This is a genomic window from Frateuria sp. GZRR33, assembly GCF_051900425.1.
Taxonomy (GTDB): domain Bacteria; phylum Pseudomonadota; class Gammaproteobacteria; order Xanthomonadales; family Rhodanobacteraceae; genus Frateuria_A.
In genome coordinates, this window is the sequence record NZ_JBHZGK010000010.1 from 1 (window position 1) to 111,555 (window position 111,555).

Genomic DNA, 111,555 nt, shown 5'->3' on the forward strand with positions numbered 1-111,555 from the left:
AATGATGGCAGTGAGTAGCAAAACCACACTGAGAACGATCGAAGCTGCCGCAGCCACGCCAAGTGGCCGCGGAATTTCTCCCAACTCTGCAATCGCTACCTTTAGTTTCAATTTGGAGCCTAACGCTTGAGTTAAGCGGCACGCGGTACGCGTGTCCGCTTGGACGAAGAGTTAGGGGCTTGCGCCGCGCCATGGCTGAGCGAGCTTTGCCGGGCCTGGCGTGAGACGTGAACCCCACCGAGGGCAACGCTACCAGCTTTGGATGCCCGGGGCTTGCGGCAGCGCTGCAAAGGCAGGCTTGACGGGCCGAGACCTGCAAGCTGGCAAAGGCACGGCCGAAGCGAACCTTGCGGAAGTGGTGCCAAGCAAGGGCCTAACTCAAAGTAGATTTCGATTCGCGGTGTAATCTCGCGGCCTAACGGGTGCTCGCCTACGTGCCGCGTGGCCCCTTACCCACATCCATCAATGCCTTGCCCGTCTTCTTGCAGCCTAATCCGGCGGCCTAATCTGGCAGCCTTTGCCGGAGTGGACTGATGGCATCCTTTCACGAGGTGGACGGCGTCGCAAGCGTGGAATCCGGGCGACAACCACGGTTGCTGGAGCAGGTGCGTGCACGGATCCGGCGTCTGGGAATGGCACGAAGGACCGAAGAGGCGTACGTCGGATGGATCCGTCGGTTCATCCTGGCGAACGACAAGCGGCATCCCTCGGACATGGGGGCGCCGGAGATCGAGCGGTTCCTGACCCGGCTGGCGGTGGACGGCTGCGTTTCTGCGTCGACCCAGAATCAGGCGTTATCCGCCTTGCTGTTTCTCTACAAGCAGGTGCTTGGCGTGGAACTGCCTTGGCTGGATGGCATCGAGCGGGCGAAGAAACCGCAGCGACTGCCGGTCGTCCTCACGCGCCCGGAGGTGACGGCATTGCTGGACGAGCTCACGGGCACGCCCTGGCTGATGGCCGGTCTGCTGTATGGCGCGGGGTTGCGACTCATGGAGTGCGTCCGCTTGCGGGTGAAGGACGTGGACTTCGGCAAGGGCGAGCTGGTCGTGAGGCAGGGCAAGGGCGGCAAGGATCGTCGCACCATGCTGCCTGCCGGCCTGGTCGATCCGCTGCAGGCGCAATTGGAGGAAGCCAGGCGCATCCACCAGCGTGACCTGCAGGCGGGATTCGGCCGGGTCTGGCTGCCCGATGCGCTGGCGCGCAAGTATCCGCGGGCTGCCGCCGAGTGGGGCTGGCAGTACGTGTTCCCGGCGTCGGTGCGCAGCCATGATCCGCGCGACGGTCATGAGCGGCGGCATCACCTGGACGAGTCGCGCCTGCAACGGGCGGTCAAACAGGCGCGGATGCGGGCGGGGCTGGCCAAGCCGGCGACCTGCCATACGTTGCGGCATTCGTTTGCCACGCATCTGCTGGAGGATGGGTATGACCTGCGCACGATCCAGGAGTTGCTGGGGCATGCCGATGTGTCGACCACCCAGATCTACACGCATGTGCTCAATCGGGGCGGGCGCGGAGTCGTGAGTCCGTTGGATCGCGGATAGGCTCGGGAGGCCGCGAGCCCCGACCTCTCACCCCAGCCGTCGCCCCGGAGGGGAGAAGGAGCAGGTGCGTCAGGCAGGGCGGCGTGCGCCGAGCTGGACGAGGACTTCCTGGGCGGCGCGGATGCGTTCGGCGGCGCCGGGCAGGTCCAGGGTGATCTTCAGCTTGTCCTGGCCATCGAGTTTGTAGACGCGCGGCTGGCTCTGGATCAGGCGGATGATGGCCATCGGCTCGATCTCGGGCTTGTCGCGGAAGGTGATGCGGCCCCCGTTGGCGCCCAGATCGAGCTTGCGGATGCCCAGCGGGGTGGCCATCAGCTTGAGGCTCGACAGCGCGAACAGCGCTTTGGCCGGTTCCGGCAGCAGGCCGAAGCGGTCGATCATTTCCACCTGCAGGTCGCGCAGGTGGTCCTCGTTCTTCGCGCTGGCGATACGCTTGTAGAGGGTCAGGCGCGTGTGGACGTCGGGCAGGTAGTCGTCCGGGATCAGTGCCGGCAGGTGCAGTTCGACTTCCGTCTCGTGTTCGGAGGAGAGGTCGAAGTCGGGCAACTTGCCGCTCCTCAAGGCGCGCACGGCGCGATCGAGGAGCTCGGTATAGAGGCCGAAGCCGATCTCCTGGATCTGGCCGGATTGCTCCTCGCCGAGCAGCTCGCCGGCGCCGCGGATCTCCAGGTCGTGCGTGGCCAGGGTGAAGCCGGCGCCCAGTTCCTCGAGCGAGGCGAGAGCTTCCAGGCGCTTTTCGGCATCGGCCGTGATCGCCTTGCGGTCGGGCACGATCAGGTAGGCGTAGGCGCGGTGGTGCGAGCGGCCGACGCGACCGCGCAGCTGGTGCAGCTGGGCCAGGCCGAAGCGGTCGGCGCGGTTGATGATGATGGTGTTGGCGGTCGGGATATCGATGCCGGTCTCGATGATGGTCGTGCACACCAGCACGTTGAAGCGCTGGCGGTGGAAATCGGCCATCACGCGTTCCAGCTCGCGCTCGGGCATCTGGCCGTGGGCGATGCCGATGCGCGCCTCGGGGATGAGCTCCTGCAGCTCGCGCGCGGTGCGCTCGATCGACTCCACTTCGTTGTGCAGGAAATACACCTGGCCGCCGCGCGAAAGCTCGCGCTGGAACGCCTCGCGGATGGTCGCCGGGTCCCACACGCTGATGAAGGTGCGCACCGCCATGCGGTGCGCCGGCGGCGTGGTGATCAGCGAGAGGTCACGCAGCCCGGCCATCGCCATGTTGAGCGTGCGCGGAATCGGCGTGGCGGTCATCGTGAGCAGGTCGACCTCGGCGCGCAGCTTCTTGAGCTGCTCCTTCTGGCGCACGCCGAAGCGCTGCTCCTCGTCGACGATCACCAGGCCCAGGTTCTTGAACTTGATATCCGGCTGCAGCAGCTTATGCGTGCCGACGATGACGTCGATCTGCCCGTCGGCCAGGCGCTTTAGCGCCTCGGTGACTTCCTTGGACGACTTGAAGCGCGAGAGCACGTCGACCTTCACCGGCCAGTCGGCGAAGCGGTCGGCGAAGTTGCGGTAGTGCTGCTGGGCGAGCAGGGTGGTGGGCACCAGCACGGCCACCTGTTTGCCGGCGGTCGCCGCGGCGAAGGCTGCGCGCAGCGCGACCTCGGTCTTGCCGAAGCCCACGTCGCCGCAGATCACGCGGTCCATCGCGCGCGGCGCGGCCAGGTCCTGCAGCACCGCGTCGATCGCCTGCTCCTGGTCGGGCGTTTCCTCGAACGGGAAGCTGGTGCCGAATTCCTCGACCATGCCGCGATCGATGTTGATCGATTCGCCGCCGCGGGCCTCGCGCTGGGCGTAGATGGCGAGCAGCTCGGCGGCGACGTCGCGCACCTTCTCGGCGGCTTTCTTGCGCGCGCGTTCCCAAGCATCGCCGCCGAGCGAATGCAACGGTGCCAGCTCCGGCGCAGTGCCGGAGTAGCGGCTGACCAGGCCCAGTTGCGCCACCGGCACGTAGAGCTTGTCGCCCTTGGCGTACTCGATGACCAGGAACTCACCCTCCATGCCGCCCAGTTCCATCGACACCAGGCCCTGATAGCGGCCCACGCCGTGGTCGACGTGCACGATCGGCGCGCCGACCGAGAGTTCGGTGAGGTCGCGGATGATCGCGTCCGGGTCGCGCGCGGCGCCACGGCGGCGCTTGCGGTCGGTGCGGACGCGCTCGCCGTAGAGCTCGCGCTCGGTGAGCACGGTGAGCGTGGGCTGCTTGAGCGCGAAGCCCTGTTCAAGCGGAGCGACAGTGATGGCCAGGCGCGTTGCGCTGGTCTGGAGGAAGCCGTTCCAGCCGTCGACCGCGTCGGGTTTGAGGCCCGCGGCGGCCAGCGTTTCGGCCAGGGCTTCGCGGCGCCCGGCCGAATCCGCCGCGATCAGCACGCGGCCGGGATAGCTTTCCAGGAAATGTCGCAGCGAGGTGCCCGGCTCCTCGCCCTTGCGGTTGAGCGGCACCTCGGGCGCGGGCAGGGTGCCGGAGTCGACGGCGTGTTCGTGGCCGGAGGGGACCACTTCCACGCGCAGGCGGCGGTTGAGCTGTTCGCGCAATTGCTCCGGCGAGAGGTAGAGCTCGGTCGGCGGCAGCACCGGTCGCTCGATGTCGTGCGCGCGCTGGTCGTAGCGCTCGGCGGTGCTGGTCCAGAACTGGTCGGAGGCCTCGCCGGCGCCTTCGCCCAGCACGAACAGCGCACCCTCGCCCAGGTAGTCGAACAGCGTGGCGGTCTGCTTGAAGAACAGCGGCAGGTAGTACTCGATGCCGCCGGGCGTCACGCCTTCCTTCATGTCCTGGTAGAGCGGGCAGCGGCGGATGTCGATCGGGAAGCGCTCGCGCAGGGCGGTGCGAAAATCCTTGGCTGCCTCCTCGGTGAGCGGGAACTCGCGCGCGGGCAGCAGTTCCACCTTGTCCACCGGCTGCTGCGAGCGCTGGGTTTCCGGATCGAAGCTGCGGATGGAGTCGACCTCGTCGTCGAACAGTTCGACGCGGTACGGCTCGGCGGTTCCCATCGGGAAGATGTCGATCAGTGCGCCGCGCACGGCGTAGTCGCCAGGCTCGGCCACCTGTGGCACGTGGCGGTAGCCGGCCGCTTCCAGGCGCCGCTGCTCGGCGGCGAGGTCCAGTTTCTGGCCTTTGGATACGACCAGGCCGGAGCCGGTGATGTGCGAGCGCGGCGCGATGCGCTGCATCAGGGTCGCTACGGGCACCACGAGCACCCCGCGGGTGACGCCCGGCAGGCGATAGAGCGTGGCGATGCGCTGGGAGACGATCTCCGGATGCGGGCTGAAGATGTCGTAGGGCAGCGTTTCCCAATCGGGGAAATGCAGTACCGGCAGGTCACCGGCGAAGAGGCGCAGCTCGTCCTCCAGCGCGGAGGCCCGCTGGGTGTCGCGCGTGACGGCCACCAGCAGGCCATCGTGGTCGCGCGCGGCTTCGGCGATCAGCAGGGCGCGCGAGGAGCCGTGCGGCGGCGTCCAGAAGCGGCGCTGCTTCGGGGTGGTGGGGAGGGGCGGGTGGGGAATCTGGGGCATCGGGGTCGCTTGTCGCGCGGCGTTAGGCTGCGCGGGGAAAGCGGAGGAGTTTAACGCGGCGGGCGGTACGCGCTCCGGGTGGCGCCCATCCGCCCTTCGGGCACCTTCCCCCGTGGAACGGGGGAAGGCTCACTCGCTGACTTCACGCAAGATCCTTTCCCCGCGAGCGGCCGAAGCCGAGCGGGCGAAAGCGTGCCTCAGCACCCCATCACAGGCGCAAAGTGATCTGCGCCACGCCCGGTTCGTCCGGCACCATGCGCGAGGTGAAGCCCAGCTCGCTGCACAGACGCAGCATCGGACGGTTTTCCACCAGCACGTAGCCCCAAAGCTCGGCCAGGCCGCGCTCGCGGCAGGTGGCGACCAGCCGGCGCATCAGTTCGGCGCCCAAGCCCAGGCGCGTCCATTCGCGTTCGACCAGCACGGAGAATTCCGCGGTGTCCGTCGCCGCGTCGATGAACACGCGGCCGACGCCGCGTAGTTCCGCGGGCGATACGTTGTCGTCGATCAGCACGAACGCCGCTTCGGTTTCCTCATCGATGTGGCACAACCGGTGCGCCATCGGTTCGGGGAGTTCGGTCAGCGTGTGCATGAACCGTCGCCGGATGTCTTCGGCCGGCAGGCGAGTGAAACAGCGGCGCAGGGCGGCCACGTCGCCGGGCTCGATCGGCCGCAGGTGCAGCACACGGCCGTCGCGTGTGACGACCGGCTCGCCGGTCGTCGGCAAGGCCTCGGCGCGGGCGAATCGCTGGCTGGTTCGTGGTGGCAGCGGGGTGCTGCGGGTGGGGCTGGCGAAGTCGATGGCGGGCTGGATGGTCATGTCCATACTGTAGCGTATTTTTGCGCTGCAGCATGCTTGCGCAGCGCCCGGGGAGGCGCTGTTATGGGCCAAACGGTGCGCAGCCCGCGTGAACAGGCAGGCGGGTGCCTGGGTGCCGCTTGCGGCGTTGCGGCAGGGGGCGGCGGCTTCCTTGCCGCATCCCTGTGCGCGATCGCGGGGCGTCCAGGCCGTCGCGGTCGCGCACAGGGTGCGCTACGACACGGTCGCGGGCCGGACGGCGGGGCCGCCGGTGGTCAAAGCGCTTCGGAGGCGAAGTCGGCGAGCCGCGACCGTTCGCCACGTCGAAGCGTGATGTGTGCCGAGTGTTCCCAGTTCTTGAAGCGGTCCACCGCGTAGGTCAGACCCGAGGTCGTCTCGGTGAGGTAGGGCGTGTCGATCTGTTCGACGTTGCCGAGGCAGACGATCTTGGTGCCGGGGCCGGCTCGGGTGATCAGCGTCTTCATCTGCTTGGGCGTGAGGTTCTGCGCCTCGTCGATGATCAGGTAGCGCGAGAGGAAGGTGCGCCCGCGCATGAAGTTGAGCGAGCGGATCTTGATGCGCGAGGCCAGCAGGTCGTTGGTCGCCTGGCGACCCCACGAGCCGCCTTCCTCGGGATTGGCGAGCACCTCGAGGTTGTCGGTGAGCGCGCCCATCCACGGCGTCATCTTCTCTTCCTCCGTGCCGGGCAGGAAGCCGATGTCCTCGCCGACCGAGACCGTGGCGCGGGTCATGATGATTTCGCGGTAGCGCTGCTGGTCCATCACCTGCGCAAGGCCGGCGGCGAGTGCCAGCAGGGTCTTGCCGGTGCCGGCGGTGCCTAGCAGGGTGACGAAGTCGACGTCCGGATCCATCAGCACGTTGAGCGCGAAGTTCTGTTCGCGGTTGCGCGCGGCGATGCCCCAGACGCTGTGGTTGGGATGGCTGTGGTCGTCCAGCAACACCAGCGTGGCGTGCTGCTCGTCGACCTGCAGCACGCGCAGTTCCACGCTGTTGTCGCCCGGCAGGAACAGGCACTGGTTGGGGTACCAGTCCTCGCCCTCGCGACGGTCGACCTTGTAGAAGGTGCGGCCGCGCTCGGACCAGGACTGCACCTCCGGATGGCGATCCCAGAAATCGTCCGGCAGCCCGGTCGAGCCGGTGTAGAGCAGCGCGAAGTCGTCGAGCGCGCGGTCGTTCTCGTAATCCTCCGCGTCGAGGCCGTAGATCTTGGCCTTGATGCGCAGGTTGATGTCCTTGGTGACCAGGATCACCGAGCGGTCCGGGTTCTGGTCGCGCAGCTCGATCACCGCCGCGAGGATCAGGTTGTCCGCCTTGCCGTGCCCGTTGGTGGCGCGCTGCTGGAAGTACAGCTTGCCCACCGCCTGGCCGCGCTTGAGGCTCACGCCCTGGGGGTTGGACAGGTCCAGCCCGTTGCTGATGCCGTGCCCGTTGCCGCGCTCGATCAGTTCGTTGATGAAGCGGCTGACCTGGCGACCGTTGCGCGAAACTTCGGACCCACCCTTCTTCTTTTCGTCCAGCTCCTCCAGCACGGTCATGGGAATGAACACGTCGTGTTCCTCGAAACGGAACAGCGAGGTGGGGTCGTGCAGCAGCACATTGGTGTCGAGTGCGTAGATACGCTTGCTTCCGGTCATGCGGAAGGGGCCTCGCTTGTCGTCGGACCAAAGAAAAGCGGCCTGGACCGAAGGGTCACAGGCCGCCGGATGACACGGTCAAGCACCGTGCAAAGGGAACGCTCGTAGGTCTGGAGGGGCTTCACTTGGCGGGAATGGCGTCCAGTACGGCCTGGGCATGGCCCGGGACTTTTACGCCGCGCCATTCCTGCGCGAGATGGCCCTTGGGATCGATCAGGAAGGTGCTGCGCACGATGCCCAGGTGGGTCTTGCCGTAGAGCATCTTCTCGTGGATCACGTCGAACGCCTTGCACCAGGTTTCATCGGTGTCGGCGATCAGCGGGAAGGGCAGGGCCTGCTTGTCGGCGAAGTTGGCGTGCGAGGTCACCGAGTCGCGCGAGACGCCGACGATTTCGGCGTTGCGTTTCCTGAAGTCCTCGTAGAGGTCGCGGAAGTCCTGCGCCTCCGTGGTGCAACCGGGGGTAGAATCCTTCGGGTAGAAGTAGATCACCACCCAGCGGCCTTCGAGTTCGGAAAGTTCCAGCTCGGTGTCGTCGCCAGTGGTGCCGATCAGGGGGGGAATCGGTTTGCCGATTTCGGGCATGGGGTCTCCGCGAGGTCGGTCGAGGGACAGGCGCACCGCGCGCCTTGGGGCGAAGACTAGCGCGCCCGGGCTGGCATGCAACAGGGTTGTCGACGAAGCCGTCTCGCGCGATGCTTGGCACTTCCCGAGGCGACGCGGCTGCGCGCGATCGCGCGGGTCATCACTCCCGCACGCCTTCTTTCCGTAGGGTGGGCTTCAACCCACCGGCACGCGTTCCGTGGAGCGGTGGCGGGCTGAAGCCCACCCTACGCGCGACCCCGGACTGTCGATGCGACTGAGTGCGCGGCGGAGTTTTCCGGAACCTAAAACTTCACCGGGTCCATGATCGCGTCGAGGTTGAGCCCGTCGCAGAGCTCCAGGAAATCGTCGCGCAAGGTGGCGAGGTGGATCTGGGACGGAATGCCGATGGTGATCTGCGCCTGGAACATCTGCGCGCCGGTCTGCATCGCCTGGTAGCGCATCGAGCTCAGCTGTTCGACGCGGATGTCGTGGCGGCTGAAGAACTCCACCACCTTCACCAGGATGCCGGGGCGGTCGGCCGCCACCACTTCGACCAGGTAGGGCAGCAACGAAGCGTTCTGCTCGCGCGGGCCGGTGCGGTAGTGCGACAGGCGCAGCTCCTCGTCGCGGCCGAGCTTGGCCAGCGCCGTTTCCAGCTTGGCGATGGCGTCCCACGCGCCGGCGGCGAGCATCACCAGCGAGGTGTCGTTGCCGATGGTGGACACGCGCGCGTCGGCCAGGCTGCAGCCGGCGTCGGCGATTCGCTTGGTCAGCGTGAGCAGCGGCGTGCGCGACGCCGGGGTGAGCGTGTGGATCAGCAGCTGATTGTCGTTGCCGGCGCGCGCGGAGGGACGATTCAAGGGGAGGCCACCTTTGGTAACCGGGGAAGCTTAGCTCAGGACGCTCCGGAAAAATCGCCACGCAGAGGCGGGCTCCGCTCGGGGTGAGGCGTGACCTGCTCCGCCACGCCGCCCGTCCCTTCCCCTGTGAACGGGGCGCCAGTAACATCCTCCGCTTGCCTTCAGGCCGGGATCGCGTCTTGGACATTCGTGGAAGCATCTGCGCGCTGGCGACACCGTTTGCCGCCGATGGCTCGCTCGACCTGCCGGCCTTCGGGCGGCTGCTCGACTACCAGCTCGCCGGGGGCACGCAGGCGGTGGTGGTCGCCGGGTCGACCGGCGAGGCGCACATGCTCGAGCATCACGAATTCGACCGCTTGCTGGCCTTCGCGGTCGAGCGCGTCGCCGGCCGCGTGCCGGTCATCGCCGGCACGGGCGAGGCGGGCACGGCACGCACCGTGATGCAGACCCGTCGTGCCGCTTCGCTGGGTGCCGACGCGGCGCTGGTAGTCGCGCCCTACTACGTTCGCCCGACCCAGGAGGGCTTGCGCCGGCATTTCCTGGAGGTGGCCGAGCGCGGCGACCTGCCGGTGCTGCTCTACAACGTCCCCACGCGCACCGCCTGCGACCTGCTGCCGGAGACCGTCGCGCACTTGCGTGACCATCCGGCCATCCTCGGCATCAAGGAAGCGGTCGCCAGCGAGGAGCGCATCCACGCGCTTGCGGAACTTGCGTGCGCGGATTTCGTCTACCTGTCGGGCGACGACGGCACGGCGGGCAAGGCCATGCTGGCCGGCGCGGCCGGTACCGTTTCGGTGGTGGTCAACCTGGTGCCGCAGGCGTTCCGCGCGCTGTGCGACGCAGCCACGGCGGGCGACCGCGAAGCGACCGGGCGCGCGCACGACCGGCTCGATCCGCTGGTGCAGGCGCTCAACTGTGCGCCCAACCCGATCGCGGTGAAGGCCATGCTGCCGGCGCTGGGGCTCGGCTCGGCGCAGCCGCGGCTGCCGCTGGTCGAACTGGCCGACGGCCCCGATCGCAGGCGCCTGCACGAAGCGCTGTCCGCTCTGGCATCCTTGGTGGCCGTCGCCTGATCTTCCGGCTGCGGCTTGAACCCTTTTTCGGAAAACATTCCATGAAGAAAAGCTCGCTCGTCGTCACCCTGCCGGTCCTGGCCCTGAGCGGCCTGCTGCTTTCCGGTTGCGGCATGCTCCGCTCGCACAAGGCCTGGGAAACCGCACGCCAGGAATCGCCGCTGGAGATCCCGCCGGGCCTGGACACGCCGCCGGCGAGCGAAGCGCTGGTGATCCCGCCGCCGGGGGCAAACAACCCGACCTCCGAGGGTGCCACCGCCGACGTCGGCGGCATCGGCGGCACGATCGCCGACGGCTTCATGCTCTCCGACAGCGCGGAGAACACCTATCGCCGGGTGGGCGAAGTGCTGGGTGACGTGGGCCAGGTCACCGCGAAGGACGACGCCGCGCATAACTATACCGTCAATGTGACTGCCACGCCGGCCAAGAAGCGCGGCTTCTTCGGCCGGCTGTTCCATCGCAACGGCAAGGGCGATGCCGCCACTGCCGGCAAGGCGGCGCACCAGGTGCAGGTGAGCGTCACCGCCAGCGGCGGCAATGCCAGCGAAGTGCGGGCGCAGGGGCAGGCCGCCGCGGTGGCCAAGGTGGTCGATACGTTGAAGGCGAAGCTCGGCGGTTGATGCCGGTTCATCCGTGGAAACAGACGCCGCCTCCGGGCGGCGTTTTTACGTCCGCACCCGCTCCATGTCGGAGCGCACGGCGGGCGATGCTCCTGGCATCGTGCAGGAAAGGCATCGCCCGCGAGTGGGGCTCCTGCCAGGCAGTGCGACCAACACGAAAACGCCGCCCGGAGGCGGCGTTGATCCGACAAGCTTGCAGACAGCTCAGCGCTCCAGCAGCTTGAGCTTGTCCGGCTTGCCTTCCCATTCCTTGGCATCCGGCAAGCCGTCCTTGCGCTCGGTGATCACCGGCCAGTCGCGCGACAGCTCGGCATTGATCGCCACGAACTGCTCCTGCCCGGCAGGCACGTCGTCCTCCGGGTAGATCGCATTGATCGGGCACTCCGGCTCGCACAGGGTGCAGTCGATGCACTCGTCCGGATTGATCACCAGGAAATTCGGGCCTTCATGGAAGGCATCGACCGGACAGACCTCGACGCAATCGGTGTACTTGCACTTGATGCAGTTGTCGGTAACGACGAAGGTCATGGGAGCGGCTTTGGTCGGCTTGTAGAGAAGTACGCCAGGCGGCTCTGAGATTACCAGCCAGGGCGCGGCTCTTGTGAAGAGTGCGGCCATGGATGGCCGCTTCTGATCTGGCCGGAGATGGCCAAACTACAAGTTGCCGCTCGCTGGCCCGACTGCGGCAATCGTGGACGATTGCACGAATAAATGGCGCTCCCTACGAGGTTCGAACTCGTGTTCCCGCCTTGAGAGGGCGGTGTCCTAGGCCACTAGACGAAGGGAGCGCAGAGCTGCGAGGCGCGCTAGTATAGCGAAATTGTTTCGCCCGGCAATGCCTCGTGAAGAGTTCTTCGCGCGCCGTCCGGAACAACCGCGCCGGCACCCGAAGCCGCCGCGCGGACGGACCGCAGCGCGTTGCGCGGCGATTTGTGCATCGGCGCCGTGCGCCGCCAAGGACCCAGACCGCTTGAACCCAGAAGCAAGGACTTCCGTCACGCCCGTGCCCGCAATCGTTCCCCGCGAGCAGCACGTGATCTCCCGCAAGAACATCAGCAAGGCCGCGCTGCGCGTGCTTTACCGCCTGCACGATGCCGGCTACGACGCCTTCCTGGTAGGCGGCGCCGTGCGCGACCTGCTGCTGGGTGGCCATCCGAAGGACTTCGACGTGGCCACCAACGCCACGCCGGACGAGGTCAAGAAACTGTTCCGCAACTGCCGCCTGATCGGCCGGCGCTTCCGCCTGGCGCACGTGGTGTTCGGGCCGGAGATCATCGAAGTGGCCACCTTCCGCGGCACCGGCGAGGACGACGCGGCCGAGGGCGATCGCCACATCGTCGATGGCCTGATCGTGCGCGACAACGTGTGGGGCTCGATCGAGGAAGATGCAGTGCGTCGCGACTTCCGCGTCAACGCGCTTTACTACGACATCAGCGACTTCTCGGTCCGCGATTACGTCGGCGGCATGCCGGACCTGCAGAACCGCGTGCTGCACCTGATCGGCGATCCGGCCACGCGTTACCGCGAAGACCCGGTGCGCATGCTGCGCGCGGCGAGGTTGGCGGCCAAGCTCGGTTTCACCATCGACCCGAAGGCGTCCGCGCCGTTCGAGGAGCTGGGCCCGCTGCTGTGCGACGCGGCGCCGGCCAGGCTGTTCGACGAATCGCTCAAGATGTTCCTGGCCGGCAACGGCCTGAAGAGCTTCCGCATGCTCGAGCAGTGCGGTCTGCTGAGGTTCCTGTTCCCGGCCACCGCGCGTGCGCTCAAGCGTGGCGACGAGGCGCTGCGCTCGCTGATCGAGCAGGGCCTGGCCAACACCGACCAGCGCATCGCCGAAGGCAAGTCGGTGACGCCGGCGTTCCTGTTCGCCGTGCTGCTGTGGGGCGAGGTGCGCGACCTCGCCCATGGCTGGATGGCCAAGGGCGTGGATGGCACCGAAGCCTGGGCGCGCGCCGCCGCGCACGTGGTGGGCGAGCAGTGCCAGCGGGTCGCGATCCCGCGCCGCTTCACCATCACGATGGAAGAGATCTGGTCGCTGCAGCCGCGCTTCGAACAGATCCAGCGCAAGCGGGTGTTCAGGCTGATGGCGCATCCCCGCTTCCGTGCTGCGTTCGATTTCCTGCTGCTGCGCGCGGCCGAGTCGCCGGCATTGCGCGAGCTCGGCCAATGGTGGGCGCACGCGCAGCAACTGCCGCAGGACGTGCTGGCGGCGGCACTGCCGGCCAGCTCGGCCGTGCCGGCCGGCACGCCCGGCACGGCGCCGCGCAAGCGCCGTCGGCGCAAGCCGTCGGGCAAGTCCGGCTCGGCCTGACCCGACGCGCATGACGCGGGCTTTCGTCGCGCTCGGCGGCAATCTGGGCGACACGCGCGCGGCCTTGCGCAAGGCGCTCGATGCGCTGGACGCATTGCCGCACACGCGCCTGGTGGCGCACTCGCGTTTCTACCGCACGCCGCCGTGGGGGCTGCGCGAGCAGCCACCCTTCCTCAATGCCGTCGCGGCACTGGAAACCGCCCTCGGACCGCACGCCCTGCTCGATGCGCTGCTGGGGATCGAGCGCGCGGCCGGTCGCGTGCGCGATGGCGAGCGCTGGGGGCCGCGCACGCTTGACCTGGATCTGCTGCACGTGGACGGCGTGGTGCTGGAGGACCAGCGCCTCACCCTGCCGCACCCGCGCATCGCCGAGCGCGCCTTCGTGCTGTTGCCGCTGGCCGAGCTTGCGCCCGACCTTGAGTTGCCCGGGCAGGGCAGGGTGGAAGCGTTGCTCGCGGCCGTCGACCACGCGGGGTGCGTGGTCGAACCCTAGGCGGATGGCCGGGAAACCCATTCAACACGAGCCCTCCCATGAAGGCGAGGGCGCTGGCACTGCACGCTTGGCTCCCTCGGTTTCAAGGGGAGGGCTGGGGTGCAGACGGGTCGTTCCGTGGCCCCAACCAAGGTACCGACCGGGCTGAAGCACACCCGACCGCCCAGAGCCCGTGCTTGGCCTGCGCCCGCGACGGCCGGATAATCGCCTGCTCACCACCCCAAGGAACTGCCGTGTACGTGGACAACGCCAGCGTTCCCGCCCGCAAGCCGGTGACCGTGCCGGGCCTGCGCGCGATGAAGGCGCAGGGGCGCAGGATCGTGATGCTCACCGCCTACGACGCCAGCTTCGCCTGGCAGATCGAGGCGGCAGGGGTGGACGTGGCACTGGTGGGCGATTCGCTCGGCATGGTCGTGCAGGGCCATCGCAGCACGCTGCCGGTGACGCTCGATGACATGGCCTACCACACCCGCGCCGTGGCGCGCGGGTTGACCTCCACGCTGCTGGTCGCCGATCTGCCGTTCATGGCCGATCGCGACGTAGCGCATACGCTCGAAGCGGCCGCGCGGCTGGTCGGCGAGGCGGGCGCGGCGGCGGTGAAGATCGAAGGCGCCGCACCGCACATCCTCGATGCCATCGCCACGTTGAACGCACGCGCGGTGCCGGTGTGCGCTCACCTTGGCCTCACGCCGCAATCGGTGCACAAGTTCGGTGGTTTCCGCATCCAGGGGCGCGAGCAGGAAGCGGCCGATCGCGTGCTGGCAGAGGCGCTTGCCGTGCAGTCCGCCGGCGCCGACCTGCTGGTGCTCGAGGGCGTGCCCAGCGCGTTGGGCGAACGGGTGACCCGCGCCGTGGAGATCCCCGTGATCGGCATTGGCGCCGGCCCTCATTGCGATGGCCAGGTGCTCGTGATCTACGACATGCTCGGCATCACGCCGGGCAAGCGCCCCAAGTTCAGCAAGGATTTTCTCGCCGGCCGCGATTCTGTCGCCCAAGCCATTGCCGCGTTTGCCGCCGATGTACGCAGTGGCGCCTTCCCGGCGCCGGAACACTGCTTCGACTGATCCTTTCGGGAACGCACGCCATGCAGACAGTGCAAGACGCCGCCGGTTTGCGCGCGGCCATCCGCGGCTGGCGGATCCAGGGCCAGACGGTGGGCTTCGTCCCCACCATGGGCAACCTGCACGAGGGCCACCACTCGCTGATCAAGCTGGCACGCGCGCGTGCCGATCGCGTGGTGGCGAGCGTGTTCGTCAACCCGACCCAGTTCGGCCCGGGCGAGGATTTCGAGCGCTACCCCCGCACCCTGGCGCAGGACCAGGCCGGGCTTGCCGAGATGGACTGCGACCTGCTTTTTGCGCCCGACGTCGCGACGATCTATCCGTTCGGCGCGGAGCAGAGCGTGAGCGTGCACGTGCCCGGCGTCACCGACACCCTGGAAGGCGCGCATCGTCCCGGCCACTTCGATGGCGTGGCCACGGTGGTGTGCAAGCTGTTCAACCTGGTGCAGCCGGACGTGGCGGTGTTCGGCCAGAAGGACTTCCAGCAACTGAAGGTGATCGAGCGGATGGTGCGTGACCTGGCGCTGCCGTTGAAGGTGCTGGGGGCCCCCACGCTGCGCGCGGCTGACGGCCTGGCGCTCAGCTCGCGCAACCAGTACCTCTCCGAGGCCGAACGCGGATTGGCGCCGCAAATCCACCAGATGTTGTTGAAGATGCGCGAGCTGCTGGAGAAAGGCCACGCGCGCAAGGTGATCGAACAGGTGGCGGCCTCGACGCTGGAGCGTGCAGGCTTCCAGCCGGACTACGCGGTGATCCGTCGTGCCGAGGACCTTTCCGAACCAGGCGACGACGAGCGGCAGGGCCTGGTGGCGCTGATCGCCGCGCGGCTCGGCAGCACGCGGCTGATCGACAACCTGCCGTTCGATTGATCGGCCACCTCGCGTGCAGGAGCCCGCTTGCGGGCGATGCCGTTCTCGCGGGCGTGCCGGGGCATCACCCGCAAGCGGACGCCTGCCGGGTTACCACCTTAGTCCTGCCGTTCCCACACCTGGCTGCGGCCGAGCAGCGCGAAGCCGATGTAGCCGTGCACGTCGAGCTTCTGTCCGCCGTCGAGCATGCTCAGCTTGACCTTGTAGGTCTTGCCGTTGTGCGGGTCGAGGATCTTGCCGCCGTCCCATGCGTCGCCGTCGCGGGTCACGCCCCACATGATCACCATGCCTTCGACCGGCTGATCCTTGCGCTCGCCTTCGCACTTGCGGCAGAGCGGGTTCGGGCCTTCATCCGATTGCAGCACCTTGAGCACCTTGGCCTGCAGCTCGCCGTTCTGTTCGGTGATCTGCACGATCGACTTGGGCTTGCCGGTCGCGTCGTCGATGGTCTTCCAGGTACCGACCGGGGTGTCGTTGGCGGCGTAGACGGCCGCGCTGCCGAACAGCAGCCCGGCGGCCAGCGCCAGGCGGAACAGTTGCTTCATGGTTGCCCTCCCGTACGAAAGCGTACGGTGCGCAGACTGGCGAGCCGGCGCGGGGCCGTCAAGCTGCGTTGCGCAACGCCTGCCGGCTGACCTGCATCAGCCGGGGCAGGGGCCGCGGCTGGCATAATGGGCGGCCTGCGAATCCTAGAAGTTTCCCCATGAGCGAAGTGAACGAGGCGCGCGTGCGCCAACTGCTCGGCGACCTGGCCGACCCGCACACCGGCGCGCCGGTCGCCGATGCAGTGCGGGCGGTGGGCGTCGACGGCGCGCGGGTGTCGGTGGACATCCAGTTGGGCTATCCGGCCGCGTCGGTGGCCGGGACGACGGCCGAACGCGTGCGCCAGGCGCTGGAGGCCGATCCGGCGATCGAGACGGCAAGCGTGTCGGTCGCCAGCCGCATCCAGCCGCACAAGGTGCAGGGCGTGCTGGCCCCGCTGGCGAACGTCAAGAACATCATCGTGGTCGCCTCCGGCAAGGGCGGCGTCGGCAAATCAACGGTGTCGGCGAACCTCGCGCTGGCGCTCAAGGCCGAGGGAGCGCGGGTCGGCGTGCTGGATGCGGACATCTACGGCCCCAGCCAGCCGCGCATGCTGGGCATCGAAGGCAAGCCACACTCGCCCGACGGCAAAAGCATCACGCCGATGGAAGCGCACGGCCTGCAGGCGATGTCGATCGGCTTCCTGGTCGATCCGGAGACGCCGATGATCTGGCGCGGCCCGATGGTCACCCAGGCGATGATGCAGCTGCTCAACGACACCCGCTGGGACATGCTCGATTACCTGGTGATCGACTTGCCGCCCGGCACCGGCGACATCCAGCTCACGCTCTCGCAGAAGGTGCCGGTGGCCGGCGCGGTGATCGTGACCACGCCGCAGGACATCGCGCTGCTCGACGCGGTCAAGGCACTGAAGATGTTCGAGAAGGTCGAGGTGCCGGTGCTGGGGCTGGTCGAGAACATGGCCACCCACGTCTGCTCGAACTGCGGCCACGAGGAGCACATCTTCGGGGCCGGCGGCGGCGCGCGTATGGCCGGGCAGTACGCGGTGCCATACCTGGGCTCGCTGCCACTGGACATCCGCATCCGGGAACAGGCCGATGGCGGCACGCCCACGGTCGCGGCGATGCCCGAGTCCGACCTGGCCGCGCGTTACCGCGAGATCGCGCGCAATGCCGCCGGCCGGCTATCCCGCCAGCCGCGCAACAAGTCGCTGGGACTGGGCAAGATCGTGGTGCAGAACGCGCCGCCGGCATGAACGCCACCCGGAGGCGGGTGCTGTGCTTTTCGGGAAGCCTGCGCCGGCGCTCGGCCAACACGGCGGCGTTGCTGGCGGCGCAGGCGCTGGCACCGCCAGGGCTCGACCTGGTGTTCTACGGCGGCCTGGGTGCTTTGCCGCTGTTCAACCCGGACGTCGAGGCGCTTGCCCTGCCGCCCGAAGTGCTGGCCCTGCGCGAGGCGGTCGGTCAGGCCGACGCGCTGCTGATCGCTTGCCCGGAATACGCCCATGGCGTCCCCGGCGCCTTCAAGAACCTGCTCGACTGGCTGGTTGGCAGCCTGGAGTTCCCCGGCAAGCCGGTGGCGCTGCTCAACGCGTCCGGGCGCGGCTCGCACCATGCGCAGGATGCGCTGGAGGAAATCCTGCGCACGATGTCGGCGCGGGTACTCGGCGGCGCCAGCGGTACCGTGGCGCTGCCGGGCGCCGGTTGCAGTCGTGACGAGGTGCTGTCCAGTCCGGAGCGCTGCGCCGAGCTGCACTCGCTCCTGCTGGCACTGCAACGCGCGCTCGCCGTCAGCGCACCCGCGTAGCGACAGGGATGGCGATCGCGCACAGGTGCGCTCCTGCAGCTGGCTGCCGCTGATCGTGGATTTCCTGTAGGAGCGCACCTGTGCGCGACCGCCGTGTCCAGGCTGGCACCTGCCACGCCAACCACCGGGCCAGGCTGGCGCCAGCGCCGTCCAACCGTGTATTTTCCCCGCTTTGCGCCCGGCGACCGGGCGACCGATGGAGCGCCGCGTGAGCATCAAGTCCGACAAGTGGATCCGCCGCATGGCCGAAGGGCACGGCATGATCGAGCCGTTCGAGCCAGGCCAGGTGAAGATGCGCGGGGGCGACAAGCTGGTGTCCTACGGCACCTCCAGCTACGGCTACGACGTGCGCTGCGCGCGCGAGTTCAAGATCTTCACCAACATCAACTCGACGATCGTGGACCCCAAGGCGTTCGATCCGGAGAGCTTCGTCGACATCCAGGCGGACGTGTGCATCATCCCGCCCAATTCGTTCGCGCTGGCGCGCACCGTGGAGTATTTCCGCATCCCGCGCAACGTGCTCACCATCTGCCTGGGCAAGAGCACCTATGCGCGGTGCGGCATCATCGTCAACGTGACGCCGTTGGAGCCGGAGTGGGAGGGCCATGTGACGCTCGAGTTCTCCAACACCACCCCGTTGCCGGCCAAGATCTACGCCAACGAAGGCGTCGCGCAGATGCTGTTCCTCGAATCCGACGAAGAGTGCGAGACCAGCTACAAGGACCGTGGCGGCAAGTACCAGGGCCAGCAGGGCGTGACCCTGCCGCGTACCTGAGCGGCCGCCTGAATCGCGCCGGCCAGGAGCGGCCGGTGCGCCTTTGCCCGGCGCTACACTGCGCCTGTTTCCAGGTTCGACCCAGGAGATCCCCATGACCCGCTTTACCACGATGTTCCACCGCGCTGGCGCCGCGCTCCTGCTGGGCAGCCTGCTGGTGCTGGGCGGCTGCCACGGCAACAGCGTCAAGGATCAGGCCGCCATGGCCAAGGCGCAGAACGAGTTCGATACCACCCTCAAGGCTTACAAGAGCGGCCAGTTCCTGGTCGACGGCGCGGTGCTTTCGGCGCTCGACACCGGCAGCCACTTCGCCTACCTCAAGGACGTCGGCAAGCTGCCCAAGACCGTGCTGCTGCTGCCGAGCGACGATTCGAAGATCCGCAAGGCGCATCTGCAATTCATGGCACGCATGGTGCTCGACTACGGCTTCGCCGTTTATTACGACGACGACGGCGAACTGAAGAAGATCAATCCGGTCGAGACCAAGGCACGTGCGCTGGAGGATTACCACGCTCCGGCCAAGATGAACGACGAACTGGAAGGCAAGGACGCATCGGGTCGTACCGACCAGCAGTACTGAAGCCAAGCGCCCGCGCTGCCTGTAGAAACCCGCAAGCGGGTTTCTACAGGCCTGTCAGCGCGACAGCGCCTCGCGCAGGCGATCGAGCAGGGCGTTTCGCCTGTCCTGCGCGTAGGGAAGCGTGGGGCCGCTGCCCCACACCGGCCCGGGCCACGCGGCATCGCCCTCGCACCGCGCCACCACATGCACATGCAACTGGCGCACGATGTTGCCCAGCGCGCCGAGGTTGAGCTTGTCGCAGGTTGCCACTGCACGCAGGGCGGCGCCGGCGCGGTCGGTTTCGTGCCACAACAGCGTCCGTTCCGACGGCGTCAGGTCGGCGATCTCCACCAGTCCCGGGCGTTGCGGCACCAGCACCAGCCAGGGAAAGCGCGCGTCGTTCATCAGGCGCAGTTCGCACAGGTCCAGCCGCGCCACGGGAACGGTATCGGCCGCCAGGCGCGGGTCGAGCTCGAATCCGGTGCCGCTCATGCGCCCGCCAGCTCCTTGTCGAAGAAGGCCAGCGTGCGCTGCCAGGCCAGCGTGGCGCTGGCTTCGTCATAGTGCGGGTCGTGATCGCGGTTGAAGGCGTGCCCGGCCGGGTAGGTAAAGACCTCCATCTGCGGCAGCCGTTCGCGGTGGCTGGCCACCGCCTCGGGCGGGATACTCCGGTCACGTTCGCCGAAGTGGAACATCACCGGCGCCTTGGGTGTCTCGCCGAGGAAGGGCACGTTGCGGGCGCCGTAATAGCTCACCGAGGGCAGCCCCAGCCGCAGCGCGGCGAGCAGCGCCACGGTACCGCCCCAGCAGTAGCCAACCGTGCCGATGCGCCCGGCCGAGGCGATCGCTTCGGCGGCGCTGGCGACATCCTCCACCGCACGCTCCAGCCCCAGCTCGGTGACCAGCGCCTTGCCGCGCTGCATGCCGGTATCGTCGTAGGCAAGCTCCAGGCCGGTTTCCAGGTGATCGAAGAACGCCGGCGCGATCGCCGTGTAGCCGGCCGCCGCGAAGCGGTCCGCCACGTCGCGGATGTGCGCGGTGACGCCGAAGATCTCCTGGATCACCACCACGCCGCCTTTGGGCTTGCCATCGGGCCTGGCCACATAGCCGCCGATGCATTGCGTGCCGCTGGTAGGGATGTTGATGGGCTGGCCCATGGTGGTGCTCCTGTGGGATGCGGTAAGTGGGCCGGATTGTATCGGGCAGGGGACAGGGGACCGGAATGCGGAGCAGTAGATTGCCGCGGGGCCGGTCGTCGTCATGTTGAAGGGGCGAGGCGGCTGTTTCGATCCCTTTCCCCATTCAGGCGCGAAGATGCCCGCCGGTGGACGGTGGCTTGCGTCTTGCGAAGGGCTCTCCCCGTGCATCGCACCCAAAAGCGCCCCCATCCGCCTGTCGGCACCTTCGCCCGGGTACGCCAGGGAAGGCTCGGGAACGTGGCATCCGGCCGTTCGCCGTTCACCATCCCCCGTTCCCTTATAATTGCCCGTTTATCCAGCACTCTCCCGGTAGCACCCCATGTCGCAGGCTTCCCCCAAGATCGGTTTCGTCAGCCTCGGCTGCCCCAAGGCGCTGGTCGATTCCGAGCGCATCCTCACCCAGCTCAAGGTCGAGGGCTACGAGATCGTACCCAGCTACCAGGCGGCGGACGCGGTGGTGGTCAACACTTGCGGCTTCATCGACGCGGCGGTGCAGGAGTCGCTGGATGCCATCGGCGAGGCGCTGCACGAGAACGGCAAGGTGATCGTCACCGGCTGCCTGGGCAAGCGCTCGGAGCTGATTCGCGAGGCCTATCCGGAAGTGCTCTCGATCAGCGGTCCGCAGGACTACGCCAGCGTGATGAGCGCGGTGCACACGGCCCTGCCCCCGCAGCGCAATCCGTTGCTCGACCTCATGCCGGACACCGGCATCAAGCTGACGCCCAAGCACTACGCGTATCTGAAGATTTCCGAAGGCTGCAATCACCGCTGCAGCTTCTGCATCATCCCCTCGATGCGCGGCGACCTGGTGTCGCGCCCGGTCGATCAGGTGCTGCTGGAAGCCGAGAAGCTGGTCAAGGGCGGCGTGAAGGAACTGCTGGTCATCTCTCAGGACACCAGCGCCTACGGCGTGGACCTGAAGTACGCCGAACGCGAGTGGCGTGGCAAGGCCTACCGTACCCGGATGACCGAGCTGTGCCAGGGGTTGTCCGAGCTCGGCGTGTGGACGCGCCTGCACTATGTCTACCCGTACCCGCACGTGGACGAGGTGATGCCGCTGATGGCCGAGGGGAAGATCCTTCCCTACCTGGACATCCCGTTCCAGCACGCCAGCCCGCGCATCCTCAGGCTGATGAAGCGCCCCGGCAATATCGACAGGACGCTCGAGCGCATCCGCAACTGGCGCGCGGCGGTGCCGGACATCACCCTGCGCAGCACCTTCATCGTCGGCTTCCCCGGCGAGACCGACGCCGAGTTCGAGGAGCTGCTCGCCTTCCTGCGCGAGGCCGAGCTCGATCGCGTGGGCGCGTTCGCCTACTCGCCGGTCGAGGGCGCCCGGGCAAACGAGTTGCCCGACGCGGTGTCCGAGGGACTCAAGGAGGACCGCCTCGAGCGCTTCATGGCCGTCCAGGCGGAGATCTCCGCGGCCAAGCTGCAACGCAAGCTCGGCCGCACGCTGACCGTGCTGGTCGACGAGGCTGGCCCCGGGGGTGCGGTGGCCCGCTCGGCGGCCGACGCGCCGGAAATCGACGGGGTGGTGCACATCGCCGACGGCCAGGCGCTCAAGCCGGGCCAGTTCGTGCAGGTGGTGGTCGAAGCGGCGGACGAGCACGACCTGCACGCGCGCCTGGCGCAGCCACTGCTGAAGGTCGTGTAGCCCTCCATGCGCTACGTCGCGCCGGCGCGCGAGGCGATTGACCCGGCCGTGTTCAGGCGGCCGCCGTTGGCGGGTTGGTGCGGGTCCGCGGATCTGTTGGATGGACCGGACTGGCCCACGCTCGACGCCTTGAATGCGCGCTGGCCCGCCGGCGCGCGCGAACGCTTCGCAGCGCAGACGCCCGAGCTACTGGCCGACGGACGCCACTACGAGCAACGCATCGCCGAAACCGGCGTCATCGCCACCCGCGAGCGCAACTGGCACGACCTGTTCAACGCACTGGCGTGGCTTCACCACGCCCCGCTCAAGCGGGCGCTCAACGCGCAGCAGGTGATCGAGATCGCGCGGGTCGGCCCGAAGAGCCGGACCCGTCCGCAGTGCGCGCTGACGCATTTCGACGAGGCGGGCGTGATTCTTGCGCTGCGCGATCCCGCGCTGCTGGCTCTGTGGGATGCGCATGACTGGCATGGCCTGTTCTGGCGCCGTCGCGACGCGTGGCTGGACGGTTCGCTGGAGCTGGTGGTGTTCGGGCATGCGCTGTTCGAACACGCGCTGACGCCGGACCGCCTGCTGGTCGGCAAGGCGATCGCGGTGATCGGGCAGGGGCCGTCCTGCGAGCGGGTGGCGCAAGCGATCGCGCAGGGGCGCCTGTTGCGCGATCCGCAGGAGCTCCGGCCGTTGCCGCTGTCGGGGATTCCAGGATGGCACGAGGGGAACGCGAACGAAGCGTTCCATCGGACGGCGGCGTGTTACCGGCCGCTGCGGGCCGGGCGGGCGTATCCGGCGCCCCTGCTGTTTTAGCTGGGCATCCTTCTCCGGCAACCCCCATCCGCCCTTCGAGCACATCCCCTGCAAGCGGGGGAAGGATCAAGGCACGGTTTCCGGATGCGAGCCTTCCCCCACCACGCGCGGCAAGGACCCAGCGCGGTTTCCGGATGGGAGCCTCCCGCGCCACGCGGCGAGGGGGCAAGCGCGGTTTCCGGGTGTGTGAGCCTTCCCCCGACACCGGGGAAGGTGCCCGAAGGGCGGATGGGGCGACCGGAGCGCGGGCCAGCCACCACGCAAGCCACCAGTACGCGACTGACCACCCCGCGACTCCCGACCCCACGACCCCTTGACGCCCCTGCCGGCACAGTGGCGCTCCCGCACGGTGGAGCGCCCGCGTGATCCCACGCTTCAACGACCATGCCGCCAACGAACGAACCTATCTGGCCTGGGTACGGACGGCGATCGCGGTGATGGCCTTCGGCTTCCTGGTCGAACGCTTCGACCTGTTCATCACCTACGCCTCGCAGAATGCCTCGCGCGCGGCGCACAAGCTGCATATGCACCTGCGCCTGACCGAATGGGTCGGCCTGCTGCTGATCGTGTTCGGCGCACTGATCATCCTGCTCGCCTCGGCGCGCTTCCTGCGCAACCGCCGGGACATCGCGCACGAACGCATGGAGAACTACGCCGGGCCCGTGGGCGAAAAGCTGCTGGCGGCGATCCTGGTGCTGCTGGGCCTGTTCCTGGTCGTCTACGTGGGACAGGAGCTGGCGGCACTCAGCTCTCAGCCGGACGTGTAGTCCACTGCGACCACGGCAAAGCGGGTGGGGCCGGCGGGCAATTCCGCTTCGAATTCGTCGTCGAGTTTCTTCTTGATCAGCGCCCGCGCCAGCGGAGAATCGATGCTGATCCATCCGCGTCTGGCGTCCGTTTCGTCCGGGCCGACGATGCGGTAACGGACCGAGTCGCCGCTATCGACGTTCTCCAGCGTGACGCAGGCGCCGAAGAACACGGTCTCGCGGTCGGCCGGCGCGCCCTCGGCGACCTTGAGCATCGGAATGCGCTTGCTGAGGTAGCGCACGCGCCGGTCGATCTCGCCGAGCTGCTTCTTGCGATAGGTGTATTCGGCGTTCTCGGAGCGGTCGCCCTCGGCCGCGGCGGCCGCCAGTGCCTTGACCACCTCGGGGCGCAGCGTGTGCCAGAGATGATCGAGTTCGGCCTTCAACCGCTCGAAGCCCTCGCGCGTGACGATTGCCGTGGAAGAGGGCGCGGGTGGACGCCAGCGGCTCATGCCGCCCCCGCCGTCTGGCGCAGCTGCGCGGTGAGGGTCTCCAGGTCCGGCAGCAGCGGATGGTTCGCCGGCAGTGCGCCCAGGCGCCCGAGCAGCACCAGCGCTTCCACCGGTTGGCCCAGCGGACCGGCGAGCAACCTGGCGCCAAGCAGGGCGCACGCCGCAGCACGGACGTCATGCGGCCAGGTCTTGAGGAACCCGCGGCACAACTGCACGGCCATCCGGTTCATCCCGTGCCGTGCAGCCGCTTCGGCAAGCGTGCCGGCATTGCCCGGATCGTCAGGCAGGAAGGCCGGATCGAGCTCGCTGCACTCCTGCACCAGTCGCAGTGCCTTGCGCGCGTCGCCGCCGGCCAGCAGTGCGGCGATCCAGATCTGTCCGTGGACCAGCAGGCCGTCGCGCATGTCCTGCTGCCGCATCAGTTCCCGGTAGGCCTCGTGCAGCGCCGGCGGCGCAACGCGGTCCTGCAGCCGGCCGGCGAGCAGCCGCAAGGCAGCCTGCGGGTCGGCGGCCGCCAGCTCGCGGGCACGGGTTGCGAGGCGGCTGTCCTCGTCCTGCCCCGCATCGGCGGCCAATGCCTCGGCATGCGCCTGGATACCGAAATGCTCGCTGCGCTGGTGCAGCATGCCGCCCATCAGATGGAAGGCCAGCACGACCAGATAGGTGCAGGTGAAGGCGAACAGCGGCACCGCCAGCACGCGCGGAAGCATGGCCGTGGTCAGCGACGCCACCACGACCAGCACGCCCAGCAACAGGTTGATCGCTACCGGCACCAGGTAGGCGCCGCCGAAACCGGCCATTACCCGGGCAAGGTGCAAGGGGTTGAGCGCCAGTGCGAGGTTGGCATCGAAGGCGAGCGTCATGTCCACCGCCGGCAGGATCAGCGCGAACACCACCACCAGCGGCCACAGCAGCGAGGGAAAGAACACGGCCGCCACCACGCCGCAGGCGACCGCGAACAGGTGGATTGCCGTCAGCGCCCAGCCGGCGGCGTCGCTGCCGTCGATGCCGACGTCCGGCGGGTCGGCGTAACCGTGCGCCGTGTGCTGCATGCAGTCGGCCGCATAGCGCCAGGTCGCCGTCCACACCAGCGCGCCGCCGAGCAGGCCGATGAAGGCGGGCAGCAACGCCACGTAGTGGGCCAGCGCCAGCGCCACGCAGGTAGCGAGCGCGGCGCCGCGCAGCGGGTAGCCAAAGCCCTGCCGCAGCCGCTCGGCGAACGGGGTGTCGACGGCGACGGTGGCAACATGCGGCATCAGCGGCTCCCGCCGAAGATGCCGCCCAGCACGCCACGCAGGATCTGCCGGCCGATCTGGCTACCCATCGTGCGCACGACCTGCTTGCCCATCGTCTCGATCATGCCCTGGCGGCGCCTGGTGCCGAACAGCGCATCGTGCACGGCGCCACCCCAGGCACCATCCTCCTGTCCGGGCGAGGGTGCGCTGGCGACCGTGTCGGCGTCCACCGCCTTTTTGTCGGCGCGACGCGCGAGCATTTCCTCGGCCGAGTCGCGGTTGACGGCCGTGTCGTACTTGGCGCCCACCGGAGAGCGTTGGCGTACGGCCGTCCGCTCTGCCTCGGTGATGGCGCCGATCCGGCAGCGTGGCGTGGTGACCAGCACCCGTTCGACCGGGCTGGGCACGCCGCCCTCGCGCAAGGTCGAGGCCAGCGCCTCGCCCACGCCGAGCTGGCCGATCGCCTCGGCCACGTCGAGTTTCGGGTTGGGTGCGAAGGTCTCGGCGGCCGCGCGCACGGCCTTCTGGTCGCGCGGGGTAAAGGCGCGCAGTGCGTGCTGGATGCGGTTGCCGAGCTGGCCGAGGATGTCTTCCGGCACGTCGTTCGGGTTCTGCGAGCAGAAGTACACGCCCACACCCTTGGAACGGATCAGCCGCACCACCTGTTCCACCCGCTGGCGCAGCGCGGGCGGGCAGTCGTCGAACAGCAGGTGCGCCTCGTCGAAGAAGAACACCAGCCTGGGCAGGTCCTGGTCGCCCACTTCCGGCATCTGCTCGAACAGCTCCGACAGCAGCCACAGCAGGAAGGTGGTGTAGAGGCGCGGCTTGAGGATCAGCTGGTCGGCGGCCAGCACGTTGATCACGCCGCGGCCGCTCATGTCCTGGCGCATCAGGTCGGTCAGCTCGAGCGCGGGCTCGCCGAAGAAGTTCTCGCCACCGGCCTGTTCCAGCGCCAGCAGCGCACGCTGGATGGCGGCGATGCTGGTCTTGCCGATCAGACCGTAATGGGCGGAGATGTCCTTGGTGTTCTCCGCCGCGAACGCGAGCAGCGCACGCAGGTCGGCCAGGTCCAGCAGCAGCCAGCCGTTGTCGTCGGCCAGCTTGAACACGATTTCCAGCACGCCCTGCTGGGTGTCGTTGAGTTCCAGCACGCGGCCGAGCAAGGTGGGGCCCATCTCGCTGACGGTCGTGCGCAGAGGGTGGCCCTGCCTGCCGTAGAGGTCCCAGAAGATCACCGGGTTGGCCTGCGGCTGCCAGTCGGCGAGTCGGAGTTTCGACAGCCGCGCCTTGATCTTGTCGCCGGGTTCGCTTGCTGCCAGGGCGAGGCCGGCCAGGTCGCCTTTCACGTCAGCCAGCACGCAGGGCACGCCCAGCCGCGAGAAGCCCTCGGCCAGCACCATCAGCGAAACGGACTTGCCGGTGCCGGTGGCGCCGGCGACCATGCCGTGGCGGTTGCCGTAGCGCGATTCCAGAGACACGTCGGCGGTGTCGTTGCGACCAATCAGGATCTCGGGCATGCGGGCGCTCCGTGCGTCGGATGGGCGATTGTAGCCAGGCGGATACAGGTCGCAGTTCGGGAGTTTCGTGGGGCGCCGCGGTTTTGGCATCGGGTCTGCATGCGCTAAGGTGAATGTATCCCCGCCGTCAAGCTTTCGTCATGCCGCTGTCTACTCTTTCGCACTGTTTCCGCCTGGCGCCGCTGGCTGCCGGGCTCCTCCTGCTTGCCGGCTGCGCCAGCGGCGGCGGCAGTCGCACCCCCGGCGACGTGAACGCGCTGTATGCGCAGCTCGACCAGGCGAGCAAGGGCTACGAGAACGCGCTGCAACAGGCACGCGAAGGCGACGACCAGGCCTCCGAGCAGAGCCTCAAGGACTCGCTGGACAGCCTCAAGCAGGCCGCGGCCCGCTGCGGCGCCACGCCCGGTTGCGACTCGCAGCGCTTCTACTCGGTGTTCGACCGCCTGCTGCGCCTGAAGGACGGCAGCTTCTTCGCCGGTGACGACCTGGAGACCGTCGGCGAGGAAGCCCCCGAAGAAGCAGTAGCCGGCAAGCCGGGCGGCGCCGCGGCGCTGCCGCAGGCGCAGCGCGCGGTGACCCTGCTGCGCGGCCACAAGCTCTCCGAGCTGATCGCCATGAATGGCCCCGTGAAGGCCGCGCTGGAAATGTGGCTGACCCAGTGGCGCTCGAACCTGGTCGACACCTGGATCAACTACCAGTACATGCGCTACGAGATGTGGCCGCAGTACGACAAGGCGGATCTGCCCGAGGCGCTGCTGTTCGGCATCATGGCCAAGGAGTCCCACGGCAAGGTGCACGCGGTGTCCCGCTCGGGCGCCGCCGGCCCGCTGCAGTTCATGTACGCGACCGGCCTGCGCTTCGGCCTGAACAGCCAGAGCGGGTTCGACACGCGATTCGATCCGTCCGAGGCGGCGCGCGCCAATGCCGCCTACATGGACGAGCAGTTGAAGGCGTTCAACGACAACCTCGAGCTTTCGCTGGCTGCCTACAACGGCGGCGAGGGGCGCATGCGCCGGCTGGTGAACGGCAACACCGGCGTGAGCTTCTACGACCCGGCGATCTACAACCAGTTGTCGGAGGAAACCCGCGAATACGTTCCGGCGGTGCTGGCCGCGGCGTGGCTTTTCCTGCACCCGGACAGCTACAACCTGAACTTCCCGAAGATCGACGGCGCGCCGGGAACGATCACGCTCAAGCGCCCGGCCTCGCTGTCCGAGCTGACCATCTGCATGGGGTCGGCGCAGGGCATGGACGATGGCTGGTTCCGCACGCTGCGCAACCTCAATCCGCGGCTGAACCCGCAGGACGAGCAGCCGGTCGGCAGCCAACTGAAGGTGCCCAGGGAACTGGAGTCCGTCTACGCCTCGCGCTGCGTCGATGGACCGTGGCCGATCCTGGCGAGCGACCTGCACTCGGCGGTGGTGCCGGAGGTGGTCAAGCCGGAACCGCAGCGTACCGTGCACCCGCACTCACGCTATGTCGTGCGGCACGGCGACACGCTGCTGGGCATCGTGCACAAGCTGGGGTGTTCGGACGTGCGTGAACTGTCAGACCTCAATGACCTCAAGCATCACCGGATCCGCGCGGGGCAGGTGTTGCGGTTGCCGTCCTGCCGGCGCTGAAGGGCAGGCTACGCCCCATGTGCCGCCCGCTTGCAGGCGAGCGGGCTCCTACCAGGGCATCGGCTCAGGCCGCAGCGCTGGGCTGCATCCAGCTCTCCGCCACGTCCTCGCGTTCGCGGGCGCCACTGCCGTGCAGCTCTTTCAGCTCGCGCACCACGCGAAGCAATTGCCGGTGGCGCGAGCGCATGAACGCGTGGGGCGAATCCTTGGTCTCGTGGTAGGCCACCGCCAGCCACAGCGCCATGCCGCGCAGCGCGACCTCGGGGTTGTCCGAACAAGCCCGGGCAAAGCCGGTGGCGGTACCGCGGCCCCAGGGCAAGTAGCGGTCCTGGGGCGGGGTGCCGTATAGATGCGGGAACTCGCTGCGTGCCGCCTGGCCGATCTCGCGCAGGGTGAGCAGGCTCAGCCTGGCGCGGGCCGAGGCCGGCAATGCGTCCAGGATCTTGCCGATGCGGCGGAACTGCCGTTCCAGCTGCTGGCCGCGCACGAAGGCGATGAGCGGGACGATCGATCGCATGGGTTCTCCCCCGGAGCCGTTTGACGCCGGGAGCATAGCCAGGCGCAGCGGCGGGGTACGCCTAAAACGTCACAGAATGACGTTCTGCGTCAGCCCTTCGGCAACGGCCGGCGGCCTAGCCGCTGGCCCAGCTTGACCGTCTGCTGCGACTGGAGCGCATCCAGCTCGATCATCCCGGGCGGCAGCAGCAGGATCACCGTCGAGCCCATGTTGAAGCGCGCCATCTCGGCGAACCGGGCGAGCGTGATGCCCTGGCCGGCGAACGACTTGCGGCGGATGTCCGAGGCATAGGGCGGGATCACCAGCCCGTCCCATACCGTGGCGACGGAGGACACCAGCACGGCGCCGACCATCACCGCCACGAACGGGCCATGCGGGCTGTCGAAATGGCACACCAGCCGCTCGTTGCGCGCGAACAGCCGCGGGATCGCCTCTACCGCGAACGGCGCCACGCTGAAGATGCGGCCGGGTATGTGGACCGTCTCCCGCAACGTGCCGCCCAGCGGCATGTGCACGCGGTGGTAGTCGCGCGGAGAGAGGTAGATCGTGACGAAGTCACCGTCCCGGTACGGGGCGGCCGCCTCCTCGTCGCCGAGCAGCTCGGCGGCGGTGTAGTCCTGTCCCTTGGCCTGGAAGATGCGCCCGTCGACGATTCGGCCGGCCTGGCTGATGCGGCCGTCCGCCGGCGAAATCAGCGCGGTCGGGTCGCCGTCCTCGTGCCGCGCGTTGGGCTTCAGCTTGCGGGTGAAGAACGCATTGAAGTGCTGGTAGGCGAACGGGTCGGACTGTGCCGCCTCGGCCATGTCGACCTTGTAGCGATGCACGATCTGGCCGATCAGGAAGTTCTTCCACGGGCGCCAGGTCCAGCGCGTGGCCCAGTAGACCACCCGCGAGAGGGCGCGGTGGGGGAGGAGGTATTGGACGAGCACGGCGAAAGTCATCCGGCCAGTATAAGGCGCGGCGGTTCGCCCTGAGCGCGGCGGTGAGGGATAATCGCCGATCCTCTAAGCCGCGCCGCCAGGAAAGGCCCGTGACCGCCGAACTCGCCAGCATCATCGACTTCATCCGCTACGGCGCCAGCCGCTTCTCCGCCGCCGGCCTGACCTTCGGGCACAGCCACGACAACCCGATCGACGAGGCGACGCACCTGGTGCTGGCCAGCCTGCACCTGCCGCCGGATATCCCGCCGGCCTACGGCGCCGGCAAGCTCACCGCCGAGGAGCGCAAGCGCGTGCTGGAACTGATCGAGCGGCGTGTCAACGAGCGGCTGCCGGTGGCCTACCTGGTCGGCGAGACCTGGTTCGCGGGGCTGAAGTTCAAGAGCGACCGCCGCGCGCTGGTGCCGCGTTCGCCCATCGCCGAGTTGATCGAATCGGGCTTCGCGCCCTGGCTGGACGGCCGCCACGTCGAGCGCGCGCTGGACCTGTGCACCGGTTCGGGCTGCATCGGGATCGCCATGGCCGAGTACAACCCGGACTGGCAGGTGGACATCGTCGACATCAGCGACGAGGCGTTGTCGCTGGCGCGCGAGAACATCGTGTTCCAGCACGTCGAGGGTCGCGTGGAAGCGGTCCGGTCCGACCTGTTCGGCGGCGTGAAGGGGCGGCGCTACGACCTGATCGTGTCCAACCCGCCCTACGTGACCGAGAACGAATACGCCGCGCTGCCGGGCGAGTACAGCCACGAGCCCAAGCTGGGGCTGACCTCGGGCGAGGACGGCCTGGACATCTGCCTGCGCATCCTGGACGAGGCGGCCGATCATCTGAGCGACGACGGCCTGCTGATCGTCGAGGTGGGCGAGAGCGAGCACGCGCTGGCCGCGCTGCTGCCCGAAGTCCCCTTCGTGTGGATCGAGTTCAAGGTCGGGCCGATGGGCGTGTTCGCGCTCGAGCGCCGCGACCTGGTCGAGCACGCGGCAGCGATCCGCGCCGCCGCCGACGCGCGCCGCTGAAGCATCGCAGGAGGCGCCGCATGGAACTGACCACGGACCATCTGCTGCTCGATCATCTGCATCCGGGCGATGCCGACGCCCTGTACGCCTGCCGGGCCGATCCGGCGGTGGCGCGCTTCCAGGGATGGCGTCCGGCAAGCGTCGCCGAGGCGCGCGCGTTCATCGACGCGCAGGCCGAGCCGGCGCCGGGTCTGTGGTTCCAGCGCGCCATCCGACTGCGTGACGGCCATGCGCTGATCGGCGACCTGGGCGTATGCCTGCCCGCCACGCCGGGCGACTCGGTGGAATTCGGCATCAGCCTGTCGCCGGCACACCAGGGCCAAGGCTACGCGCGCGAGGCGCTGCATGCCTTGTTCCACCAGGGTTTCGAGGTGCTGGGCTGGCGCCGCATCCACGCCTCGGTTGATCCGCGCAACACCGCTTGCATGGCCCTGTTGCAGGCGCTCGGCATGCGCCAGGAGGCGCATTTCCGCGAGAGCCTGTGGCTGCACGGCGAGTGGGTGGACGACGTGGTGTTCGCCATCCTTGCCCGCGAGTGGCAGGCGGTCTGAGCGTCCTCGTAGGAGCGCCCTTGGGCGCGACCGCCATTCCGATGGTTGCGGTGCAGTGGCATTCGCGGTCGCGCCCAAGGGCGCTCCTACAGGGCTTGCTGGCGAGCGGCTATGCTTCGGCTTCCTCGTAGCGGACGCTTGGCATGTCCAGCAACTCCTTCGGCAAGCTCTTCACCGTCACCACCTTCGGCGAAAGCCACGGGCCGGCGATCGGCTGCGTCATCGACGGCTGCCCGCCGGGGCTGGCGATCGCGCCGGAGGACTTCCGCCACGACCTCGAGCGGCGCGCGACCGGGCGCAGCCGTCACACCTCGCAGCGCCACGAGGCCGACGAGGTGGAGATCCTCTCGGGCGTCTACCAGGGCCGTACCACCGGTACCCCGATCGCGCTGCTGATCCGCAACACCGATCAGCGCAGCAAGGACTACGGGGACGTCGCGCAGACGTTCCGTCCGGGCCACGCCGACTACACCTACTGGCAGAAATACGGCATCCGCGACCCGCGCGGCGGCGGCCGCGCCTCGGCGCGCGAGACCACCATGCGCGTGGCCGCCGCGGTGATCGCCAGGAAGTGGCTGGCCGAGCGGCATGGCGTGCGCGTGCGTGGCCACCTGGCCCAGCTGGGCGACATCGTGCCGCATGGATTCGACTGGGAAGCGGTGGAAGCCAATCCGTTCTTCTGGCCGGACGCAGGTCAGGTGACCGAGCTCGAGAAAGCCATGGATGCGTTGCGCAAGTCGGGCGACTCGGTCGGCGCGCGCGTCAACGCCGTCGCGGACAACGTGCCGCCGGGCTGGGGCGAGCCGGTCTACGGCAAGCTCGATGGCGACCTGGCGGCGGCGATGATGTCGATCAACGCGGTCAAGGGCGTGGAGATTGGTGCCGGTTTCGCGGCCGTCGCCCAGCGTGGCACGCAGCACCGCGATGAAATGCATTTGGACGGCTTTACGTCCAACCATGCCGGTGGCATCCTTGGCGGAATCAGCACCGGCCAGCCGGTGACGGTGTCGGTGGCGTTCAAGCCGACCTCCAGCATCCTGGTGCCGGGGCAGAGCGTGAACCTGGCCGGCGAGCCGGTGCAGGTGGTTACCAAGGGGCGTCACGACCCCTGCGTGGGCATCCGCGCCACCCCCATCGTCGAGGCCATGCTGGCACTGGTGCTGATGGACCACGCGCTGCGGCATCGCGCGCAATGTGGCGACGTGGGGCCGGTCGCCCCGCGCATCGCCTGAGTTTTCGCCTGTGGAATCCCCATGACCGGCAAGCCGCGGGTGTGGATCTCGCGCCCCACCTTTCCCGACATCGTCGCCCGCCTGGAACCGCACTTCCAGGTGACGGCCGAGGCCGATGAACGCGTGTTGGCGCCGGCGGACCTGGCTTCCCGGCTGGCGTCGCTCGACGCGGCGATCGTGGGGCTGAACCAGCGCATCGGGGCGGCCGAAGTGGCAAACGCGTCGCGCCTGCGCATCGTCGCCAACCTCGCCGTGGGGTACGACAACCTGGACATCTCCGCGCTCACCGCTGCAGGCATCGTCGCGTCCAATACGCCGGACGTGCTCAGCGAAAGCGTCGCCGATCACACCTGGGCGTTGCTGCTGGGCGCCGCGCGCCACATGGGCGCCGCCGAGCGCTGGTTGCGGGCCGGGCGCTGGCAGGCCAACGGCTTCAGGGACTGGCTGGGGCTGGACACGCGCGGCCGCACGCTGGGCATCCTGGGCCTGGGGCGCATCGGGCAGGCGATCGCGCGTCGCGCCACGGGCTTCGGCATGCACGTCATCTACCACAATCGCTCGCGGTTGCCGGCGGCCGTCGAGGCCGAATGTGCCGCGCGTTACGTCGACAAGCCCACGTTGCTGGCCGAATCGGATTTCCTGGTGCTCGCGGTGCCGTTGACCGGTGAGAGCCGTCATGCGATCGGGGCGGCCGAACTGGCTGCGATGAAACCCACGGCCGTGCTGGTCAACATCGCCCGCGGCGGGATCGTCGACGACGCGGCGCTGGCCGCCGCCCTGGCGGAAGGGCGCTTGGCCGCCGCCGCGCTGGACGTGTTCGAAGGGGAGCCTGCCGTCCAACCGGCGCTGCTCGCGCTCGACAACGTCATCCTGAGCCCGCACATTGCCAGCGCCACCTGGGACACTCGCCGCGCGATGACGGCGCTGGCGGTGGACAACGTGCTCGCGCTGTTCGGGCATGGCCCGCACGCCGGGCATCCGCCCTCCCTCATCAACCCTGGGGTCCTGGCCGCGCGGCCGGCGCCCTGATCACCTCCCGACACAGGCAGCAAGACATCCATGAGCAAGAAGAGCAACTACAAGGTGGCTATGGTCGGCGCCACCGGCGCGGTCGGCGAAACCCTGCTGGGGATCCTGGCCGAGCGCGATTTCCCCGTCGGCGAGCTGGTACCGCTGGCCAGCGAGCGCTCGGCCGGCGAGAAGATTTTCTTCGGTGGCAAGCAGGTCACGGTGAAAAACCTGGCCGACTACGACTTCGACGGCGTGGACATCGCCTTCTTCTCCGCCGGCGGCTCGGTCAGCCGCGTGCATGCCCCCCGCGCGGCGGCGGCCGGCGCGGTGGTGATCGACAACACCTCCGAGTTCCGCTACCAGGACGACGTCCCGCTGGTGGTCGCCGAGGTCAACCCGCACGCCATCGCCGACTACACCACCCGCGGCATCATCGCCAATCCCAACTGCTCGACCATGCAGATGCTGGTCGCGCTGGCGCCGATCCACCGGGCGGTCGGCATCGAGCGGATCAACGTGGCCACCTACCAGTCCGTCTCGGGCGCCGGCCGCAGCGGGATGGAGGAGCTCGGCCGCGAAACGGCGGCGCTTCTGAGTTTCCAGGATGTGGAACCGGGCAAGAAATTCCCCAAGCAGATCGCTTTCAATGTGATCCCGCACATCGACGAGTTCCAGCCCAACGGCTACACCAAAGAAGAAATGAAGATGGTGTGGGAGACGCGCAAGATCCTGGAGGACGACTCCATCGCGGTGAACCCCACCGCCGTGCGGGTGCCGGTGTTCTACGGCCACGCCGAGGCGGTACACGTGGAGACCCGCGACAAGATCGGCGCCGACGAGGCCCGCGCGCTGCTGGAGCAGGCCGAGGGTGTGGTGGTCATGGACGAGCGCAAGCCGGGCGGCTATCCGACCCCGGTGGGCGATGCCGCCGGCAAGGATCCGGTGTTCGTGGGCCGCATCCGCGAGGACATCTCGCACGAGCGCGGCCTGGATCTGTGGATCGTGGCCGACAACATCCGCAAGGGCGCGGCGCTCAATGCGGTACAGATCGCCGAGCGGCTGATCGAGGACTATCTCTGATGCGAAAACCCTGGCTCCTGCTCCCGCTGCTGACCCTCGCCGCGTTGCCGGCCTTTGCCGACGGCGGCCCGGAACAGGCCGCGGTGGCGGGACAGCGGGTGCCCGCCCAGGTGCGCCTGAAGCGACAGTTGCGTGCACACGGCGCCGAGGTGCAGCAGTTGCAGCGCCAGCTCACCGAGCAGGAGTCGCACAGCCGCCAGGCCAGCGACCGCCTGGAGGAACAGGACCGGGAAATCGCCCGGCTGCAGCGCCAGCTGGAGGCCCTTGGCGGCCACCGCCAAGGGGACAACGCGGGCCGCTGACCCGCTGCCGGAACGAGAACACGCCGCAGCAATATGCGCTAAGCGGTCGCCGCAGCTATTGTTGATTGGCATTTATATAACTAAAGTGACGCGCGTTCCGGTGTCGCCGCAGCCCGCGGCGATGGCATGAAGCGTCTCGGGCGTTTGGGGGAATCGAAACGATGAATCGTTCGTTGAAACTGTCGATGCTGCTGGCGTTGGCCCTGGGCAGCACCCAGGCGGCGGCGCTCGAACTGGGCCAGATCCAGGTCAAGTCGGCCTTGGGCCAGCCGCTGCTCGCGGAGATTCCGCTGACGCCGGACAGCCCGGCCGAACTGCGCAACCTGACCGCCCGACTGGCTTCGCCCGAAGACTTCGCCCGCGCCGGCCTCTCCGGCAGCCGGCCCGACCTGCCGCTGCAGTTCAGCATCGTGGATGTGGGTGGCCGCAAGGTGATCCGCATCACCAGCGCGGTGGCCGTCAACGATCCCTACCTCGACCTGCTGGTGGAAGTGGACAACGCGTCCGGTCGCAGCCTGCGCGAGTTTCCGGTGCTGCTCGACCCGCCGGGCACCGCACCGATGGCGCCCAGCGTGCGGGCCCCGCGCAGCAACGCGCCCCGCGGCGCTGCGCGCCCGGCCGCGGCCGGTTCCACCGCTTCCCAGCCGGCCGCCGCCAGCGTGGCCGCCGGCGGCCAGTTGCAGGTCCAGCGCGGCCAGACGCTGTCGGGCATCGCCCGCCAGGTGGCGCCGGTGGGCGTGGATGCGAGCCAGATGATGCTGGCGCTCAAGCAGGCGAACCCGGATGCGTTCTACCAGGACAACATCAACGCGCTGAAGAGCGGCGCGGTGCTGCGCGTGCCGACCAGCCAGGAAGCGCAGGCCATGGACGTGGCCGCCGCGATGGCGGAGATCCGCCGCCAGAACGGCGACTGGCGCGCGCAGTCGGCCGGCTCGACCACGACCGTGGCCGATGCCGCCGCGCGTACGGAAGCGTCCCCTGCGCCGGCCAATGCGTCCGCCGACCGGCTGGCGCTGATACCGGCGAAGCAGGGCGGCAAGGGTGCCGGCGCCCAGGGCGGCAAGGGCGACGCGGCCCTGCGCCAGGACCTGATGCGCACCCAGGAGACCCTCACCACCCTGCAGCAGCAGAGCGCGGACCTGAAGTCGCGCCTGAAGGATCTGCAGGACATCAACGACAAGAACACCCGCCTGCTGGCGCTCAAGGACAACGAGATCGCCGAGCTGCAGCACAAGCTCGCCGAAGCGCGCAGGAAGGCCGGCCTGCCGGCCGTCGCGTCGACCGCGGCCACGCCGGCCGCCGCGCCGGTCGCCGAAACGACCACCAGGCCCGCCACTGCCGCCACTGCCGCCACGGCGATCACCACGCCGGCCAGGCCCGCAACCGCCGGTGCTGTCGCCACGACCGCCTCCGTGTCCCCCGCGCACAGCGCGGCAGTGGCGCCGGCGGTCAAGCCGGCAGCCAAGCCAGCCAGCAAACCGGTCAAGCCGCTGGCCCGCAAACCGGCCAGTCCGGCGTCTGCCGAAGCGCCGTGGTTCATGCAGCCGTGGGCCTGGGCTGCGGCTGGCGGTGCGGTGCTGCTGCTGATCCTGCTCGCCCTGTTGGGTCGTCGCCGCAAGCCGGCGGCTGCCCGCGCCGTGTCCACGGCCCCCTCGCTGGCCGATCGCTTCGGTGCGGTGCCGGATGCGTCCGCATCGACCAGCGCCGATCCGGACCAGGATGAACTGCTCGACCAGCTCGCCGAGCATCCGGATGACATCGGCCTGCATCTGGAATTGGTGAGCCTGTACTACTCCCGCCGCGACGTGGAGCACTTCGAGGCCGCGGCCGAGGCCATGCACGCCCATATCGTCGACCCGCAGCAGGACGAATGGCAGGACGTGCTCGCCATGGGCGAGGACCTGGTGCCCGGCCACCCGCTGTTTGCCGGCCAGGGGGCGCAGGACGCGTTCGACTCCCGCGAGGACGAGCGCCAGCACGCCGGCGATACGATGGAGTCGTTCGATCTCGACAGCTATGCCAGCGCCGAAGAAGACGATCTCCACGACGAGCCGATGGCTGACGAGCGGCCGAAGGTCAGCGAGTACCACTTCGATTTCGACCTCACCCCGCCGCGGCCGGCTCCTGCCGATACCCCTGTGGACACCCACGTCGGCGACGGCGACGAGGACCTGACGGTCATGCGCGACGTCGAGCCTGCGCGGGCAGAAGAGGCCACGCCGTCGACGTGGAACTTCGAAGAGCCGGTGAATGACACCACGGCTTCCGCGGCGGCCGCCGAAACGCAGGAGCTGGGCCAGTTCAGCGACGACCCGATCGACACCAAGCTCGACCTGGCACGTGCCTACATGGACATGGGTGACGCCGACGGCGCCCGCGCCATGCTCGAGGAAGTGATGAACGAGGGCACCCAGATGCAGAGGGACGCGGCGCAGCGCCTGCTCGATTCGCTGTCCTGAGGCCTCGTCGGTCGCACGCACGGAGGGCCGGCCACGCCGGCCCTTCGCATGTCTGGCCCGCGTAGACTGGGCTTCGGCCTCCGTTTTCCGCGCCCGGTCCGGTTGCAGTGGGCCGAAGCCCACCCTACGCTTTCCGGCTGTTCCGCAGGACCTCCCGCATGCGCATCGCCCTGGGCGTCGAATACGACGGCACCGATTTCCTCGGATGGCAGCGCCTCACCCACGGCGCCACCGTGCAGGGCGCGCTGGAGCAGGCGCTCTCGCGGGTGGCCGCACAGCCGGTCGCGGTGACCTGCGCCGGCCGCACCGACGCCGGCGTGCATGGACGCGGCCAGGTGGTGCACTTCGATACCGAGGTCGAGCGCGACATGCGCGGCTGGGTGCTGGGAGCCTGTTCGAACCTGCCCGCCAGCGTGGCGGTGCTGTGGGCGCAGCCCGTGCCCGAGACCTTCCACGCCCGCTTCGCCGCGCGCAGCCGGCGCTACCGCTACAGCATCCTCAATCGCCCGGTGCGCGCCGCGCTGGACGCCCGCTACGTCACCTGGGAGCGGTTGCCGCTGGATGCCGTGGCGATGCACGACGCCGGACAGGCACTGCTCGGCGAACACGACTTCTCCGCCTTTCGCGCGGTGTCCTGCCAGGCCACGCATGCGCGACGCTGCGTGCTGGCCCTGGACGTGCGGCGCGAGGGCGAGCAGGTGATCGTCCAGATCGAGGCCAACGCCTTCCTGCACCACATGGTGCGCAACATCGTCGGCTCGCTGTTGATGGTGGGGCGTGGGCAGCGGCCGGTGGCGTGGCCGGCCGAGCTGCTGGCCGGGAGGAACCGCGAAGTCGCCGGCCCGACCGCGCCAGCCTCCGGGCTGACCTTCCTGGGCCCGCGCTACGAGGCGCACTGGGGTTTGCCGGCGCAGGTGAGCGCATGATCCGTATCAAGTGCTGCGGCATGACCCGCGCCGAGGATGCCGTGCTGGCAGCCCGACTGGGGGCGGATGCGATCGGGCTGATCTTCACCGCGCGCAGCCGTCGGCGCGTGAATATCGGCCAGGCTCGCGCGATCGCCCGCGCGCTGCCACCGATGGTCACCACCGTCGCCTTGTTCATGGACGAGGATGCGGCCTTCGTGGACGAGGTGGTCGCCGCGGTGCAACCGGCGCTGCTGCAGTTCCACGGCGCCGAGCGCGACGCCTGGTGCGCGCAGTTCGGGCGGCCCTACCTGAAGGCCATCGCGATGGGCGAGGGCAGCGATGCGCTGCCACGCCTGCGCGCGTACCCGGGCGCTGCGGGGCTGGTGCTTGACGGACACGGCCTGGGCGAGGCGGGCGGCAGCGGCAAGGCGTTCGACTGGTCGCTGATGCCGCGCGACCTGGGGCAGCCGTTGATCTTGGCCGGCGGCCTGCATCCCGGCAACGTCGCCGACGCCATCCGCGTCGCACGACCGTGGGGGGTGGATGTGTCCAGCGGCATCGAATCGGAGCCCGGCATCAAGGACCCGGCGCGACTGGCCGAATTCATCGCGGCGGCGCGTGCGGCAGACGCGGATCGATCGTGAGCATGGCCGCGCCGCAAGCCATCGAGCAAACCGGCGCCGGCGCGGCGCTGGACCGTGCGGCCCTGATGTCCCGCGGCCGACCCCTGGTGATCCGTGGCCTCGTTCGCGACTGGCCCCTGGTCAGGCTCGCCGGGACGTCGGACACCGCCTTTGCCGAACGGCTGGCGGCCCTGGACAGCGGCCAGCCGGTCGATACGTTGCTGATGCCGCCGGAAGCCGAGGGTCTGGTCGGCTACAACGCGGCGCTCGACGGCTTCAACTACGAGCACTACCGCATCCCGCTGACCCTGGGCCTGCAGCGGCTGGCCAGCTACAGCCGGGTCGACCGCCCGCCGGGCCTGGCGATCCAGAGTGCGCCGATCGCCACCTGCGCGCCCGGATTCCTGGAGCACCACGCGCTGCCGCTTCTGGAAGGGCAGGTGCAGCCGAGACTGTGGATCGGCAACCGGGTCACCACGCCCACGCACTTCGACTCGCAGCACAACATCGCCTGCGTGGTGTGTGGCCGGCGACGCTTCACGCTTTTCCCGCCCGAGCAGCTGCCCAACCTGTACATCGGTCCCCTCGACTTCGCACCCACCAGCGCGATGATCGGCATGGCGCGCCCGGACCGGCCGGACGATCCGCGCTTCCCGCGCCTGAAGCAGGCACTCGCCGCCGCCCAGGTCGCCGAGCTCGGCCCGGGCGATGCCATCTACATGCCGCCGTTGTGGTGGCACCACGTCGAGTCGCTGGAGCGGCTCAACGCGCTGGTCAACTACTGGTGGCTTTCGGTGGATGAGCAGGGCTACACCACCGGCCATGCGCTCTCGGCACTGTTCCACGGCATCCTCGCCTACCGTGGCCTGCCGCCGGCCGAGCGGGCCGGATGGAAGCGGCTGCTGGAACACTACGCATTCGGTGACGGCGATCCGCTGGAGCACATCCCGCAGGAGCGCCGCGGCGTCTCAGGCACGCGCACGCCGCAGGTGCTTGAACGGCTCAGGGAACTGGCGAAACGGCATCTGTGAGGGCGGGCGCTCGTCCTTTTTCAAGGTGGCGACGGCCGTCCCTGCCGGGGGAGAAGGCTCAGGGGCGTTCGGCCAGTTCGACGCGCGCCCACGTGGCCAGCGCATCCAGGCGGGCTTCGGCCGCGTGCGCGGTCGCGAGGATCCAGCGACCGCCGGTCTCGCGGAAGCCCCAGGGCGCCAGCAACCGGCCGCTGGCCAGGTCGTCGGCCACCAGCGGTTGTGGCGCGATCGCCACGCCCAGTCCCGCGGCGGCGGCTTCCAGCAGGAAATAGAGGTGCGGCAGCGCCTGGGCCTGCCGCATGGATTCCGGCGCCAGCCCCATCGCGCGTGCCCAGTCGGGCCAGGCCTGCGGGCGCGAAGCGGTGTACAGCAGCGGCTCGTCGCACAGGGCGGAGGCGGGCAGTGCGCGCAGGCGCTCGAAATCCGGATGGCGCGGGCTGAGCACGGGACCGATGCGCTCGGGCGCCAGGTCGTACACCTGCCAGGCGGCAGGCCAGGGTGGGGCCTGCAGCAACAGGCCGACGTCCACGCCAGCCAGGTTGGCCGGTTCCTCCTGCGCGGCCAGGTGCAAGGTCAGCGCGGGCAGTTCGTGCCGCAGGCGCTCCAGCCGGGGGATCACCCAGCGGGCCAGCACGCTGCCCGAACAACCCAGCACCAGGGGTGCGCCCGCCTGCTCGCGTCGCAAGCGGGCCCAACTCTCGCGCAGCTGGCCGAACGCGGCGTGGCAGCTTTCCTGCAGCGTCCGTCCGGCCGTGGTGACCTGGATGCCGCGGCCCTGGCGCAGGAACAGCGGCTGACCGAGTGCTTCTTCCAGGGAGCGGACCTGCCGGCTCACAGCGCCGTGGGTAACGTTCAGCTCCTGCGCCGCCAGGCTCATGCTGCCCAGCCGAGCGGCTGCCTCGAAGGCGCGCAGGGCATGCAGCGAGGGCAGGTCGCGTTCGGACATGGTGTGAGTCTAACTCACACGAGGCCTCGAATTTTTCGCTTTTTCACAAGGATGGCCGGCATTAAGGTGTGAGGCTTCCTGCGGCGAGACTGCCGCTACCGATGGAGTCGCACCATGCCTGCCACCCAGGATTTCCACCGCTGGCCGGACGAACACGGCCGCTTCGGCGCGTATGGCGGCAGCTATGTCGCCGAGACCCTGATGGCGCCGTTGGCGGAACTGACCGAGGCGTACCAGCGGCTGCGCCAAGACCCGGATTTCCTCGCCGAGCTGGACCGCGATCTGAAGTACTACGTCGGCCGGCCCAGCCCGATCTACCATGCCGAGCGGCTCTCGCAACACGTCGGCGGCGCGCGGATCCTGCTCAAGCGTGAGGACCTGAACCATACCGGCGCGCACAAGATCAACAACACTATCGGCCAGGCGCTGGTGGCGCGGCGCATGGGCAAGCAGCGCGTGATCGCCGAGACCGGCGCCGGCCAGCATGGCGTCGCCAGCGCCACCGTGGCCGCCCGCTTCGGCATGAAGTGCGTGGTCTACATGGGCGCGGTGGACATCGAGCGGCAGAAGATCAACGTCTACCGCATGAAGCTGCTGGGCGCGGAGGTGGTGCCAGTCACCTCTGGCTCGAAGACGCTCAAGGACGCGCTCAACGAAGCCATGCGCGACTGGGTCACCAACGTGGCCGACACCTTCTACATCATCGGCACAGTGGCCGGCCCGCACCCGTACCCGCAGATGGTGCGCGATTTCAATGCGATCGTCGGCCGGGAAGCACGCGAGCAGATGCTCGAAGGCTACGGCCGGTTGCCGGACGCGATCACCGCCTGCGTCGGCGGCGGCTCCAACGCGATCGGCCTGTTCCATGCCTTTCTCAATGACGCGGACGTGCGCATCGTCGGCGCCGAAGCGGCGGGCGAGGGCATCGCCACCGGCCATCACGCGGCCTCGCTGGCGGCGGGACGCCCCGGCGTGCTGCACGGCAACCGCACCTACGTGCTGTGCGACGACAACGGCCAGATCACCGAAACGCATTCGGTATCCGCGGGCCTGGACTACCCGGGCGTGGGCCCCGAGCACGCCTTCCTCAAGGATGCCGGGCGCGCTGAATACGTCGGCGTCACCGACGACGAGGCGCTGGAAGCGTTCCACCTGCTCGCGCGTACCGAGGGCATCCTCGCCGCGCTCGAATCCAGCCACGCCGTGGCGCAGGCGATGAAGCTGGCGCGCGAATATCCCAGGGACGCGCTGGTGCTGTGCAACCTTTCCGGCCGCGGCGACAAGGACGTGCATACCATCGCCGCCCGCGAAGGGGTGCAGGTATGAGCCGCATCGACCGCCGCTTCGCGGCGCTCGGGGCCGCCCGCCGCACCGGGCTGATCCCGTTCGTCACCGCAGGCGATCCGGCGCCGGACCATGCGGTGGCGCTGATGCATGCGCTGGTCGCCGCGGGCGCGGACCTGGTCGAGCTGGGCGTGCCGTTTTCCGATCCGATGGCGGACGGCCCGGTGATCCAGCACGCCAGCGAGCGTGCCATCGCCCGGGGCGTGGGCCTTGGTGACGTGCTGCGCTGGGTCGGCGAGTTCCGCCAGCGCGACGCCGACACGCCGGTCGTGCTGATGGGTTATCTCAACCCGATCGAAATGCACGGCTATGCGCGCTTTGCGCAGGACGCCGTGCAGGCGGGCGTGGACGGCGTGCTGGTGGTGGACTGTCCGCTGGAGGAATCGTCCGTACTGGAGCCGCTGCGCGCCGCGGGCCTGCAGCAGATCCTGCTGGCGGCGCCCACGACCGCACCCGCGCGTATGGTTCAGTTGTGCGAGGGCGCACGGGGCTTCCTGTACTATGTGTCGTTCGCCGGCATCACTGGCGCGGCACGGCTGAGCACGGCGGACATCGCCGCACGGGTGGCCGAAGTGCGCGCCCGGTCGAAGGCACCGGTGGCGGTCGGCTTCGGCGTCCGCGATGCGGCGAGCGCGAAAGCGATCGCCGGATTCGCCGACGCCGTGGTCATCGGCAGTGCGCTGGTCGAGCGCCTGGCCGGCGCCACGGAAGCGGACGAGATAGCCACGCGGGCGCGCGAATTTCTCGCACCCATCCGCGCGGCCCTGGACGCGCCGTAACCTGCACCTTCTTCCCTCCGGGGGAGGGCTGGGGTGAGGAGCCAGGGCTCGCGATCAGGTACAGATCTGGCCGCCACAAGCGGCACGTAGCTCCAACGAGGTCACCATGAACTGGCTCCAGAAAATCATGACCCCGCGTGCACGCACGCACAGCGCTCCGGCCAACAAGGGCAAGGTCCCCGAGGGCGTGTGGGACAAGTGCGGCGGCTGCGGCACGGTGCTGTACCGGCCGGAGCTGGAACGCAACCTGATGGTCTGCCCCAAGTGCGGCCATCATCACCCGATCGGCGCGCGCGAGCGGCTGCTCGCGCTGTTCGACGAAGGTTCGACGCAGGAACTGTGGGCTAGCCTGGAGCCGACCGATCCGCTCAAGTTCCGCGATTCGAAGAAGTACCGCGACCGCATCGTCGCCTCGCAGAAGTCCACCGGCGAGAAGGACGCCCTGCTCACCATGAGCGGCCGCCTCAAGGGCCGTCCGCTGGTCGCCGCGGCGTTCGAGTTCTCCTACATGGGCGGCTCGATGGGTTCGGTGGTGGGCGAGAAGTTCACCCGTGCGGCGGAAAAGGCCCTGGCCGAGAAGAGCGCGCTGGTGTGCTTCTCCGCCACCGGCGGCGCGCGCATGCAGGAAGCGCTGTTCTCGCTGATGCAGATGGCCAAGACCTCCGCTGCGTTGGCACGCATGCGCGATGCCGGCGTGCCCTACATCAGCGTGATGACCAATCCGACGACCGGTGGCGTGTCGGCCAGTCTGGCGATGCTGGGCGACATCAACATCGGCGAGCCGAAGGCACTAATCGGTTTCGCCGGCCCGCGCGTGATCGAGCAAACCGTGCGCGAGACGTTGCCGGAAGGTTTCCAGCGCTCGGAGTTCCTGCTCGAGCACGGCGCGATCGATCTCATCGTCGACCGACGCGAGATGCGCGACAAGCTCGCGGAGCTGTTCGGGCTGTTGATGAACGCGCCGCGCGCCGCCTGACCTAACGCCGCCGAATGTTCCGATGCCGCCGCAAGGCGGCATCGTCGTTTGCGCGATGAGTGTTTTCCACAGCCGATGTGGATGCACTTCGGAAAACCCTGTGGACAAACCGCAGAGGCGGCTTTGCCGTCAGTGACTTGGCACACACTGGTCAGTTTTTACGCAGCGGCAACCTCTTCTTCGCAGGTTTTCCACAAAGCTTGTGGAGCCGGCTGGGGTAAGCCTGTGGATAGGTGGCGTATCTGCTTGATGGGCAAGCACACTGCGACGCGTTGCGCAGGAAGTGACCAGCTGCCTGCATGACGCGCGCAAGTGCTGCCGGCATACTGGCCTGCCATGCCCGAGGAGATCCCACGCATGAAACGGATGCTGTTCGCCGCCGCGCTCGCCACTGCCTGCGCCACCTGTTTCGCACAGACGCCCACGCTTCCGACGACCAAGGCACCGGCTGGCGCCGAGGCCTACATCATCTCGCCCGTGGATGGTGCCACCGTGGGCCGCGAGGTCACGGTGCGCTTCGGTCTCAAGGGCATGGGCGTGGCGCCGGCCGGCGTGAGCAAGGAACACACCGGGCATCACCACCTGCTGGTCGACGCGACCGACCTGCCGCTTGCCGGCCAGCCGATCCCCAACGACGAGCACCACATGCACTTCGGTGGAGGGCAGACCCAGACCACGCTGAAGCTCGCTCCCGGCACGCACACGCTGCAGCTGGAACTGGGCGACGCCAACCACGTGCCGTTCGATCCGCCGGTCGTGTCCAAAAGGATTACCATCCACGTGAAGTGAGTGCACTGCGGAGGTCCGCGTGAAATCGTGGCTGCTCGTCACCGCGTTGGTACTGCCGCTCCCTGCCGCCGCGACCTTGGCGATGGAGCCGCGGCAGGCGACCCCGATGCAGGACACCTTCGCACCGCCGGGAGCGCCCGATGCGGGCCGGGATCAGATAAGCCCGCACCGACCGCTGTTCATCGTGAAGTACGTGCTGCGACGCGCTTCGACAGAGCCCACGCCGCCGATCACGGTGGACGAGGCACCCCACATCCTGCCGCCCACCGCCGGCGACTATCCCGGCGGAGCGCTGGGTGCCTCGCAACGCGACCCCAACAAGATCATCTGCCACTCGTGGGGTTGCGAGGAGCCATAGCGGCGGTCGGCGCGGAACGACCGCGCGCCGTCCCCCGCTTCAAGGCTGGCGAGCAGCTTCCAACTGATGCGGCCCTCCGAGGCCGGCGCGAGTTTAGGCCCAGGCTGGTGTCGCCACGTCCCGGATACAGCGCGTTGTCGCCGCGGTTGTACGGGGAGGCGCCTACCTGTCGTTCGAGGGGGCCGCGAGGCCCAGTCGCGGCAAGGCGTCGGCGCTTGGTATTGCGCAGAGCCGGTCGCGTCGTCCGGACCGGTCGGGGAGGCCTTGTTCCCATGTGGGCTGGCCGACAGCCGGCTCGGATAGGGTGACGCCGATGCCTTGGCGATCGTAGCCCTGGGTTCCGCGTGCGCGGCGCAGGTGGCGATGAGGCAGCCGGTCGCCAGCACCCACAGACCTGCAGGGCATCGGTCCGCGCGCGGGTATCGGCTAAAATCCTTCGTTTGGCCTCGCATGCGCAGAATTCCATGACCGTTCGCACTCGTTTCGCTCCCAGCCCCACCGGTTTTCTCCATATCGGCGGCGCACGCACTGCACTCTACTGTTGGCTGGAAGCGCGCCGTCGCGGCGGGGAATTCTTGTTGCGCATCGAGGACACCGACCGCGAGCGCTCCACCGACGAAGCGGTGCAGGCCATCCTTGATGCGATGGCCTGGCTCGAGCTTTCCGCCGACCAGCCTGCGATCTACCAGACCCATCGCCTGAATCGCTACAAGGAAGTCGCCGACCGCCTGCTGGCCGAGGGCAAGGCGTACTACGCCTACGAGAGCAAGGAAGAGATCGAGGCCATGCGCGAGGCAGCGATGGCCAAGGGCGAGAAGCCCCGTTACAACGGCTACTATCGCGACCGCAACGAGCCGTACCGCGAGGACCCCAACCGCGTCATCCGGTTCAGGAACCCGACGGAGGGTTCGGTGGTGTTCGAGGACAAGGTCAAGGGTCGCGTCGAGTGGGCCAACGCCGAACTGGACGACCTGGTGATCTTCCGCTCGGACGGCTGGCCGACCTACAACTTCGCCGTGGTGGTCGATGACATCGACATGGGCATCACCGAGGTGATCCGCGGCGATGACCACGTCAACAACACGCCGCGACAGATCAACATCTACCAGGCGCTCGGCGCGCCGGAGCCGGAGTTCGCGCACCTGCCGATGATCCTGGACAAGGAAGGCAAGAAGCTCTCCAAACGCACCAACTCGGTCAGCGTGATGGAATACCGCGACGCCGGCTTCCTGCCGCACGCGATCCTCAACTACCTGGTGAGGCTGGGCTGGTCGCACGGCGACCAGGAGATCTTCTCGCGCGAGGAGATGATCCGCCTGTTCGACATTTCCGACGTCAACAAGGCGGCCTCGCGCTTCGACACCGAGAAGCTTGCCTGGCTCAACCAGCACTACCTCAAGACCGACGATCCGCAGGCGCTCGCGCCCGAGTTCGAGTGGCACCTGGGGCGCGCCGGCGTGGACACGTCAAAGGGTCCGGCGCCGGCGGACGTGATCGTGGCCCTGCGTGACCGCGTGCACACGCTCAAGGAAATGGCCGAGCGCGCGAAGATCTGGTATGCGCCGATCGCCGAGTGGGACGACAAGGCCGTCGCCAAGCATCTGAAGAACGACAGCGCCGTCGCGGTACTCGGTCAGGCCAAGGCCCTGCTTGCCGATGTCGAATGGAAGCCCGAGCCGATCCACCAGGCGATCGAGCAGATTGCCGCCAGGCTCCAACTGGGCATGGGCAAGATTGCCCAGCCGCTGCGCGTGGCGATGACCGGTACCCAGGTGTCGCCCTCGATCGACCACACCATTTACCTGGCCGGCCGCGCCGAGGCGCTCAGGCGCATCGACGACGCGATTGCGCGCGCGCAGGGCTGATCCCAGGGGCGCCGCGGCATGGACGAGCTCCTTGCCCGCGCCACGCAGGGCGTCGATCCCGACGCCCCCGATGCGTTCGTTCGCATCTTCCTGAACCTGATGGCGCTGGTCCCGTGGTCCGCGCTCATCTGGTGGAACCTCGCTTTCCTGGCCATCGGCGCACTGCTGGGCTGGTGGCGCGGCCGCACCGCCGAGGGCATCGCCTGGGCGTTCGTACTGGGCCCGATCGGCTGGCTGGTCATCCTGCGCAAACCGCGACGCACGATGCCGCCGCCTTTGCCGACAGGCCGCCCGCGGGGCCGTTAGCGCTGGGGAGCCGCGAGGAAGCCTCGCTCAACTGCAGGACCGGGCGCACCGCCATCTGCACCACCTGCAGGCATCAAGTCCGCCAGGATCGGCGGCGGCGCCAAGGTCCGCCTCATGGCCTGCGCACGACCCACGTCGCCCAGACCACCCGCGGCACGCGCTGTTCGAGGTGCTTCGCGAAACAGTAGCCGCCGCTATGCGCACGCCGGCATTTCCCGTTGCGCGGAACAACTTGACGGGCTGCGACGGGCGTCCTGTTGAATGCGTCGCAGGATCGAATCGAGGCGAACTACCTGCAGGTCAGCCTGTTGGCCGATCTGCGACGGGCGTGATTGGCTAGGACAGCGACTTGCTGATGCAACAGAGCCGTGGCGCCCTGACGTTGCGCACCCGTCTTCCGGTTGGGGAGCTGCAATCTCCGCCTGACGACGTGCTCCGGCAGATGAACCCCATGCCCCTTTCATGGACAGCCAGAGCAGGCGCCGCAGCACACCCTGGTCAGATAAGGCCCTGCGGCCGCCAACCTGGCCGGCGGGCAAGCGGTATCATCGCGGCAGCAACCGGACGGGCCCAACGTGTCAGCCAAGCTCCACACCCATCACGTCGACGATGCCGAGAGTTTCGTCGCGGCAGTCGAACAGGCCAGCGAGAAGCGCGGCCTGCGGCTCACGCCTTTGCGCAGGGAAGTGCTGGAACTGGTCGCCGCGGCGGGCAAGCCGGTGAAGGCCTACGACCTCCTGGACCAGTTGCGCGAACGCCACGGAAATGCGGCTCCGCCGACCGTGTATCGCGCCCTCGACTTCCTTCTCGAGCAGCACTTCATCCACAAGCTCGAGTCGATCAACGCCTATGTCTCCTGCCACCACCCGGCCGAGGCACACCAGGTGCCTTTCCTGATCTGCGACAACTGCGCCAGTGCGCAGGAGGTCTGCGATGCAAGGGTCGCCGAACTGATCGAGGCGCAGGCACAGGCTTTCGGTTTCCGGCCGCAGGCCCAGACACTGGAAGTCCATGGTCTGTGCAAGGAATGCCGCAAGGGCTGATGCCTTGCCTCGGCTTGCGGTCCGCGGAGCCGCCGGCGGAGGGACGTTTCGGGAGCCCCAAAAAAAGGTGCGGGGCGCGATACATCCCGTATCGCGCCCCGCTTTTCTCCGGTGTTGGCGGGGAGGGAACATTGCCGCACCGGAAAACCGCGAAGCCGGACCGAACGTCCGTATGGTCGGCATTCAGCCATTCTAGAACGTGGTGATGACAGCTTGGTTGACGTTCGTTGCAGCAGCGTGGGTCCGCGTGTGTTATAAAGTAACATCCATACCGGATCCCGACCGTAGCCAACGATGGCCCGACCGCTGACATCACGCGCATGGCAGATAGCCGACCGGTTCGGTGCGCTCGCATCATTCCTGTGCGCGATCCACTGCGCGGCGCTGCCGTTCGTGCTCGCCGTGCTGCCGTTGGTGGGGCTGGAGTTCCTGGCGGATCATCGATTCGAGCGCGCGTTCGTCGTCTTTGCCTGCGCGCTGGCCTTGGTGACCCTGGTCAAGGGCTACCGCAGGCATCGCCGGCCGGGGTCGCTGCTGCTGGCATTTCCCGGCCTGTCGCTGCTGCTGCTGGGCGTGACCGTGGCCGAGCGGTATCCGATCGCGCTGCACAGCGTGCTGGTCACCTGCGGCGGCTTGCTCCTGGCGAGCGCGCACTTCGTCAACCTGCGCCTCGATCATCGCCAGGTGCATGTGCACGATGCCGGCTGCGCGCATTGAATGCGCGGTGATTGTGTAACGCGCGGGGGCGTTCCTACGATGGCTCGATGAGCAAGTCGCACGATCACACGCACCACCATCACCACGGCCACGGCCACGGCCACGGCCACGGCCACGAGCACGACGGCGACCACGACGGCGACCATCGCCACGATCCTTCGGACGTGCGCGGACGCAAGCTGCTGGCCGCTTTCCTGCTGACTTTGCTGATGCTGCTGGCCGAGGCCGTCGGCGGCCTGTGGTCCGGATCGCTCGCGTTGCTCGCGGACGCGGGGCACATGATGGTCGACGCGCTGGCGCTCGCGCTTGCCTTCATCGGTGCGCGGCTGGCGCTGCGCCCGGCCGACGCCCGCCGCAGCTACGGCTATGGGCGCCTGGAGGTGCTGGCCGGTTTCGTCAATGCGCTCACCCAGTTCGTGCTGGTGGGTTTCATCGCCTACGAGGCGGTCACGCGCCTGCTGCATCCAGGGGCGATCCTTTCGGGCGTCATGCTGGCGGTAGCGATAATGGGCCTGCTGGTCAACCTGCTGGTACTGCGCGTGCTGCACGGGCACGCCCACGACGATGTCAACATGGCCGGCGCCACCCTGCACGTACTGGGCGATCTGCTCGGTTCGCTTGGCGCCGTGCTGGCTGCGCTGGCCGTACGGTTCATGGACTGGAACTGGGCCGATCCGGTACTTTCGCTGCTGGTCTCGCTGCTGATCCTGGGCGGGGCATGGCGCCTGCTGCGCAAGTCGGCGCATATCCTGCTGGAGGGAGTGCCCGAAGACCTGGACGTCGGTGAGGTGGAGCAGGCGCTGCGCCAGGCCGATGCCTCCATACGCGACATCCATCACCTGCACGTCTGGCAGCTCGCCTCCGGCTCACGCATGGCGACGCTGCACGCGCAGGTGGAGGAGGGCGAGGGCGCCGGCGCGGTGGCGGCCATCCATCGCCTGTTGCGCGAGCAGTTCGGCATCCTGCACGTGACCGTCCAGGTGGACGCCGGTCCATGCACGGACCATGCGCGCGACTGCCTCGGGCACGGCCACCGTTGAGCGTGCAGCGGGTCCCCGAGCCGCTGTAGTGTCCCCGTCGTGGCGCTCTTGCGCTTTGCCTCTTCGCTGCTACGATGGCTGGCCGTTCACGCATACGAATCAAGGAGTTCCCATGGGTAAGGGCGATCGCAAGACCCGTCGTGGCAAGACCTACCGCGGCAGCTACGGCAACACCCGCGCGCACGACGCCCAGCCGGCCGTGGTCGGCGCCAAGGCCACCGTGACCAAGCCGGCCGCCGCCAAGAAGGCCGCGCCGAAGAAGAAGTCCGCCTGAGCTTTCCGCTCGACGGATCGAAGGAGCCCCGCCTTGCGCGGGGCTTTTTTTTGGCGTTCCGCAGCGATTAACCGGGGAAGACACGCGCTTCACCGCGTACATGGAAACGTGCCGCTGGCAGGGGTTGCAGCGGAGCCGGCATGAACGCAATCGAGCTTTTGACCCAGGACCACAAGAACATGAGGGCGTTGCTGGAGGAACTGGCCGGCACCACCACGCGCGGCGTTAAGAAGCGCAAGGAACTGGTGGAGAAGATCGAGACCAGCCTGCGCGCCCACAACACCATCGAGGAAGAAATCTTCTACCCGGCGTTCAAGAACGCCGGCGACGGCAAGGATGACGCCAAGATGTACTTCGAGGCGCTCGAAGAACACCGCGCCGCCGGCGACCTGGTGCTGCCGGACCTGCTCAAGACCGAGGTCGACAGCGAGAAGTTCTCCGGACGCGCCAAAGTGCTCAAGGAGCTTTTCGAGCACCACGCCGACGAGGAGGAGAAGGAGATGTTCAAGCGTGCCAAGGCGCTGATGAGCAAGAAGACGCTGGAAGAGCTCGGCGAGCAGATGGCGCAGCGCAAGGTGGAACTGAAGAAGCGCCAGGAAGCGGCCTGAGGTGGCATCCGACACCATGGCAAATACTGGCCAGCGCGGACACGAGGCATCGTTCGAGCCCCGGCACAGCGCCTTGCTGATCATCGACATGCTCAACGACCTCGAGTTCGAGGGCGGCGAGGCGTTGCTGGAGCAGGCCATGCCGGTGGCCACCGCGATCGGGCACCTGCGCGATTGGTACCACGCGCGCGGCCTGCCGGTGATCTACGCCAACGACAACTTCGGGCGCTGGCATGCCGATCTGGCCAAGGTCATCGAACATTGCCGGCGGGTCGGTTCCCGCGGCGCCCAGCTCAGCGACGGCTTGCTGCCCGGCGTGGAGGACTATTTCGTCCTCAAGCCGCGCCACTCGGCGTTCTACCAGACGCCGTTGAGCACGCTGCTGGAGAAGCTCGGGATCAGGGCGCTGGCGCTGGTCGGCATCGCCGGGGACGACTGCGTCCTGCGCACCGCGATGGACGCGCAGATGCGGCAGTTTCCGTTGTGGGTGCCTGCCGATGGCATCGCCTCGCAGACCACCCTGCGCAACCAGCGCGCACTGGCGTGCATGCAGGAGGTGGCCAAGGCCGACATCACCCGCATCGACGCACGCCTGCCGGAATGGGACAACACTCAGCGGAGCCAGAAAATGAGCAGCCACGACCGCAAAGATTCGCAGCACCCCGATTGCAACAAGCCCTCGCGCCCGGAAACCGAGAACGAGCGGCAAGGCCGCAAGGCGCACGAGAGCGACCTCACCGACGAAGCGGTCGAGGAAACCTTCCCGGCCAGCGATCCGGTGTCGCCGTTCATCCCGGCCAAGACGCCGGAGGATTGATCTCCAGCTCGTGGGAAGGCCTGGAGCAGCGGTATGGGATGGTTTTCGCAAGGCTTCCCCCTTCCGCCCTTCGGGCACCTTCCCCGGCAAGCGGAGGAAGGACTCGTGCCGGAGCTTCCATCGCCACGGCCTTCCTCGTGGGCCGCAGGAACGCGCGTCGGTCAGGCTCGCGGCAAGGGTTTTCCCCCCACCCAAACCGAACGCTGCAGATCACCGCCGATCCAGTAGCAGAGCTCGGCAGGCAACCGTGCGTTCCACACCACCAGATCCGCGCGCTGGCCGACCGCAAGCGTGCCACGGTCCGTCAGTCCGAGGGCACGGGCCGCGTTCAGGGTGATCCCGCGCAAGGCTTCTTCGGGCGTCAGCCGGAACAGCGTGCATGCCATGTTCGCCGCCAGTCGCAGCGAAAGCAGCGGGGAGGTGCCCGGATTGCAGTCGGTGGCGATCGCCATCGGCACGCCGTGCGCGCGCAGGACATCGATCGGCGGGAGACGGGTTTCGCGCAACGCGTAGAAAGCGCCGGGCAGCAGCACCGCCACGGTGCCCGCGGCGGCCATGGCGCGGATGCCGGATTCGCTCAGGTGCTCCAGATGATCGGCGGACAATCCCCGGTATTCGGCCACGAGCGCGGCACCATCGAGATCGGAGAGCTGCTCGGCATGAAGCTTCACCGGCAGGCCGAGCGCGCGGGCGCGCTCGAACACGCGCGCAGTCTCCTCGCGGCTGAAGCCGATGCCTTCGCAGAACGCGTCCACCGCGTCGACCAGGCCCTCGCCGGCCAGTGCCGGCAGCATCACGTCGCATACCAGCGCCACGTAATCGGCACGCTGCCCGCGGTATTCCGGCGGCAGGGCATGCAGGCCCAGGAAGCTGGTGCGCACGCCGATGCCGAGCGCCTCCCCCATGCGCCGTGCCACCCGCAGCATGCGGCGCTCGGTGTCGAGGTCGAGCCCGTAGCCCGATTTGACCTCCAGCGTGGTCACGCCGTCGCAAAGCAGCGCGCGCGCGCGCGGGAGGCTTTGGCGAAACAGCTCGTCCTCGTCCGCCGCGCGGGTGGCGCCGACGGTCGAGGCGATGCCGCCCCCGGCACGCGCGATCTCCTCGTAGCTCGCGCCATTCAGGCGCATGTCGAACTCGTGTGCGCGATCGCCGCCGAATACCAGATGCGTGTGGCAGTCGATCAGGCCGGGTGTTACCAGGGCGCCGTCGAGATCTTCCACGGTGCCGGCCAGTGCATCCGCCGCGCCGGGCAGGTCCGCCATCGCGCCGACCCAGGCGATGGCCCCGTCCCTGATCGCCAGCGCGCCGCGCTCGACCGTCCCGAACGGCCGCTCGCCCGCGAAGGTAGCCAGCGTGGCGTCGATCAACAGGTGGTCCCAGCGCGGCGCGGTCATGGTTTTTCCTGTGGAGCGGGGGTATCGGCCGGCGCTGCCGGTTCGTCGAAGGCGCTGCTCCGCCCGATGTGTTCGACCGGTTCGGGAGGCAGGTGGCGTACGGCCTGCTGCCGCTCGAACTCCTGCACCAGCCGTTCGGCGAAGTCCTTGTAGACCGGCGTGGGGCTGAGCAACGACGAGGCGGCGCGGGCCAGCAGACAGGCGGCCATGACCGGAATCACCATGGCCTGGTTGTCGGTCAGTTCCATCGCGATGACCGCGGAGGTGAGCGGCGCGCCGGTGACGCCCGAGAGGTAGGCGCTCATGCCCAGCAGCACCACCGCCGCGGCCGGCACACCGGGCAGGAACTGGGCGATGTTCTGTCCCAGGCCCGCGCCGACCGCCAGCGCGGGCGAGAAAATGCCGCCCGGGATGCCTGCCCAATACGAGACGACGTTGGCACCCAGCTTGGCCAGGCCGAAACTCTGCCCCGGCGTCACCGCCGCCTGCTGCACGATGGCGCGTGCCTGGTCATAGCCGGTGCCGTACACCGAGCCGTGGGACAGCACGCCCAGCACCGCCAGCGCCAGCCCGCAGCCGGTGGCGAAGGCGACCGGCCAGCGCGCGCGCAGCGCACCGATGCGCGCCAGCGGCCCGCGCCTGCTGAGCAGGATCAACCGCGCGAACAGCCCCCCGAGCAGCCCGCAGACGATTCCGCACAGGAGCACTGCCAGCCATGCGTGGCCCAGCGGCAGGCTGGCCTCGACTTCGCCGAAGTATGCGTAGTTGCCCATGATCCCCAGCGAGACCACGCCACCGACGATCACCGCCGTGAGCAGAAGTCCGCTGAAGCGGTGCTCGAACGTGCCGGCCAGCTCCTCGATGGCGAACACGACGCCCGCCAGCGGGGTGTTGAACGCCGCCGCGATGCCCGCCGCGCCCCCAGCCAGGATGAAACGGGAGGCGGCCTTCGGATCATTGAAGCCGAACCGCCGGGCGAAGGTGTAGAACAGGCCCGCGCCCACGTGCACGGTCGGTCCCTCGCGCCCGATCGAGGCACCCACGGCCAGTGCGATCAGCGTGAGCAGCATCTTGCCGACCGCGATCGGCAACGAGAGCATGTTCTTGCGAAAGGTCTCGTCTTCGACGTGCAGTGTCGCGATCGCCTGCGGGATGCCGCTGCCGCGGGTGGCACGGAAGCGTCCCGCGGTGACCCACGAGAGCAGCCCGAACACCACGGGCGTCAGGATCAGCGGTATCCATATCCCGTACGCCAGGATGCTCAGGAACAACTCGTAGGCCCAGGTGCTTGCCTTGGCGAACAGGATCGCCGCCAGCGCCACCAGCACCGCGCCGCTCCATAATGCGATGCGCCGCTTCCATTGGTGCGGGGCGAAGAATTCGTGGCCGAGCAGGGCCTGCAGGCGGGGGTTCGAGGCGGGCATCGCAGCATTATCGTAGGAGTGGACGCGGCGCGCGACCGGGGTGCCGTCGCGCGCAGGTCGCGCCCTACAGCGGCTGCGGCCGCCAGCGCATTTCGTACAGGTCGAAGCGACGGTCCTTCAGGTTGGTCACCGCGCCGGCGTTGCGTGCGCGGGCAAGGCTTTCCAGGCGCAGATCGGCGAACAGCACGGTCTCGATGTTCGGCGTGGAATCGGCGGCCACGCCGTCGCGCGCGAAGGGGAAGTCGCTGGGCGTGAGGATGCAGCTCTGCCCGTACTGGATGTCGAAATTGTTCACGCCAGGCAGGTTGCCGACGTTGCCCGAGAGCACCACGTAGCACTGGTTCTCGATCGCCCGTGCCTGCGAGCAGTAGCGCACGCGCAGGTAGCCCTCGCGCACGTCGGTGCAGAAGGGCACGAACAGGATCAATGCGCCCTGGTCGACCAGGTGGCGGGCGACTTCCGGAAACTCGGAGTCGTAGCAGATCATCACGCCAATCGGCCCGCAGTCGGTCTGGATGGTGGCCGCGCTCTCGCCGCCGGTGATGTTCCAGACGTTGCGCTCGCTCGGCGTCGGATGCAGTTTCTCGCGCTCGTGCAGCGAGCCGTCGCGCAGGCACACGTAGCAGACGTTGTGGATATCGCCGTTGGGCTGCTCGGTCGGATGCGAGCCGGCGATGATGTTGATGTTGTAGCGCACCGCCAGGCGGCTGAAGAGCTCCTTTACCTGCGGCGTGTACTGGCTGAGCTTGCGGATCGCCGCGACGGCGGACAGTTCCTCGTTCTCGATCGAGAGCAGCTGCAGCGTGATCAGCTCGGGGAAGGTGACGAAATCGGCGTTGTAATCGGCCGCGATGTCGGTGAAGTACTCCACCTGCGTGGCGAACTCCTCGAACGAGTGGATGCGCCGCTGGAAGTACTGCACCGAGGCCACGCGCACCAGGTCCGGCAAGTGCTTGGGCGAGGGGATCGACGGGATGTCCGGGTGATCGAGCAGGCTCGGGTTGCGCCAGGCCAGGTGGGCTGCCCAGCCGAGCGATTCATGGTCCGACGGTACGTAGCCGCGCAGCAGTCCGATCACCTCGAAGCCGTTGGCGAGCTGGAAGCTCAGGGTGGCATCGCGCCGTTCGCCCGAGACCACCGCCTGCACGTAGGCCTCGGCGCTGCCGTAGCGGCCGATGTTCTTCGCCAGCCCGGGAATGCGCCCGCCGAACACGATGCCGCGCAGTTTCAGGTCCGTGCACAGCCGCTTGCGCGCGTGATAGAGCCGCTGGCCGATGCGCATGCCGCGGTAGTCCGGGTGCACGACCACTTCCATGCCGTACAGCCAGTCGCCGTCGGCCTTGTGCCGCGAGCCCATGCCGCCCCCGGTGATCTGCGCCCAGGTGTGCGGCTTGAGCGCGGTGGCCTCGTCGATGCGGAAGGTCGCGCAATAGCCGACGACCTTGCCGGCGTATTCGACGACGAACTGGCCCTCCGGGAAATGCGTCTGCTGGGAACGGAGCATCTCGGCCGAATGGCCCCATTCGGGCGAGTAGACGCGGCCGGTGAGATCGACCAGCGCGGGCACGTCTTCAGGGCGGGCCTGGCGCAGCAGCAGCTTGGCGGTTTGCTCGGGCGTCTTCTTGGGCATGCGGCGAGTATCCGAAACGGTGTGTGGTGGAACCGTCGCGTCCGATCCGCATTGCACGGAGGTCGGCCCGGCGGGCGCTACACTGGGTTGTCCACCAGGGAGCTGCCCATGACCCCGACCAACCGCATCCGCCGCTGCCATGCCGGTTACCTGTGGCAAGGCGACGGCTGGACCCGCGAGGGCATTTTCGGTATCGACGCCGACGGCATGTTGCAGGCGGTGGAAGACGGCCCCGCCGAAACGCTGGGCACCTGGGTATTGCCGGGCATGCCCAACCTGCATTCGCATGCCTTCCAGCGCGCGATGGCCGGGCTGGCCGAGCGGCGGGGACGGGTGGACGACAGCTTCTGGAGCTGGCGCGAGACGATGTACGCCTTCGCGGCGTCGGTCGGTCCGGACGATCTCAGGGCGATCGCCGCCCAGCTTTACGTGGAGATGCTCAAGGCCGGGTACACCCAGGTCTGCGAATTCCACTACCTTCACCACCGCCCGGACGGCACCGCCTACGCGCCGGCCGAGGCGATGTCGCTGGCGCTCGTCGAAGCGGCCCGCGAGGCCGGCATCGCGCTGACCCTGCTGCCGGTGCTGTACATGCGCGGCGGTTTCGACGGGCGCCCGCTGGGCGCGCGGCAGCGCCGCTTCGGCCATGAGGTCGAAGCCTACCTGCGCCTGCTCGAAACACTGCGCGCGCAGGAGAGCGCGGACCTGAAGGTCGGCATCGCGCTGCACTCGCTGCGCGCGGTACCGCAGGACGCGCTGCAGGCCGTGCTTGCCAGCGGCCTGGCGCGGGACACGCCGATCCACATCCACATCGCCGAACAGATCGGCGAGGTGCAGGACTGCCTGTCGATCCGCGGCGCGCGCCCGGTCGAATGGCTGCTCGACCACGCCCAGGTCGATGCGCGCTGGTGCCTGGTGCATGCCACCCACCTGAGCGACGCCGAGACGGCGCGCCTGGCCCGCAGCGGTGCGGTTGCCGGCCTGTGCCCGACCACCGAGGCCAACCTGGGCGATGGCCTGTTCCCGCTGGCCGAATACCTGGACGCGGGCGGCACGCTCGGCATCGGTTCGGATTCGCACATCTCCGTCTCGCCGGTAGAGGAACTGCGCTGGCTCGAATACGGCCAGCGCCTGGCCACGCGCCACCGCAACATCGCCGCGCGCCGCGAGGGCGCGAGCGTCGGCCAGACCTTGTGGCGCGCCGCGCTCAAAGGTGGCGCGCAGGCTTCAGGGCTTCCGGTCGGCGCGGTGCAGCCCGACCACCGCGCCGATCTGCTGGTGCTCGACGACGGCTCGCCGCTGCTCGCCGCGCGCGAGGAACCGGCGCTGCTGGACAGCTTCATTTTCGCCGGCAACACCCCGCTGGTGAAGCACGTGATGAGCGGCGGCCGCTGGGTCGTGCGGGATTTCCAGCACCTGGACGAGGCGCGCATCGCGCAGCGCTACCGCGAGACGGTGCAGCGGCTCAGGCAGCCGCCGCCAGGCTGAACGGCCGTTGCGCGGCAGGCGGGGGCGTGTCATCGCGGCATCGATCCGCGCGTTCCGGGGCTCACCTCCCAAGCCGAGGAATACCCGATGCGCCGTACGTCGCTTCTTGCCGCCGCCCTGTTGCTGGCCGGCAGCCTGTCCCTGGCCGGCTGCGTGGTCGTGCCGGCCCATCGCGCCCACGTATGGGTGCCCGGCCACTGGGCCTCGCACCACGTCTGGGTCGAGGGCCACTGGCGTCGCTGAGCGCGACGGCAACGTTACAGGAAGCGGAAACCCGCCAGCGCACCGCGCAGGCGTTGCCTGGCGGCTTCCTGTCCGAACGGCGGCGTCGCCGGCGGGTCGTAGACCTCCGGGCGGGTGCCGGTGACCAGCAGGTCGATCGCATAACAGCGCCCGTCGTGGACGGCCCGGTACGCCTCCACGTCGAGGTAATGGCTCATCGCCGCGTCGGCAGCCTGGAAACGCGTGAACGGCACGCCCGCGACGGTGACGTGCGAGACCCGGGGGGGAACGCCGCTGGCGGGCACGTCCAGGCAGTGCGCGCGGGCCGCCGCGTCGTTGCCCACGCCGATCCGCAGTTCGGCGGCCGTGATGGCGTTGGAGCCGTCGAGTACCAACGCCAGCACCGGTTCGCCGTGGTCGACTTCCCTCGCGAAGGATTTCCACGCGCCATTCGCCAGGTAACTGCGCTGGAAATCGCGGCGGGCGTGCATGCCGGGCGGTACCGCGATCGCGAAGCCGTGTGCGGCGTCGATGACTTCGTACGCGGGCGCGGGCTGGCGGGCTTCGGACGCGGGTTTCTGTCCGGTGCACGAAACCAGCCCGATCAACGACAGCACCAGCGGCAGGGAGCGGCGCATGGGCGTGCCCGGTGCTGTGCACCTGGCCTCGGCTCCCGCTCGGGGAGTGGGTTGGGTCGGAGAGCGGGGCTCGCGGCGATCCTTCATCGATGCACAGGTGGTGTCGGCTCGGAGGCAGCGTGCCACACGAGAGCTAAAGCGCACGTCGCGAACTGCCCTCGCCCCGAAGGTGGACTCGTGGCAACACCGCGCGCTCGCGTGCCAGACCGGGTGGCTGCACGGCAGCTTTGCGGCCATCCCGTAGAAGAGGACAATGGCGCACCCACCCCACGGCCCGCCAAAGGCAGCCGATGAACGATCACCCCGTGCCGGCCGCCGGCACCGCCGACGGCTCGCTGATCCGCCACGGCACCCCGCTGTTTCGCCAGGCCAACCTGGCCCTGTTCGCCGCCGGCATCGCCACCTTCGGATTGCTGTATTGCGTGCAGCCGCTGATGCCCGAGTTCAGCAAGGACTACGGCGTCAGCGCCGCGACCAGCGCGCTGTCGCTCTCGCTGACCACCGGCGTGCTGGCCTTCGCCATGCTGTTCGCCGGCGCGGTGTCCGACGCCTACGGGCGCAAGTCGGTGATGACCGTTTCGCTGATCGCATCCGCACTGCTGGTGCTGCTGTCCGCCATCGTGCCCGGCTGGACCAGCCTGCTGGTCCTGCGCACGCTGCTGGGCATATCCCTCAGCGGGCTGCCCGCCGTGGCGATGACCTGGCTGAGCGAAGAGATGCACCCCGATTCGATCGGCCTGGGCATGGGCCTCTATATCAGCGGCAATGCGATCGGCGGCATGGGCGGGCGCCTGGTTACCGGGGTCCTGGCGGATTTCTTCGACTGGCGGGTGGGAGTGATCGTGGTGGCGGGCATCGGGCTGGCGTCCGGCCTGACGTTCTGGCGGCTGCTGCCGCCCTCGCATCATTTCGAGCGCCAGCCGCTGCGCCCGCGTACGTTGCTGGCGCGCTTCGCTGGGGTGTTCCGCGACGCCGGCCTGCCGTGGATGTTCGTCGAGGGCTTCCTGCTGCTGGGCGCCTTCGTCACCGTCTACAACTACATCGGCTACCGGCTGCTCGCGCCGCCGTACAGCCTGAGCCAGGCGGTGGTCGGGCTGATCTTCAGCGTGTACCTGATCGGCACCTTCAGCTCGGCCTGGATGGGCCACCTTGCCGGCAGGCTTGGCCGGCGGCGTGTGCTGTGGACAACCTTCGCGCTGATGCTGGCCGGCGCAGGCCTGACCGTATTCCGGCCGCTGGTGCTGGTGATCGCCGGCGTCGTCGCGGTGACCTTCGGTTTCTTCGGCGGGCACTCGATCGTGAGCAGCTGGGTCGGCCGGCGCGCCGGCAACGCCAAGGCGCAGGCGTCGTCGCTATACCTGTTCGCGTATTACATGGGCTCCAGCCTGGCAGGCGCGGGCGGCGGCCTGTTCTACACGGCGCACGGCTGGAACGGCGTGGCCGCGTTCATCGGCGCGATGGTGCTGGCCGGGCTGCTGATCGCCTGGCGGCTGTATTTCCTGCGGCCGCTGCCCGGGCCGCCGTCGCCGAGGACGGAGCCACCGTTGCCATGACGATTGCCCGGATGAAGATCGATTCCGACCACGTGGTACTTACCGTCGCGGACGTCGAGGCGACCTGCGCGTTCTATGCACGCGTGCTGGCATGGACGTGGTGACTTTCGGCGCAGGTCGCCGTGCACTCGCTTTCGGTGCGCAGAAGATCAACCTGCACGCGGTGGGCGCCGAGCTGGAGCCGAAGGCGCCCAATGCGATGCCGGGCACCGGCGATCTGTGTCTGGTCACCGCCATGCCGATGCCGCAGGTGCTCGCGCACCTGGCGGCATGTGGGGTGGATGTGCTGCAGGGGCCAGTGCCGCGCACCGGCGCGTGCGGTCCCATCCTGTCGGTGTATTTCCGCGACCCGGACGGCAACCTGGTCGAGGTGAGCAACTACGCGGAGGCCGGCGCATGAGCCCGGATCAGCGCGCCTCGGGCTCGAGCATCGCCTTGACCGCGTCGTAGTCCCCATCGCTGGGCTGCGAGGGCAGGCCGAGCAGGTGCACCATCAGCGGATAGACGTCCACGTTGGGGAAGGGCGGCACGGTCGCCCCATCGCGGAAGGCCGGGCCGTGTGCCACGAACAGCGCACGCATCTGCGGCGCCGCATTGTCGTAGCCGTGTTCGCCCACGCTGATGCGGCCCTTGTGCGAGGCCAGCCAGTCGGCCGTGGTGATGCGCCAGCCCACGTCGGCCAGGCACAGCAGTTGCGGCACGCGGGGGTTGTGGCCGTAGGCCAGCCGCGCCGGCACGCGGGTCTTGTCCCAGCACTGCATGTGCGGGTGCGGGCGTTCCATCCGCGCCTCGATCGCCGCAAAGTCGTGCCCGGGCTTGGGATTGAAGCCGGCCAGCACACCCAGGCTCACCACCTGCACGTCGTCCAGGTCGAGCTGCCGTTCGATCAGCACGCTGTGGTCCAGCGGCACCGACGCCATGCCGTGGTCGGCGAGCACGATCAGATTGATCTTGTCGAACAGTCCGCGCTGCCTGAGACCACGCACCAGTCGCGCCATCGCCTGGTCGGTCTCGCGCAACGCCTGGTCCACCTGCGGCGAATCCGGCCCGTGGTAGTGGCCGGCGTGGTCGACGGCGTCGAAATACAGCGTCAGGAAGCTCGGCCGCTGGTCGGGCGGAAGATCGAGCCAGGCCAGCACCTGGTCGACCCGCTGGGTGGGCGTCACGTTGCCGTCGTACAGCTGCCAGTGGTCGGGATGGCGGCCATGGATATCCGCTTCCGATCCGGGCCAGAACATCGTCGCGGTCAGCAGGCCGTGGCCGTCCGCGGTTTCCCACAGTGGCGTGCCCTCCGCCCACCAGCGCCCGTTGCTCACCGCCTTGCGGTTGTGCAGCGAGAACTTGCCCAGTTGTGCGTCGTACATCGTGTTGTTGACGATGCCATGGTGATCGGGACGCAGCCCGGTGACGATCGTGTAGTGGTTAGGGAAGGTGAGCGACGGAAAGGACGGTTGCATGGCGCTGTGCACGCCGTCGCGCGCGAGCATTGCCACCGTCGGGGTCAGGCCCCGGTCGAGGTAGTCGGCACGGTAGCCGTCGATGGAGACGAGCAGCAGGGGCGTCGGCTTGCCGACAGCGGTGCGCGGCGAGGTGGCGCAACCGGCGCTGAATGCCAGCACCAGGCAGCACAACAGGCGAAACAGGTTTTTCATAGGCGAGCTCGTACGATGAAACAACTCCCCATCATCGCACCGCGTCCATGTCGTTCAAAACCCGTGCGTTCTTGCGCCAGTGGAACGTCGCCCTCGTGCTGGCGCTGCCGGCAGTGGCCGGCGCCTGGCAGTCGCAACCGGCGCCGCCGCGCGCCGTGATCGTCGTGCAGCCACCGGCGAACGCACGCTTCCAGCAAACCGTGCGGGAAAACCAGGTGCGCGACCAGCTGCAGAAGAACCAGGTCGAGGAACAATTGCGCCAGGGAAGGGCCGATGCCATGCGCCGTCCGTATGCCGCCGGCACGGTCCACGCCGCGCGCCTGGACCAGACCGACCAGGCGCAGCGCGAGCTTTACCGTGTGCGCCAGCAGGATCTGCTGGATCGCTACCAGAGCGCCGTCGCCCCGCCGGTGGTGCATTCGGGCAAGGCGCCGGCGTCCTCGCGCAGCGCCGATTGACGTACCCGCTGACGCCGCGGGCTCAGGTCACCAGGCCGAACAGGTCGCCGCGCGCCACGCTTTCTTCCATCGCCAGCAGGAACCGTTTCGTCGGCAGGCCACCCCCGAATCCGGTGAGGCTGCCGTTGGCACCGATCACCCGGTGGCAGGGCAGCACGATCGGCAGCGGATTGCGCCCATTGGCGGCGCCGACCGCACGGACCGCCTGCGGCTGGCCGATGCGCCGCGCCAGCTCCCCGTAGCTGATGGTCGAGCCGTAGGGGATCCGCGCCAGTTCCTGCCAGACGGCCAACTGGAACGGCGTGCCAAGTGGATGCAGCGGGAGCTCGAACACCTGTCGCGTGCCGGCGAAATATTCGTCCAGTTGCATGCGAGCGAAGGCCAGCGCCGGCGGCGAGTAGACCCATGACGGCTCCGGCTCGCGCTGGTGGCGGCCGGTTTCGAACCACACCTCCCGCAGCCCGCGTTCGTCGGCAACCAGGCGCAACTGGCCGATCGGGGTGGACAGGTTGTCGTACCAGACGGGATTCACCGGTCACGCTCGTTGCATGGGAGCGCCCTCAAGGCTTTGGCCGTGCGGGCTCGGGCTCGGGCGAACGGTGGTGAGTGGGCCGCACAGTCTCCCTCCAGACGTTGCCCCGAGCCTGGCGCCACGAAGGCGAAGGGCATGCCAATCACGCCCGCTTCCTCGAAGCTTGCGCCGGGTCGGCCGTGCTGCGCCACAGATGCATGACCGCGTAGGCACGCCATGGCCGCCATGCCTCTGCCATCGCTGAAAGTGCGCGCGTGCTCAGTTCGCCGCCATCGCCCGCTGCTGCACGACGCAGGATCAGGTCGGCCGCGGGGAACGCATCCGGATGGCTGAGCGCGCGCATTGCCATGTAGTGCGCGGTCCACTCGCCGATGCCGCGGAGCGCCGTCCAGCTCGCCACGAACGATTCCAGCGGCTGCCCGGGGCGGAAGTCCGCGCGGCCATCGAGCAGGGCGCGCGCGATGCCGCGGATGGTCTCGGCACGCGCGTTGATCACGCCCGCCTCGCGCAGGTCGGCATCGACCAGCCGTTCGGGCGTCGGGAACAACCGCGCCAGGCCCGGCAGTCCAGGCGTGGGCAGCGGTTCGCCCCAGCGTTCGACGATGCGCGCAGCGAGCGTGCGCGCGGCGGCCACGCTGACCTGCTGGCCCAGCACGGCGCGCACGGCGATCTCGAAGCCGTCCCATCCACCGGGCAGGCGCAGGCCCGGCCGTCGGCGCAGCAGGGGCGCGAGCACGCCGCCGGCCCCCAGCGTCGCGCCGATCGCCTGCGGCTCGGCGTCCAGGTCGAACATGCGCCGCAGCCGCGTCACCAGCGGAAGCATGCGGCCCGGCTGGGGACAGTGCAGTTCCAGCTTCAATGCATGCTCACCGCCAGGCCAGGCCGACAGGCGCAACCAGCCGGGCGATTCAGCCGGACCGAACACGCGCGCGTAGGCATGCGCCTCCACATGCTCGATGCCGGGCAGGGCGCGCGTACGCAGGAAGTCCAGCACGCCCTCGAAGTCATACGGTGGCCGGTAGCCCAGCCGCAGCACGAGCGCATCGCCGGCATCCACCGCGCGTGGCTGGCGGCGAAGCTCGCGGGGAGCGATGCGGTTGGCTTGGGCAAACGCGGCATTGAAGCGGCGCAGGCTGCCGAAACCTGCGGCCAGCGCCACCTCGGTCACCGGCAGTGTGGTCTCGGTCAGCAGTTGCCTGGCGAACAGCAACCGGCGCGTGGTGTGCACGCTGAGCGGCGGCGCGCCCAGATGTTCGACGAACAACCGCCGCAGCTGCCGTCCGCCCACGCCCACGCGGGACGCCACCTCGTCGAGCGATCCCGCGGACAACGCCCCGTCCTCGATGATCTCCAGCGCGCGCGCCACCACGTGCTCGCCGCGGCGCCAGGCGGGATGGCCCGGTGCGAGTTCCGGGCGGCAGCGCAGGCACGGGCGGAAACCATCGGCCTCGGCCGCTGCGGCGTTGGCGTAGTACCGCACGTTCGACGGCTTGGGTGGCGGTGCGGGGCAGACCGGGCGGCAGTAGATGCGCGTGCTGCTCACGGCGGTGAAGAACACGCCGTCGAAGCGCGCGTCGCGGCTCAGGCGTGCCTGTTCGCAGACGTGTGGCTCGGGGAGGACATCTCGTGGCGTGGGCATGCGCCGCAGGCTAGCACCGGCCCTGGCGCAACACTCGCCGCTTTCGGACATCAATCAGGTGGAGCGTTGGAAGCGGCAGGCTCGCGCCGGTCAGGCCGCCGCTTGTCGCGGCCAGCGCCACGCGTACCAGAGGATGCCCGATTGCAGCGCGATCTCGACGCAGCTCATGAACACGTAGAAGGCCCAGGCGCCAGGGAGCGTGGCGAGGATGACCGCGGTCAAAGCGGTGCCGATCAGCAGGTTGAGCCAGCGCGCGAACGACGCCGGCAGGGCCAGCGACAGGAAGATCATCACCGCCGGTACGGCCACGAGTACGGACACCGCCACCAGCGAGCCCTGGCTCGTGGGGCCCAGCGGGCCGATGCCCTCGAGGATGTCCTTGAGGTTGCCGGGCCGGTACAGGCCCCAGAAGTCGCCGTAGATGTAGCAGGACATGATGGCTGCCCACAGCGCGGACAGCTTGAATCGCACATGGACCTTGAGCTCTTCCAAACGCGTACGGGCCATCGGTTGCTCCGTGTCGATGGGTGGGCCTGACGGCCCGGTCGGGTGTGGCTCAGGCGTGCCGGACAGCAGCGATGGGCGTCCTGGTGGGGGCGCCGGCCAGCAGCCACAGGCAGGTTCCCAGCTCGCCGACGGATGCCGGCAGCAGGATGTAGTCGGCCAACGCCGATGCCGCATACCAGGGCAGCAGGAGCGTGGCGAGGAAGTCGACCAGGTAGCCCAGGCCTCCCAGGATCAGGAACATCCCCAGCAACCTGGGCAGCAAGCCGCATCTGCCCATCAGAAAGCCCAGCGGCAGCAGCCACGCGCCCCAGAAAACCTCGAGCAAGAGCAGGCCCTGCCGGTAGGCATCCAGGTGCGACATCACCTCGCCCTGCAACTGCCGGGAGTCGAACACCTGGCGGTAGTCCGCGTTGCCCAGCAGCGACAAGACGTCCAGGCGGTGTCCCACGTTGGCGAGAGCGACCGGCACGCTCGCGACGGCGAACGCGACCATCAGCACCGCCGCGGTCCTGCCTGCGCCGCCCAGCAGCCGATACAACGCCAGCGGAAGCAGCAGGAACGCGGCCTGGCAGGCCAACTCTGCAACGATGCCAAGCCGGAACAGCGTGTCCATCTGCAGGACCCGCGCGAGCTTCGCGGCGGCGTCGCCATGCGTCGCCAACTGCGAGGGCACGTAGCCCAGGTAGAACATGCCGGTGACTACCGTGATCAGGTAGAGCAGCCCGGCGACCCGCGCGTTTCCGTTCATGCTGGCTCCGTCGTCGGTGCGGTGCGGTGAGCGCGGGCTTTTCAGGAGCCGTCGGCGCAGTCGGCGTCGTCGCCGTCGATGATCCCGGCGAACGGCTTGAATGCGGGCAGCGAGCTGGCGAGACGGTTCTGCGCGGCGCGAATCTGGCCGATGTCCAGGCAGATCTTGCTGGCCTCGTCGTCGACCCGCCGGGTCGCGGTGTCGAGCTTCGCGTCAGCTTGTCCGCTGTTGGTGCCGGTGACGTGCTCCGCCGCGTTCTTCAGCGATTGCACTGCGACCGCCGCGCCCGCCTTGCCGGTGGCCACGCCGTGTTCGCGGACGGCGCGGGCACCCTTGTAATACCGCTGGAGCAGTTGCCGCTGCGTGGCATCGACCGGCACGTCACGGCCGTCGATCACCAGGCGGCCCGTGGCATCGAGGAGCGCCTCGCTGCTGCCGGTGCCGTGGAGCGTGACCTGGTCACCGAGGACCACGATGCCGCCGTTGGCAATCGTGGTGGTATCGAGCCCATTGCCGCAGCCGGCCAGAACCAGGCCGGCTGCGAGGGCGAGGGCGAAGCGGGTCTGATGAGAGAGCATTCCCTGGTCTCCTGGCGAATCGGTCAGTTTTCGTCGCGGCCGCAGTCGTCGACGTCCTTCTGCGTCATGGTCGCGTAGGGGCGGAACTCCGGCATGGCGGCGGCCAGCTTCTGCTGCGAGGCCAGCAGGCCCGGCAGTTCCTCGCAGAGCTTCATGGCGGCGACTTTGATCTGCTCGGCCTGCGGCTTGATGCTTGCCTCGATCTCTTTGTCGCTTTTCCCGGTGAGCGCGCCCCAGATCGCCTCCTTGGCGGCGCGGGTGCCCAGGTTGGCGCCGTGTTCGCCGATATCCATGCCCGCCTCGGCAATACCAACGACCTGCTGGCGGTAATCGAGCAGCAGGGTGTGCTGCGCCGGCGTGGCGTTGACCGTCTTGCCGGCGATCATCAGATTTCCCTGCGGCGTGATGGCCGCATGGGGAAGGGAGTCGCGGTCGTCGTGCTGGCCATGGCCCACGTGGATGTGGCCGATATCGATGTCCTGGGTCGCCAGCTCACGCTTGGCCTGCTCGATCCCCTTGTGGATTTCCGCCGAGATCATCGACGGGGAGGTCTGCTTGTCGACCTCCTTCATCGCCTGTGTCGCGCTGTCGCCGGCATGGGAGTCCGATGGGCCGGACGAGTTGCATCCGGTCAGAAGCAGGACCAATGCAACGGCGCCGGGGATGATCGCGCGGGTCTTCATGGGTCTTTCCTTTGTCAGGTGCGGGTGTCTGTGGGACCTGCGGGAGAAGCGCGTGCTTCCGACGGTCAGCCTTCGTCACGCCAGCGACGGAACCAGATGGCCGCGGCGATCAGCACCGCACCCGCCGCCACGCCGATCCACAGGTTCACCGAGCCAAGCAGCTGGTAGGTGTTGCCGAGGTTCATGAAGTCCAGGTTGTTGTTGCCGGTGTGGATCAGCTCGTCGCTGGCGATCAGGCTGGCCCCGGGGAAGGCGCTGAACAGGGCGCGGGCCACGATGTTCTGCCAGAACCAGCCGGCCGACATGTTGAACAACCCCATGATGCCGAACCAGGTGACCAGCAGGCCGGTGGCGACCGGCAGGGCGATGGCCCACAGGAACGGCTTGGTACGGGCCCAGGCCGAGCACGCCATCAGCCAGCCGACCGAGGGCAGGGCCCACAGCAGGTACAGCGGGATGTGGCCGATCATGTTGAGCGTGACGCGCACCGGGTGGGCGAGCATCAGCAACTGCCAGACATTGATGCCATGGAAGGACAGCGTCACGGCCACGATCAGCAGTTGCAGGATGCCCGCGGCGATGCCGGCCAGCGTGGCGATCACCGGGGCCACCAGAGTGGCGCTGACGACCTTGGACAGCACCGTCTCGGTGTCCGACAGCGGCAGCGATTTCCAGAACAGGATGCTGCGGTCGCGGCGTTCGTCGTAAATCGAGCCCAGGCAGTAGAAGAACACCACGAAGCCCAGCACCACGAAGATCAGCGCCATCGAGGAGTACATGGCCATGTCCAGTGCCATGCCCACCTGGCTCATGTCGCCCGCGTCCATCTGCGAGATGACATTCTGCAGCTTGCCGCTGGCACCGATGCTGACGCCGTGGCGGGCGCCGATCACCTCGGCGGTGATGATGCCCATGATGTTCAGCAGCAGGAAGATGCCGCCGGTGACCAGCGGCGCCCACAGGAAGCCGCCGCGGTGTTCCCAGAACTCGCGCTTGACGAGCCAGAACAGATTGTTGCCAGCAAGGGTTTTCATGCGTAGGTCCCTTTCATGGTGGCGACGAACAGGTCGCTGACGGAGGGCCGGCGGATCTCGCCCAGGGCCTCCAGCGTCGGGCGGTCGGCGCCGTCGAACAGGAAGATGCTCTTGCCGAAGACCTGGCGTTCGTCGATCGGCTGCAGGGCGCGTGCGGCCGCGGCCTTGTCGGCGTTGACCATCACTTCGGCGAAGCGGTCGCCGACGGCGTCCATGTCCGTGTCCAGCACGATCTTGCCGTCGCGGATGAACATCAGGTCGGTGAGGATGTGCTCGATCTCTTCCACCTGGTGGGTGGTGACGATGATCGTCTTGTTCTCGTCGAAGTAATCCTCCAGCAGGCTCTGGTAGAACTGCTTGCGGTAGAGGATGTCCAGGCCGAGCGTCGGCTCGTCCAGCACCAGCAGGCGGGCGTCGATGGCCATCACCAGGGCGAGGTGCAACTGCACGATCATGCCCTTGGACATCTGCCGCACGCGCTGGTCGGGCGTGAGCTTGGTGCGCTTGAGGAAGCTCTCGCACTTGGCGCGGTCGAAGCGCGGGTGGACGTGGGCGACGAAATCGATCGCCTCGCGCACGCGGATCCAGCGCGGCAGCACCGCCACGTCGGCGATGAAGCAGACCTGTTCCATCAGCTTGTCGCGCTGGGTGCGCGGGTCGTAGCCGAGCACGTTCAGTTCGCCGTCGAAGGACGTCAGCCCCAGGATGGCCTTGAGCGCGGTGGTCTTGCCGGCACCGTTGGGGCCGATCAGGCCGACGATGCGACCGGACTGGATCTCGAAGTTCACGCTGTCCAGCGCGGTCGCGTTCTTGTAGCGCTTGCTCAGGTTTCGCGCGGTAACGATGGCGCTCATGGCTTGAGTTCCGTGGTGGCCGGCGCGTCGCGCATCAGCGTTTTGAGATCGAGCCCCAGGCGCTGCAGGCGCGCGAACAGGGTCGGCCATTCCTCGCGCAGGAAGCGCTCGCGCTCGGATTTCAGCAAGGCCTCGCGGGCCCCCTCGTTGACGAACATGCCCAGCCCTCTCCTTTTTTCGACCAGTTGATCGTCGACCAGCTCCTGGTACGCCTTGGACACGGTCAGCGGATTGATCTGGAAATCCGCCGCCACCTGGCGCACCGACGGCAGCGGGTCGCCTTCGTTCAAGGCGCCATCCAGGATCATCGCCACCACGCGTTCGCGGAGCTGGCGGTAGATCGGGACGCTGTCGTTCCAGGTGATGGTCATACGTTATTCCTTGCTGGCACGGGCGAGCTGGGTGCCGAACGAATAGTAGGGCATGGCCAACTGCGCCCCGAGCAGGGTGGCGCCCGCTTCGGCACGCGCGCCCAGTGCCGGCGCCAGGGTGGCGCTGGTGATGTCGGAGCCTTCCAGCAGCGCGGCGGCGCGCAGGTCGCTCGCGCTCGGCCTGACCTCGACCGGGGCCAGGTTGACCACGCGGATGCCGTTGATTTCGGACACCGGCGCGGTGTGCACCGGGTTGTTCAGGGTGGCCAGGCTCGTCGCGGTAATCAGCGTGGCGGCGGCCAGTGCGATCAGGTTCTGCGCTTTCATGGCGGGTCTCCTTAGTGACCTCGTGGACCGGTGTTGTAGTGAACTATAACACCACATTCGAAAGCGTCAACAGGCAACAGGCCATGACTGATGGCCTACCTGTGAAAGGGTTGGTTTCTCAACGTGTTAGGCGCTTCCCCGGTGGAGTCGCCTCAAGCCCGGGTGCCTTGGTCCACCGAGCTGCCGCTCCGTCCCCGGGCGTCATTCCCGCGAAAGCGGGCATGACCTGGAGCGGGCAGGGAGCCGTCCGGACGGACCGGCAGGCCGGCTCCCTTCGGGTGGGCTTCAGCCCACCAACTCGCGCTACCTGGCGCGGCCCGCGGCCTATTCGCCTGCCGGATACACCTGCCTGCCGCCGACCCAGGTGCCCAGCACCTTGGTCTTCCACAGATCCTGCGGGTTGATGCTGAAGATGTCCCGGTCGACCAGGATGAAGTCGGCGTACTTGCCCGGCTCGAGCGAGCCCTGGGTCTTCTCGGTGTGGCCGGCGTAGGCCGCGCTCAGCGTAAAGGCGCGCAGCGCCTCGGCCAGGCTCAGTTTCTGGTCGGGGTACCAGCCGCCGGGTGGCTGGTTCTCGTGGTTCTGCCGCGTCACCGCCGCATGCAGGCCGAAGAAGGGGTTGGGCGACTCGACCGGGAAGTCCGAGCCGAAGGCGACCACCGTGCCCTGCTTGAGGAAGCGTCGCCACGCGTAGGCACCCTCGATGCGCTCGTGGCCCACGCGGTCCTCGGCCATGTTCATGTCGGAGGTGGCGTGGGTGGGCTGCATCGAGGCGATGAGGTTCAGCGGTACGAAGCGCGGTATGTCCTCGATCGAGACGATCTGCGCGTGTTCGACGCGGTTGCGCAAGGACTTCGCATCCGGATGGACCTTGTAGGCGGCAGCGAAGCTGTCCAGCACCTCGCGGTTGGCCGCGTCGCCGATCGCATGGATGTTGACCTGGTAGCCCTTGGCAAAGGCCTTCTCGATCTTCGACACCATCGTGCCCGGGCTCATGAACAGCAGGCCGTGGTTGTGCGGGTCGTCGGAGTAGGGCTTGAGCATCGCAGCGCCGCGGCTGCCCAGCGCGCCGTCGGCAAAGAGCTTGACGGAGTGCACGGTGAGGTAGCCATCGCCGTAACCGTCCAGCGGAGCAGCGGTGGTGATGGTGTCGAAGGCGTCGCCGGTGTCGCGGATCATCGCGTAGATGCGCGCGGTGAGCTTGTGCTCGTCGGCGTAGCGCTTGTACAGGCGGTAGTTCGGCAGGTCGATGCCGGCGTCGTCCACACCGGTCAGGCCCACGCGCGCCATCTCCGCCAGCGCGGTGTCGAGCGCGATGGCGCGCTCCTTGTCGGTGGGCTCCGGCACGACCTTGCCGACCAGCGCCGTGGCGCCGTCGACGAACACGCCGGTGGGGTTGCCCTGGGCGTCGCGCTCGATGCGCCCGCCAGGCGGATCCTTGGTGTCGCGGGTGATGCCGGCGAGCTTCATCGCCGCGGTGTTCGCCCAGGCGGCGTGGCCGTCGACGCGACTGAGCCACACGGGTCGGTCGGACACCACCGCATCCAGTTCCTTCGCGGTGGGAAAGCGGCCGAGCTTCCAGATCACCTGGTTCCAGCCGCCACCGGTGATCCAGCGGGCGTCCGGATGCGTCTTGGCGTAGTCCTTGATACGGGCAAGCGCTTCGTCGATCGATTGCGTACCGGTGAGGTCGGCCTGGGTGAGCGCGTAGCCGAGTTCGAGCACGTGGCCGTGGGCGTCGATCAGGCCCGGCAGCAGGGTCTTGCCGTGGCCGTCGATCACCTTGGCGTCGCCCGCGCGCCCGGCGAGCGCGGCGTCGGCGCCGGTGGCGACCACCTTGCCGTCGTCCACCAGCAGGGCATCGAAGCGCTGCAGCTTGCCCTGGCTGTCCAGGGTGTAGCCCTTGACGTTGTGCACGTACAGATCGGCGGCCTGCAACGCGGGCGCGGCGGCCAGCAGGGCGAGCAGGGACAGACGCAGGGTGCGGTTCATGCGCGGCTTCCTGTGCGGGGAAAGCTGCAGTGTGTCGGGCGACGGCTGGTTTTTCCACTTGCGAAACGCGAAAACCCCTCTGCCGCCGGAAGAGGGGTTGGCGAGAAGGTTCGGCCAGCGGGGACAGCCTGCATCAACCGAACCCTTCTTGCGACCTGCGCGTCACCCTCTCCCGAAGGAGAGGGAGAGCTCACGCCGCCTTGGGCAGCAATGTCCCGATGGCTTCCCTGGCTGCCGCCAGCGCCTGGCTCTTGTGCTCGGCACTGACCGCCACGCCCTCGGCGCGCACGAACTCCACGTCGGTGATGCCCAGGAAGCCGAGCACCGCGCGCAGGTAGTTCTCCTGGAAATCCATCGCCGCGCCACCGGTGCCTTCGCCGTAGAACCCGCCGCGGCTGGAGGCCACGATCACCCGCTTGCCGCCGGCCAGGCCCTCGGGGCCGTTGGCGGTGTAGCGGAACGTCTTGCCGGCCACCGCGATGCGGTCGATCCAGGCCTTGAGCGTGCTGGGGATACCGAAGTTGTACATCGGGGCGCCGAGCACGATCACATCGGCGGCGAGGAACTCGTCGATGACTTCGTTGCCCAGCAGCGCGGCCGGGTCGCTGGCATCGGCCACCGGCGTCCAGTGGGGCAGCGGCTGGGCCGCCAGGTCGCGGTAGCGGATGGAAGCGTCGGGGCGGGCGCGCCTGATCCGGGCCACGACGTCCGCGGTGAGTTCGCGCGAGACCGAATGCTGGCCCAGGGCGCTCGAATCGATGTGCAGCAGTTTCATGGCGTAACTCCAGTCGAGGGCCGGCTTGCCGGCGACGGAGTAACGATACTTTCGCAACAATGGTCTGATAAGTCGGCTAATATCGAACGTATCGTTTCTCAAAGGAAACAGATGGCATGACCCTCGACGGCACGCTGCAGGACCTCAACGACCTCTATTTCTTCGCCATGGTGGTCGAGCACAACGGCTTCTCCGCGGCCGGGCGCGCCCTGGGCATTCCCAAGTCGCGCCTGAGCAAGCGGGTGTCGCAACTGGAGGAGCGCCTGGGAGTGCGCCTGTTGCAGCGGACCACCCGCCGCTTCGTGGTGACGGAAGTGGGCGAGCGTTTCTATGCCCATTGCCGCGCGGTGCTGGAAGAGGCGCGGGCAGCGCAGGAGGCGGTCGACGAATTGCGCGCCGAGCCGCGTGGCGTGGTGCGGCTGAGCTGCCCCGTGTCGCTGGCACAGACGGTGGTGGCGCACGTGCTGCCGGACTTCCTTGCGCAATACCCCAAGGTGCAGGTGCGCGTGCTTTCGAGCAACCGGCGCGTAGACGTGGTGGGCGAGGGCTACGACATTGCCATCCGCGTACGCAGCAAACTCGACAGCGATGCCAACCTGGTGATGCGCACGTTCGGGCTCTCGCGCGTGCTGGCGGTGGCCAGCCCTGCCTTGCTCGACCGCGTGGGGCGGCCCACGGCGCCGGCGGGGCTGTCGGCGTTGCCCGCACTGACCATGCTGGAACACGAAGGCGCGCAGGTGTGGGAACTGCTCGATGCGCACGGCGAGCGCGTTTCGGTGGAGATGAGCGCGCGCCTGGTCACCGGCGAGTTCGCGCTGCTGCTGGAGGCGGCACGCCGGGGCCTGGGCGTCGCGCTGCTGCCCGAATTCGTCTGCGCGCCGGCCATCACGCGTGGCGAGCTCGAAGTGGTCCTGCCCGACTGGAGTGCGCCGGAAGGGACCATGCACTTCGTCTACCCCAGCCGCCGGGGCATGCTGCCTGGCGTGCGGGCGCTGGTCGACTTCCTCGCCGAGCGCCTGCCCGAGGCGACCCGCCAGAAGCACGAGCAGTGCCGCCAGCGCCCGCTGGACCCGCTCGACCGGCCGCGCACATGAGCCGTGCTAGGCTTGCCGTTTGGCCTTCCAGACATCCGCGCGCATGAACATCGATACCAAGCTGCCCAAGGTCGGCACCACCATCTTCAGCGTGATGAGCCAGCTTGCGCTGGATCACCAGGCGGTGAACCTCGGCCAGGGTTTCCCGGATTTCGAGCCGCCGCAATCGCTGCGTGACGCGCTCACCCGCGCGATGGCCGAAGGCAAGAACCAGTACGCCCCCGGCATCGGCACGGCGGCGCTGCGCGAGCAGATCGCGATCAAGACCCAGCGCCTGTACGGGCGTCGCGTGGATTCGGCCACCGAGATCACGGTGACATCCGGTGCGACCGAAGCGCTGTTCGCGGCGATCGCGGCGACCGTGCGCGCCGGCGAGGAAGTGATCGTGTTCGACCCGGCCTACGATTCCTACGAGCCGGCCATCGAGCTGCAGGGCGCGCGCGCGGTGCACATACCGCTGACCGTGCCCAGCTTCGCCATCGACTGGCAGCGCGTGCGCGACGCGATCACGCCGAAGACGCGGATGATCCTGATCAACAGCCCGCACAATCCCTCCGGCGCGGTGCTGTCGGCGGACGACCTGGAGACGCTGGCGGAGATCACCCGCGACACGAACATCGTCGTGCTGTCGGACGAGGTCTACGAGCACATCGTGTATGACGGCGCGCGGCACGAGAGCGTGTTGCGGCATCCGGAACTCGCCGCGCGCAGCATCGTGGTGTCGAGCTTCGGCAAGACCTACCACTGCACCGGCTGGAAGGTCGGCTATGCGGTGGCACCGGCGGCGCTTTCGGCCGAGTTCCGCAAGGTGCACCAGTATCTGACCTTCTGCACCTTCCACCCGGCGCAGGTCGCGTTTGCCGAGATCATGGCGAACGACCCCGCGCATTACCTGGAACTGCCGGACTTCTACCAGGCCAAGCGCGACCGCTTCCGCGCGCTGCTGGCACCCTCGCGCTTCAAGCTGCTGGACGTGCCGGGCGGCTATTTCCAGCTGGTGGACTATTCGACCATCCGCGACGAGGACGACCTTGCGTTCGCGCGCTGGCTGGTGGAGCAGGGTGGCGTGGCTGGCATCCCGTTGACGCCGTTCTACGAGAAGCCGCCGGGCACGCGCCTGCTGCGCCTGTGCTTCGCCAAGAGCGATGCCACCATGACTGCCGCCGCGGAGCGTCTATGCCGTCTGTGAGTCTGCAGCCGCTGACCGTCAGCCTGGTACAGGGCGCCACGCGCTGGCACGATGCGCCGGCCAATCGCGAGTACTACGGTGCGCTCGTGCGCCAGGCGCGGGGCAGCGACCTGGTCGTGCTGCCGGAGACGTTTTTGTCCGGCTTCAGCAACGACACCCGCGCCAGCGCCGGCACCATGGACGGCGAGGGTGTGGCCTGGCTGCGCGATCTGGCGCGCGAGGTGGATGCGGTGATCTGCGGCAGCCTCGCCATCATCGAGGACGGCACGGTCTACAACCGCCTGTTCTGGATGCGTCCGGACGGCAGCCATGCCCAGTACGACAAGCGCCACCTTTTCCGCATGGCCGGGGAGCACACCCGCTACGGCGGTGGTCGCGAGCGGCTGGTGGTGGAACTGAAGGGTTGGCGCATCCTGCCGCAGGTCTGCTACGACCTGCGCTTCCCCGTGTGGCTGCGCAACCGCCGGCTGGAGAGCGCGGCCGGCGGCATGGACTACGACCTGGCGCTGTTCGTCGCCAACTGGCCGGCACCGCGCCGGCAGCCCTGGCGCACGTTGCTGCGCGCGCGGGCCATCGAGAACCTCGCCTGCGTGGTGGGCGTCAACCGCGTGGGCGTGGACGGCAACGACCTGCCGTATGCGGGCGACAGCGCCGTGATCGACCCGGTCGGCGAAGCGATGATCGAACTCGGCGCGCAGGAACAGGTGGCCACGGTGCGCCTGGATCCGACGCCCTTGCTGGCACATCGCGAGCGGTTCCCCGCCTGGATGGATGCCGACGAATTCTCGCTCGGGCCGATGTGACGGCCCGGGGCGGCGGGGCGCCGTACCCGCTGTAGCAGCACGCCGAGTCCTCAGGCGTCTGCCATGCCTGACCGCGGGCGCCCATCACGACGAAGCCGCCCATGGGGCGGCTTCTGTCTGCGTGCGGGCCGTTGCGTCGGGTGGCTACAGCCGACCGTGGCGGACGGGTGGCCTGAAGCCCATCGTACGGCTTACGGCAGGATGCCCAGCACCGCTTCGGGCGGGCGGCCGATAGCGGCCCTGCCGCCGGCCACCACGATCGGGCGCTCGATCAGCTTCGGGTGCGCGACCATGGCCTGCAGGATGGCCTCGTCGCCCAACGCGGGATCATCCAGCCCCAGCTCCTTGTAGTCCGCCTCGCCAGTGCGCAGCAGCTGGCGAGGCGCCATGCCGAGCAAGCGGAGCAGCGACTTGAGCTCGTCCACGCTGGGCGGCGTGTCCAGGTAATCCACGATCTGGGGCTCGATGCCGCGCGCCTGCAACAGCTCAAGCGTGCCGCGCGACTTCGAGCAGCGGCTGTTGTGGTAAATGCGCACGCTCATCAGCGGTTGCCGGACCGGTTGCCGCCGCGACCGCCGGGCGGACGACCGCCGCCGTGGCCCTGCGGACGGTTGCCGCGGTTCTGCGGCCGGCCGCCCTGGCCGGGCGCGCCGCCCTGGCGGTTGCCGCGATTGCCGCCACCGCCGCCTGCGAAGCCTGCATACGGGCTGGCGCTACGCGCTTCACCGTTGCGGCTACCCCCGGGCTTGCCGCCACGACGATTGCCGCCAGCGGGGCTGCCGCCAACGCGGTTGCCCGACGGGCCCCGCGCGCCGCCCTCGCGGCTCTCGCCGGCGAACCAGGTGCGCACCGAGGGCAGCTCCTGGCCCGGTGCCACGCCGCGCTTGTTCTTGCGGCGGCCGGGCGCCGCCGGCCGCTCGGGACGGGCGACGTTGCCGTTCACTTCCTTGCCGGGGCGGCGGCGCTGCTGCTTGCCGCGCGCCGGCTCCTCGCGGATGCGGTCGAACGCGCGCAGTTCGCGCGCCTCGTCCTGGTAGGCACCGCTCCAGCCGGTCGGCGCGCCGCGCTCGGGGCGGTATTCGGTGACGCTGCGGCTGGCGCGGCGTTGGTGCAGCACGGGGCTGAGCGTCAGCACGGGCTGGGCGGGGCCCAGGCCAGCAGCCTTGCGCAGGTCCTTGATCGCGTCCTCCGAAAGCGACTCGCTGTCGCCTCGGCGCAGCGTGCGCGGCAGCTCGACGGTGCCATAGCGGATGCGCTTGAGGCGGCTGACCAGGAAGCCCTGGGAATCCCACAGGCGACGCACCTCACGGTTGCGGCCCTCGCGGATGACTACGCGGAACCAGCTGTGGCTGCCGCCGCGGCTGATGATGGCAATCTCGTCGAAGCGGGCAGGGCCATCTTCCAGTTCCACACCAGCCTTGAGTTTCTCGATCACCTCGTCGGGCACTTCGCCGTGCACGCGGCAGAGGTACTCGCGGCCAAGCCCGCTCTTCGGATGCATCAACGCGTTGGCCAGTTCGCCGTCAGTGGTGAGCAGCAGCAGGCCGGTGGTGTTGATATCCAGGCGGCCCACGGCGACCCAGCGCGCACCCTTCAGGCGCGGCAACTGCTCGAACACGGTGGGACGGCCTTCGGGGTCCTCGCGGGTGGTCACCACGCCTTCGGGCTTGTGGTACAGCAGCACCTCGGTGTCGTCGCGGTTGTCGGTGGCGACGACGAACTGCTTGCCGTCGAGCACCACGCGGTCGCCGGCGTGCACGCTGGCGCCGATGCCGGCCGGCGCACCGTTGAGTTCGACCTCGCCGGCCTGGATGCGCTGTTCCAGCATGCGGCGCGAGCCCAGGCCCGCGTTGGCCAGCACCTTGTGCAGGCGTTCTTCCAAGGCGGGGGTGTCGGCCTCTTCGCGCGGTTCGCGCTTGAGGGTCAAAAGGGATTTCTGCGGCGCAGTCATGCGCGGTACTCCTTGGTGTCCTGCTCGGCGGCGTCTTCGTCGACGTCCGCAGGGGCTGCTGCCTCGTCGGCAGTGGCGGATGGGGTGGGCGCCTCGTCATCGGACGCGGCGGTGGTTTCGATGGCGTCGGCCGGTTCGGCCTCGGCCGGTACCGGCGCCTGGCCAGTAAGTGCTTCGTCCTGGCTGGACTCGGCGGATATCGGGCCGGCTTCGGCGGCCTCTTCCGGCGTGGCTGCAGGGCTCTCCTCGTCCGGATCGATCGGCAGATCCTTGATCACCCGCGGCGGCAGCGGCTCCTGGTCGAGCCGCAGCTGCGGGTCTTCCATGTCGCGGATCTCGGAGAGCGGCGGCAATTCGTCCAGCGTCTTGAGATTGAAATAGTCGAGGAAGGCGCGGGTCGTGCCAAACAGCGCCGGCCGGCCGGGCACGTCGCGGTGGCCTACCACGCGGATCCACTCGCGCTCCTCCAGCGTCTTGATGATGTTGGAAGAGACCACCACGCCGCGGATCTGCTCGATTTCAGGGCGCGTGATCGGCTGGCGGTAGGCGATCAACGCGAGCGTTTCCAGCAGCGCACGCGAGTAGCGGCTGGGCTTCTCGGTCCACATGCGCGACACCCAGGGGTGCACGTCCTGGCGGACCTGGTAACGGAAGCCGGAAGCGACCTCCTTCAGCTCCACGCCGCGTCCGGTACAGTCTTCGCCCAGCGCCTCGAGCGCGCGCGCGATGGCTTCGCGGTCGACCTGGTCCTCCTCGACGAACAGCTCGCCCAGCTGCGCCACGGTGAGGGGCTGGCTGGCAGCGAGCAGGGCTGCCTCGATGATCGGTTTGAGTTGCTCGATCTGCATGGCCTGATGGTTTTCGGGGGAGCCGGCGCCTTACTCGGCGGCGGCGGACACCGGCACGTCGTCCGGCAGTTCGGCACTTTCCTCGGCAAGCGAGGCCTTCGCCTTTATATAGATCGGCGCCAGCGGTTCTTCCTGCACGATTTCCACCAGCATTTCCTTGGCCAGCTCGAGCATCGAAAGAAACGTCACGACGACGCCCAGGCGGCCTTCGCTGACGTCGAACAGGCTTTCGAAACGGTGGAACGTGCCGTCTTCGAGCCGGCTCAGCAGTTCACCCATGCGCTGGCGCACGCTCAGCGCCTCGCGCTTGATCGCGTGGTGGCCGAAGAGCTCGGCGCGGTGCATTACGTCCTTGAGCGCCAGCAGCATTTCCTTCAGGTCCAGCGGCGGCGGCAGCTTGACCACGTTGCGCTCGCCCACCTCGGCGTGGACCGGCACCGTGTCCCGCTCCACGCGGGGCAGGGTGTCGATGTCCTCGGCCGCCCGCTTGAAACGCTCGTACTCCTGCAGGCGGCGCACCAGTTCGGCGCGCGGGTCGTCCTCGATGCCTTCCTCGGCCGGCGGCCGGGGCAGCAGCAGGCGCGATTTGATCTCGCCCAGGATCGCCGCCATCAGCAGGTATTCCGCCGCCAGTTCCAGCCGCATCACGTCCCGCATCATGTCGATGTATTCCATGTACTGCCGGGTGATCTCGGCAATCGGAATGTCCAGGATGTCCAGGTTCTGGCGGCGGATCAGGTACAGCAGCAGGTCCAGCGGACCCTCGAACGCCTCGAGGAAAACTTCCAGGGCGTCCGGCGGGATGTACAGGTCCTGCGGCATCTGCAGCAACGGTTCGCCGCGCACGACCGCCAGCGGCATTTCCTGCTGCTGGGGAATCGACGCGAAGGCGTCCTGCGACGGTGCGGCCGGCTGCTGCGGTTCTGTGCTCATCAATGCATGTCGTGGGGCCGCTCACGCGGCCGGCAATGCTTTCAAACCTTTCGTCCTGGCCGGGCGGCGCCCTGCGGACGGTGTCCCCTCGTAACCGCGGCTTCGGGCCGACAGTCGGTCAAGCTGGCTTGCCACTTTCGGCACAGCCGTCGCCGCGGTATCGCATGACGAAGCCGCGCCACGGCGGTTCGGTCAGGCGGCTCAGGCGGCCACCAAGGCGTCCGGGCTGGGCATCGGGCCCGAAGCGGACGCAAGACAGGATGGCGACACGGCGCCACGGGCGATTCAAATCGATCTGCCGGGAACCTGGGAAGCATGCCGCGATGGCCGGTATCGACCGGCACGGCGCACGCTGGAACCGGGCATGGCCACAGGTTAGCGGTAGCGTTGCGGCAAGTCCAGTGTGCCCGCCCGCCGGTAGGGCAGCATGTGACACGTTGCGTCGTGCTGCAGCCGAGCGCGGCAGTTCGCTGGCGATACCCGCCAGAGGTGGGATGATGTCGTACCGGCCAAGGAATGGCACGGCATTTGCTTTGCTCGTGATGAGGCGACAGCCTTCGCGCTGTGCGAGCCGGCTCCTGAACGCTGGCGGCTGGCAGGCGGCAACCGGCTGTCGATGAGACGCAGGATGCGTCGTACGATCGCAAGGACGTCACAGGGGTGCAGGTGCCCGCTTGGGGAGCTAGATGACGATCGAAGACAACGTTGCGGATGAGTCGGGCCGGAAGTTCCTGCGGCCCGCGCGCATGCGCATCGAAACCACCGTGCTCATGAGCCACGGGGTGCAGTCACACCCGACCGAACTGGTCGACATTTCCGCGACGGGCGCGCTGCTGCGCCGGCCGCTGGGCTGGCAGGGCGAGCTGGGGCAGGCGTGGGTGCTGGACATGATTTTCGGCCGCGACCTGCACATCCACCTCGAAGCGGTGGTCGCGCGCATTTCCGACCGCCACATCGGCTTTGCCTACTCGCGCATTCCGGAAGACAAGCAGGTGCCACTGTGGAACCTGCTCGGCGGCTACGCCGACATCCTGGAGCATTGGCGGGAGGAGTGAGGCATCGCCCTGCTGTCGCCGTGTGACGACATTGGGGCAGTTACGCGACTGAGCGCCAGCATGCGCAGCCGCGTTGCCCACCCTGGCCCCCGCTCCCCAGGGAAACCGCGCCCCCGCAGCTTCAGGCGGTGGCTGCCTTCTTCGACTCGTTTCGCAGCTCGCGACGAAGGATCTTGCCCACGTTGGACTTCGGCAGCGCGTCGCGGAACTCGATCTGGCGCGGGCGTTTGTAGCCGGTCAGGTTGTCGTGGCAGAACTGCTTGAGCACGTCGGCGGTGAGCGCCGGGTCCTTGCGCACCACGAAAAGCTTCACCACCTCGCCGGAGTGCTCGTCCGGCACGCCCACGGCGGCGACCTCGGCCACGCCGGGGTGCTGCATCACGACGTCTTCGACCTCGTTCGGATATACGTTAAAGCCCGAGACCAGGATCATGTCCTTCTTGCGGTCGACGATGTAGACGTAGCCGTTCTCGTCCATGCGGGCGATGTCGCCGGTGTGCAGCCAGCCGTCGGCGCCGAGCACCTTGGCCGTCTCCTCGGGGCGCTGCCAGTAGCCCTGCATCACCTGCGGGCCGCGCACCATCAGTTCGCCCGTTTCGCCGATCGGCAGCGGCTGGTTCTCTTCCGACCAGATCGCGACATCCGTGGAAGGCACCGGCAGGCCGATGGAGCCGTTGTAGTCCCGCAGGTCCAGCGGGTTGATGCATACCGCCGGCGAGGTTTCGGTCAGGCCGTAGGCTTCGGCGAGCGTGCAGCCGGTGGTCTTCTTCCAGCGCTCGGCCACCGCGCGCTGCACGGCCATGCCGCCGCCCAGGGTCAGGTGCAGGCGGGAGAAGTCCAGTTCCGCGAAGCCGGGCGTGTTGAGCAGGCCGTTGAACAGGGTGTTGACGCCGGTGAGCGCCGTGAAACCGGATTTCTTCAGTTCCTTGACGAAGCCCGGCATGTCGCGCGGATTGGTGATCAGCCAGTTCAGGCCGCCAAGGCGCATGAACACCAGGCCGTTCGCCGTCAGCGAGAAGATGTGGTACAGCGGCAGCGCCGTGATGATCACCTCTTCACCGGGCTTGGCCAGGTCGCCGATCCAGGCGCTGGCCTGCAGCATGTTGGCGACCATGTTGCCGTGGCTCAGCATCGCGCCCTTGGCGACGCCCGTGGTGCCGCCGGTGTACTGCAGGAAGGCGAGGTCGGCGTGGCCCAGCTGCACCTTGGGCATGGGGTGCGATGCGCCTTGCGCCAGTGCGTCGCGGAAGCGCACCGCCTTCGGCAGCGAGTAGGCGGGCACCATCTTCTTGACGTGCTTGAGCACGAAGTTGACCAGCGCGCCCTTGGGGAAGCCCAGCATGTCGCCGATGCCGGTGGTGATGACGTGCTCGACGTGGGTCTGGTCGATGACTTCCTGCAGCGTGGAGGCGAAATTGTCCAGCACCACGATGGCCCTGGCGCCGGAATCTTCCAGCTGGTGCTTGAGCTCGCGCGCCGTGTAGAGCGGGTTGGTGTTGACCACCACGACGCCGGCGCGCAGCGCGCCGAACAGCGCGATCGGGTACTGCAGCACGTTGGGCAGCATGATGGCGAGCCGGTCGCCCTTCTTCAGGCCCAGCACGCCGGTGAGGTAGCCGGCGAACTGGCGGCTCAGCGTCTCGATCTCGCCGTAGCTCAGTTGCTTGCCGAAGCTGGCGAACGCCGGCTTGTCGCGGAACTTGCCGAAGGCTTCTTCCACCACCTCCGCCACCGACGCATAGGCGTTGACGTCGATCTGGGCGGGCACGTCATGCGGATAGTGGGCAAGCCACGGACGCTCGTTGCTCATGTACTGTTCCTGTTCCCCGTTCGGCCTTGCGGCCGAGGCATTGGAGCATACGCCCGCGCATGGCGGCAAGCCGCGCTGCGGCGAGGATCGGAGGGTTCATGCGAGCACGAAAAGCGTTGTCTTCCTTTGGGCTTGCGCTGGCCTTCGTGGCGTTTGCGGGATGCCGGCACGCGCCCGACGAAACGCGCGTGCGCGAAGCCATCGCATCCGCCGAACGGGCGGCCGAACGGGCCGATGCCGGCGGCGTGGTCGAGCCACTCAGCGAGGACTTCGACGGCAATGGCGGCCGGCTCGGGCGGAAAGAGATCGCGAACCTGATCCGGCTGGCGCGCCTGCGCGGTGAGCACGTCGGGGTGACGCTCGGGCCGATCTCGGTGGAGCGGCGCGGCGAGCGGCTGGTGGCGGACTTCACCGTGACGCTCACCCAGGGCAGCCGCCTGCTGCCGGATGCGGCGGGCGTGTACCAAGTGGAAACGGCGTGGCGCAGGGAAGGGGACGAGTGGCGCTGCTACAGCGCGACGTGGAAGCGGCAGCTTTAGCCCGTTGGCCTGTCGCTCACAGTTCCCGTGCGCCTCCTACCGAGCCTTCCCCCGCTTGCGGGGGAAGGTACCGACAGGCGGATGGGGGAAGCCTGGACGAAAGGCTTGCCCTCACGAAGCGGACCCTTGATAGGGGAGTCTGAGGCAAGACCTCCCCCATCCGCCCTCCAGGCACCTTCCCCCGCAGGCGGGGGAAGGAACATCCGGATGCAGGGGACTACGGAAACGAAAAGGCCGCCCGGAGGCGGCCTTTCGCTGGATCCAGGCGCTGGCCTCAGGCCGCCTTGCGGCCGGCCAGCTGGCGCAGTACGTACTGCAGGATGCCGCCGTGGCGGAAGAAGTCGCGCTCCTTCGGCGTGAGCAGCATGACGTGCACGGCGAACTCCTTCTTCGTGCCGTCGGCCGCGGTGGCGACCACCTTTGCTTCCCTCGATTCGCCGCCTTCCAGGCCCAGGATCTCGATCGACTCCTTGCCGGTCAGGCCCAGCGACTGCGCGTTCTCGCCGTGCTTGAACTGCAGCGGCAGCACGCCCATGCCGACCAGGTTCGAGCGGTGGATGCGCTCGAAGCTCTCGGCGATTACCGCCTTGATGCCCAGCAGCAGCGTGCCCTTGGCCGCCCAGTCGCGCGACGAGCCGGTGCCGTATTCCTTGCCGGCGATGACCACCAGCGGCGTGCCTTCGGCCTTGTACTTCATGGCTGCGTCGTAGATCGCCATTTCCTCGCCCGACGGGACGTGCACGGTGTAGCCGCCCTCGACGCCGTCCAGCATCAGGTTCTTGATGCGGATGTTGGCGAAGGTGCCGCGCACCATCACGTCGTCGTTGCCGCGGCGCGAGCCGTAGGAATTGAAATCCTTGGGCTCCACGCCCTTGGAAATCAGGTAACGGCCCGCCGGGCTGTCCTTCTTGATCGAGCCGGCGGGGGAGATGTGGTCGGTGGTGATCGAATCGCCGAACAGGCCCAGCACACGCGCGCCGTGCAGGTCGTCGACCTTGGACAGTTCCATCGTCATGCCGTCGAAATACGGCGGGTTCTTGATGTAGGTCGAATCGTCCCAGCCGTACAGCGCGCCCTCGGCCGAACGGATCTGGTTCCAGCGGCTGTCGCCCTTGAACACGTCCGCGTAGTTCTTCTCGAACATCTGCGGGTTGATCGCGCCGGCGATGGCGTCGGAAATCTCCTGGTTGGTCGGCCAGATGTCCTTCAGGTACACCGGCTGGCCGTCGCTACCCAGGCCGATGGGATCGGACGTCAGGTCGATGTCCAGCGTACCGGCCAGCGCATAGGCGACCACCAGCGGCGGCGAGGCCAGGTAGTTCATCTTCACTTCGGCGTGTACGCGGCCTTCGAAGTTGCGGTTGCCCGAGAGCACCGAGGCCACCGCCAGGTCGCCCGCGCCGATGCCCTGGCTGATCTCGGCCGGCAGCGGGCCGGAGTTGCCGATGCAGGTCGTGCAACCGTAGCCGACGATGTAGAAGCCGACCTTCTCCAGTTCCTTCAGCAGGCCGGTCTTTTCCAGGTAGTCGGTCACGACCAGCGAGCCCGGGCCGATCGAGGTCTTCACCCACGGCTTGGCCTTCAGGCCCTTGGCGGCGGCCTTCTTGGCGACCAGGCCGGCGCCCAGCATCACCGCCGGGTTGGAGGTGTTGGTGCAGGAGGTGATCGCGGCGATCACCACCGAGCCGTCCTTCAGGGTGAAATTCTCACCGTCCTTGGTGACGCCGACGCTGCCGCTGCCGGACTTGCGGCTGGCGGTGAGCGGGCCGACCACGTCGTGGAAGCTCTGCTTGACGCCTTCGAGCAGCACGCGGTCCTGCGGGCGCTTGGGGCCTGCCATGGACGGACGCACGTCGGCGAGGTTGAGCTCGAGCGTGGTCGTGAACTCGGGGGTGACGCTGTTCTCGTCGTGCCACATGCCCTGGGCGCGGGCATAAGCCTCGACCAGCGTGATCTGCTCTTCGCTGCGGCCGGACAGGCGCAGGTAGTTCAGCGCCTCCTGGTCGATCGGGAAAATGCCGCAGGTCGCGCCGTATTCCGGCGCCATGTTGCCGATGGTGGCGCGGTCGGCCAGCGGCAGATGCTTGAGGCCGTCGCCGAAGAACTCGACGAACTTGCCCACCACGCCGAGCTTGCGCAGCATCTGGGTGACGGTCAGCACCAGGTCGGTGGCGGTGACGCCCTCGGCAAGCTTGCCCGTGAGCTTGAAGCCGACCACCTGCGGGATCAGCATCGACGAGGGCTGGCCGAGCATGGCCGCCTCAGCCTCGATGCCGCCCACGCCCCAGCCCAGGACGCCCACGCCATTGATCATGGTGGTGTGCGAGTCGGTGCCGAACACGGTGTCCGGGTAGGCCCACAGCTGGCCGTCCTTCTCCGCGGTGAACACCACGCGCGCCAGGTGCTCCAGGTTCACCTGGTGCACGATGCCGGTGCGCGGCGGCACCACCTTGAAGTTGTTGAACGCCTTCTGGCCCCAGCGCAGAAAGGCATAGCGCTCCTGGTTGCGCTCGAATTCGATCTCGACGTTCTTTTCCAGCGCCGATTCCGAGCCGTAGGCGTCGACCTGCACCGAGTGGTCGATCACCAGTTCGGCCGGCGCCAGCGGGTTGATCTGGGTGGCGTCGCCGCCGAGCTTGACCACCGCGTCGCGCATCGCCGCCAGGTCGACCACGCAGGGCACGCCGGTGAAGTCCTGCAGCACCACGCGCGCGGGCATGAAGGAGATTTCGGTGTCGGGCTCGGCCTTGGCCTGCCAGTTGGCGACCGCCTCGATTTCCTTGGTGGTGACGTTGATGCCGTCCTCGTGCCGCAGCAGGTTCTCAAGCAGGATCTTCAGCGAGTACGGCAGCCGCTTGAGGTCGAAGCGCTCGCCGAACTTGGCGAGGTTGGCGTACGCATAGCGCTTGCCGTTGACCTCGAGGGTGTCGCGGATGGAAAACGAGTCTTTCATGACGAAACTCCTGGCTTGAGCTTTGAAGCGGCTGGGGAGGCAGCATTGCGGCGGCCAAGCGCGCGCAAAGGCCCGTGATTATCGCAAATACCGCGCCATGCGTCCTCGCGGCGCTCGAGGTTTGGCGGGTTTGGCTGGGTAGTGCGTTCGCGCGGCGCGGGCGAGCGGGGCGGCTAGAATGGCCGGGTTGAGCCGACCTTCCCGCCGTTGGCCGCCAAGCATGCGACGGCCCGTCCTTCCGTACAAACGCTTTTGGTGACATGCAGCATTCGATGATTTCGACGGCGCTCTCTGCGGTATCGCTGCGCGACCTGGCGCTCGTCCAGGCCGTGCATCGGCACGGCAGCTTCAACAGCGCCGCGCGGGCCATGCACATCAGCCCGTCGGGCCTGTCCCACCAGGTGCAGAAGGTCGAACAGGCGCTGGGCGCGCCGCTGTTCGAGCGCGGCGGTCGGCGCATCGTGCCGACCGCGGGCGGGCAGCGGCTGCTGGAGCGGATCGACGCGGTGCTGGATGCGGCCGAGCATCTGCAGCAGGCGGCCCGCGCCGGCACGGTCGCCTTTGGCGGCGAGCTGCGCCTGGGCGTGCCGGCCTCGCTTGGTCCCTACCTGCTTCCGCATCTGGTCGAACCGTTTCCGCTGCATTTCCCGTCAGCCCGGCTGAGCCTGTCCGAAGGCAAGCCGCGCGGGTTGCTGCGCCGCCTGCACGAGGGCGAGCTGGATGCCGTGCTGGTGCCGCCGGCCAACGCCCCCAGCGGCATTGCCACCCGGCCGTTGTTCGCCGAACCGTGGCAGGTGCTGTTCCGGGCCGACCACCCGCTGGCCGGCCGCGCCAGCGTGTCGCTGGACGAGTTGGACCAGGCCGAGGCCACGCTGATGGCCGAGAGCCACCCGGACGGCATCGACGGGCAGGGCGGCCATGGCGGCCACGTACAGGACGTGAGCCTGGAAAGCCTGGCGGCGCTGGTCGGCCTGCGCGGCGGCTATGCATTGGTTCCGGCGCTGGCGCGCGAGCGGCTGGCTTCCAGGCCCGAACTCACGGTGGTGCCGCTGGAAGGCGCGGTGCCGGGCCGGCAAATCGCGCTGTACTGGCGAGAGGCGTCGCCCTGGCATGCGGACATCCAGGCGTTCGCCGAGCTGCTCTGCAAGGTGGCGCAGCAGCGCCCCGGATTGGCCGTGAACATGTAGGAGCCCGCTTGCGGGCGATGTTCTTTCGATCACCTGGCCAGGAGCATCGCCCGCAAGCGGGCTCCGGGGACTTTACGACTCAACCGTTGTCCAGCGTCACCCCGGTCAACAACCCCCGCGCCAGCATGCTGCACTGGCGGCGGTTGAGGACGATCTGCCACTGCCGCCCGCCGACCTGCCGCCACAGCACGGCGGACCGTATGGCCGCCAGCAGGTTGGCGCGCACCTTTTCCACCACCGCCGGCTGCTGCAGGAACTGCGGATTGCCGCTGACCATCACGCGCGGGCTCAGCGTCGACAGGGTGGAGGCGTAGAGATCGGCCAGGCGCCGGACCACCTGCGGGGAGTCCTGCCCGAAATGGTCGACCTGCCGCTTCGCCGCAACGATGCCCTCCTGCAGTTTGGCGGTGAGCTCGGGACGACGGGCCAGGCTGCGTTCCAGCCGCATGACGGTGACCGCCATCCGCGTCAGCCCCATGTCGCGACTGCTGTCGTCGAGCTGGCCGATCAGGTTGCGCAGCCCCAGCCGTACGCCGCCTACACCTCCGTAGACGGCCGCCACCGAAGGCGCGTCGATACGGAACACGCTGGCCACGCTCGACTCCATCGCGCCCTCGTCGCAGCGCCCCTGGTTGGCCAGCTGCTGCGCCAGCCCTGCCGCCTGGAACAGGCCGGCCAGCGCGAGCACGCGCGGTTCGTTCATGGCGAGGGTGTCGAGCACGTCTCAAGGTCCTGCGGGAAGGGGGAAAGACCACCGTACGGCGCGTCGGTGGCCGCGATCACGGCGCCGCCCAGGCAGGCCTCGCCGTCGTAGAACACCACCGACTGGCCCGGGGTGACCGCACGCTGGGGTTCGTCGAAGTACACCTCCAGGCCGGCGCCTGACACCTGGACCTCGCATGCCTGGTCCGCTTGCCGGTAGCGGGTCTTGGCGGTGCAGCGGAACGAGGTCGCCGGAGCCATGCCGGCGACCCAGGTCGGCGCTTCGGCCTGCAGCTTTTTCGATTGCAGCCAGTGGTTCTCGCCGCCCTGTGCCACGTAGAGCACGTTTGCCGCCACGTCTTTTCCAACCACGTACCACGGCTCGCTGCCCATGCCCTGGCGCCCGCCGATGCCCAGCCCGTTCCGCTGGCCCAGCGTGTAATACATGGTCCCCTGGTGTTCGCCCACCCGGGTCCCTTCCGGGGTGCGAATCTCGCCGGGACGGGCTGGAATGTACTGCGCCAGGAAGCTGCGGAAGTCGCGCTCGCCAATGAAGCAGATGCCGGTCGAATCCTTTTTGGCATGCGTGGGCAGGTCGGCGGCACGGGCCAGCTCGCGCACCTGCGATTTCTCGATCTCGCCGACGGGGAACAGCGTGGACGCCAGTTGCCGCTGGCCCAGCGCGTGCAGGAAGTAGGTCTGGTCCTTGCCGGCGTCCACCGCACGCAGCAGGCGGTACTGGCCGTCGCGCTCGTCGACGCGCGCGTAGTGCCCGGTGGCAATCTTCTCTGCGCCCAGCGCGCGCGCCTCGTCCAGGAACGCCTTGAACTTGATCTCGCGGTTGCACAGCACGTCCGGGTTGGGCGTCCGACCGGCGCGGTACTCGGCCAGGAAGTGCTCGAAGACGCCTTTCCAGTACTCGCCGGCGAAGTTGCGTGCGTGAAAGGGGATACCCAGGCGCCCGCAGACGGCCAGGGCGTCCTTGCGGTCGGCGTCGGCGCTGCACGGCCCGTCGCGGTCGTCTTCTTCCCAGTTCTGCATGAACAGGCCTTCGACCTCGTGGCCGGCCTGCTGAAGCAGCAGCGCGGCGACCGACGAGTCGACCCCGCCGGAGACGCCCAGCATCACCTTCATGGCAAGTCAGGCCCCGCAAGCAGACTGGACAGTGCATCCAGCGGCAGGCGCCGCCCCGCCAGCCAGGCGTCGATGCTGAGCAGCACCATCGGGCTGCGCAGGCGGTCGCCCAGCGCAGCGATCTCCGCGCGGGTCAGCCAGACTGCGCGACGGATCCCCGCGTCCAGCGGCCGGTGCGCATCGTGCGCCACCGCGCGCGCGGCAAAACTGAAGCGCACCACGCCCTCGCCATGCTCGGTACTGCGCCACTGGTGCACGCCCAGGAAGTGTTCCACCTCGATCGTCCAGCCGGTCTCCTCCAGCGTCTCGCGTACGGCGGCCCGCAGCAGGTTCTCGCCGTCGTCCAGGTGGCCGGCCGGCTGGTTGTAGACGAGGCGACCGCCGACTTCCTCCTCGACCATCAGGTAATGCGGGCCGCGCGCCACCACGCAGGCGACGGTGACGTGGGGGCGCCAGACGGACGAGGCGGCGGAAGTGGCGGACATCGGGGGACGAGGGGGCTGGAAATGCGCCATTGTGCCATCACCTAAACGGGTCGCGTCCTGCACGGCGGCGCGACTTAGGCTGCATCCACCGCGGCGTATACTCCGTACCAGTACAAAGTCCCCACGAGCAATGGCCCACGAACCCGAACACGACCCCGGCAGCGGACACGGCCTGGCCGTCGAGACCAGCCGTCCGGAACTGGCACGGCCGCCACTTTTTCAAGTTGTGCTGCTGAATGACGATTTCACTCCCATGGACTTCGTGGTCGAGGTGCTGCGCGGCTTTTTTGCCATGGACCAGGAGCGCGCGGTGCAGGTGATGCTGCACGTGCATACCCGCGGAAAGGGCGTGTGCGGCGTCTTCACCCGCGAGGTGGCGGAGACGAAAGTGACGCAGGTGAACGAGTACTCACGGACTCATCAGCATCCCTTGTTGTGCACTATGGAAAAGCTATGAGCGGCCCCATCTTGTAGCCATCGCGGCTAGGCCGCCCTGTCATTCCCCAAGCGGAGAAGGTCCGGATGTTCAGCAAGGATCTCGAAGTCACCATCGGCCACTGCTACAAGCAGGCCCGTGAGCAGCGCCACGAGTTCATGACCGTGGAGCACCTGTTGCTCGCCCTCACCGAAAACCAGTCCGCGCTGGGCGCCTTGCGCGCCTGCGGCGTGGACCTGCCGCGGCTGTCGGCCGAGCTCGAGCGGATCATCGCCGAGACCGTGCCGGTGCTGCCCCACGGGGACGAGCGCGACACCCAGCCGACGCTCGGCTTCCAGCGCGTGCTGCAGCGCGCGGTCTACCACGTGCAATCCTCCGGCCGAAAGGAGGTCACCGGCGCCAACGTGCTGGTGGCGATCTTCGGCGAGAAGGACTCCCACGCCGTCTACTTCCTGCACCAGCAGGAGATCACCCGGCTGGACGTGGTCAACTACATCTCGCACGGTATCGCCAAGATCGGCGACGAGCCGAGCACCGGCATGCCCGGCAGCGAGCGCGAGGGCGAGGAGGGTGCCGACAGCAAGGGCAACCCGCTCAGCGAATACGCGACCAACCTCAACGACCTGGCGCTGGAAGGCAAGATCGATCCGCTGATCGGCCGCCAGGACGAGATCGAGCGCACCATCCAGGTGCTCTGCCGCCGGCGCAAGAACAACCCGCTTTACGTGGGTGACGCGGGCGTGGGCAAGACCGCCCTGGCCGAGGGCCTGGCCAAGCGCATCGTCGAGGGCGAAGTCCCGGAGGTGCTGGAGAGCGCGGTGATCTGGTCGCTCGACCTGGGCGCCCTGGTCGCCGGCACCAAGTACCGCGGCGACTTCGAAAAGCGCCTCAAGGCGGTGATCACCCAGCTCAAGAAGCAGCCGGGCGCGATCCTGTTCATCGACGAGATCCACACCATCATCGGTGCGGGCTCCGCCTCCGGCGGCACGATGGACGCGTCCAACCTGATCAAGCCGATGCTGGCGTCGGGCGAGCTGCGCTGCATCGGTTCGACCACGTTCCAGGAATTCCGCGGGATCTTCGAGAAGGATCGCGCGCTGGCCCGCCGCTTCCAGAAGATCGACGTGGTCGAGCCCACCGTGGCCGACAGCATCGAGATCCTCAAGGGCCTGAAGACGCGCTTCGAGGAGCACCACAACGTCGCCTACACCAACGAGGCGCTGAAGGCCGCGGTGGACCTGTCGGTCAAGCACATCCCCGACCGCCTGCTGCCGGACAAGGCCATCGACGTCATCGACGAGGCCGGCGCACGCCAGCGCCTGCTGCCGGAGGATCAGCGCACCGGCACTATCGACGTGCCGGAGGTCGAGTACATCGTCGCCAAGATGGCGCGCATCCCGGCCAAGCAGGTGTCGGCCTCGGACCGCGACGTGCTGAAGAACCTCGAACGCAACCTCAAGATGGTCGTGTTCGGGCAGGACCAGGCGATCGAGGCGCTGGCCGCGTCGATCAAGATGGCCCGCTCGGGCCTGGCCGACCCGACCAAGCCGATCGGCAGTTTCCTGTTGGCCGGTCCCACCGGTGTCGGCAAGACCGAGGTGACCAAGCAACTGGCGCTCCAGCTCGGCATCGAGATGATCCGTTTCGACATGTCCGAGTACATGGAAGCGCATTCGGTGTCGCGCCTGGTCGGCGCACCTCCGGGCTACGTCGGCTTTGACCAGGGCGGTCTGCTGACCGAGGCGGTGACCAAGCACCCGCACGCCGTGCTGCTGCTGGACGAGATCGAGAAAGCGCACCCGGACGTGTTCAACATCCTGCTGCAGGTGATGGATCGTGGCGTGCTGACCGACACCAACGGCCGCGAGGCGAACTTCAAGAACGTGATCCTGGTGATGACCACCAATGCCGGCGCGCAGCAGGCATCGCGCCGCAGCATCGGCTTCGTCAAGCAGGATCACGCGACCGACTCGCTGGAAACCATCCGCAAGATGTTCACGCCCGAGTTCCGCAACCGCCTGGACGCCGTCATCCAGTTCCATGCGCTGGACTTCGAGCACATCCTGCGCGTGGTCGACAAGTTCCTGATCGAGCTGGAAGCGCAGCTGGCCGACAAGCACGTCAGCCTGGATGTCGATGCCGACGCCCGCCGCTGGCTGGCCGAGCACGGCTTCGACCCGCAGATGGGCGCGCGTCCGATGGCGCGCGTCATCCAGGAGAAGGTCAAGCGGGCGCTGGCGGACGAGCTGCTGTTCGGCAAGCTGTCCGAGGGCGGCAAGGTGCTGCTGAGCGTGCGCGACGGCGAACTGCACGTGGAGACCGAAGCGGCCGAGAAGATGCCGGTGGTGGTGGAGTGATGCGCTCCTCCCCCTGCGTGCAGGGGGAGGCTGGGAGGGGTAGCCCGCGCTCGCGTGGCGTGTGACCCCTCCCCAACCCTCCCCTGCATGCAGGGGAGGGGTAGATCGGGCACGAAAAAGGCCGCGCAATGCGCGGCCTCTTCGTTTGTCCCGGTGGCGCCTACTTCATGCGGTAGGTGATCCGCCCCTTGGTCAGGTCATAGGGAGTCATCTCGACCTTGACCTTGTCGCCCGTGAGGATGCGGATGTAGTGCTTGCGCATGCGGCCGGAAATGTGGGCGGTGATCACGTGCCCGTTTTCCAGCTGCACACGGAACATGGTGTTGGGCAGGGTCTCCTGGACCGTGCCTTCCATTTCGATGACGTCGTCTTTGGCCATGCGTTCCGGTGTGTAGGGCCCGGCCGTGGCGGCCGCGTAAGCGGGCAAGTATGCCACGTCCGGGCGCCTGATCAAAGGAAGCTCAGGCGGCGCCCCCGAAGTACTCGTCCAGCTTGCGCCGGATTTCCTGCTCCACCATGCCCTTGAGGGGCGAGAGCATCAGGCCGAGCTCGGCGGTGACGTGCACCGATTCGGGCGCCACCGCGATGCCGCCGCTCACGCCCGAGCGCGAGAACCGCAAGGTGTCGCCCTGCCACTGGCTCTGCATGTCGAACTTCTCGCGCATGCGCGCGGCGACCTTGTCGACCACGGCGCGGGCCTGGTCCAGCGGGAGGTTGTGCGGGCGGCGGATGTCGATCTTGGGCATGGAAAAGGCCTCCGTGTGGATCGCCCATCTTACGCGGCGTGCGCGAAGGAGAGGCCACGCATCTGCTAGAGTCCCGGCCATCTTTGGATCGGTCTTTAGATGCGCATCGAGTTCCCCAATTCGGCTCGCGAGGAATTCCGCTGGGCGCAGGTCGCTTTGCGCATCGGCAGCGCGCCGGACAACGACCTGGTGGTCTCGGCCCAGCAGGGGGCGGCGCACCACCTGCGCATCCTGCAGGACCGCCGCGGCTGGGTGCTCGAAGTGCTTTCGGGCGCGGGCCGCGTCTACGTCAACGCACGCCCCGTGCGCGAACGTGCGTTGCTGCGCGCCGGCGACATCCTGAGCCTGGGCGATTGCCGCATGCTGCTGTGCGCGGACGAGGTGCCAGCCACGCGCAAGCCGGTCACGCTCTCAGAGCAGGGCCGTTGTACCGCCGCCCTGCGCGCGGTCGCCGGGCCGTTGTCCGGGCGCGTGTTCCCGTTGCAGGAGCGGCTGGAGCTCGGCCCGCAGGGCGACCAGCCGCTCGAGTTGCCGCAAGCCGCAACGGCCACGCTGGCGCTGTTCTGGAAGGAAGGCGAGCTGCGCGTGGCCGCCGGGCCGACGCCGCCGCGCTACCCCCTGCGGCTCAACGGCATGGCGGTGGAACAGGCGGCGTTGCACCCGGGTGACCAACTCGGCATCGCCATGCACCGTTTCGTGGTCGACGCGCCCGGGTTGTTGCCCGCGCCGGCCGGTACGCCACCGGAACCGGCCGTCGAGCATCTGCCCGAGGACGAGGCCGGCCCCCGCGGCGAGGTGTGGTGGCTGATCGCCACGGCGGCGGTGCTGGCGCTCCTGATCGCGCTCATCCTGCTGGTGCGGTTCTGACCGCGGGATATCTGTAGGAGCGCACCTGTGCGCGACCGGGAGGCCCACGGTCGCGCACAGGTGCGCTCCTACAGTGGGACTCAGCCTTCCGCCATGCGCTTCAGGTCTTCCAGCCGGTCGGCATCGCGGATCGACAGGTCCGACCGCCAGCGCAGAATGCGCGGGAAGCGCACGGCAACCCCCGACTTGTGCCGGCCCGAGCGCTGGATTGCCTCGTAGGCCAACTCGAATACATGTTCTGGTTCGACCGAACGCACCGGCCCAAAGCGCTCGAGCGTGTGCGCGCGGATCCAGGCGTCCAGACGCGCGATCTCGACATCGTCCAGGCCCGAGTAGGCCTTCGCCACCGGGACCAGGTGGCCGCGGTCCCACACGCCGAAGGTGTAGTCGGTGAACAGGCCCGCGCGCCTGCCATGGCCGGACTGGGCGTAGATCAGCACCGCGTCCAGCGTGTAGGGATCGACCTTCCACTTCCACCAGTCGCCGCGCTTGCGGCCGACGCGGTAGGGCGAGTCCAGGCGCTTGAGCATCAGGCCCTCGGTGCGCCGCTCGCGCGATTGCTCGCGCAGCTGCGCCAGCGCGGTCCAGTCGTCCGTATCGGCCGCCGGCGAGAGCAGCAGGGTCGAGGGCATGCCTTCGAGCACCGCGGCAAGCCGCTCGCGTCGTTCACGTAGCGGCGTTTCGCGCAGATCCGCGCCATCGAGTTCCAGCAGGTCGTACGCCATGAAGCGCACCGGCGTCTCGGCCAGCAGCTTCGCGCCGGGCTTGAGCTTGCCGATGCGCTTCTGCAGGGCGGTGAACGGCCGCGGCGCTGCCGCATCACTGTCCCAGGCCAGGATCTCGCCATCGAGCACGCAGCCGGCGGGCAGGGCGCGGGCAGCCTGCTCGATTTCCGGAAAGCGGCCGTCCAGCCGTTCCTCGCCGCGCGACCACAGCCGAGCCTCGTCCCCGCGACGCATGAGCTGGGCACGGATGCCGTCCCATTTCCATTCGGCCAGCCATTCGGCGCGCCCGCCGAGGCTTTCCACGGGCGACTCCAGCGGCGAAGCGAGAAAGAACGGGTACGGCCGATGCTCGCGGTGGGCGTCGTCCCCGGCCGGCTGTGCGAGCGCGGCCAGCGAGGTGGCATCGGGCTTCCAGTCGCCACTGAGCCGGTGGGCGATCAGGTCGGTCGGCAACTGCGACCAAAGCGCCAGCGCCTGCACCACCAGCCGCTGCGACACGCCCACCCGCAACGCGCCGGTGATCAACTTGTTGAGCAGGAAGACCTCCTCCGATGGAAGGGTCGCCCACCAGGCCTGCAACTGGGCTACGCGAGCGCTCGGATCGAGCCGGCTCAGGGACGGCAGACGCTGCTCCATCCACACGTGCAACGGCGTGTCGTCGGACCGCTCGCCGGGCGGCAAAAGCAAGGCGATGGCCTCGGCCAGGTCGCCCACATGCGCGTAGCTTTCGTCGATGAGCCAGTCGGGGTACCCGGTCGCCGCGCCGGTCGCCTGGCGCAACTCGGTGAAGCTGGCCAGCCGGCGGAGCTTGCCGCCGCCGAGCACGTATACCGCCCACGCGGCGTCCGCCGGCGCCGCGTCGTGCAGGAAGGCGGCGATGGCGTCGCGCTTGGCGGTCGTGGACCCGGTGCGGTCGAGCGCGGCGTAGAGCTGCACGAAGCGGCGCATTGCTCAGGCTCCCAGGGCCGACAGCGGCAGCGCATCGTGACCCTGCTCGCGCAGATAGCGCACCAGCGCGTCGCCGTCGCCATGGGTGACGTAGATGCGGCGGGCCCCGCTGTCTCGCACGCTGCGCAGCAGGCCATCCCAGTCCGCGTGATCCGACACCACGAAGCCGCGGTCATAGCCGCGTCGGCGGCGGTTGCCCCGAACCTGCATCCAGCCCGACGCGAAGGCGGTCGAGGCGTTCGGAAATCGCCGCATCCAGGGTGAACCGGCCGCCGAGGGCGGCGCGAGAATCAGTTCGCCGGCGAGCGCGGCGCCGCGCGCGTTCTCCTCCAGCGGCTGGGTGGGAGGCATCGCCACGCCGGCGTCGCGATAGAGCCGGGTCAGGCGCAGCAGCGCGCCGTGCAGGTGCACCACGCGATCGACCCGGGGAGCCAACTCCGCCAGCAGCCGCTGCGCCTTGCCCAGCGCGTAGCAGAACAGCATGGCCGACACCTTGCGGCGGGCGCAGTCGTCCCACCACGCGAGCAGCTCATCGACCACCTGCGTCATCGGCGGCCAGCGATACACCGGCAGGGCGAACGTCGATTCGGTGACGAACGTGTCGCAGGCGACGGGCTCGAACGGCGCGCAGGTCGGGTCCGGCTCGCGCTTGTAGTCGCCTGAAACGACCACGACGCGCCCGGCGTGTTCCATCCGCACCTGCGCTGCGCCCAGCATGTGACCCGACGGATGCAGCGAGACCCGCACTTCGCCCAGGGTGAACGGTTCGCCGTAGTCGTAGGCCTCGATCCGTGCCGGCTCGCCCAATCGCTCGCGCATCAGCCCGAGTCCGGCGCGTGCCACGTGGTAACAGGCATTGCCCTGGCGTGCATGGTCGCCGTGCGCGTGCGTGACCACGGCCTGCGCCACCGGCTCGGCCGGATCGATGTAGAAGCCGCCGGCGGGGCAGTAGAGGCCCTCGGGGCGGGGCTGGAGCAGCGGGTCGGGCATGTGTCGATGCTCGGGTGGCGTGCGTCAAGTTGACGGCAACAGGCGTGCCACGCGGATGTCTACGGCGAGCCCCGGCCCCTCAACCCAACCTTCTCTCCCGCGGAGAGATCGAGCCATCCCGCGGCAGGGATCAGGCGACGAACTGCAAGCGCGCCAGCTCCGCGTATAGCCCACCTTCGGCCAGCAGGCTATCGTGGGTGCCCTGGGCGACGATGCGCCCGCCGTCCATCACCACGATGCGGTCGGCGCGTTGCACGGTAGCCAGGCGGTGGGCGATGACCAGGGTGGTGCGACCTTTCTCCAGGCGTTCGAGGGCCTGCTGGATGGCCGCTTCCGACTGCGCGTCGAGTGCCGACGTGGCTTCATCCAGCAGCAGCAGCGGGGCGTCGCGCAGGATCGCGCGCGCGATCGCGATGCGCTGGCGCTGGCCGCCGGACAGGCGCACGCCGCGTTCGCCCAGTTCGGCGTCGTAGCCGTCGGCGAGCGCGCTGATGAACTCGTGCGCTTCGGCGGCGCGGGCGGCTTCGCCGACCTCCTCGCCGCTCGCCGCCTGGCGGCCGAAGCGGATGTTGTCGGCGGCGCTGCCGGCGAAGATCACGGTTTCCTGCGGTACCAGCGCGATGGCGCCGCGCAATTCCTGCAGGGCGAGCGCACGCAGGTCGATGCCGTCGAGCCGGATGGCGCCGGTCTGCGGGTCGTAGAAGCGCAACAGCAGGGCGAACACGGTGCTCTTGCCGGCGCCGGAGGGGCCGACCAGTGCCACCGTTTCGCCGGGACGGATGTCCAGGCTGAAGTCGTGCAGCGCCGGTGCATCCGGCCGCGTGGGGTAGTGGAAGCCGACGTGCTCGAAACGCAGCGCGCCGCTGACCGGCGGGGGCAGGGCGAGCGGCTGCGGTGGATCGGCGATGTGCGCCTGCTCGCCGAACAGTTCCCCGATCCGCTCCATGGCGCCGGCGGCGCGCAACACGTCGCCCCAAACTTCCGACAGTCCGGCTACCGAGCCGGCGGCGAACACGGCATACAGCACGAACTGGCCGAGAATGCCCGCATTGAGTTTGCCGCCCAGCACGTCCCGCGCGCCGACCCAGAGCACCAGCGTGATGGCGCCGAAGAACAGCACGATCACCGCGGCGGTGAGCAGCGCGCGCATGCCGATGCGCCGGCGTGCGCTGTCCAGCGCACGGTCGATGGCGTCGCCATAGCGCCGGCTCTCGATGCCTTCACGCGCATAGGCCTTCACTGCGGGCGCGGCGTTGAGGGTTTCGTTGGCGATCGCCGCGGCGTCGGCGAGACGGTCCTGGCTGGCGCGCGACAGCCTTTGCACGCGGCGCCCGAACACCAGGATGGGCAGCATCACCGCCGGTATCACCAGCGCCGTGAGACCGGCCAGCCGCGGGCTGGTCCACACCATCATGGCGCTGGCGCCCAGCAGCATCACCGCGCTGCGCAGGGCGACCGAGATGCCCGAGCCGATCAGCGCCTGTACCACTTCGGTGTCGGTACCCAGGCGCGAGGTCAGTTCGCCCACGCGCGAGCGCTCGAAGAAGCCCACGTCCAGCCGGATCACGTGGGCGTAAAGCTTCGTGCGCAGCGCTGCGAGCGAGCGCTCACCGAGCAGCGTGATGCAGAAGTAACGCGCCGCGGTGGCGAAGGCGAGCACCAGCGCCACGGCGAACAGGCCCAGGAAGGTGCGGTTGATCGTGTCGGCGCTGGCATGGCCGAAGCCGGCGTCGATCATGTGCCGAACCGCCATCGGCAACACCAGGGTCGAGCCCGAGGACAGGCCCAGGAACACCAGCCAGCCGATCGCCAACGCCTTGTGCGGCTTGAGGAAAGGCCACAGCTGGCGCAGGGCGCCGACGCGGGCGGTGGGCTTGCCGGGGGGCGTGGGGTCGCTCATCGAGGCGCCTGGAGGGGTGGAAGCCTCAAGAGGTGGGGGCGGGCGGGCATTCCCCAAGCGCTGCGCGGCCGCTCCCTTCCCTGTGCTGCGCCAGGGAGCCCCGGTCGTTCGAGGCTTTGAGGCAAGGCTTCCCCCATCCGCCCTGTCGGGCACCTTCCCCCGTCGAACGGGGGAAGGATCACGAACCGGAATCCGGCAAGTGGGCCCTGGAGGGTTTCAAGGCATCAGGCGGTGCCGCGGCCCATGCGGGCGATCCAGCGGTACATCACCACGATGCTGGCAACGAAGACGATGCCGCCGATCCAGATCGCCGGGGTTTCAAAGCCATTGCCGACCAGCGCCAGCGGGGTCTGCTTGCCGGAGATCGCCACGATCGCGGCGACCACCACGCCGAGCAGGCTTTCGCCCACGATCAGGCCGGAAGCGAGCAATACGCCCAGCTGCTTGGTCGCTTCGCCGTCCGGGCGACGGTCGGCGCGCTTGTCGAACCAGGCGCCGACCAGCGCGCCGACCACCACCATCAGCGTGGTCGAGGTGGGCAGGTAGATGCCCAGGCCGACCGCCAGCGGGGGCAGGCGCGCGCGGCTGGTGCGCACCAGCAGTTCGTCCACGATGATCAGTGCCACGCCGATGCCGGCGCCGATGGTGATCAGGCTCCAGTCGATGTTGCCGGTGATCACGCCCTGGGCGAGCGCCGAGATCAGGCCGGCCTGCGGTGCCGGCAATGCGCGGGCGGGATCGACGCCCGGGGCGCCGAGGAAACCGTAGGCCTGGTTGAGCAGGTCCAGCACCGGCGGGATCACCACCGCGCCTGCGATCACGCCGATCACCAGCGCCCACTGCTGCAGCGAGGGGGTGGCGTCTACCAGTTGGCCGGTCTTGAGGTCCTGCAGGTTGTTGTTGGCGATCGAGGCCACCGCGAACACGATCGCGGTGATGAACAGCGCGAACGCCACCAGCGCCTTGCCCGCTTCCTCCGGCACCATCGCCTTGACGCCCAGCACCAGCAGCAGCGCGGCGATGATCACCACCAGGATGCCCACGCCCGACAACGGGCTGTTGGACGAACCGATCAGGCCGGCCATGTAGCCGCACACCGCCGAGACCAGGAAGCTCAAGATCACCACGAAGATCACGCCGCCGATCACCAGCAGCGCGGTGTGCGAGCCCAGCCCGCTGACGTTGGCGAAGTGGCCGAGCAACCAGGCCACCGGCACCAGGCAGATCGCCGTGATGAGGCCGACCACGCCGATCGGGATGTCGTGCTCGGTGCGCGGCAAGGTTTCCAGCTTGCCGGCCTTGCGCACGCGCGAGGCGGCCATGGCCCCGGCCAGGCCGCTGATCACCGGCTTGACCAGCTTGGCCAGCGTCCAGATCGCCGCCACGCCGATCGTGCCGGCGCCGACGAAGCGCACGTAGTGGCTCCAGGTCGCCTGCGCGGCGTCGGCCGCCGAGCCGGCTTCCGGATGCAGCAGCAGGAAGTGCGGCACCGCCCAGCCCCAGCCGATCAGGGCGCCGACCAGCATCGCCACGCCGACCCACAGGCCGACCAGGTGGCCGACCGCGAACAGCGCGAAGGACAGGCTGAAGTCGAAGCCGGTCGCCGCGCCGCGGTCACCGACGCGGAAGTAGTCCGAGACCGCCTCGGCGAACACGCGCGTCTTGACGATCACGTAGAACACCGCCGAGACAATCGAGCCCACGATCACCGCCTTGAGCCCGGCGCCCCCGGATTCGACCGACTCGGCCGCCTCGGCCGAGTTGCTGGAGCCAACCTTGAGCACCTCGGCGCAGGCCACGCCTTCGGGGTAGGGCAGGTCCGAGTCGGTGACCAGCGCGCGGCGCAGCGGGATCGTGTACATCACGCCCAGGATGCCGCCGGTGGCGCAGATGCCGAAGGACATCCAGAACGGGAAGCCGTTCCACCAGCCGATGATGATCAGGCCCGGCAGTACGAAGATGATCGAGGAGAGCGTGCCGGCGGCCGAGGCGACCGTCTGCACGATGTTGTTTTCCTGCATCGTCGAGTTCTTCATCGCCCGCAGGATTGCCATCGAGATCACCGCTGCCGGGATCGAAGTGGCGAAGGTCAGGCCGGCCTTCAGGCCGAAGAACACGTTGGCCGCGGTGAACACCACGGTGATGACGATGCCGATGATCAGGCCGCGTAGGGTGAATTCGGTGCGCTTGGCGCCTTGGGCTTGGGCATTCACGAAAGCGGTTTCCGTTCTGGTTGGTTCCCCTGCGCGCCGGTGGCGCGCCCCTCGCGACCGCTCCCCGGCAGGCCGCGGTGGGGAGCATAGCGTGGATGGGTGCGGTGCAGCCTTCCCGGCCCGTCGGCCTTTCCGTTGCCCCCGCCACTCGCGGAGGTGGGAGCGCACCCTGTGCGCGACCGTCATGCGCAAGATGGCGCGATGGCCGTCCTCCGGAGGAGGGCAGGAAGGGCAAGCACGGCCCCGCGGTCGCGCACAGGTGCGCGCCTGCAGGATCAGGTGGGGCACGGTTCCGGTCAGGGCTGCGGCAGGTGGGTGCGCAGATCGTCGGGAAGAGCGACGTCCGGATGGGCCTTGCGGAAGCGGCGAGCCGCTCGTTTGCTTCCTTGTCGTTGCCCTGGGCGAACAACTGGCGGATCGCCGCGAGCTCGGCGGCCGGGTTCTTTGCCGCGAAGTTGGCAGTCGTTGCTGCGGGGCGCGCGGGTAGCGGCGTGACGAGGGGAGGGGCGGTTTCCATGACCGCAGGCGGCGCCGGCATGGGTGCCGGCATCGGCACGGCAACCTGCTCCCTGAGTTGTGGTTTGGCTTCCGGCTGTGCGGGCGCCTTGCGGGCCCGTGGCTGCGATGCCCTCGCTGCGACAGCCTGCCGTTCGGGCGCTGGCTCGGGCATGGCCGGGGGGATAGCGGTGCCGCCATGGCTGGGCGGGCGCGCTGGTGGCGGCGGTGGAGCGGCAGGGACCTTCGGTTAAGCGCCGGCGAAAGCTGTGCTACGCGAGCGGCACCGTGCGCACGCGGGCCTGGCCACGGGTGAGGTCGACGATGCGTGCGCAGGCTTCCCCGAGAACGTCGGCCGGCAGCTCCAGCTCCAGCGTGGCGCCGTCGGCGTCGAAACTCTCGTGTTCGATGCGCGCCTGCCAGCCGGGGCAACGGGCCTTGAGCAGCGCCAGGTCGGCAAACGGGCAGTGCACGGTCAGCCGTGCCATCGCCACCAGTGGCACGCGTTCGGCCAGGCGCAGGCATTCGGCGGTGGTGCCGCCATAGGCACGCACCAGCCCGCCGGCGCCGAGCTTGATGCCGCCGTACCAGCGGGTCACCACGACCATCACGCGGTCCACGCCGGCCCCCTCGATCGCCTGCAGGATCGGGCGGCCAGCGGTGCCGCCGGGTTCGCCGTCATCGTTGAAGCGGTAGTCCTGCCCGATGCGGTAGGCCCAGCAGTTGTGCGTGGCCGCCGGGTCGGCGACCTCGTGCAGGAAGGCCATCGCCTGCCCGATCGACGTGACCGGTGCGGCCTGTGCAAGGAATCGGCTTTTGCGGATGTCCTGCGCGTGCCGGCAGGCGGCGACGAGGACGTGCAGGGTCTCGGACATGCAGGTGGGCAGTGGCGTAACGGCGGCACGGTACCACGCCGTGCCGGCCTGGCCGCCTCAATTGCCGATCGACGGGCCCGGATCGGGATGGCGGAAATCGTGCGGCACGAGGTCCCGCGTCAGCCGGAACACGCCTTCGTGGACACGTCGCGGCAGCACCACGTCGAGCACGGTGGTCTGGTGCGGACCCAGCATGGCGAACAGGTCCTCGTCCGCGGCGCTGGCGGCGAGGACGTGGTGCACCAGTCCGGCCAGGTCGGCCGGTTGCACGCGGGCACCGTACGGGCGGTGGCTGGCCACGGCAGCACGCAGGGTGCGCCGCGGATTGCGCGGGTCGGGCACGCGGGCGTCGCCGGCGAGCAGCGCATGGTTGAGGAACAGGGTGACCGTGCAGGGATCGGCTGCGTTGGCCTGCCGGTCGGTCAGGAAGCCGGGCGGCAACTGGTCCAGGCTCGCCTCCGGACCGGCGGTGAGCAGGAAACCCGCGCCGGTGAGCGGCTCGCCTGTGTCGTCGGCCAGCCGCAGGACAAGCATGCTGCGCGGGTCGTGGATGTGCACGCGCGGGGCGAACGGGCCAGCCGGCTCCAACTCCACCTTGTCGGCATCGCGGGCCCGGTTCTCGGTGTCGAAGGCATCGCACACGGCCGCGTAGGCGCCAGCGTCGTTGACGGCGAGGCAGCGCACGATGGCGTCGACGGTCGCCGGGGCCGCGGCGGCGAGGATGCCCTGGTCCTCGCCCGAGTGCGCGGCTCCCGCAATCAGCTTGAACGCGCAGCGCGGGCCACGCAGGAGGCTGAGCGAAAGCGTGTCGGCCGCGAGGCCGCGCTTCCCGGCCGCCACCGCCAGCACGGCATGGCGTGCGTTGAGATTGGCCGAGGCGATGCGCACCACGCCGTCGGAGCCGTTCTCGCCGGTGTAGCTGTTGAGGTGGTCGTAGAGCGAACGGTCGGGCCGGTCGCCGGTCAGCACGAACAGGAACTGGCCCTTCGCCGCCGGGTCGGCGCCATGGATGTGGTCGAGGTTGAGCGAAAGTGAAGCGGCGCTGCCCAGTTCCAGCCAGTCGAGGATGCGCTGCCCGGGCTCGACACCGTTGAACCAGGCCTTGAGCCGGCCCAGCGTGCCTTTGCCCAGCCTGGCCAGCGCCGAGCCGAAATTCGCCGGCGCCAGCATCACCAGGTGGCTGAGCCGGATGGTGCTGTAGCTGCCTGGCGTGTCGCGTTGCGCACGCAGCCATTCGCGCACCACCGGACCGCCGGTCGAATGGGTGATGCAGGCGACGCTGCCGGTCGACAGGTGCAGGTCGCGCAGGGCGCGGTCGAACGCGCGCACCAGGTCGCCCATGGTCACCGCATCGTCGAAGCTCACGTATTTGGACAGGTAGATGTCGTGGACCGTCAACGCAAGGCCCGCGCTGCGCGCGGCTTCCTGCACGCGCCGCGGCATGGCGCCGTAGACGGCGGTGCTGGTCACGCTCCAGCCATGGACGAAGACGAGCGTCGTCATGCGGTGGTCCTTCGTGGGGTGGCTGGAGCGTAGCAGGCGCGATGACGTCTCCCCGCAAGAGCGCAGCCTGCGCGCGACTGCCCGCACGGTCGCGTACAGGGTGCGTTCCTGCACGACTTTCCGCTCATCTTTGCGTCCGCATAATGCCGGACTCGACCGTTGAGAGCGCCGCCGATGACCGTGCACCTGCTGATCGCGTTGTTCGCCCTCGCCTGGCTGGCCGGCCGGCTGGGCTGGCGACGCTTGCGACTCACCGGCATCGTGCTCGCGCTGGCGTTCCTCGTCGCGGCCGGTTGCGGCGGGCTGCCCAAGCTGTTGCTGCGGGTATGGCAGTCACCCTACGCGCAGCGGCCGGCGCTGGACTGGGCGCCGTCCAATGCGATCGTCCTGCTCACTGCCGGGGCGACCTATCCACCGGGCGGCCCGCTGGAGCCGGGTCACACCGCCTATTCGCGCATCGCCGAGGCGGTCGTGCTCTACCGCGATTGCCGTGCGTCCGGCGCACGCTGCACGCTGCTGGTCAGCGGCGGTGATGCGGAAAACACGGGCGAGCCGCTCGCTCGCACCTACAAGCGCACGCTGATGCAACTGGGCGTGCCGCGCGAGGACATGGTGCTGGAAAAGCACAGCCTCACCACCTGGGGTAACGCCCTGTACGCGCGCGGCATGCTCCGGCAGATCGGCGCCGACCGCGTCTGGCTGGTCACCTCGGCGCACCACCTGCGGCGGGCGGTGTTCGCGTTCGAGCACTTCGGGATCAAGGTGACGCCGGTACGCGCCGACTATCTGCGCGGCGTGTGGTCGCTATTGCCCAGCGCGTACAACCTCTACGTCACCAATGCCGCCATGCACGAATACGTCGGCATGGCGCTGTATCACTGGTATGCGTGGCGCGGGCGGACCGACGTGCCGACGGAGAACGAGGGGCCGGCGGAGGACTGAGCTTCACGCCGGCCGGCGCATCACCATCAACCGCACTTCGCTCATGTCATCGATGGCATAGCGCACGCCCTCGCGGCCGAAGCCGGACAGCTTGATGCCGCCGTAGGGCATGTTGTCGACGCGGAAGCTGGGAATGTCGTTGACGATCACGCCGCCCTGTTCCAGCTCGTCCCAGGCGCGCATGGCGTGTTCGAGGCGGTCGGTGAAGATGCCCGCGTGCAGGCCGTAGTCCGAGTCGTTGACCAGCCCGATGGCCTCGTCGAACGTGTCGAATGGGGCAAGCAAGGCGAACGGACCGAAGGCTTCCATGCGGTTGGCCCTGGCGTCGCGCGGCACGCCTTCCATCAGGGTCGCTTCCAGCATGTTGCCCTCGCGCTTGCCGCCGCAGAGCAATGTCGCGCCGGCGCGACGCGCTTCTTCGATCCAACCGTGCAGGCGCTCGGCCGCGGCCTCGTCGATCATCGGGCCGATGAACACGTCCTTCTTCTTCGGATCGCCTGCCTTGAGCTTCTTCGTGGCGCTGACCAGCTTCTTCTTCAGGGCCTCGTAGAGCGAGGCGTGCGCGTAGATCCGCTGCACGCCGATGCAGCTCTGGCCGGACTGGTAGAACGCACCGAACACCAGCCGCTGCACGATGGCGTCGAGCTTGTCGCCCTGGTCGGCATCGACGATGCACGCCGCGTTGCCGCCCAGCTCCAGCACCACCTTCTTGCGGCCTGCGCGGGCCTTGAGGTCCCAGCCGATCTGGCCGCCGGTGAAGGAAAGCAGCTTGAAGCGCTCGTCCTCGACCAGCGGCGAGGCTTCCTTGCCGCCGACGGGCAGGATCGAGAACGCGCCCTTGGGCAGGTCGGTCTCGGCCAGCACCTGGCCGATGATCAGCGCGCCGATGGGGGTCTTCTCGGAGGGCTTGAGCACGAACGGGCAGCCGGCGGCGATCGCCGGGGCGACCTTGTGCGCGACCAGGTTGAGGGGAAAGTTGAACGGCGTGATGAAGGAGACCGGGCCGATCGGCACCCGCCTGGTGAAGCCGTGATAACCGTCCAGGCGCGGCGCGAGTTCCAGGTTGAGCGTCTCGCCATCCAGGCGCACCGCTTCGGCGGCGGCGATGCGGAAGGTCTCGATCAGCCGCGTCACCTCGCCAGCGGCGTCCTTGATCGGCTTGCCTGCTTCCACGCACAGCGCCAGCGCCAATTCGTCGCGGCGCTGCTCGAAGCGCGCCACGCAGTGTTCCAGCACCGCCTGGCGCGCCCAGGGCTTGAACGCGCGCATCGGCGCGGTGGCCTTTACCGCCGCCGCGATCGCCTTCTCCATCGCGCGTGCATCGGGCACGGCCACGCGGGTGGCGACCTTGCCGCTGTACTTGTCGCGGACCTCGAGGTCGGCGTTGGGGTGCTGCGGGCGGTTGGCCAGGTAGTAGGGGTAGGTCTTCTCGAGCATGGACGTCTCCCGGAGGGGCAAGGGGCAGGGTGCCGCCGACGGCGTTGCCGACACGTGAGCCGATGGGCGTAGGGTGGGCTTCAGCCCACCATGGCCGCACGGGGAAGGTGGGCTGAAGCCCACCCTAGGAGTTGTCGATCACCTTCAGCGACAACTGGCCGTCGGCCAGCCGCGCGCGCAGGGGCGTCCCCGGCGGCGCGTCCTTCGCGGTGCGCAACACGTGGCCTTCGCTGTCGAACATGATCGCGTAGCCGCGCTCCAGCGTCGCCAGCGGGCAGACCGCCTGCAGCGCGCGGGCGGACTGGCGCAACGTCAGGCGGGCGCGTTCCAGTCGATGGCCCATGCATTGCTGCAGCGAGCGTTCGCGTTCGGCCAGTCGCCGCTGCAGCAACTGCAGTCGCTGGCGCGGATGCTGCGCCAGCAGGCGCGCGTGCAGTCGCTCGAGCCGGGTCGAGCGGGTGCGGACCTGCTCGCGCAGCGCCGCGTGCAGGCGACGGTGCAGTTGCACGAGCCGTTCGCGGTCGCGCGCCAGCCGTGCCTGCGGGCGCTGCGCGTGCAGGCGGGCGAGCAGGTGGTCGAGGCGCTGGGTCTGCGCCTGCAGCCGGCGGCTTTGCAGCAGTTGCAGGCGTTGCGCCAACTGGCCCAGGTGCCGCCGCAGGGCAAGCGCGTCCGGCACCAGCAGCTCGGCGGCGGCCGAGGGCGTGGCCGCGCGCAGATCGGCGACGAAATCGGCAATGGAAAAGTCGATCTCGTGCCCGACCGCGCTCACCACCGGAACCGCGCTGGCATGCACGGCGCGGGCGACCGCTTCGTCGCTGAAGGCCATCAGGTCTTCCAGCGAGCCGCCGCCACGGGTCAGCAACAGCACGTCGTGGCGGCGCGTGGCCGAAGCCCTGCGCAGCATCGCCACGATCGCCGGTGGCGCCTCGCGGCCCTGTACCGGCACCGGTAATACTTCCACCTCGACCAGCGGCCAGCGCCGGCGCAGCACGCTCAGCACGTCACGGATCGCCGCGCCAGTGGCCGAGGTGATCACGCCGATGCGCCGGGCGAAGCGGGGCAGGGCGCGCTTGCGGGAGGCCTCGAACAGGCCTTCCGCCTCGAGCCGCGCCTTGAGCAGATCGAACTCGCGTCGCAGCGCGCCCTCGCCGGCCAGCTCCATATGTTCGGCGACCAGCTGGAACTCGCCGCGGGGTTCGTACAGGCCGACCCGCGCCCGCACCAGCACGTGCATGCCGTCGGCCGGCCTGAAGCGCAGCCAGCTGCTCTTGGGCTTGAACATCGCCGCGCGCACCTGGGCGCCGGCGTCCTTCAGGGTGAAGTAGAGGTGCCCCGAGGCCGGGCGCGACACGTTGCACAGCTCGCCCTCGATCCACACCAGCGGCAGCGCGTCCTCCAGCAGCCCGCGCACCAGCCGGTTGAGCGTGCTCGGGGTGAGGATATTGCGCGGCGGAGCGGCGGGTTGGTCGGGGGTGCGCATGGACCGTCGAGCCTAGCACGAAGCGCTTGTTGCACATGCGCTTGGGCGAGGTAGCGCAGGAATTACCTTATCCGCGGAACCCCTCTTTCGGGAGCCCCATGTGGGCGATGCCTTCGCTCCGGCTGCCGCAAGAGCATCGCCCACCTGGGGGCTCCTACCGAAGGCGCATGCGCGGCTACTTCCGGCGGCGAAGCCGCCACAGGCGGATCGACAGGTTGAAGGCGAACCACACGGAAAAGGTTGCGATCGGCCAGCTCAGCGCCTTGGGCCAGGCAATCGCCACGACCGCCAGCACGGTCAGCACGATGATGCCAACCAGCAGCGGGCCGCGTTCGGTGTCGCCGAGCACGCGGCGATCGGTCAGCACCGCGCCGACCGTGTTGGCGATGCGCAGCGCGCCGGCCGCGGCGCGGCTGGTGCTGCCGCCCGGGCGCTTGGGGCGCGGTGGGCGTTCGGTGCTGCTCTTTACCCGCGCGATATGCGGCCGGTGCCGACGCGGTGCCAGCACGATCTCGGTGGCGTTGGTGAGATCGCGTTCGTACTGCTCGGCCAGCAGCCCAGCGAAGCCGGTGTCCTCGACCGCCACGTCGATCTCGCGGTTGCCCAGCCAGCTGGCGATGTTGAGGTTGGACGAGCCCACGCGCGCCCACTGGCCGTCGGCCACGGCCGTCTTGGCGTGCAGCATCGAGCCGTTCCATTCGAACACCCGGATGCCGGCCTTGAGCAGCGGCCGGTAACCGGAGCGGGACATGCCGGCGACCAGCGGGATGTCGCTGGTGCCCGGCACCAGCAGGCGCACGTCCACGCCGTCGCGTGCGGCCGAGGCCAGCGCCTGCACGTACGGGGCCATGCCGACGAAGTAGGCGTCGGTGATCCACAGCGTGCGGCGCGCCATCGCGGCGACCTGCTGGTCGAGCCGGTACATGCCGGCGGTCGAAGGCTGGGTGGCGATCACGCGCAGGGCGATCTCGCCGGCCGTGCGGTCTTCCGGCGGCGGCAGCGCGAGGGGCTTGCCCATGCTCGCCCAGCTCTGCGCGAAGGCCTGTTCCAGCTCGGCCACCGCCGGACCGTGCAGCGCCACGCCGGTGTCGCGCCATGGCGGCACGCCGCGCGCGGCGTTGCCCAGCCAGCGCGCGCTGATGCACACGCCCGATAGAAAGCCGAGGTGGCCGTCGACCACCAGCAGCTTGCGATGGTCGCGGGTGATCCAGCCGAACGGCTTGCCCAACTGGGGCGGGTTGAATACGCGCACCTCGCCGCCGGCGCGGCGCAGGGTCTGCCAGAACCCATAGCCGGACTGGCCCAGGCAGCCGAGCCAGTCGCAGGCCACCGCGACCATCACGCCGGCCCGCGCGCGTTCGACCAGCGCATCGCGGAAGGCGCGGCCCACCTCGTCGTCGCTGATCAGGTAGTTCTCCAGCAGGACGCGCTGGCGGGCGCCGCGGATCGCGGCGAGCCAGGCGTCGAAATGAGCCTGCGCATCGATCAGCAGCTCGACCGCGTTGCCGCCGATCAGCGGCGCACCGGCAGCACGGCTCAGGGCTTGTTCGGCCAGGAAGCGGCTGGGCGCGGAGGGAATCAGCGGGGTCGTCGCCATGGCGGCGAGTTTAGGGCATGGGCCGTGCCGTGAATGTCGCCGGGTCGATGCGCGTCTCTTGCGGCTTCTGCCATGATCGGCACATGCCGCCCGCGACGCGCCTCGACGACACTGCCGCCTGCGCACAGCTCATCGCCGACCGGCTGGGGGCGCATCTGTGCGTCGCCGCGCCGCTGGGCCTGGGCAAGCCGCATGGCCTGCTCAACGCGCTGTACCGGCTGACCGTGGCCGATCCGGCCCGGTCGCTGAGGATCTACACCGCATTGTCGTTGACCCGGCCGCAGCCGAAGCCCGGGCTCGAAGCTCGCTTCCTCGCGCCCTTCCTGGAGCGGCACTTCGGCGCCGACTACGAGGATCTCGAGTACGCCCTGGCCGAGCAGCGCCACGCACTTCCCTCCAACGTGGCCGTTCACGAGTTCTACCTGCAGTCCGGCGCCTTGCTGCACGCGCCGCGCGCGCAGCGCGATTACATCAGCCAGAACTACACCCACGTCGCGCGCGACCTGGCCGCGCAGGACGTGAATCTCCTGGTGCAACTGGTGGCGCGGCGCGAGACGCCGGAGGGCGTGCGCTACAGCCTCTCCAGCAACCCGGACCTGACGCTCGACTTCCTGGCCCAGTGCGCCCGTGCCGGCAAGCCGCGGCCGCTGTGCGTGGCGGTGGTGCATCCGGACCTGCCCTACCTCAGCGGGCATGCGGAGGTCGCGGCCGACTTCTTCGACATGGAACTCGTCCCGGCGCGTTCGCCGCGCCTGTTCGCCCCCCCGCGCACGCCGGTGGGCGTGGCCGAATACGCGATCGGCCTCAACGCGAGTGCGCTGGTGAACGACGGCGGCTGCCTGCAGATCGGCATCGGCGCACTGTCCGACGCACTGGTCCACAGCCTGCTGCTGCGCCAGCAGGACAACGCCGCCTGGCGTGACGGCCTGCGCGCGCTCGACGGCGAGAGCCCGACCCTGGCGCTGGCCCGGCGCATCGGCGGGCTGGAGCCGTTCGAGGCGGGCCTGTATGGCGCCAGCGAGATGGTGATGGACGGCTTCATGCACCTGGCACGCGCCGGCATCCTCAAGCGCCGCAGCTGGGACAACCTGGCACTGGAGAAGGCCGCGGCCGCTGGCCGGCTCAATCCGGCCACGCCGGGCGGGCATTACCTGCGTGGCGCGTTCTTCCTGGGCAGCCGCGAGCTGTACGCGTGGCTCGACGCCACCGAGGCTACCGATCCGGATGCCATCGACATGTGCCCGGTCTCCAACGTCAACCAGCTCTATGGCGACCACCAGCCGCTGGCCGCGCTGCAGCGCCGGGGCGCGCGCTTCTTCAATACCTGCATGATGGCCACGTTGCTGGGCGGAGCGGTGTCCGACGCGCTGGAGGATGGCCAGGTGGTCAGCGGCGTGGGCGGCCAGTACAACTTCGTCGCGATGGCCCACGAGCTGGACGACGGCCGCTCGATCCTGCTGCTGCGCGCGACCCGCCGCGAGGGCGGCGAGGTACGCACCAACATCCGCTTCAACTACGGTTACACCACCATCCCGCGCCACCTGCGCGACATCGTGGTGACCGAGTACGGCGCCGCCGACCTGCGCGGCAAGAGCGACAGCGAATGCATCGAGGCGATGCTTTCGATCTGTGACGCGCGCTTCCTCGATGCGCTGGCTGCCGAGGCCAAGGCGAACGGCAAGCTTGCGCCGGGTTTCCGGATTCCCGAGGCATGGCGCCGGCATCGACCGGACTGCCTGGAACAGGCATTGGCGCCGCTCAGGCGCGGGGGGCTGCTGCCGACGTTTCCGTTCGGCAGCGACTTCACGGACGACGAGTTGCGGCTCGTCCCCGCCCTGGGCTGGCTCAAGGAGCATGGTGCGACGTGGCGCGGACGTCTTGCCGTGGCCAGCGCTTTCCTGCGGCCGGGCGAACCGGTGGCGGGCGAAGCGCCGGCGCTCGAGCGTATGCGGCTAGGCCAGCCCAGGGGCGTCGGCGAGCGCCTCCAACAGCGTCTCGTTTTGGCCGCCCTGCGCAAAAGCCGCCCCTTGTAGGAGCGTACCTGTGCGCGACCGCCATGCCGCAAGGCCGCGCACAGGGTGCGCTGCTACAACGGCGGCTTGACCACCATCAGGTAGAACACCGCCACGAAGGCGAAGAAGGCCGGGATGCCCAGCGCCACCCACAGCCGGAAGGCCCGCCAGTATCCCGGCGGCAAGGGCTCGCCGCGCGCCGCCGCGTCGACCGCCAGGTCCCGCATGCGCACCTGCAACACCACCACCGGCAACCAGCAGGCCACCGCCAGCGCGTAGAGCAGCGTGGACCAGCCGACCCAGCCGCTGCGCCAGGGAATCCCTGCCCAGTGCACCATCCAGAAGCCGCTCGCGGGCTGGAACACCACGGTGGTCGCGGTGAACAGCCAGTCGGCAATCACGACGTAGCGTGCCACCACCGCTACCACGCGCACGTCGCGGTGCAGGCTGACCACCAGCAGGTAGAAGGCCGTACCGATGCCGGTGCCGAACAGCAGCGTGGACGACAGCACGTGCAGCCATTTGACGATGAGATAGGCCATCAGCGCCGCTCGGTGGCGTACAACGCGCCGATCAGCGCCAGCATCGGCAGGTTCTTCAGGATCGGCCCGAACGGGTGCAGCCAGAACGCCGGCAGGGCGATCGTGATGATGGCCGTGTAGGAAAGGATGAGCGCCACCTGCGCCAGGTAAGTGATCCGCAGCGCACGGCCGTGCAACGCCAACGTGGCGATGCCCAGCACAAGGTCGAGCAGCGCGCCGCCATAGAGCGCGGCCGACGCCATGGGACCGTGCAAACCGACGTGCGCCAGCAGGTCAAAACTGCCTGCCACCGGGTACACGCCGAGCGATAGCAGCGCGGTTACCAGCCATACCAGCGCGACGGCGACCCGGCCCACGAGGGCCCAGACACGCCAGGCGAGCAGCACCCGCATGTCCGCCGCCTCGGCCCGCGACAGGAACAGGCGCGG

107 protein-coding genes, 1 tRNA gene and 1 pseudogene (1 of these 109 only partly in view) are annotated in these 111,555 nt (G+C 68.7%); 54 read left to right on the top strand and 55 right to left on the bottom strand.

Annotation, left to right across the window (positions count from 1 at the left end; all coding sequences use genetic code 11):
* Positions 1-533: 533 nt before the first annotated feature.
* Entirely contained in the window at positions 534-1,541 is a 1,008-nt protein-coding gene (locus tag ACFWZU_RS12850) for an integron integrase (RefSeq protein ID WP_439701942.1), read from the top strand.
* A 69-nt stretch (positions 1,542-1,610) separates the two neighbouring features.
* On the opposite strand, the gene mfd is transcribed toward ACFWZU_RS12850, so the two are convergent.
* The 5 genes from mfd to ACFWZU_RS12875 all read right to left on the bottom strand — a co-directional run bounded on the left by mfd (position 1,611) and on the right by ACFWZU_RS12875 (position 8,954).
* Positions 1,611-5,060 carry a transcription-repair coupling factor gene (gene mfd, locus ACFWZU_RS12855; protein WP_439701943.1) on the bottom strand — a complete coding sequence of 1,150 codons (3,450 nt, stop codon included), beginning with the start codon at positions 5,058-5,060 and terminating at the stop codon, positions 1,611-1,613.
* Between the two features lie 208 nt (positions 5,061-5,268).
* Positions 5,269-5,871 (bottom strand): GNAT family N-acetyltransferase, encoded by a 603-nt coding sequence (locus ACFWZU_RS12860; RefSeq protein ID WP_439702043.1) that lies wholly within the window; start codon positions 5,869-5,871, stop codon positions 5,269-5,271.
* Positions 5,872-6,131: 260 nt separating this feature from the next.
* Positions 6,132-7,511, bottom strand: coding sequence for a PhoH family protein (locus ACFWZU_RS12865; RefSeq protein WP_439701944.1), 1,380 nt, complete (start codon positions 7,509-7,511; stop codon positions 6,132-6,134).
* 121 nt (positions 7,512-7,632) lie between these two features.
* Positions 7,633-8,094, bottom strand: coding sequence for a peroxiredoxin (locus ACFWZU_RS12870; protein WP_439701945.1), 462 nt, complete (start codon positions 8,092-8,094; stop codon positions 7,633-7,635).
* Between the two features lie 302 nt (positions 8,095-8,396).
* Positions 8,397-8,954 (bottom strand): glycine cleavage system protein R, encoded by a 558-nt coding sequence (locus tag ACFWZU_RS12875; protein ID WP_439701946.1) that lies wholly within the window; start codon positions 8,952-8,954, stop codon positions 8,397-8,399.
* A 179-nt stretch (positions 8,955-9,133) separates the two neighbouring features.
* Between ACFWZU_RS12875 and dapA the strand changes: the two genes are divergently transcribed.
* Positions 9,134-10,027, top strand: coding sequence for a 4-hydroxy-tetrahydrodipicolinate synthase (dapA, locus tag ACFWZU_RS12880; protein ID WP_439701947.1), 894 nt, complete (start codon positions 9,134-9,136; stop codon positions 10,025-10,027).
* A 41-nt stretch (positions 10,028-10,068) separates the two neighbouring features.
* Positions 10,069-10,647 carry a hypothetical protein gene (locus ACFWZU_RS12885; RefSeq protein WP_439701948.1) on the top strand — a complete coding sequence of 193 codons (579 nt, stop codon included), beginning with the start codon at positions 10,069-10,071 and terminating at the stop codon, positions 10,645-10,647.
* Positions 10,648-10,851: 204 nt separating this feature from the next.
* Here ACFWZU_RS12885 and fdxA read toward each other — a convergent pair whose 3' ends face one another.
* Both fdxA and ACFWZU_RS12895 read right to left on the bottom strand, forming a co-directional pair.
* Positions 10,852-11,175 carry a ferredoxin FdxA gene (gene fdxA / locus ACFWZU_RS12890; protein ID WP_209622623.1) on the bottom strand — a complete coding sequence of 108 codons (324 nt, stop codon included), beginning with the start codon at positions 11,173-11,175 and terminating at the stop codon, positions 10,852-10,854.
* 184 nt (positions 11,176-11,359) lie between these two features.
* Positions 11,360-11,435 (bottom strand) — tRNA-Glu (locus tag ACFWZU_RS12895).
* Between the two features lie 182 nt (positions 11,436-11,617).
* Between ACFWZU_RS12895 and pcnB the strand changes: the two genes are divergently transcribed.
* From pcnB to panC, 4 genes are all read left to right on the top strand, one after another.
* Entirely contained in the window at positions 11,618-12,958 is a 1,341-nt protein-coding gene (pcnB, locus tag ACFWZU_RS12900; RefSeq protein ID WP_439701949.1) for a polynucleotide adenylyltransferase PcnB, read from the top strand.
* Positions 12,959-12,968: 10 nt separating this feature from the next.
* Positions 12,969-13,451, top strand: coding sequence for a 2-amino-4-hydroxy-6-hydroxymethyldihydropteridine diphosphokinase (folK, locus tag ACFWZU_RS12905; RefSeq protein WP_439701950.1), 483 nt, complete (start codon positions 12,969-12,971; stop codon positions 13,449-13,451).
* A gap of 233 nt (positions 13,452-13,684) precedes the next feature.
* A complete protein-coding gene (gene panB / locus ACFWZU_RS12910; RefSeq protein ID WP_439701951.1) occupies positions 13,685-14,515 on the top strand; it encodes a 3-methyl-2-oxobutanoate hydroxymethyltransferase in 831 nt (276 codons plus the stop codon).
* Positions 14,516-14,535: 20 nt separating this feature from the next.
* On the top strand, positions 14,536-15,381 hold the full coding sequence (panC, locus tag ACFWZU_RS12915; protein ID WP_439701952.1) for a pantoate--beta-alanine ligase: 846 nt from the start codon (positions 14,536-14,538) through the stop codon (positions 15,379-15,381).
* 98 nt (positions 15,382-15,479) lie between these two features.
* Here the strand turns inward: panC and ACFWZU_RS12920 are convergent, their stop codons facing one another.
* Positions 15,480-15,926, bottom strand: coding sequence for a DUF2147 domain-containing protein (locus tag ACFWZU_RS12920; protein ID WP_439701953.1), 447 nt, complete (start codon positions 15,924-15,926; stop codon positions 15,480-15,482).
* 158 nt (positions 15,927-16,084) lie between these two features.
* Between ACFWZU_RS12920 and apbC the strand changes: the two genes are divergently transcribed.
* From apbC to ACFWZU_RS12940, 4 genes are all read left to right on the top strand, one after another.
* Positions 16,085-17,179 carry an iron-sulfur cluster carrier protein ApbC gene (apbC, locus tag ACFWZU_RS12925; RefSeq protein WP_439701954.1) on the top strand — a complete coding sequence of 365 codons (1,095 nt, stop codon included), beginning with the start codon at positions 16,085-16,087 and terminating at the stop codon, positions 17,177-17,179.
* Positions 17,176-17,730: an NADPH-dependent FMN reductase gene (locus ACFWZU_RS12930; protein WP_439701955.1), complete on the top strand. Its 555-nt coding sequence runs from the start codon at positions 17,176-17,178 to the stop codon at positions 17,728-17,730. Before apbC ends, ACFWZU_RS12930 begins: the two co-directional genes overlap by 4 nt.
* A 208-nt stretch (positions 17,731-17,938) precedes the next feature.
* Positions 17,939-18,505: a dCTP deaminase gene (dcd, locus tag ACFWZU_RS12935; RefSeq protein WP_439701956.1), complete on the top strand. Its 567-nt coding sequence runs from the start codon at positions 17,939-17,941 to the stop codon at positions 18,503-18,505.
* Between the two features lie 94 nt (positions 18,506-18,599).
* The gene (locus tag ACFWZU_RS12940) at positions 18,600-19,085 is read left to right on the top strand and encodes a hypothetical protein (RefSeq protein ID WP_439701957.1); all 486 of its coding nucleotides are present in this window, start codon (positions 18,600-18,602) and stop codon (positions 19,083-19,085) included.
* Between the two features lie 54 nt (positions 19,086-19,139).
* Here ACFWZU_RS12940 and ACFWZU_RS12945 read toward each other — a convergent pair whose 3' ends face one another.
* Positions 19,140-19,556 (bottom strand): HIT domain-containing protein, encoded by a 417-nt coding sequence (locus ACFWZU_RS12945; RefSeq protein WP_439701958.1) that lies wholly within the window; start codon positions 19,554-19,556, stop codon positions 19,140-19,142.
* Positions 19,553-20,221, bottom strand: a complete 669-nt coding sequence (locus ACFWZU_RS12950; protein ID WP_439701959.1) for a dienelactone hydrolase family protein — start codon at positions 20,219-20,221, stop codon at positions 19,553-19,555. Before ACFWZU_RS12950 ends, ACFWZU_RS12945 begins: the two co-directional genes overlap by 4 nt.
* A 361-nt stretch (positions 20,222-20,582) precedes the next feature.
* Between ACFWZU_RS12950 and rimO the strand changes: the two genes are divergently transcribed.
* The 3 genes from rimO to ACFWZU_RS12965 all read left to right on the top strand — a co-directional run bounded on the left by rimO (position 20,583) and on the right by ACFWZU_RS12965 (position 23,488).
* Entirely contained in the window at positions 20,583-21,920 is a 1,338-nt protein-coding gene (gene rimO / locus ACFWZU_RS12955) for a 30S ribosomal protein S12 methylthiotransferase RimO (protein WP_439701960.1), read from the top strand.
* 6 nt (positions 21,921-21,926) lie between these two features.
* Complete coding sequence (locus ACFWZU_RS12960; RefSeq protein WP_439701961.1) at positions 21,927-22,721, top strand: DUF3025 domain-containing protein; 795 nt, start codon at positions 21,927-21,929, stop codon at positions 22,719-22,721.
* 362 nt (positions 22,722-23,083) lie between these two features.
* Complete coding sequence (locus ACFWZU_RS12965) at positions 23,084-23,488, top strand: YidH family protein (protein ID WP_439701962.1); 405 nt, start codon at positions 23,084-23,086, stop codon at positions 23,486-23,488.
* Here ACFWZU_RS12965 and greB read toward each other — a convergent pair.
* The 3 genes from greB to ACFWZU_RS12980 are packed head-to-tail and all read right to left on the bottom strand — an operon-like array spanning position 23,473 to position 26,731.
* Positions 23,473-23,979, bottom strand: a complete 507-nt coding sequence (greB, locus tag ACFWZU_RS12970; RefSeq protein WP_439701963.1) for a transcription elongation factor GreB — start codon at positions 23,977-23,979, stop codon at positions 23,473-23,475. The genes ACFWZU_RS12965 and greB overlap by 16 nt on opposite strands.
* Complete coding sequence (locus ACFWZU_RS12975) at positions 23,976-25,235, bottom strand: hypothetical protein (RefSeq protein WP_439701964.1); 1,260 nt, start codon at positions 25,233-25,235, stop codon at positions 23,976-23,978. Before ACFWZU_RS12975 ends, greB begins: the two co-directional genes overlap by 4 nt.
* Entirely contained in the window at positions 25,235-26,731 is a 1,497-nt protein-coding gene (locus tag ACFWZU_RS12980) for a helicase HerA-like domain-containing protein (RefSeq protein ID WP_439701965.1), read from the bottom strand. The genes ACFWZU_RS12975 and ACFWZU_RS12980 overlap by 1 nt, the downstream gene beginning before the upstream one ends.
* Before the next feature lie 140 nt (positions 26,732-26,871).
* On the opposite strand from ACFWZU_RS12980, the gene ACFWZU_RS12985 reads away from it, so the two are divergent.
* A complete protein-coding gene (locus ACFWZU_RS12985) occupies positions 26,872-28,353 on the top strand; it encodes a transglycosylase SLT domain-containing protein (RefSeq protein ID WP_439701966.1) in 1,482 nt (493 codons plus the stop codon).
* Positions 28,354-28,417: 64 nt separating this feature from the next.
* On the opposite strand, the gene ACFWZU_RS12990 is transcribed toward ACFWZU_RS12985, so the two are convergent.
* Entirely contained in the window at positions 28,418-28,870 is a 453-nt protein-coding gene (locus ACFWZU_RS12990; RefSeq protein WP_439701967.1) for a hypothetical protein, read from the bottom strand.
* 89 nt (positions 28,871-28,959) lie between these two features.
* Positions 28,960-29,811, bottom strand: coding sequence for an archaetidylserine decarboxylase (gene asd, locus ACFWZU_RS12995; RefSeq protein WP_439701968.1), 852 nt, complete (start codon positions 29,809-29,811; stop codon positions 28,960-28,962).
* Positions 29,812-29,900: 89 nt separating this feature from the next.
* On the opposite strand from asd, the gene prmB reads away from it, so the two are divergent.
* The 10 genes from prmB to ACFWZU_RS13045 all read left to right on the top strand — a co-directional run bounded on the left by prmB (position 29,901) and on the right by ACFWZU_RS13045 (position 40,018).
* Positions 29,901-30,821 carry a 50S ribosomal protein L3 N(5)-glutamine methyltransferase gene (prmB, locus tag ACFWZU_RS13000; RefSeq protein WP_439701969.1) on the top strand — a complete coding sequence of 307 codons (921 nt, stop codon included), beginning with the start codon at positions 29,901-29,903 and terminating at the stop codon, positions 30,819-30,821.
* A gap of 20 nt (positions 30,822-30,841) precedes the next feature.
* Positions 30,842-31,372 carry a GNAT family N-acetyltransferase gene (locus ACFWZU_RS13005; RefSeq protein ID WP_439701970.1) on the top strand — a complete coding sequence of 177 codons (531 nt, stop codon included), beginning with the start codon at positions 30,842-30,844 and terminating at the stop codon, positions 31,370-31,372.
* Positions 31,373-31,515: 143 nt separating this feature from the next.
* Complete coding sequence (gene aroC / locus ACFWZU_RS13010; protein ID WP_439701971.1) at positions 31,516-32,604, top strand: chorismate synthase; 1,089 nt, start codon at positions 31,516-31,518, stop codon at positions 32,602-32,604.
* 21 nt (positions 32,605-32,625) lie between these two features.
* Positions 32,626-33,633 carry a 2-hydroxyacid dehydrogenase gene (locus ACFWZU_RS13015; protein WP_439701972.1) on the top strand — a complete coding sequence of 336 codons (1,008 nt, stop codon included), beginning with the start codon at positions 32,626-32,628 and terminating at the stop codon, positions 33,631-33,633.
* Positions 33,634-33,663: 30 nt separating this feature from the next.
* On the top strand, positions 33,664-34,695 hold the full coding sequence (locus ACFWZU_RS13020; RefSeq protein ID WP_439701973.1) for an aspartate-semialdehyde dehydrogenase: 1,032 nt from the start codon (positions 33,664-33,666) through the stop codon (positions 34,693-34,695).
* Entirely contained in the window at positions 34,695-34,997 is a 303-nt protein-coding gene (locus ACFWZU_RS13025) for a hypothetical protein (protein WP_439701974.1), read from the top strand. The genes ACFWZU_RS13020 and ACFWZU_RS13025 overlap by 1 nt, the downstream gene beginning before the upstream one ends.
* A gap of 161 nt (positions 34,998-35,158) precedes the next feature.
* Positions 35,159-37,456 carry a FimV/HubP family polar landmark protein gene (locus ACFWZU_RS13030; protein ID WP_439701975.1) on the top strand — a complete coding sequence of 766 codons (2,298 nt, stop codon included), beginning with the start codon at positions 35,159-35,161 and terminating at the stop codon, positions 37,454-37,456.
* A 158-nt stretch (positions 37,457-37,614) separates the two neighbouring features.
* Positions 37,615-38,382, top strand: coding sequence for a tRNA pseudouridine(38-40) synthase TruA (truA, locus tag ACFWZU_RS13035; RefSeq protein ID WP_439701976.1), 768 nt, complete (start codon positions 37,615-37,617; stop codon positions 38,380-38,382).
* Positions 38,379-39,008: a phosphoribosylanthranilate isomerase gene (locus ACFWZU_RS13040; RefSeq protein ID WP_439701977.1), complete on the top strand. Its 630-nt coding sequence runs from the start codon at positions 38,379-38,381 to the stop codon at positions 39,006-39,008. The genes truA and ACFWZU_RS13040 overlap by 4 nt, the downstream gene beginning before the upstream one ends.
* A 2-nt stretch (positions 39,009-39,010) precedes the next feature.
* Positions 39,011-40,018, top strand: a complete 1,008-nt coding sequence (locus ACFWZU_RS13045) for a cupin-like domain-containing protein (protein WP_439701978.1) — start codon at positions 39,011-39,013, stop codon at positions 40,016-40,018.
* Positions 40,019-40,076: 58 nt separating this feature from the next.
* Here the strand turns inward: ACFWZU_RS13045 and ACFWZU_RS13050 are convergent, their stop codons facing one another.
* Positions 40,077-40,964 carry a LysR family transcriptional regulator gene (locus ACFWZU_RS13050; protein WP_439701979.1) on the bottom strand — a complete coding sequence of 296 codons (888 nt, stop codon included), beginning with the start codon at positions 40,962-40,964 and terminating at the stop codon, positions 40,077-40,079.
* 114 nt (positions 40,965-41,078) lie between these two features.
* Here ACFWZU_RS13050 and trpB point away from each other — a divergent pair, with 114 nt between their 5' ends.
* From trpB to ACFWZU_RS13115, 13 genes are all read left to right on the top strand, one after another.
* The gene (trpB, locus tag ACFWZU_RS13055) at positions 41,079-42,290 is read left to right on the top strand and encodes a tryptophan synthase subunit beta (protein WP_439701980.1); all 1,212 of its coding nucleotides are present in this window, start codon (positions 41,079-41,081) and stop codon (positions 42,288-42,290) included.
* Positions 42,287-43,087 carry a tryptophan synthase subunit alpha gene (gene trpA, locus ACFWZU_RS13060; protein ID WP_439701981.1) on the top strand — a complete coding sequence of 267 codons (801 nt, stop codon included), beginning with the start codon at positions 42,287-42,289 and terminating at the stop codon, positions 43,085-43,087. The genes trpB and trpA overlap by 4 nt, the downstream gene beginning before the upstream one ends.
* A 106-nt stretch (positions 43,088-43,193) precedes the next feature.
* Positions 43,194-44,063, top strand: a complete 870-nt coding sequence (gene accD / locus ACFWZU_RS13065) for an acetyl-CoA carboxylase, carboxyltransferase subunit beta (RefSeq protein WP_439701982.1) — start codon at positions 43,194-43,196, stop codon at positions 44,061-44,063.
* 357 nt (positions 44,064-44,420) lie between these two features.
* The gene (locus tag ACFWZU_RS13070) at positions 44,421-44,852 is read left to right on the top strand and encodes a DUF4399 domain-containing protein (RefSeq protein WP_439701983.1); all 432 of its coding nucleotides are present in this window, start codon (positions 44,421-44,423) and stop codon (positions 44,850-44,852) included.
* Positions 44,853-44,871: 19 nt separating this feature from the next.
* On the top strand, positions 44,872-45,210 hold the full coding sequence (locus tag ACFWZU_RS13075) for a hypothetical protein (RefSeq protein WP_439701984.1): 339 nt from the start codon (positions 44,872-44,874) through the stop codon (positions 45,208-45,210).
* Positions 45,211-45,674: 464 nt separating this feature from the next.
* The gene (gltX, locus tag ACFWZU_RS13080; RefSeq protein ID WP_439701985.1) at positions 45,675-47,075 is read left to right on the top strand and encodes a glutamate--tRNA ligase; all 1,401 of its coding nucleotides are present in this window, start codon (positions 45,675-45,677) and stop codon (positions 47,073-47,075) included.
* Between the two features lie 18 nt (positions 47,076-47,093).
* Positions 47,094-47,381, top strand: a complete 288-nt coding sequence (locus tag ACFWZU_RS13085) for a hypothetical protein (protein WP_439701986.1) — start codon at positions 47,094-47,096, stop codon at positions 47,379-47,381.
* Positions 47,382-47,956: 575 nt separating this feature from the next.
* A complete protein-coding gene (locus ACFWZU_RS13090) occupies positions 47,957-48,424 on the top strand; it encodes a transcriptional repressor (RefSeq protein WP_439701987.1) in 468 nt (155 codons plus the stop codon).
* Positions 48,425-48,718: 294 nt separating this feature from the next.
* A complete protein-coding gene (locus tag ACFWZU_RS13095) occupies positions 48,719-49,141 on the top strand; it encodes a MerC domain-containing protein (RefSeq protein ID WP_439701988.1) in 423 nt (140 codons plus the stop codon).
* Between the two features lie 47 nt (positions 49,142-49,188).
* Positions 49,189-50,181 carry a cation diffusion facilitator family transporter gene (locus ACFWZU_RS13100; RefSeq protein WP_439701989.1) on the top strand — a complete coding sequence of 331 codons (993 nt, stop codon included), beginning with the start codon at positions 49,189-49,191 and terminating at the stop codon, positions 50,179-50,181.
* Between the two features lie 112 nt (positions 50,182-50,293).
* Positions 50,294-50,455, top strand: a complete 162-nt coding sequence (locus tag ACFWZU_RS13105; protein ID WP_231325007.1) for a 30S ribosomal protein THX — start codon at positions 50,294-50,296, stop codon at positions 50,453-50,455.
* Positions 50,456-50,595: 140 nt separating this feature from the next.
* Positions 50,596-51,063 (top strand): hemerythrin domain-containing protein, encoded by a 468-nt coding sequence (locus ACFWZU_RS13110; protein ID WP_439701990.1) that lies wholly within the window; start codon positions 50,596-50,598, stop codon positions 51,061-51,063.
* A 16-nt stretch (positions 51,064-51,079) separates the two neighbouring features.
* Complete coding sequence (locus ACFWZU_RS13115) at positions 51,080-51,880, top strand: cysteine hydrolase family protein (RefSeq protein WP_439701991.1); 801 nt, start codon at positions 51,080-51,082, stop codon at positions 51,878-51,880.
* A 161-nt stretch (positions 51,881-52,041) separates the two neighbouring features.
* On the opposite strand, the gene hutI is transcribed toward ACFWZU_RS13115, so the two are convergent.
* The 3 genes from hutI to ACFWZU_RS13130 all read right to left on the bottom strand — a co-directional run bounded on the left by hutI (position 52,042) and on the right by ACFWZU_RS13130 (position 56,328).
* Positions 52,042-53,274 (bottom strand): imidazolonepropionase, encoded by a 1,233-nt coding sequence (hutI, locus tag ACFWZU_RS13120; RefSeq protein ID WP_439701992.1) that lies wholly within the window; start codon positions 53,272-53,274, stop codon positions 52,042-52,044.
* Positions 53,271-54,698 carry a chloride channel protein gene (locus ACFWZU_RS13125; RefSeq protein WP_439701993.1) on the bottom strand — a complete coding sequence of 476 codons (1,428 nt, stop codon included), beginning with the start codon at positions 54,696-54,698 and terminating at the stop codon, positions 53,271-53,273. Before ACFWZU_RS13125 ends, hutI begins: the two co-directional genes overlap by 4 nt.
* A gap of 64 nt (positions 54,699-54,762) precedes the next feature.
* Complete coding sequence (locus ACFWZU_RS13130) at positions 54,763-56,328, bottom strand: GNAT family N-acetyltransferase (RefSeq protein ID WP_439701994.1); 1,566 nt, start codon at positions 56,326-56,328, stop codon at positions 54,763-54,765.
* 108 nt (positions 56,329-56,436) lie between these two features.
* Between ACFWZU_RS13130 and ACFWZU_RS13135 the strand changes: the two genes are divergently transcribed.
* A complete protein-coding gene (locus ACFWZU_RS13135) occupies positions 56,437-57,816 on the top strand; it encodes a formimidoylglutamate deiminase (protein WP_439701995.1) in 1,380 nt (459 codons plus the stop codon).
* Positions 57,817-57,903: 87 nt separating this feature from the next.
* Positions 57,904-58,059, top strand: coding sequence for a hypothetical protein (locus tag ACFWZU_RS13140; RefSeq protein WP_439701996.1), 156 nt, complete (start codon positions 57,904-57,906; stop codon positions 58,057-58,059).
* Between the two features lie 14 nt (positions 58,060-58,073).
* Here ACFWZU_RS13140 and ACFWZU_RS13145 read toward each other — a convergent pair whose 3' ends face one another.
* Entirely contained in the window at positions 58,074-58,676 is a 603-nt protein-coding gene (locus ACFWZU_RS13145; protein WP_439701997.1) for a hypothetical protein, read from the bottom strand.
* A 290-nt stretch (positions 58,677-58,966) separates the two neighbouring features.
* Here ACFWZU_RS13145 and ACFWZU_RS13150 point away from each other — a divergent pair, with 290 nt between their 5' ends.
* On the top strand, positions 58,967-60,229 hold the full coding sequence (locus tag ACFWZU_RS13150) for an MFS transporter (protein WP_439701998.1): 1,263 nt from the start codon (positions 58,967-58,969) through the stop codon (positions 60,227-60,229).
* Positions 60,230-60,240: 11 nt separating this feature from the next.
* Positions 60,241-60,629, top strand: a pseudogene (locus ACFWZU_RS13155) (VOC family protein).
* A gap of 7 nt (positions 60,630-60,636) precedes the next feature.
* Here ACFWZU_RS13155 and ACFWZU_RS13160 read toward each other — a convergent pair.
* Complete coding sequence (locus ACFWZU_RS13160) at positions 60,637-61,881, bottom strand: ectonucleotide pyrophosphatase/phosphodiesterase (RefSeq protein ID WP_439701999.1); 1,245 nt, start codon at positions 61,879-61,881, stop codon at positions 60,637-60,639.
* A gap of 47 nt (positions 61,882-61,928) precedes the next feature.
* Here ACFWZU_RS13160 and ACFWZU_RS13165 point away from each other — a divergent pair, with 47 nt between their 5' ends.
* Positions 61,929-62,339: a hypothetical protein gene (locus ACFWZU_RS13165; RefSeq protein ID WP_439702000.1), complete on the top strand. Its 411-nt coding sequence runs from the start codon at positions 61,929-61,931 to the stop codon at positions 62,337-62,339.
* A 22-nt stretch (positions 62,340-62,361) separates the two neighbouring features.
* Here ACFWZU_RS13165 and ACFWZU_RS13170 read toward each other — a convergent pair whose 3' ends face one another.
* The 12 genes from ACFWZU_RS13170 to ACFWZU_RS13225 all read right to left on the bottom strand — a co-directional run bounded on the left by ACFWZU_RS13170 (position 62,362) and on the right by ACFWZU_RS13225 (position 72,379).
* Positions 62,362-62,871 (bottom strand): methylated-DNA--[protein]-cysteine S-methyltransferase, encoded by a 510-nt coding sequence (locus ACFWZU_RS13170; protein ID WP_439702001.1) that lies wholly within the window; start codon positions 62,869-62,871, stop codon positions 62,362-62,364.
* 142 nt (positions 62,872-63,013) lie between these two features.
* Entirely contained in the window at positions 63,014-64,510 is a 1,497-nt protein-coding gene (locus tag ACFWZU_RS13175) for an AlkA N-terminal domain-containing protein (protein WP_439702002.1), read from the bottom strand.
* Between the two features lie 90 nt (positions 64,511-64,600).
* Positions 64,601-65,017 (bottom strand): DUF6326 family protein, encoded by a 417-nt coding sequence (locus tag ACFWZU_RS13180; protein ID WP_439702003.1) that lies wholly within the window; start codon positions 65,015-65,017, stop codon positions 64,601-64,603.
* A gap of 49 nt (positions 65,018-65,066) precedes the next feature.
* On the bottom strand, positions 65,067-65,765 hold the full coding sequence (locus ACFWZU_RS13185; protein ID WP_439702004.1) for a DUF4386 domain-containing protein: 699 nt from the start codon (positions 65,763-65,765) through the stop codon (positions 65,067-65,069).
* A 41-nt stretch (positions 65,766-65,806) separates the two neighbouring features.
* Positions 65,807-66,343, bottom strand: a complete 537-nt coding sequence (locus ACFWZU_RS13190) for a DUF2884 family protein (RefSeq protein WP_439702005.1) — start codon at positions 66,341-66,343, stop codon at positions 65,807-65,809.
* Positions 66,344-66,366: 23 nt separating this feature from the next.
* A complete protein-coding gene (locus tag ACFWZU_RS13195; RefSeq protein ID WP_439702006.1) occupies positions 66,367-67,026 on the bottom strand; it encodes a hypothetical protein in 660 nt (219 codons plus the stop codon).
* A 65-nt stretch (positions 67,027-67,091) separates the two neighbouring features.
* Positions 67,092-68,060 (bottom strand): hypothetical protein, encoded by a 969-nt coding sequence (locus tag ACFWZU_RS13200; protein WP_439702007.1) that lies wholly within the window; start codon positions 68,058-68,060, stop codon positions 67,092-67,094.
* On the bottom strand, positions 68,057-68,914 hold the full coding sequence (locus ACFWZU_RS13205; RefSeq protein WP_439702008.1) for an ABC transporter ATP-binding protein: 858 nt from the start codon (positions 68,912-68,914) through the stop codon (positions 68,057-68,059). The genes ACFWZU_RS13200 and ACFWZU_RS13205 overlap by 4 nt, the downstream gene beginning before the upstream one ends.
* The gene (locus ACFWZU_RS13210) at positions 68,911-69,285 is read right to left on the bottom strand and encodes a GntR family transcriptional regulator (protein ID WP_439702009.1); all 375 of its coding nucleotides are present in this window, start codon (positions 69,283-69,285) and stop codon (positions 68,911-68,913) included. Before ACFWZU_RS13210 ends, ACFWZU_RS13205 begins: the two co-directional genes overlap by 4 nt.
* Positions 69,286-69,288: 3 nt before the next feature.
* Entirely contained in the window at positions 69,289-69,612 is a 324-nt protein-coding gene (locus ACFWZU_RS13215; protein ID WP_439702010.1) for a hypothetical protein, read from the bottom strand.
* Positions 69,613-69,936: 324 nt separating this feature from the next.
* Positions 69,937-71,604 carry an amidohydrolase gene (locus tag ACFWZU_RS13220; protein ID WP_439702011.1) on the bottom strand — a complete coding sequence of 556 codons (1,668 nt, stop codon included), beginning with the start codon at positions 71,602-71,604 and terminating at the stop codon, positions 69,937-69,939.
* A 190-nt stretch (positions 71,605-71,794) separates the two neighbouring features.
* Positions 71,795-72,379: an FMN-dependent NADH-azoreductase gene (locus ACFWZU_RS13225; RefSeq protein ID WP_439702012.1), complete on the bottom strand. Its 585-nt coding sequence runs from the start codon at positions 72,377-72,379 to the stop codon at positions 71,795-71,797.
* A 116-nt stretch (positions 72,380-72,495) separates the two neighbouring features.
* On the opposite strand from ACFWZU_RS13225, the gene ACFWZU_RS13230 reads away from it, so the two are divergent.
* The 3 genes from ACFWZU_RS13230 to ACFWZU_RS13240 are packed head-to-tail and all read left to right on the top strand — an operon-like array spanning position 72,496 to position 75,465.
* Positions 72,496-73,473, top strand: a complete 978-nt coding sequence (locus tag ACFWZU_RS13230; protein WP_439702013.1) for a LysR substrate-binding domain-containing protein — start codon at positions 72,496-72,498, stop codon at positions 73,471-73,473.
* A gap of 43 nt (positions 73,474-73,516) precedes the next feature.
* Positions 73,517-74,662, top strand: a complete 1,146-nt coding sequence (locus ACFWZU_RS13235) for a pyridoxal phosphate-dependent aminotransferase (protein WP_439702014.1) — start codon at positions 73,517-73,519, stop codon at positions 74,660-74,662.
* Complete coding sequence (locus ACFWZU_RS13240) at positions 74,650-75,465, top strand: amidohydrolase (protein ID WP_439702015.1); 816 nt, start codon at positions 74,650-74,652, stop codon at positions 75,463-75,465. Before ACFWZU_RS13235 ends, ACFWZU_RS13240 begins: the two co-directional genes overlap by 13 nt.
* A 191-nt stretch (positions 75,466-75,656) precedes the next feature.
* Here the strand turns inward: ACFWZU_RS13240 and arsC are convergent, their stop codons facing one another.
* From arsC to ACFWZU_RS13260, 4 genes are read right to left on the bottom strand one after another with little or no spacing between them, the layout of a single operon-like run.
* Positions 75,657-76,007: an arsenate reductase (glutaredoxin) gene (gene arsC, locus ACFWZU_RS13245; RefSeq protein ID WP_439702016.1), complete on the bottom strand. Its 351-nt coding sequence runs from the start codon at positions 76,005-76,007 to the stop codon at positions 75,657-75,659.
* Positions 76,007-77,416, bottom strand: coding sequence for a pseudouridine synthase (locus tag ACFWZU_RS13250; protein WP_439702017.1), 1,410 nt, complete (start codon positions 77,414-77,416; stop codon positions 76,007-76,009). The genes arsC and ACFWZU_RS13250 overlap by 1 nt, the downstream gene beginning before the upstream one ends.
* On the bottom strand, positions 77,413-78,264 hold the full coding sequence (scpB, locus tag ACFWZU_RS13255; protein WP_439702018.1) for an SMC-Scp complex subunit ScpB: 852 nt from the start codon (positions 78,262-78,264) through the stop codon (positions 77,413-77,415). Before scpB ends, ACFWZU_RS13250 begins: the two co-directional genes overlap by 4 nt.
* Before the next feature lie 30 nt (positions 78,265-78,294).
* Positions 78,295-79,197 (bottom strand): segregation and condensation protein A, encoded by a 903-nt coding sequence (locus ACFWZU_RS13260; protein ID WP_439702019.1) that lies wholly within the window; start codon positions 79,195-79,197, stop codon positions 78,295-78,297.
* Between the two features lie 686 nt (positions 79,198-79,883).
* Between ACFWZU_RS13260 and ACFWZU_RS13265 the strand changes: the two genes are divergently transcribed.
* A complete protein-coding gene (locus ACFWZU_RS13265) occupies positions 79,884-80,252 on the top strand; it encodes a PilZ domain-containing protein (protein WP_439702020.1) in 369 nt (122 codons plus the stop codon).
* Between the two features lie 121 nt (positions 80,253-80,373).
* Here the strand turns inward: ACFWZU_RS13265 and ACFWZU_RS13270 are convergent, their stop codons facing one another.
* A complete protein-coding gene (locus tag ACFWZU_RS13270; protein ID WP_439702021.1) occupies positions 80,374-82,062 on the bottom strand; it encodes an AMP-binding protein in 1,689 nt (562 codons plus the stop codon).
* Positions 82,063-82,250: 188 nt separating this feature from the next.
* On the opposite strand from ACFWZU_RS13270, the gene ACFWZU_RS13275 reads away from it, so the two are divergent.
* Positions 82,251-82,601, top strand: a complete 351-nt coding sequence (locus tag ACFWZU_RS13275; RefSeq protein WP_439702022.1) for a hypothetical protein — start codon at positions 82,251-82,253, stop codon at positions 82,599-82,601.
* A gap of 274 nt (positions 82,602-82,875) precedes the next feature.
* On the opposite strand, the gene acnA is transcribed toward ACFWZU_RS13275, so the two are convergent.
* The gene (gene acnA, locus ACFWZU_RS13280) at positions 82,876-85,554 is read right to left on the bottom strand and encodes an aconitate hydratase AcnA (protein ID WP_439702023.1); all 2,679 of its coding nucleotides are present in this window, start codon (positions 85,552-85,554) and stop codon (positions 82,876-82,878) included.
* A 260-nt stretch (positions 85,555-85,814) separates the two neighbouring features.
* Between acnA and ACFWZU_RS13285 the strand changes: the two genes are divergently transcribed.
* Positions 85,815-86,741 (top strand): LysR family transcriptional regulator, encoded by a 927-nt coding sequence (locus ACFWZU_RS13285; RefSeq protein ID WP_439702024.1) that lies wholly within the window; start codon positions 85,815-85,817, stop codon positions 86,739-86,741.
* Positions 86,742-86,820: 79 nt separating this feature from the next.
* Here ACFWZU_RS13285 and hflD read toward each other — a convergent pair whose 3' ends face one another.
* Genes hflD through ACFWZU_RS13300 form a run of 3 tightly spaced genes read right to left on the bottom strand, consistent with a single transcriptional unit; the run spans position 86,821 to position 89,062 of the window.
* A complete protein-coding gene (gene hflD / locus ACFWZU_RS13290; protein ID WP_439702044.1) occupies positions 86,821-87,444 on the bottom strand; it encodes a high frequency lysogenization protein HflD in 624 nt (207 codons plus the stop codon).
* The gene (gene mnmA, locus ACFWZU_RS13295; protein WP_439702025.1) at positions 87,441-88,577 is read right to left on the bottom strand and encodes a tRNA 2-thiouridine(34) synthase MnmA; all 1,137 of its coding nucleotides are present in this window, start codon (positions 88,575-88,577) and stop codon (positions 87,441-87,443) included. The genes hflD and mnmA overlap by 4 nt, the downstream gene beginning before the upstream one ends.
* A complete protein-coding gene (locus ACFWZU_RS13300) occupies positions 88,574-89,062 on the bottom strand; it encodes an NUDIX hydrolase (protein WP_439702026.1) in 489 nt (162 codons plus the stop codon). Before ACFWZU_RS13300 ends, mnmA begins: the two co-directional genes overlap by 4 nt.
* Before the next feature lie 130 nt (positions 89,063-89,192).
* On the opposite strand from ACFWZU_RS13300, the gene clpS reads away from it, so the two are divergent.
* Positions 89,193-89,519 (top strand): ATP-dependent Clp protease adapter ClpS, encoded by a 327-nt coding sequence (clpS, locus tag ACFWZU_RS13305; protein ID WP_091332759.1) that lies wholly within the window; start codon positions 89,193-89,195, stop codon positions 89,517-89,519.
* Between the two features lie 65 nt (positions 89,520-89,584).
* Positions 89,585-91,855: an ATP-dependent Clp protease ATP-binding subunit ClpA gene (gene clpA / locus ACFWZU_RS13310; protein WP_439702027.1), complete on the top strand. Its 2,271-nt coding sequence runs from the start codon at positions 89,585-89,587 to the stop codon at positions 91,853-91,855.
* Positions 91,856-92,015: 160 nt separating this feature from the next.
* On the opposite strand, the gene infA is transcribed toward clpA, so the two are convergent.
* Together infA and ACFWZU_RS13320 are read right to left on the bottom strand one after the other, a co-directional pair.
* Positions 92,016-92,234: a translation initiation factor IF-1 gene (gene infA / locus ACFWZU_RS13315; RefSeq protein ID WP_019466733.1), complete on the bottom strand. Its 219-nt coding sequence runs from the start codon at positions 92,232-92,234 to the stop codon at positions 92,016-92,018.
* 82 nt (positions 92,235-92,316) lie between these two features.
* Positions 92,317-92,601: a polyhydroxyalkanoic acid system family protein gene (locus ACFWZU_RS13320; RefSeq protein WP_209622850.1), complete on the bottom strand. Its 285-nt coding sequence runs from the start codon at positions 92,599-92,601 to the stop codon at positions 92,317-92,319.
* 99 nt (positions 92,602-92,700) lie between these two features.
* Here ACFWZU_RS13320 and ACFWZU_RS13325 point away from each other — a divergent pair, with 99 nt between their 5' ends.
* Positions 92,701-93,468, top strand: coding sequence for an FHA domain-containing protein (locus tag ACFWZU_RS13325; protein ID WP_439702028.1), 768 nt, complete (start codon positions 92,701-92,703; stop codon positions 93,466-93,468).
* An 80-nt stretch (positions 93,469-93,548) separates the two neighbouring features.
* On the opposite strand, the gene ACFWZU_RS13330 is transcribed toward ACFWZU_RS13325, so the two are convergent.
* The 6 genes from ACFWZU_RS13330 to ACFWZU_RS13355 form a co-directional block, all read right to left on the bottom strand.
* A complete protein-coding gene (locus ACFWZU_RS13330; protein WP_439702029.1) occupies positions 93,549-95,141 on the bottom strand; it encodes an ATP-dependent DNA ligase in 1,593 nt (530 codons plus the stop codon).
* A 3-nt stretch (positions 95,142-95,144) separates the two neighbouring features.
* Positions 95,145-96,131: a ligase-associated DNA damage response exonuclease gene (locus ACFWZU_RS13335; protein WP_439702030.1), complete on the bottom strand. Its 987-nt coding sequence runs from the start codon at positions 96,129-96,131 to the stop codon at positions 95,145-95,147.
* 130 nt (positions 96,132-96,261) lie between these two features.
* On the bottom strand, positions 96,262-98,031 hold the full coding sequence (locus tag ACFWZU_RS13340; RefSeq protein WP_439702031.1) for an ABC transporter transmembrane domain-containing protein: 1,770 nt from the start codon (positions 98,029-98,031) through the stop codon (positions 96,262-96,264).
* 224 nt (positions 98,032-98,255) lie between these two features.
* Positions 98,256-100,244, bottom strand: coding sequence for an OPT family oligopeptide transporter (locus tag ACFWZU_RS13345; RefSeq protein ID WP_439702032.1), 1,989 nt, complete (start codon positions 100,242-100,244; stop codon positions 98,256-98,258).
* Between the two features lie 767 nt (positions 100,245-101,011).
* Positions 101,012-101,614 carry an IMPACT family protein gene (locus ACFWZU_RS13350; protein ID WP_439702033.1) on the bottom strand — a complete coding sequence of 201 codons (603 nt, stop codon included), beginning with the start codon at positions 101,612-101,614 and terminating at the stop codon, positions 101,012-101,014.
* A gap of 57 nt (positions 101,615-101,671) precedes the next feature.
* A complete protein-coding gene (locus tag ACFWZU_RS13355) occupies positions 101,672-103,117 on the bottom strand; it encodes a phospholipase (protein ID WP_439702034.1) in 1,446 nt (481 codons plus the stop codon).
* Between the two features lie 174 nt (positions 103,118-103,291).
* Here ACFWZU_RS13355 and ACFWZU_RS13360 point away from each other — a divergent pair, with 174 nt between their 5' ends.
* Entirely contained in the window at positions 103,292-104,059 is a 768-nt protein-coding gene (locus tag ACFWZU_RS13360) for a YdcF family protein (protein ID WP_439702035.1), read from the top strand.
* Positions 104,060-104,062: 3 nt separating this feature from the next.
* On the opposite strand, the gene ACFWZU_RS13365 is transcribed toward ACFWZU_RS13360, so the two are convergent.
* The 3 genes from ACFWZU_RS13365 to ACFWZU_RS13375 all read right to left on the bottom strand — a co-directional run bounded on the left by ACFWZU_RS13365 (position 104,063) and on the right by ACFWZU_RS13375 (position 108,573).
* Positions 104,063-105,496, bottom strand: coding sequence for an aldehyde dehydrogenase family protein (locus ACFWZU_RS13365; RefSeq protein WP_439702036.1), 1,434 nt, complete (start codon positions 105,494-105,496; stop codon positions 104,063-104,065).
* Between the two features lie 124 nt (positions 105,497-105,620).
* Positions 105,621-106,976 carry an exodeoxyribonuclease VII large subunit gene (gene xseA / locus ACFWZU_RS13370; RefSeq protein WP_439702037.1) on the bottom strand — a complete coding sequence of 452 codons (1,356 nt, stop codon included), beginning with the start codon at positions 106,974-106,976 and terminating at the stop codon, positions 105,621-105,623.
* Between the two features lie 175 nt (positions 106,977-107,151).
* On the bottom strand, positions 107,152-108,573 hold the full coding sequence (locus ACFWZU_RS13375; protein WP_439702038.1) for a phospholipase D-like domain-containing protein: 1,422 nt from the start codon (positions 108,571-108,573) through the stop codon (positions 107,152-107,154).
* 83 nt (positions 108,574-108,656) lie between these two features.
* Between ACFWZU_RS13375 and ACFWZU_RS13380 the strand changes: the two genes are divergently transcribed.
* Positions 108,657-110,606 (top strand): acetyl-CoA hydrolase/transferase C-terminal domain-containing protein, encoded by a 1,950-nt coding sequence (locus ACFWZU_RS13380; protein ID WP_439702039.1) that lies wholly within the window; start codon positions 108,657-108,659, stop codon positions 110,604-110,606.
* 53 nt (positions 110,607-110,659) lie between these two features.
* Here ACFWZU_RS13380 and ACFWZU_RS13385 read toward each other — a convergent pair whose 3' ends face one another.
* Positions 110,660-111,127 carry a DUF2269 family protein gene (locus ACFWZU_RS13385; RefSeq protein WP_439702040.1) on the bottom strand — a complete coding sequence of 156 codons (468 nt, stop codon included), beginning with the start codon at positions 111,125-111,127 and terminating at the stop codon, positions 110,660-110,662.
* Positions 111,127-111,555: the end of an SDR family oxidoreductase gene (locus ACFWZU_RS13390; protein WP_439702041.1), read on the bottom strand. The gene runs 870 nt beyond the window's last position; the window shows 429 of its 1,299 coding nt (coding positions 871-1,299); the start codon falls outside the window, past its right edge — the gene reads right to left on this strand; it ends in the stop codon at positions 111,127-111,129. Before ACFWZU_RS13390 ends, ACFWZU_RS13385 begins: the two co-directional genes overlap by 1 nt.

Coding starts and splice junctions, on each gene's coding strand:
- ACFWZU_RS13325 (WP_439702028.1), top strand. CDS start 92,701: ATGCGCATCGAGTTCCCCAATTCGGCTCGCGAGGAATTCCGCTGGGCG.
- apbC (WP_439701954.1), top strand. CDS start 16,085: ATGAGCGAAGTGAACGAGGCGCGCGTGCGCCAACTGCTCGGCGACCTG.
- ACFWZU_RS13210 (WP_439702009.1), bottom strand. CDS start 69,285: ATGACCATCACCTGGAACGACAGCGTCCCGATCTACCGCCAGCTCCGC.
- ACFWZU_RS13110 (WP_439701990.1), top strand. CDS start 50,596: ATGAACGCAATCGAGCTTTTGACCCAGGACCACAAGAACATGAGGGCG.
- ACFWZU_RS13360 (WP_439702035.1), top strand. CDS start 103,292: ATGACCGTGCACCTGCTGATCGCGTTGTTCGCCCTCGCCTGGCTGGCC.
- ACFWZU_RS12865 (WP_439701944.1), bottom strand. CDS start 7,511: ATGACCGGAAGCAAGCGTATCTACGCACTCGACACCAATGTGCTGCTG.
- ACFWZU_RS13115 (WP_439701991.1), top strand. CDS start 51,080: ATGGCAAATACTGGCCAGCGCGGACACGAGGCATCGTTCGAGCCCCGG.
- trpB (WP_439701980.1), top strand. CDS start 41,079: ATGCCTGCCACCCAGGATTTCCACCGCTGGCCGGACGAACACGGCCGC.
- ACFWZU_RS13230 (WP_439702013.1), top strand. CDS start 72,496: ATGACCCTCGACGGCACGCTGCAGGACCTCAACGACCTCTATTTCTTC.
- ACFWZU_RS13160 (WP_439701999.1), bottom strand. CDS start 61,881: ATGAAAAACCTGTTTCGCCTGTTGTGCTGCCTGGTGCTGGCATTCAGC.
- ACFWZU_RS13355 (WP_439702034.1), bottom strand. CDS start 103,117: ATGACGACGCTCGTCTTCGTCCATGGCTGGAGCGTGACCAGCACCGCC.
- ACFWZU_RS12930 (WP_439701955.1), top strand. CDS start 17,176: ATGAACGCCACCCGGAGGCGGGTGCTGTGCTTTTCGGGAAGCCTGCGC.
- ACFWZU_RS13175 (WP_439702002.1), bottom strand. CDS start 64,510: ATGCCCACGCCACGAGATGTCCTCCCCGAGCCACACGTCTGCGAACAG.
- ACFWZU_RS13200 (WP_439702007.1), bottom strand. CDS start 68,060: ATGAAAACCCTTGCTGGCAACAATCTGTTCTGGCTCGTCAAGCGCGAG.
- ACFWZU_RS12950 (WP_439701959.1), bottom strand. CDS start 20,221: ATGGGCCAGCCCATCAACATCCCTACCAGCGGCACGCAATGCATCGGC.
- clpA (WP_439702027.1), top strand. CDS start 89,585: ATGTTCAGCAAGGATCTCGAAGTCACCATCGGCCACTGCTACAAGCAG.
- ACFWZU_RS13385 (WP_439702040.1), bottom strand. CDS start 111,127: ATGGCCTATCTCATCGTCAAATGGCTGCACGTGCTGTCGTCCACGCTG.
- ACFWZU_RS13140 (WP_439701996.1), top strand. CDS start 57,904: ATGCGCCGTACGTCGCTTCTTGCCGCCGCCCTGTTGCTGGCCGGCAGC.
- truA (WP_439701976.1), top strand. CDS start 37,615: ATGCGCATCGCCCTGGGCGTCGAATACGACGGCACCGATTTCCTCGGA.
- ACFWZU_RS13185 (WP_439702004.1), bottom strand. CDS start 65,765: ATGAACGGAAACGCGCGGGTCGCCGGGCTGCTCTACCTGATCACGGTA.
- ACFWZU_RS12940 (WP_439701957.1), top strand. CDS start 18,600: ATGACCCGCTTTACCACGATGTTCCACCGCGCTGGCGCCGCGCTCCTG.
- hutI (WP_439701992.1), bottom strand. CDS start 53,274: ATGACCGCGCCGCGCTGGGACCACCTGTTGATCGACGCCACGCTGGCT.
- ACFWZU_RS13145 (WP_439701997.1), bottom strand. CDS start 58,676: ATGCGCCGCTCCCTGCCGCTGGTGCTGTCGTTGATCGGGCTGGTTTCG.
- gltX (WP_439701985.1), top strand. CDS start 45,675: ATGACCGTTCGCACTCGTTTCGCTCCCAGCCCCACCGGTTTTCTCCAT.
- accD (WP_439701982.1), top strand. CDS start 43,194: ATGAACTGGCTCCAGAAAATCATGACCCCGCGTGCACGCACGCACAGC.
- ACFWZU_RS13100 (WP_439701989.1), top strand. CDS start 49,189: ATGAGCAAGTCGCACGATCACACGCACCACCATCACCACGGCCACGGC.
- ACFWZU_RS13025 (WP_439701974.1), top strand. CDS start 34,695: ATGCGAAAACCCTGGCTCCTGCTCCCGCTGCTGACCCTCGCCGCGTTG.
- ACFWZU_RS13050 (WP_439701979.1), bottom strand. CDS start 40,964: ATGTCCGAACGCGACCTGCCCTCGCTGCATGCCCTGCGCGCCTTCGAG.
- ACFWZU_RS13130 (WP_439701994.1), bottom strand. CDS start 56,328: ATGCCCAAGAAGACGCCCGAGCAAACCGCCAAGCTGCTGCTGCGCCAG.
- panC (WP_439701952.1), top strand. CDS start 14,536: ATGCAGACAGTGCAAGACGCCGCCGGTTTGCGCGCGGCCATCCGCGGC.
- ACFWZU_RS13070 (WP_439701983.1), top strand. CDS start 44,421: ATGAAACGGATGCTGTTCGCCGCCGCGCTCGCCACTGCCTGCGCCACC.
- clpS (WP_091332759.1), top strand. CDS start 89,193: ATGGCCCACGAACCCGAACACGACCCCGGCAGCGGACACGGCCTGGCC.
- ACFWZU_RS13235 (WP_439702014.1), top strand. CDS start 73,517: ATGAACATCGATACCAAGCTGCCCAAGGTCGGCACCACCATCTTCAGC.
- arsC (WP_439702016.1), bottom strand. CDS start 76,007: ATGAGCGTGCGCATTTACCACAACAGCCGCTGCTCGAAGTCGCGCGGC.
- ACFWZU_RS13335 (WP_439702030.1), bottom strand. CDS start 96,131: ATGCCCGACCCGCTGCTCCAGCCCCGCCCCGAGGGCCTCTACTGCCCC.
- ACFWZU_RS12920 (WP_439701953.1), bottom strand. CDS start 15,926: ATGAAGCAACTGTTCCGCCTGGCGCTGGCCGCCGGGCTGCTGTTCGGC.
- ACFWZU_RS12850 (WP_439701942.1), top strand. CDS start 534: ATGGCATCCTTTCACGAGGTGGACGGCGTCGCAAGCGTGGAATCCGGG.
- ACFWZU_RS13085 (WP_439701986.1), top strand. CDS start 47,094: ATGGACGAGCTCCTTGCCCGCGCCACGCAGGGCGTCGATCCCGACGCC.
- ACFWZU_RS13285 (WP_439702024.1), top strand. CDS start 85,815: ATGCAGCATTCGATGATTTCGACGGCGCTCTCTGCGGTATCGCTGCGC.
- ACFWZU_RS13225 (WP_439702012.1), bottom strand. CDS start 72,379: ATGAAACTGCTGCACATCGATTCGAGCGCCCTGGGCCAGCATTCGGTC.
- ACFWZU_RS12870 (WP_439701945.1), bottom strand. CDS start 8,094: ATGCCCGAAATCGGCAAACCGATTCCCCCCCTGATCGGCACCACTGGC.
- aroC (WP_439701971.1), top strand. CDS start 31,516: ATGTCCAGCAACTCCTTCGGCAAGCTCTTCACCGTCACCACCTTCGGC.
- ACFWZU_RS13260 (WP_439702019.1), bottom strand. CDS start 79,197: ATGAGCACAGAACCGCAGCAGCCGGCCGCACCGTCGCAGGACGCCTTC.
- ACFWZU_RS12985 (WP_439701966.1), top strand. CDS start 26,872: ATGCCGCTGTCTACTCTTTCGCACTGTTTCCGCCTGGCGCCGCTGGCT.
- ACFWZU_RS13250 (WP_439702017.1), bottom strand. CDS start 77,416: ATGACTGCGCCGCAGAAATCCCTTTTGACCCTCAAGCGCGAACCGCGC.
- ACFWZU_RS13125 (WP_439701993.1), bottom strand. CDS start 54,698: ATGCCCGCCTCGAACCCCCGCCTGCAGGCCCTGCTCGGCCACGAATTC.
- ACFWZU_RS13150 (WP_439701998.1), top strand. CDS start 58,967: ATGAACGATCACCCCGTGCCGGCCGCCGGCACCGCCGACGGCTCGCTG.
- ACFWZU_RS13330 (WP_439702029.1), bottom strand. CDS start 95,141: ATGCGCCGCTTCGTGCAGCTCTACGCCGCGCTCGACCGCACCGGGTCC.
- ACFWZU_RS12960 (WP_439701961.1), top strand. CDS start 21,927: ATGCGCTACGTCGCGCCGGCGCGCGAGGCGATTGACCCGGCCGTGTTC.
- ACFWZU_RS13340 (WP_439702031.1), bottom strand. CDS start 98,031: ATGAGCGACCCCACGCCCCCCGGCAAGCCCACCGCCCGCGTCGGCGCC.
- infA (WP_019466733.1), bottom strand. CDS start 92,234: ATGGCCAAAGACGACGTCATCGAAATGGAAGGCACGGTCCAGGAGACC.
- scpB (WP_439702018.1), bottom strand. CDS start 78,264: ATGCAGATCGAGCAACTCAAACCGATCATCGAGGCAGCCCTGCTCGCT.
- ACFWZU_RS13135 (WP_439701995.1), top strand. CDS start 56,437: ATGACCCCGACCAACCGCATCCGCCGCTGCCATGCCGGTTACCTGTGG.
- hflD (WP_439702044.1), bottom strand. CDS start 87,444: ATGAACGAACCGCGCGTGCTCGCGCTGGCCGGCCTGTTCCAGGCGGCA.
- ACFWZU_RS13375 (WP_439702038.1), bottom strand. CDS start 108,573: ATGGCGACGACCCCGCTGATTCCCTCCGCGCCCAGCCGCTTCCTGGCC.
- ACFWZU_RS13320 (WP_209622850.1), bottom strand. CDS start 92,601: ATGCCCAAGATCGACATCCGCCGCCCGCACAACCTCCCGCTGGACCAG.
- ACFWZU_RS13240 (WP_439702015.1), top strand. CDS start 74,650: ATGCCGTCTGTGAGTCTGCAGCCGCTGACCGTCAGCCTGGTACAGGGC.
- ACFWZU_RS13195 (WP_439702006.1), bottom strand. CDS start 67,026: ATGAAGACCCGCGCGATCATCCCCGGCGCCGTTGCATTGGTCCTGCTT.
- acnA (WP_439702023.1), bottom strand. CDS start 85,554: ATGAAAGACTCGTTTTCCATCCGCGACACCCTCGAGGTCAACGGCAAG.
- greB (WP_439701963.1), bottom strand. CDS start 23,979: ATGAGCCGCTGGCGTCCACCCGCGCCCTCTTCCACGGCAATCGTCACG.
- ACFWZU_RS13015 (WP_439701972.1), top strand. CDS start 32,626: ATGACCGGCAAGCCGCGGGTGTGGATCTCGCGCCCCACCTTTCCCGAC.
- ACFWZU_RS13005 (WP_439701970.1), top strand. CDS start 30,842: ATGGAACTGACCACGGACCATCTGCTGCTCGATCATCTGCATCCGGGC.
- ACFWZU_RS12945 (WP_439701958.1), bottom strand. CDS start 19,556: ATGAGCGGCACCGGATTCGAGCTCGACCCGCGCCTGGCGGCCGATACC.
- ACFWZU_RS12975 (WP_439701964.1), bottom strand. CDS start 25,235: ATGCCGCATGTTGCCACCGTCGCCGTCGACACCCCGTTCGCCGAGCGG.
- ACFWZU_RS13180 (WP_439702003.1), bottom strand. CDS start 65,017: ATGGCCCGTACGCGTTTGGAAGAGCTCAAGGTCCATGTGCGATTCAAG.
- ACFWZU_RS13365 (WP_439702036.1), bottom strand. CDS start 105,496: ATGCTCGAGAAGACCTACCCCTACTACCTGGCCAACCGCCCGCAGCAC.
- ACFWZU_RS13265 (WP_439702020.1), top strand. CDS start 79,884: ATGACGATCGAAGACAACGTTGCGGATGAGTCGGGCCGGAAGTTCCTG.
- rimO (WP_439701960.1), top strand. CDS start 20,583: ATGTCGCAGGCTTCCCCCAAGATCGGTTTCGTCAGCCTCGGCTGCCCC.
- ACFWZU_RS12885 (WP_439701948.1), top strand. CDS start 10,069: ATGAAGAAAAGCTCGCTCGTCGTCACCCTGCCGGTCCTGGCCCTGAGC.
- fdxA (WP_209622623.1), bottom strand. CDS start 11,175: ATGACCTTCGTCGTTACCGACAACTGCATCAAGTGCAAGTACACCGAT.
- ACFWZU_RS13380 (WP_439702039.1), top strand. CDS start 108,657: ATGCCGCCCGCGACGCGCCTCGACGACACTGCCGCCTGCGCACAGCTC.
- ACFWZU_RS12990 (WP_439701967.1), bottom strand. CDS start 28,870: ATGCGATCGATCGTCCCGCTCATCGCCTTCGTGCGCGGCCAGCAGCTG.
- xseA (WP_439702037.1), bottom strand. CDS start 106,976: ATGCGCACCCCCGACCAACCCGCCGCTCCGCCGCGCAATATCCTCACC.
- ACFWZU_RS13350 (WP_439702033.1), bottom strand. CDS start 101,614: ATGTCCGAGACCCTGCACGTCCTCGTCGCCGCCTGCCGGCACGCGCAG.
- ACFWZU_RS12980 (WP_439701965.1), bottom strand. CDS start 26,731: ATGCCCGAGATCCTGATTGGTCGCAACGACACCGCCGACGTGTCTCTG.
- ACFWZU_RS13095 (WP_439701988.1), top strand. CDS start 48,719: ATGGCCCGACCGCTGACATCACGCGCATGGCAGATAGCCGACCGGTTC.
- asd (WP_439701968.1), bottom strand. CDS start 29,811: ATGACTTTCGCCGTGCTCGTCCAATACCTCCTCCCCCACCGCGCCCTC.
- folK (WP_439701950.1), top strand. CDS start 12,969: ATGACGCGGGCTTTCGTCGCGCTCGGCGGCAATCTGGGCGACACGCGC.
- trpA (WP_439701981.1), top strand. CDS start 42,287: ATGAGCCGCATCGACCGCCGCTTCGCGGCGCTCGGGGCCGCCCGCCGC.
- ACFWZU_RS13205 (WP_439702008.1), bottom strand. CDS start 68,914: ATGAGCGCCATCGTTACCGCGCGAAACCTGAGCAAGCGCTACAAGAAC.
- ACFWZU_RS13215 (WP_439702010.1), bottom strand. CDS start 69,612: ATGAAAGCGCAGAACCTGATCGCACTGGCCGCCGCCACGCTGATTACC.
- ACFWZU_RS13045 (WP_439701978.1), top strand. CDS start 39,011: ATGGCCGCGCCGCAAGCCATCGAGCAAACCGGCGCCGGCGCGGCGCTG.
- ACFWZU_RS13165 (WP_439702000.1), top strand. CDS start 61,929: ATGTCGTTCAAAACCCGTGCGTTCTTGCGCCAGTGGAACGTCGCCCTC.
- ACFWZU_RS13105 (WP_231325007.1), top strand. CDS start 50,294: ATGGGTAAGGGCGATCGCAAGACCCGTCGTGGCAAGACCTACCGCGGC.
- ACFWZU_RS13270 (WP_439702021.1), bottom strand. CDS start 82,062: ATGAGCAACGAGCGTCCGTGGCTTGCCCACTATCCGCATGACGTGCCC.
- ACFWZU_RS13190 (WP_439702005.1), bottom strand. CDS start 66,343: ATGCTCTCTCATCAGACCCGCTTCGCCCTCGCCCTCGCAGCCGGCCTG.
- ACFWZU_RS13020 (WP_439701973.1), top strand. CDS start 33,664: ATGAGCAAGAAGAGCAACTACAAGGTGGCTATGGTCGGCGCCACCGGC.
- ACFWZU_RS13030 (WP_439701975.1), top strand. CDS start 35,159: ATGAATCGTTCGTTGAAACTGTCGATGCTGCTGGCGTTGGCCCTGGGC.
- ACFWZU_RS13220 (WP_439702011.1), bottom strand. CDS start 71,604: ATGAACCGCACCCTGCGTCTGTCCCTGCTCGCCCTGCTGGCCGCCGCG.
- ACFWZU_RS13040 (WP_439701977.1), top strand. CDS start 38,379: ATGATCCGTATCAAGTGCTGCGGCATGACCCGCGCCGAGGATGCCGTG.
- ACFWZU_RS13300 (WP_439702026.1), bottom strand. CDS start 89,062: ATGTCCGCCACTTCCGCCGCCTCGTCCGTCTGGCGCCCCCACGTCACC.
- mfd (WP_439701943.1), bottom strand. CDS start 5,060: ATGCCCCAGATTCCCCACCCGCCCCTCCCCACCACCCCGAAGCAGCGC.
- mnmA (WP_439702025.1), bottom strand. CDS start 88,577: ATGAAGGTGATGCTGGGCGTCTCCGGCGGGGTCGACTCGTCGGTCGCC.